Annotated in this window: 102 protein-coding genes, 1 other RNA gene and 4 pseudogenes (2 of these 107 running past the window's edge); 48 read left to right on the top strand and 59 right to left on the bottom strand. The window is 40.3% G+C overall.

Going from position 1 to position 115,343, the window contains the following annotated elements:
• The 5 genes from LKM37_07790 to LKM37_07770 all read right to left on the bottom strand — a co-directional run.
• On the bottom strand, window positions 1-790 hold the 5' portion of the coding sequence (locus tag LKM37_07790; protein MCI1720886.1) for an MBL fold metallo-hydrolase. Its footprint begins 17 nt before the window's first position; the window shows 790 of its 807 coding nt (coding positions 1-790); it begins with the start codon at window positions 788-790; its stop codon lies beyond the left edge, outside the window.
• Window positions 791-805: 15 nt separating this feature from the next.
• Entirely contained in the window at window positions 806-1,456 is a 651-nt protein-coding gene (locus LKM37_07785) for an HAD-IA family hydrolase (protein ID MCI1720885.1), read from the bottom strand.
• Window position 1,457: 1 nt separating this feature from the next.
• Window positions 1,458-2,285, bottom strand: coding sequence for a purine-nucleoside phosphorylase (locus LKM37_07780; GenBank protein MCI1720884.1), 828 nt, complete (start codon window positions 2,283-2,285; stop codon window positions 1,458-1,460).
• A 42-nt stretch (window positions 2,286-2,327) separates the two neighbouring features.
• Window positions 2,328-3,635, bottom strand: a complete 1,308-nt coding sequence (locus tag LKM37_07775) for an amidohydrolase (protein ID MCI1720883.1) — start codon at window positions 3,633-3,635, stop codon at window positions 2,328-2,330.
• A 104-nt stretch (window positions 3,636-3,739) separates the two neighbouring features.
• On the bottom strand, window positions 3,740-3,949 hold the full coding sequence (locus tag LKM37_07770) for a hypothetical protein (GenBank protein ID MCI1720882.1): 210 nt from the start codon (window positions 3,947-3,949) through the stop codon (window positions 3,740-3,742).
• 130 nt (window positions 3,950-4,079) lie between these two features.
• Here LKM37_07770 and LKM37_07765 point away from each other — a divergent pair, with 130 nt between their 5' ends.
• From LKM37_07765 to rny, 11 genes and pseudogenes are all read left to right on the top strand, one after another.
• Window positions 4,080-4,805 (top strand): hypothetical protein, encoded by a 726-nt coding sequence (locus tag LKM37_07765; GenBank protein ID MCI1720881.1) that lies wholly within the window; start codon window positions 4,080-4,082, stop codon window positions 4,803-4,805.
• Window positions 4,789-5,073: a hypothetical protein gene (locus tag LKM37_07760; protein ID MCI1720880.1), complete on the top strand. Its 285-nt coding sequence runs from the start codon at window positions 4,789-4,791 to the stop codon at window positions 5,071-5,073. Before LKM37_07765 ends, LKM37_07760 begins: the two co-directional genes overlap by 17 nt.
• 182 nt (window positions 5,074-5,255) lie before the next feature.
• Window positions 5,256-5,862: pseudogene (locus LKM37_07755) on the top strand (acetate--CoA ligase family protein).
• Entirely contained in the window at window positions 5,849-6,022 is a 174-nt protein-coding gene (locus LKM37_07750; protein ID MCI1720879.1) for a hypothetical protein, read from the top strand. The pseudogene LKM37_07755 and the gene LKM37_07750 overlap by 14 nt, the downstream one beginning before the upstream one ends.
• Before the next feature lie 49 nt (window positions 6,023-6,071).
• Complete coding sequence (locus tag LKM37_07745) at window positions 6,072-6,293, top strand: 4Fe-4S dicluster domain-containing protein (protein MCI1720878.1); 222 nt, start codon at window positions 6,072-6,074, stop codon at window positions 6,291-6,293.
• 25 nt (window positions 6,294-6,318) lie between these two features.
• Window positions 6,319-7,395: a 3-methyl-2-oxobutanoate dehydrogenase subunit VorB gene (locus LKM37_07740; protein ID MCI1720877.1), complete on the top strand. Its 1,077-nt coding sequence runs from the start codon at window positions 6,319-6,321 to the stop codon at window positions 7,393-7,395.
• A gap of 19 nt (window positions 7,396-7,414) precedes the next feature.
• Entirely contained in the window at window positions 7,415-8,176 is a 762-nt protein-coding gene (locus tag LKM37_07735; protein ID MCI1720876.1) for a thiamine pyrophosphate-dependent enzyme, read from the top strand.
• A gap of 48 nt (window positions 8,177-8,224) precedes the next feature.
• A complete protein-coding gene (locus LKM37_07730; protein ID MCI1720875.1) occupies window positions 8,225-8,776 on the top strand; it encodes a 2-oxoacid:acceptor oxidoreductase family protein in 552 nt (183 codons plus the stop codon).
• Window positions 8,777-8,825: 49 nt separating this feature from the next.
• A complete protein-coding gene (locus LKM37_07725) occupies window positions 8,826-9,119 on the top strand; it encodes a hypothetical protein (GenBank protein MCI1720874.1) in 294 nt (97 codons plus the stop codon).
• A gap of 11 nt (window positions 9,120-9,130) precedes the next feature.
• Complete coding sequence (locus LKM37_07720; protein ID MCI1720873.1) at window positions 9,131-9,445, top strand: hypothetical protein; 315 nt, start codon at window positions 9,131-9,133, stop codon at window positions 9,443-9,445.
• A gap of 303 nt (window positions 9,446-9,748) precedes the next feature.
• On the top strand, window positions 9,749-11,302 hold the full coding sequence (rny, locus tag LKM37_07715; GenBank protein ID MCI1720872.1) for a ribonuclease Y: 1,554 nt from the start codon (window positions 9,749-9,751) through the stop codon (window positions 11,300-11,302).
• A gap of 99 nt (window positions 11,303-11,401) precedes the next feature.
• Here the strand turns inward: rny and LKM37_07710 are convergent, their stop codons facing one another.
• From LKM37_07710 to LKM37_07695, 4 genes are all read right to left on the bottom strand, one after another.
• Window positions 11,402-12,592 carry a dicarboxylate/amino acid:cation symporter gene (locus tag LKM37_07710; GenBank protein ID MCI1720871.1) on the bottom strand — a complete coding sequence of 397 codons (1,191 nt, stop codon included), beginning with the start codon at window positions 12,590-12,592 and terminating at the stop codon, window positions 11,402-11,404.
• Window positions 12,593-12,659: 67 nt separating this feature from the next.
• On the bottom strand, window positions 12,660-13,898 hold the full coding sequence (locus LKM37_07705) for a cytochrome d ubiquinol oxidase subunit II (GenBank protein MCI1720870.1): 1,239 nt from the start codon (window positions 13,896-13,898) through the stop codon (window positions 12,660-12,662).
• Between the two features lie 49 nt (window positions 13,899-13,947).
• Window positions 13,948-15,561, bottom strand: a complete 1,614-nt coding sequence (locus LKM37_07700; protein MCI1720869.1) for a cytochrome ubiquinol oxidase subunit I — start codon at window positions 15,559-15,561, stop codon at window positions 13,948-13,950.
• Window positions 15,562-15,618: 57 nt separating this feature from the next.
• Complete coding sequence (locus LKM37_07695; GenBank protein MCI1720868.1) at window positions 15,619-15,831, bottom strand: DUF4492 domain-containing protein; 213 nt, start codon at window positions 15,829-15,831, stop codon at window positions 15,619-15,621.
• 143 nt (window positions 15,832-15,974) lie between these two features.
• Here LKM37_07695 and LKM37_07690 point away from each other — a divergent pair, with 143 nt between their 5' ends.
• Window positions 15,975-16,409, top strand: a complete 435-nt coding sequence (locus LKM37_07690; GenBank protein MCI1720867.1) for a 4Fe-4S binding protein — start codon at window positions 15,975-15,977, stop codon at window positions 16,407-16,409.
• Window positions 16,410-16,438: 29 nt separating this feature from the next.
• Here the strand turns inward: LKM37_07690 and LKM37_07685 are convergent, their stop codons facing one another.
• From LKM37_07685 to lysA, 6 genes and pseudogenes are all read right to left on the bottom strand, one after another.
• The gene (locus tag LKM37_07685) at window positions 16,439-18,055 is read right to left on the bottom strand and encodes an ABC transporter ATP-binding protein/permease (GenBank protein ID MCI1720866.1); all 1,617 of its coding nucleotides are present in this window, start codon (window positions 18,053-18,055) and stop codon (window positions 16,439-16,441) included.
• 17 nt (window positions 18,056-18,072) lie between these two features.
• A complete protein-coding gene (locus LKM37_07680) occupies window positions 18,073-18,339 on the bottom strand; it encodes a PqqD family protein (protein ID MCI1720865.1) in 267 nt (88 codons plus the stop codon).
• Between the two features lie 31 nt (window positions 18,340-18,370).
• Window positions 18,371-19,789 (bottom strand): hypothetical protein, encoded by a 1,419-nt coding sequence (locus LKM37_07675; protein MCI1720864.1) that lies wholly within the window; start codon window positions 19,787-19,789, stop codon window positions 18,371-18,373.
• Window positions 19,789-20,668: pseudogene (locus tag LKM37_07670) on the bottom strand (bifunctional 5,10-methylene-tetrahydrofolate dehydrogenase/5,10-methylene-tetrahydrofolate cyclohydrolase). Before LKM37_07670 ends, LKM37_07675 begins: the two are co-directional and overlap by 1 nt.
• Before the next feature lie 62 nt (window positions 20,669-20,730).
• Entirely contained in the window at window positions 20,731-22,083 is a 1,353-nt protein-coding gene (gene ffh / locus LKM37_07665; GenBank protein MCI1720863.1) for a signal recognition particle protein, read from the bottom strand.
• A 65-nt stretch (window positions 22,084-22,148) separates the two neighbouring features.
• Window positions 22,149-23,312, bottom strand: coding sequence for a diaminopimelate decarboxylase (gene lysA, locus LKM37_07660; protein ID MCI1720862.1), 1,164 nt, complete (start codon window positions 23,310-23,312; stop codon window positions 22,149-22,151).
• Window positions 23,313-23,446: 134 nt separating this feature from the next.
• Between lysA and LKM37_07655 the strand changes: the two genes are divergently transcribed.
• Window positions 23,447-24,427, top strand: a complete 981-nt coding sequence (locus LKM37_07655; protein MCI1720861.1) for a deoxyhypusine synthase family protein — start codon at window positions 23,447-23,449, stop codon at window positions 24,425-24,427.
• A gap of 371 nt (window positions 24,428-24,798) precedes the next feature.
• Here LKM37_07655 and LKM37_07650 read toward each other — a convergent pair whose 3' ends face one another.
• The 4 genes from LKM37_07650 to recF are packed head-to-tail and all read right to left on the bottom strand — an operon-like array spanning window position 24,799 to window position 29,025.
• Complete coding sequence (locus LKM37_07650; protein ID MCI1720860.1) at window positions 24,799-26,415, bottom strand: DUF4301 family protein; 1,617 nt, start codon at window positions 26,413-26,415, stop codon at window positions 24,799-24,801.
• Window positions 26,387-27,484 (bottom strand): 4-phosphoerythronate dehydrogenase, encoded by a 1,098-nt coding sequence (locus LKM37_07645; GenBank protein MCI1720859.1) that lies wholly within the window; start codon window positions 27,482-27,484, stop codon window positions 26,387-26,389. The genes LKM37_07650 and LKM37_07645 overlap by 29 nt, the downstream gene beginning before the upstream one ends.
• Before the next feature lie 5 nt (window positions 27,485-27,489).
• Entirely contained in the window at window positions 27,490-27,795 is a 306-nt protein-coding gene (locus tag LKM37_07640) for a DUF721 domain-containing protein (protein MCI1720858.1), read from the bottom strand.
• A gap of 42 nt (window positions 27,796-27,837) precedes the next feature.
• On the bottom strand, window positions 27,838-29,025 hold the full coding sequence (gene recF / locus LKM37_07635; protein MCI1720857.1) for a DNA replication and repair protein RecF: 1,188 nt from the start codon (window positions 29,023-29,025) through the stop codon (window positions 27,838-27,840).
• Between the two features lie 113 nt (window positions 29,026-29,138).
• Between recF and LKM37_07630 the strand changes: the two genes are divergently transcribed.
• Window positions 29,139-29,837 (top strand): tetratricopeptide repeat protein, encoded by a 699-nt coding sequence (locus tag LKM37_07630; protein MCI1720856.1) that lies wholly within the window; start codon window positions 29,139-29,141, stop codon window positions 29,835-29,837.
• Window positions 29,838-29,907: 70 nt separating this feature from the next.
• Complete coding sequence (locus tag LKM37_07625; GenBank protein ID MCI1720855.1) at window positions 29,908-30,678, top strand: YebC/PmpR family DNA-binding transcriptional regulator; 771 nt, start codon at window positions 29,908-29,910, stop codon at window positions 30,676-30,678.
• Window positions 30,679-30,910: 232 nt separating this feature from the next.
• Here LKM37_07625 and LKM37_07620 read toward each other — a convergent pair whose 3' ends face one another.
• Window positions 30,911-32,983 (bottom strand): LTA synthase family protein, encoded by a 2,073-nt coding sequence (locus LKM37_07620; GenBank protein ID MCI1720854.1) that lies wholly within the window; start codon window positions 32,981-32,983, stop codon window positions 30,911-30,913.
• Between the two features lie 199 nt (window positions 32,984-33,182).
• Between LKM37_07620 and mce the strand changes: the two genes are divergently transcribed.
• The 20 genes from mce (at window position 33,183) to LKM37_07520 (ending at window position 53,063) form a co-directional block, all read left to right on the top strand.
• Complete coding sequence (gene mce, locus LKM37_07615; protein MCI1720853.1) at window positions 33,183-33,596, top strand: methylmalonyl-CoA epimerase; 414 nt, start codon at window positions 33,183-33,185, stop codon at window positions 33,594-33,596.
• A 14-nt stretch (window positions 33,597-33,610) separates the two neighbouring features.
• Entirely contained in the window at window positions 33,611-35,161 is a 1,551-nt protein-coding gene (locus LKM37_07610) for an acyl-CoA carboxylase subunit beta (protein MCI1720852.1), read from the top strand.
• 11 nt (window positions 35,162-35,172) lie between these two features.
• Window positions 35,173-36,174, top strand: coding sequence for an OadG family protein (locus tag LKM37_07605; GenBank protein ID MCI1720851.1), 1,002 nt, complete (start codon window positions 35,173-35,175; stop codon window positions 36,172-36,174).
• Between the two features lie 38 nt (window positions 36,175-36,212).
• Window positions 36,213-36,647, top strand: a complete 435-nt coding sequence (locus tag LKM37_07600; protein MCI1720850.1) for a biotin/lipoyl-binding protein — start codon at window positions 36,213-36,215, stop codon at window positions 36,645-36,647.
• Between the two features lie 13 nt (window positions 36,648-36,660).
• Window positions 36,661-37,812 carry a sodium ion-translocating decarboxylase subunit beta gene (locus tag LKM37_07595; GenBank protein ID MCI1720849.1) on the top strand — a complete coding sequence of 384 codons (1,152 nt, stop codon included), beginning with the start codon at window positions 36,661-36,663 and terminating at the stop codon, window positions 37,810-37,812.
• A gap of 55 nt (window positions 37,813-37,867) precedes the next feature.
• Window positions 37,868-38,482 carry a hypothetical protein gene (locus tag LKM37_07590; protein ID MCI1720848.1) on the top strand — a complete coding sequence of 205 codons (615 nt, stop codon included), beginning with the start codon at window positions 37,868-37,870 and terminating at the stop codon, window positions 38,480-38,482.
• Window positions 38,475-39,158: a DUF2764 domain-containing protein gene (locus LKM37_07585; protein ID MCI1720847.1), complete on the top strand. Its 684-nt coding sequence runs from the start codon at window positions 38,475-38,477 to the stop codon at window positions 39,156-39,158. The genes LKM37_07590 and LKM37_07585 overlap by 8 nt, the downstream gene beginning before the upstream one ends.
• Window positions 39,159-39,188: 30 nt before the next feature.
• Window positions 39,189-40,943 (top strand): V-type ATP synthase subunit A, encoded by a 1,755-nt coding sequence (locus tag LKM37_07580; protein MCI1720846.1) that lies wholly within the window; start codon window positions 39,189-39,191, stop codon window positions 40,941-40,943.
• On the top strand, window positions 40,933-42,255 hold the full coding sequence (locus tag LKM37_07575) for a V-type ATP synthase subunit B (GenBank protein ID MCI1720845.1): 1,323 nt from the start codon (window positions 40,933-40,935) through the stop codon (window positions 42,253-42,255). Before LKM37_07580 ends, LKM37_07575 begins: the two co-directional genes overlap by 11 nt.
• A 32-nt stretch (window positions 42,256-42,287) precedes the next feature.
• Window positions 42,288-42,962, top strand: a complete 675-nt coding sequence (locus LKM37_07570; protein MCI1720844.1) for a V-type ATP synthase subunit D — start codon at window positions 42,288-42,290, stop codon at window positions 42,960-42,962.
• Window positions 42,959-44,035: a hypothetical protein gene (locus tag LKM37_07565; protein ID MCI1720843.1), complete on the top strand. Its 1,077-nt coding sequence runs from the start codon at window positions 42,959-42,961 to the stop codon at window positions 44,033-44,035. The genes LKM37_07570 and LKM37_07565 overlap by 4 nt, the downstream gene beginning before the upstream one ends.
• A gap of 41 nt (window positions 44,036-44,076) precedes the next feature.
• A complete protein-coding gene (locus tag LKM37_07560) occupies window positions 44,077-44,817 on the top strand; it encodes a hypothetical protein (protein ID MCI1720842.1) in 741 nt (246 codons plus the stop codon).
• Window positions 44,818-44,880: 63 nt separating this feature from the next.
• Window positions 44,881-45,357 carry a V-type ATP synthase subunit K gene (locus tag LKM37_07555; GenBank protein MCI1720841.1) on the top strand — a complete coding sequence of 159 codons (477 nt, stop codon included), beginning with the start codon at window positions 44,881-44,883 and terminating at the stop codon, window positions 45,355-45,357.
• A 75-nt stretch (window positions 45,358-45,432) separates the two neighbouring features.
• Window positions 45,433-46,824: a phosphoglucosamine mutase gene (gene glmM, locus LKM37_07550; protein ID MCI1720840.1), complete on the top strand. Its 1,392-nt coding sequence runs from the start codon at window positions 45,433-45,435 to the stop codon at window positions 46,822-46,824.
• A 1-nt stretch (window position 46,825) separates the two neighbouring features.
• Window positions 46,826-48,055: a DUF1343 domain-containing protein gene (locus LKM37_07545; GenBank protein ID MCI1720839.1), complete on the top strand. Its 1,230-nt coding sequence runs from the start codon at window positions 46,826-46,828 to the stop codon at window positions 48,053-48,055.
• Window positions 48,056-48,156: 101 nt separating this feature from the next.
• On the top strand, window positions 48,157-48,411 hold the full coding sequence (locus LKM37_07540; protein ID MCI1720838.1) for a type B 50S ribosomal protein L31: 255 nt from the start codon (window positions 48,157-48,159) through the stop codon (window positions 48,409-48,411).
• A 68-nt stretch (window positions 48,412-48,479) separates the two neighbouring features.
• Entirely contained in the window at window positions 48,480-49,262 is a 783-nt protein-coding gene (locus LKM37_07535; GenBank protein MCI1720837.1) for a DUF2400 domain-containing protein, read from the top strand.
• 3 nt (window positions 49,263-49,265) lie between these two features.
• Window positions 49,266-50,888, top strand: a complete 1,623-nt coding sequence (locus LKM37_07530) for a hypothetical protein (GenBank protein ID MCI1720836.1) — start codon at window positions 49,266-49,268, stop codon at window positions 50,886-50,888.
• A gap of 5 nt (window positions 50,889-50,893) precedes the next feature.
• A complete protein-coding gene (locus LKM37_07525; protein MCI1720835.1) occupies window positions 50,894-52,414 on the top strand; it encodes a sodium:proton antiporter in 1,521 nt (506 codons plus the stop codon).
• 97 nt (window positions 52,415-52,511) lie between these two features.
• Window positions 52,512-53,063, top strand: a complete 552-nt coding sequence (locus LKM37_07520; GenBank protein MCI1720834.1) for an FKBP-type peptidyl-prolyl cis-trans isomerase — start codon at window positions 52,512-52,514, stop codon at window positions 53,061-53,063.
• Window positions 53,064-53,128: 65 nt separating this feature from the next.
• On the opposite strand, the gene LKM37_07515 is transcribed toward LKM37_07520, so the two are convergent.
• Both LKM37_07515 and tsaD read right to left on the bottom strand, forming a co-directional pair.
• Window positions 53,129-54,670 carry an NAD(P)/FAD-dependent oxidoreductase gene (locus LKM37_07515; GenBank protein MCI1720833.1) on the bottom strand — a complete coding sequence of 514 codons (1,542 nt, stop codon included), beginning with the start codon at window positions 54,668-54,670 and terminating at the stop codon, window positions 53,129-53,131.
• A gap of 58 nt (window positions 54,671-54,728) precedes the next feature.
• Window positions 54,729-55,754, bottom strand: coding sequence for a tRNA (adenosine(37)-N6)-threonylcarbamoyltransferase complex transferase subunit TsaD (tsaD, locus tag LKM37_07510; protein MCI1720832.1), 1,026 nt, complete (start codon window positions 55,752-55,754; stop codon window positions 54,729-54,731).
• Window positions 55,755-55,832: 78 nt separating this feature from the next.
• On the opposite strand from tsaD, the gene LKM37_07505 reads away from it, so the two are divergent.
• The 7 genes from LKM37_07505 (at window position 55,833) to mnmA (ending at window position 65,598) form a co-directional block, all read left to right on the top strand.
• Window positions 55,833-60,488 (top strand): translocation/assembly module TamB, encoded by a 4,656-nt coding sequence (locus tag LKM37_07505; protein ID MCI1720831.1) that lies wholly within the window; start codon window positions 55,833-55,835, stop codon window positions 60,486-60,488.
• A complete protein-coding gene (locus tag LKM37_07500) occupies window positions 60,485-61,363 on the top strand; it encodes an MBL fold metallo-hydrolase (GenBank protein ID MCI1720830.1) in 879 nt (292 codons plus the stop codon). The genes LKM37_07505 and LKM37_07500 overlap by 4 nt, the downstream gene beginning before the upstream one ends.
• Window positions 61,363-62,079 carry an SAM-dependent methyltransferase gene (locus LKM37_07495; protein ID MCI1720829.1) on the top strand — a complete coding sequence of 239 codons (717 nt, stop codon included), beginning with the start codon at window positions 61,363-61,365 and terminating at the stop codon, window positions 62,077-62,079. Before LKM37_07500 ends, LKM37_07495 begins: the two co-directional genes overlap by 1 nt.
• A 42-nt stretch (window positions 62,080-62,121) precedes the next feature.
• Window positions 62,122-62,517, top strand: coding sequence for a dihydroneopterin aldolase (gene folB / locus LKM37_07490; protein ID MCI1720828.1), 396 nt, complete (start codon window positions 62,122-62,124; stop codon window positions 62,515-62,517).
• Window positions 62,518-62,546: 29 nt separating this feature from the next.
• Window positions 62,547-63,950 carry a tRNA (N(6)-L-threonylcarbamoyladenosine(37)-C(2))-methylthiotransferase MtaB gene (mtaB, locus tag LKM37_07485; protein MCI1720827.1) on the top strand — a complete coding sequence of 468 codons (1,404 nt, stop codon included), beginning with the start codon at window positions 62,547-62,549 and terminating at the stop codon, window positions 63,948-63,950.
• Between the two features lie 259 nt (window positions 63,951-64,209).
• Window positions 64,210-64,309, top strand: an RNA gene (gene ffs / locus LKM37_07480) — signal recognition particle sRNA small type.
• A gap of 26 nt (window positions 64,310-64,335) precedes the next feature.
• Window positions 64,336-65,598, top strand: a complete 1,263-nt coding sequence (mnmA, locus tag LKM37_07475) for a tRNA 2-thiouridine(34) synthase MnmA (GenBank protein MCI1720826.1) — start codon at window positions 64,336-64,338, stop codon at window positions 65,596-65,598.
• Between the two features lie 13 nt (window positions 65,599-65,611).
• Here mnmA and mltG read toward each other — a convergent pair whose 3' ends face one another.
• Both mltG and LKM37_07465 read right to left on the bottom strand, forming a co-directional pair.
• Window positions 65,612-66,685 (bottom strand): endolytic transglycosylase MltG, encoded by a 1,074-nt coding sequence (mltG, locus tag LKM37_07470; protein ID MCI1720825.1) that lies wholly within the window; start codon window positions 66,683-66,685, stop codon window positions 65,612-65,614.
• Between the two features lie 30 nt (window positions 66,686-66,715).
• Window positions 66,716-67,621, bottom strand: a complete 906-nt coding sequence (locus LKM37_07465) for a glucosaminidase domain-containing protein (protein MCI1720824.1) — start codon at window positions 67,619-67,621, stop codon at window positions 66,716-66,718.
• 43 nt (window positions 67,622-67,664) lie between these two features.
• Between LKM37_07465 and LKM37_07460 the strand changes: the two genes are divergently transcribed.
• A complete protein-coding gene (locus LKM37_07460; protein ID MCI1720823.1) occupies window positions 67,665-68,147 on the top strand; it encodes a cytidine deaminase in 483 nt (160 codons plus the stop codon).
• Window positions 68,148-68,526: 379 nt separating this feature from the next.
• On the opposite strand, the gene LKM37_07455 is transcribed toward LKM37_07460, so the two are convergent.
• The 6 genes from LKM37_07455 to LKM37_07430 form a co-directional block, all read right to left on the bottom strand.
• On the bottom strand, window positions 68,527-71,211 hold the full coding sequence (locus tag LKM37_07455; GenBank protein MCI1720822.1) for a carboxypeptidase-like regulatory domain-containing protein: 2,685 nt from the start codon (window positions 71,209-71,211) through the stop codon (window positions 68,527-68,529).
• A 7-nt stretch (window positions 71,212-71,218) separates the two neighbouring features.
• Window positions 71,219-72,136: a GLPGLI family protein gene (locus LKM37_07450; GenBank protein MCI1720821.1), complete on the bottom strand. Its 918-nt coding sequence runs from the start codon at window positions 72,134-72,136 to the stop codon at window positions 71,219-71,221.
• A 4-nt stretch (window positions 72,137-72,140) separates the two neighbouring features.
• Window positions 72,141-73,319, bottom strand: a complete 1,179-nt coding sequence (locus tag LKM37_07445; GenBank protein ID MCI1720820.1) for a hypothetical protein — start codon at window positions 73,317-73,319, stop codon at window positions 72,141-72,143.
• Between the two features lie 18 nt (window positions 73,320-73,337).
• A complete protein-coding gene (locus LKM37_07440) occupies window positions 73,338-74,255 on the bottom strand; it encodes a GLPGLI family protein (GenBank protein ID MCI1720819.1) in 918 nt (305 codons plus the stop codon).
• Window position 74,256: 1 nt separating this feature from the next.
• Window positions 74,257-75,750, bottom strand: coding sequence for a TlpA family protein disulfide reductase (locus tag LKM37_07435; protein MCI1720818.1), 1,494 nt, complete (start codon window positions 75,748-75,750; stop codon window positions 74,257-74,259).
• 224 nt (window positions 75,751-75,974) lie between these two features.
• Entirely contained in the window at window positions 75,975-76,979 is a 1,005-nt protein-coding gene (locus LKM37_07430) for a GLPGLI family protein (protein MCI1720817.1), read from the bottom strand.
• An 86-nt stretch (window positions 76,980-77,065) separates the two neighbouring features.
• On the opposite strand from LKM37_07430, the gene LKM37_07425 reads away from it, so the two are divergent.
• Entirely contained in the window at window positions 77,066-78,319 is a 1,254-nt protein-coding gene (locus LKM37_07425) for a hypothetical protein (GenBank protein MCI1720816.1), read from the top strand.
• On the opposite strand, the gene LKM37_07420 is transcribed toward LKM37_07425, so the two are convergent.
• From LKM37_07420 to LKM37_07350, 15 genes are all read right to left on the bottom strand, one after another.
• Window positions 78,265-80,928 (bottom strand): hypothetical protein, encoded by a 2,664-nt coding sequence (locus LKM37_07420; protein MCI1720815.1) that lies wholly within the window; start codon window positions 80,926-80,928, stop codon window positions 78,265-78,267. The two genes, LKM37_07425 and LKM37_07420, sit on opposite strands and share 55 nt — an antisense overlap.
• Window positions 80,929-80,954: 26 nt before the next feature.
• The gene (locus tag LKM37_07415; protein MCI1720814.1) at window positions 80,955-81,341 is read right to left on the bottom strand and encodes a hypothetical protein; all 387 of its coding nucleotides are present in this window, start codon (window positions 81,339-81,341) and stop codon (window positions 80,955-80,957) included.
• A 21-nt stretch (window positions 81,342-81,362) separates the two neighbouring features.
• A complete protein-coding gene (locus LKM37_07410) occupies window positions 81,363-82,247 on the bottom strand; it encodes a GLPGLI family protein (protein ID MCI1720813.1) in 885 nt (294 codons plus the stop codon).
• A gap of 56 nt (window positions 82,248-82,303) precedes the next feature.
• Window positions 82,304-82,519: a TIGR04149 family rSAM-modified RiPP gene (locus LKM37_07405; GenBank protein MCI1720812.1), complete on the bottom strand. Its 216-nt coding sequence runs from the start codon at window positions 82,517-82,519 to the stop codon at window positions 82,304-82,306.
• Window positions 82,520-82,662: 143 nt separating this feature from the next.
• Window positions 82,663-83,223 (bottom strand): HlyD family secretion protein, encoded by a 561-nt coding sequence (locus tag LKM37_07400; protein ID MCI1720811.1) that lies wholly within the window; start codon window positions 83,221-83,223, stop codon window positions 82,663-82,665.
• A gap of 10 nt (window positions 83,224-83,233) precedes the next feature.
• Window positions 83,234-83,620 carry a hypothetical protein gene (locus tag LKM37_07395; GenBank protein MCI1720810.1) on the bottom strand — a complete coding sequence of 129 codons (387 nt, stop codon included), beginning with the start codon at window positions 83,618-83,620 and terminating at the stop codon, window positions 83,234-83,236.
• A 31-nt stretch (window positions 83,621-83,651) separates the two neighbouring features.
• Window positions 83,652-83,960 (bottom strand): hypothetical protein, encoded by a 309-nt coding sequence (locus LKM37_07390; protein MCI1720809.1) that lies wholly within the window; start codon window positions 83,958-83,960, stop codon window positions 83,652-83,654.
• 11 nt (window positions 83,961-83,971) lie between these two features.
• A complete protein-coding gene (locus tag LKM37_07385) occupies window positions 83,972-86,185 on the bottom strand; it encodes a peptidase domain-containing ABC transporter (protein MCI1720808.1) in 2,214 nt (737 codons plus the stop codon).
• Window positions 86,186-86,188: 3 nt separating this feature from the next.
• Window positions 86,189-87,061, bottom strand: a complete 873-nt coding sequence (locus LKM37_07380; GenBank protein ID MCI1720807.1) for a GLPGLI family protein — start codon at window positions 87,059-87,061, stop codon at window positions 86,189-86,191.
• A gap of 34 nt (window positions 87,062-87,095) precedes the next feature.
• Window positions 87,096-87,380, bottom strand: coding sequence for a TIGR04149 family rSAM-modified RiPP (locus LKM37_07375; protein ID MCI1720806.1), 285 nt, complete (start codon window positions 87,378-87,380; stop codon window positions 87,096-87,098).
• Between the two features lie 29 nt (window positions 87,381-87,409).
• Window positions 87,410-88,327 carry a hypothetical protein gene (locus LKM37_07370; GenBank protein ID MCI1720805.1) on the bottom strand — a complete coding sequence of 306 codons (918 nt, stop codon included), beginning with the start codon at window positions 88,325-88,327 and terminating at the stop codon, window positions 87,410-87,412.
• 245 nt (window positions 88,328-88,572) lie between these two features.
• Window positions 88,573-89,826, bottom strand: a complete 1,254-nt coding sequence (locus tag LKM37_07365; protein ID MCI1720804.1) for a radical SAM peptide maturase — start codon at window positions 89,824-89,826, stop codon at window positions 88,573-88,575.
• A 157-nt stretch (window positions 89,827-89,983) separates the two neighbouring features.
• Entirely contained in the window at window positions 89,984-90,955 is a 972-nt protein-coding gene (locus tag LKM37_07360; GenBank protein MCI1720803.1) for a GLPGLI family protein, read from the bottom strand.
• Between the two features lie 25 nt (window positions 90,956-90,980).
• Entirely contained in the window at window positions 90,981-91,919 is a 939-nt protein-coding gene (locus LKM37_07355) for a GLPGLI family protein (GenBank protein ID MCI1720802.1), read from the bottom strand.
• Between the two features lie 72 nt (window positions 91,920-91,991).
• Window positions 91,992-92,180, bottom strand: coding sequence for a hypothetical protein (locus LKM37_07350; protein MCI1720801.1), 189 nt, complete (start codon window positions 92,178-92,180; stop codon window positions 91,992-91,994).
• Window positions 92,181-92,480: 300 nt separating this feature from the next.
• Here LKM37_07350 and LKM37_07345 point away from each other — a divergent pair, with 300 nt between their 5' ends.
• Window positions 92,481-93,155 carry a response regulator transcription factor gene (locus LKM37_07345; GenBank protein ID MCI1720800.1) on the top strand — a complete coding sequence of 225 codons (675 nt, stop codon included), beginning with the start codon at window positions 92,481-92,483 and terminating at the stop codon, window positions 93,153-93,155.
• Here LKM37_07345 and LKM37_07340 read toward each other — a convergent pair.
• Window positions 93,109-94,425, bottom strand: coding sequence for a HAMP domain-containing histidine kinase (locus LKM37_07340; protein ID MCI1720799.1), 1,317 nt, complete (start codon window positions 94,423-94,425; stop codon window positions 93,109-93,111). The two genes, LKM37_07345 and LKM37_07340, sit on opposite strands and share 47 nt — an antisense overlap.
• Window positions 94,426-94,551: 126 nt before the next feature.
• On the opposite strand from LKM37_07340, the gene LKM37_07335 reads away from it, so the two are divergent.
• Window positions 94,552-94,776 (top strand): hypothetical protein, encoded by a 225-nt coding sequence (locus LKM37_07335; protein MCI1720798.1) that lies wholly within the window; start codon window positions 94,552-94,554, stop codon window positions 94,774-94,776.
• 124 nt (window positions 94,777-94,900) lie between these two features.
• Here the strand turns inward: LKM37_07335 and LKM37_07330 are convergent, their stop codons facing one another.
• Entirely contained in the window at window positions 94,901-97,564 is a 2,664-nt protein-coding gene (locus tag LKM37_07330; GenBank protein ID MCI1720797.1) for a hypothetical protein, read from the bottom strand.
• Window positions 97,565-97,861: 297 nt separating this feature from the next.
• The gene (locus LKM37_07325) at window positions 97,862-98,740 is read right to left on the bottom strand and encodes a GLPGLI family protein (GenBank protein MCI1720796.1); all 879 of its coding nucleotides are present in this window, start codon (window positions 98,738-98,740) and stop codon (window positions 97,862-97,864) included.
• 161 nt (window positions 98,741-98,901) lie between these two features.
• Between LKM37_07325 and LKM37_07320 the strand changes: the two genes are divergently transcribed.
• Both LKM37_07320 and LKM37_07315 read left to right on the top strand, forming a co-directional pair.
• On the top strand, window positions 98,902-100,284 hold the full coding sequence (locus LKM37_07320; GenBank protein ID MCI1720795.1) for a HAMP domain-containing histidine kinase: 1,383 nt from the start codon (window positions 98,902-98,904) through the stop codon (window positions 100,282-100,284).
• Window positions 100,281-100,988 carry a response regulator transcription factor gene (locus LKM37_07315; GenBank protein MCI1720794.1) on the top strand — a complete coding sequence of 236 codons (708 nt, stop codon included), beginning with the start codon at window positions 100,281-100,283 and terminating at the stop codon, window positions 100,986-100,988. Before LKM37_07320 ends, LKM37_07315 begins: the two co-directional genes overlap by 4 nt.
• 753 nt (window positions 100,989-101,741) lie before the next feature.
• Here LKM37_07315 and LKM37_07310 read toward each other — a convergent pair.
• From LKM37_07310 to LKM37_07260, 11 genes and pseudogenes are all read right to left on the bottom strand, one after another.
• Window positions 101,742-103,373, bottom strand: a complete 1,632-nt coding sequence (locus LKM37_07310; GenBank protein ID MCI1720793.1) for a S41 family peptidase — start codon at window positions 103,371-103,373, stop codon at window positions 101,742-101,744.
• Between the two features lie 48 nt (window positions 103,374-103,421).
• A complete protein-coding gene (locus LKM37_07305) occupies window positions 103,422-104,375 on the bottom strand; it encodes a ribonuclease Z (protein MCI1720792.1) in 954 nt (317 codons plus the stop codon).
• Between the two features lie 5 nt (window positions 104,376-104,380).
• Window positions 104,381-106,333 carry a 30S ribosomal protein S1 gene (gene rpsA, locus LKM37_07300; GenBank protein MCI1720791.1) on the bottom strand — a complete coding sequence of 651 codons (1,953 nt, stop codon included), beginning with the start codon at window positions 106,331-106,333 and terminating at the stop codon, window positions 104,381-104,383.
• 143 nt (window positions 106,334-106,476) lie between these two features.
• Window positions 106,477-107,580, bottom strand: a pseudogene (locus LKM37_07295) (YeiH family protein).
• Window positions 107,570-108,339 (bottom strand): annotated as a pseudogene (locus LKM37_07290) (creatininase family protein). Before LKM37_07290 ends, LKM37_07295 begins: the two co-directional pseudogenes overlap by 11 nt.
• Window positions 108,340-108,364: 25 nt before the next feature.
• Complete coding sequence (locus LKM37_07285) at window positions 108,365-108,538, bottom strand: hypothetical protein (protein MCI1720790.1); 174 nt, start codon at window positions 108,536-108,538, stop codon at window positions 108,365-108,367.
• Window positions 108,539-108,557: 19 nt separating this feature from the next.
• Complete coding sequence (locus LKM37_07280) at window positions 108,558-109,127, bottom strand: sugar isomerase domain-containing protein (protein ID MCI1720789.1); 570 nt, start codon at window positions 109,125-109,127, stop codon at window positions 108,558-108,560.
• Between the two features lie 13 nt (window positions 109,128-109,140).
• Complete coding sequence (locus LKM37_07275; protein MCI1720788.1) at window positions 109,141-110,436, bottom strand: MFS transporter; 1,296 nt, start codon at window positions 110,434-110,436, stop codon at window positions 109,141-109,143.
• Between the two features lie 62 nt (window positions 110,437-110,498).
• A complete protein-coding gene (locus tag LKM37_07270) occupies window positions 110,499-111,092 on the bottom strand; it encodes a hypothetical protein (GenBank protein MCI1720787.1) in 594 nt (197 codons plus the stop codon).
• A 55-nt stretch (window positions 111,093-111,147) separates the two neighbouring features.
• On the bottom strand, window positions 111,148-111,816 hold the full coding sequence (locus LKM37_07265) for an MFS transporter (protein ID MCI1720786.1): 669 nt from the start codon (window positions 111,814-111,816) through the stop codon (window positions 111,148-111,150).
• 127 nt (window positions 111,817-111,943) lie between these two features.
• Window positions 111,944-115,343, bottom strand: partial view of a glycosyltransferase gene (locus LKM37_07260; GenBank protein ID MCI1720785.1) — the 3' portion only. 35 nt of this gene lie beyond the right edge of the window; the window shows 3,400 of its 3,435 coding nt (coding positions 36-3,435); its start codon lies beyond the right edge, outside the window — the gene reads right to left on this strand; the stop codon is at window positions 111,944-111,946.

Here is a 115,343-nt window from a genome sequence, read left to right as displayed (position 1 = left end):
TTGAGGCGTGGCCGCGGATTAAACAATCCAACACCACGCTCTCTTTTTTTACGCCAATCTCATCCAGCGCTTTTGATACACAGCAGCGCGCAAGTTCAGGAGTATTATTATTATCGGATAAATGGCAAAGAAAAATATGGTCTATGGCGCCCTCTTTCTCCATGTAGATTTTCTGCAAAGCTTTGGCAGCATCTCTGTTGCTCAAATGCCCCGTATCGGGACTACTTATCCTCTCTTGCAAATCTTTCGGGTATGAACCTTCCGCCAGCATTTTCTCGTCATAATTTGTCTCAAAAATCAGAGTGTCCGCTTTTTCAGAATATTTTATAACATTCTCATTTACAGAGCCGCAATCCGTAACTAAAGTGATTTTCTTCCCGTCAAATTCTATATAATATCCAACAGTTTCAGATGCATCATGAGGCACAGGGAAAGGAGTAAATTTTACCCCGTCTACTTCTGTCGTTTTTAAAATTTGAATTTCATTCACCCTCCCGTTAAGCCTTCCGCGCGTACAGCTGTGAAACTCAAATGAATTTTTCAGAATTTTTGTAGCATATACCGGCTTATTATATTTTTCTGCAATTATTCCAAGCGCCTTTATATGATCTATATGATCATGGGTAACAAGGATGAAATCAACATCTTGCAGAGAGAGAGAATGCTCCTCCAAAGTTTTTTTTGCAGACCTTGGACCAACGCCGGCATCAATCATAAAGCTAACGCTTCCATTTGTAAAATAATAGCAATTGCCGCTGCTTCCGCTTGCAAGACTTATGAATTTAATCATTTAGAATTCTCCTTATCAGACCTTTGGAACATCGGAGATTTCGGCATCCAGAACCGGTTGAATCTGCGTCTCCATATCTTTATTGACATCATAAAGCAAACATTTAAATCCCAGCTTCTTAGCAGTTTCTATATTAGCCTCTCCGTCATCTATAAACAAAGATTCGCCGGGTATTATTCCGCTCTCTCTTATCACTTCATTAAATATTGCCTCGCCTGGCTTGGATAAATTCATGCGATAAGACAAGAACCTCTTTCTAAAAACGTCGCTCATTCTCAAACCGCAAGATTCTCTAAAAAGTTTTTTAGAGCGTTTCCATGCAATAGGATTAATATTGCTCAGCAAATAGAGGTCATACTTCTTTTTCAACTTAAGCAAATATTTGACTTTGCTCTCCTGTACTCCTGTAAGGAAGCAGCCAATTGCATAGTCAATCTCCTCATCTGTAAGTTCTTGTATAGTAGAATGTTGCCTAACAATCTGCCTGAATTCGGAAGACTTTAAATCTCCGTTTTCAAACTGCGCAAAAAAACCTTTTTGAGCATAGTCGGAAAGATATTTTCCAAAATCGGGAAAACCCAAAATTTTTGAAAATGCATTTAAGCAGTTATCTCTGTTGAGAGTTACAATTACGCCTCCGCAATCAAATATAACGTTATTAATCATTTCAGATATAAGCAATTAAACCGGTAAACAAAGCCGTCATTTTATCAACGGCAGTATCGGCCGCTTTAATTACTTCCTGCTCGTCATTTACAAAATCCTCATTTTCTGTATCATGAGCAGCATTTGTAATAACGGAAACTCCAAAGACCTTTATATCACAATGGCGGGCTACAATAACTTCAGGTATAGTTGACATTGCAACTGCATCACCACCAATGAATTTAAAGAATTTATATTCTGCCTTAGTCTCGTAAGATGGTCCTGTTCCTGCAACGTACACGCCCTCTTTCAAATCAAATCCATTCTCTCCGGCAATCTCATGACCTTTCTTAATAAGCTCACTATCATAAGGATGAGACATATCGGGGAACCTTACTCCAAAGCTGTCCATATTTTTTCCAATCAAAGGATTTGGCAAGAAATTAATATGGTCTTTAATTGCCATAATGTCTCCAACTTTAAATGAAGTATTAAGTCCTCCGCATGCACAGGAAACAAATAGGTATTTAACACCCAGCACTTTCATCACCCTTACCCCTATGGTAACCTGATCCATTGTGTAGCCTTCATAATAATGGAAACGGCCTTGCATTGTAATAACGCACTTTCCGCCCAATGTCCCGATAATCAAATTTCCTTTATGTCCTACAGCTGTAGAAACGGGAAACTCCGGAATCTCTTTGTATGGGATAACTATCGGATTTTCAATCTTATCTGCAAGATTTCCAAGTCCGCTCCCAAGAATGATTCCTGCAAGCGGCTTGCGATTTCCAATCTTATTTTTTATAAAATCGGCCGCCTTATAGATTCTTTCTTCTCTTTGGTCCATAATATATTTTTATATAATTTTCTTTAATTTCTTAAAAATGAGCTACAACAAAATCTTCTTATAAAGTCTTCTCACCTCATTCAAAATATTCTCCTCACCTCTGATTTTTCTATTCTGCATTAAAATTTTACCATCGCAAATTACAGTATCTACGCAATCTGAATGTGCAGAATAAATAAGGTTTGCCAGGAAATTCACATTTGGCGTAAATGCATAATTATCAATGTCTATAAGGCAAACATCTGCAAGCGCCCCAACACTTATAAGGCCGCCGTTAAGCCCAAGCGCCTTATATCCGTTTAACGTAGCTGACTTGAACAGCTGGCTCAAAGGAATTGCCATAGGATCTTTTCTCCATGCCTTCTGAACAAGAGCCGATGTCTTTACAGCCTCCAGCATATCAAGGTTATTTGATGATGCGCAACCGTCGGTGCCGATGCAAACATTTGCTCCTGCATCTGCAAGCTCCTTAAATTTAAACTTGTAGCCTGACGCAAGTTTCAGATTTGAATTAATGTTGTGCACAACGTTAACTTTGTTTCTTCCAAGCGTCGCAATTCCTTCCTCATCAATCCAAACGCAATGAGCGGCAACTATGTTAGGGCCAAAAATACCCATCTTATCCAGATATTCAACAGGATTGCAATGATGCTTTCTTAAACTATCAAGCCTCTCCTGGCCGGTCTCAGCAATATGAATGTGAAGAATTAAATTATTATTTCTTGCAAATTCGCTTGCCCATTTAATATTCTCAGCGCTAACAGTATACGGAGCATGTACGGAAACCGTAAATCTTGTAATTGGTTTCCATTTTTTTGCCTCCTCAAACATTGCCTGACACTCATCTCTCTGGAGAGCCGCCTTCTTTTTATTAAAAGCATCCAGGAAAACATAAGAGTGCCAGCTTCTTAGCCCTATATCTGATGCAGCCTTCACCGCAGAATCCGGTCTCCAATATTGGTCATTATAGCATGTTGTACCTGTTTTTATCATCTCCACGCAAGCCAGCTTTGTTCCCCAGTAAACAAGTTCATCATCAAGCTTTTTCTCCTGCTTCCAAATAGCTTTCAACCAATGCTTTAGATTAACATCTTCTTGAGTTCCGCGCATCAATGTCATAGCTGCGTGGGTATGCATATTTGCAAAACCCGGAATAATTGCCTTGCCTTTTCCGTCAATCACCTTCAGCTGGCCGCTGTTCTCAATTGAATCGCTCATGGACTCAATCACTTTCTCATCGCTGCAGGCCGCAGGAGCTGCATCAACAATAGCGGCAATTTTATTGCCTTCTATCAGAATATCCTTCCGGATACCGTTGTGATATATATTTCTTATTAAAATCTTATTCATGTTGCGTACAAAAATAATAAAATAAGCCTAACAAAGCACCTTATTTATAATTATCATTAATAAGCATTTGCACCGTTTTTATCATTTTAAATTAATAGTTAATATCAATTATTTCTATTTATTTTTAAGCAAAAATCTTGCTTTTCTATAACAATTTTCATATTTTTATGGCTCAATTGATAAAAGGCAAGAGCTGATATGATAACCGAACAGTTGATAAAACCTAAAAGCATTGCTGTGATTGGCGCATCTAATGATCCGTCCAGGCCAGGTGGCGGTGCGCTTTGAAAAGCCTTATTATCAATAATTTCCAAGGAGACATATATGCCGTAAGCAAAAATGAGCAGAACGTGCAGGGGCTAAAGACCTTACTCTTCTGTTAATGATATTCCCGACAGCGACCTTGCTATAATAGCTGAAGATGAGGGGAATTGCGTAAAAACGGTGGAGACGTTATGCGGCAAAAAGGAGTGCAGGAGCAATAATCATTTTTTCAGGTGCTATCTCACAAGAAGGAATTACAGCAGTGAAGATGCTGAGAAAGAGGTAGCGGAGATAGCGGAAAGGTTTGAGGCTTCAGTTATCGGGCCCAACTCGGCCGGAATTGTTACGCCCTGGTATTCAAGTATTTTTGCAGGCACTATCACTTGCGCAAAAGACGGCATAGACATCATTTCATCCTCCAGAACAACCATAGCTTTCCTTGCTGAAGCGGCAGTTAAATATGGAATTAAAGTTTCAAATATTATCTCCGTTGGCTACTCTATGCAAACCTCAATTGAGGATGTTATTGAATGGATGGATAACAATTATGATGCGCAAGCATGTGAGCGCAAGGTAATTGCGATATATATAGAAAAAATTTCAGACTCCGTAAAATTGCTTAAGCATTCCCGCTCACTTGTCAAGAAAGGGGCAAGCATTGTGGCAATTAAAGGAGGCTGCAGCAATGATGAAATTTCTCTTGGAATTTCACATACAGGCATGCTTGCATCACCCACAAAGGCCGTTAGCGCGCTGTTTGCAAAATGCGGTATTATAAGAGCTTACGGAAGAGAAGAGATGATGAATATTGCCGGCATTTTATCAAAGCCTAGGCCAAGCGGCAAGAGGATTGCAGTACTTACCCAGGCCGGCGGTCCGGCAGTGATGCTTGACAGATGCCCTTGAGCATAACGGGATTGACGTTAAACAAGTCTTCTTTGAAGACTATATGTTTGGAAAAACGGCTGGCCAGCTGTCGGGATTAATGGATAAATATGACGCTGATCCTCAAATAGATGCAACAGTCGTTATTTTTGGCTGTCCGGGACTTAGCGATTCCGCGGAGATTTACAATGTGCTGTTCAGGAAAATAAAGGCTACTCCCAAACCCATATATCCAGTATTTCCATCTGCTGAACACTCAGATGCTTACATTAAAGGAGTACCACAATAAGGGCGGTATTACTTTTATTGATGAAGTGGTATTTGGGAAGGCCCTTGGCGGATGTGCTGAATGCTCCTCAGGGTGTAATCAGCGACAGTTCATCCCCGGCCATTGATAAACAGATGATTAAGAGATGTCATAAGAAGAGAGTCCCGAACGGATGGATGCCTCCGTTTATGGTACAGGAGCTGATGGATGCAAGCGGCATAAACAGAACAAGGCAGGAAATCGCTCTTACGCAAGAAGAGGCTGTAAAAGCGGCAATAGAAATTGGATATCCTATCGCGATGAAAGTAATAGGACCGGTTAATAAAATAGATATAGACGGAGTGTCTCTTAAATATTTCTGACGAACATACTTTAAAAACCGAATTTGACAGAATGACTAATATAGAGGGAGTTAGCGGTGTTCTGATTCAGCCTATGCTGTACGGAACTGAGGTGTTTATTGGAGCCAAGAGAGAGAAAAATTTTGGGCCTATGGTCATGTGCGGATTGGGAGGAATTTTAGTGGAAGTCATAAAAGATGTGAAGTCTACTCTTGCGCCGGTATCTGAGGGTGAGGCAGATAAGATGATCCGCTCCCTTAAGGGATACCCTATTATACAAGGTTACAGAGGCCAGGAGGGAGTTAACCAAGTTATGTTTAATGAGACAATAAGGAGAGTGTCAGCACTTTGCATGGCTGCTCCGGAAATAATGGAGATGGACCTTAACCCGCTTGTCGGGAATGAGAGAGGACTTACTGCAATTGATGTCAAGATAAGAATTGAGAAAGAGGGAAATGAAAAAGTTTAACGAGACAAAAATCGGAGTATGGTGGAACAAACTGGACCCCTCATATAAGGGGCTGGTTATCATAGGAATTATATGCATTATCGGGATTATCATAAGATGGAAACATGTTTTGAGCGGAATAGCGAGAGGTTTTGGGCATTATTCCGGATATGCTGATTAACAGATAGATACTAAACAATATATATATTAACAATTAAATAATTTCTAATATGGCAATGAAAGGTACAATAGTGGCCGACAAAGAACGCTGCAAAGGATGCGGACTTTGCGTGGCCAACTGCCCTACCAAGTCTATTGAACTTGCTAAGGAAGTAAACGGGAGGGGCTATCATTATGTTACCCTTGTTAACCCGGACACCTGCGTGGGATGTACAAACTGCGCAACAATGTGTCCAGACTCTGTTATAACGGTTTACAGAGTCAAGATTTAATAATTAACCGATAAAAATTTTAATTATGGCAGAGAAAATATTGATGAAGGGAAACGAGGCAATCGCCTATGGCGCAATTAGAAGCGGCGTTGACGGTTACTTTGGATATCCTATTACCCCGCAGAGCGAGGTGATGGAAACACTTATGGAGCAAAAACCTTGGGAAACCACAGGAATGGTTGTGCTTCAGGCAGAGAGTGAGGTTGCATCTATTAACATGGTTTATGGCGGTGCATGCTCAGGTAAAAAATCTATGACATCAACCAGCAGCCCAGGCTTTAGTTTAATGTGCGAAGGTCTTAGCTATCTGGCAGGTACGGAGCTTCCTTGCCTTGTAGTAAACGTCATGAGAGGTGGTCCCGGACTTGGAACAATTCAGCCTAGCCAGTCTGATTATTTCCAGGCTGTAAAGGGCGGCGGACACGGAGATTATCATCTTATAGTTCTTGCACCTGCTTCAGTTCAGGATATGTATGATTATGTAGATCAAGCATTTGAGCTTGCTCTTAAATATAGAAATCCTGCATGTATCCTTGCAGACGGAGTTGTTGGACAAATGATGGAAAAGGTTGAATTCCGTCCTATGAAACCAAGAATGACCGATGCGGAAATACAACAAAGATGCGGCTGGGCTCTTCTAGGAAAGAAGAACAGAGAGAGACATGTAATGACATCTTTGTCTTTGGAATCGCCTGTACAAGAAGCGTTTAACATCAAACTTCAGAAGAAGTACAGAGAGATTGAGGCCAAAGAATCTTTGTGCACTACATACAAGACGGAAGATGCAGAACATCTGCTGGTAGCATTTGGTTCTCTAAGCAGAATTGGAGAAAATGCTGTTGAACTTGCAAGAGAGAGAGGAATTAAACTTGGTCTTATGAGACCTATCACATTGTGGCCTTTCCCTGAAAAACAGCTTGATGCTCTTGTTCCTCAGATGAAAGATATTATTTCAGTTGAGTTGAGCGCAGGGCAAATGGTAGAAGATATTCGCCTGGTTGTCAACGGCAGAAAGCCTGTCTATTTCTACGGAAGAATGGGCGGAATGGTTCCTAATCCGGAGGAAATTGTAGATAATCTGGAAAAAGTAATTACAAAGTAATTTTTAATACGCAGATATTATGGATATAAAAGATATGATTAAACCGGAGAACAAGGTTTACGGAAAGTGCCCCGTTCTTACAGAGAATATTATGCACTACTGCCCAGGATGTCCGCACGGCATTGTACATAAGTTGATTGCAGAGGTTATAGAAGATATGGGAATACAGGACAAAACCATTGGAGTATCACCAGTAGGTTGCGCAGTATTCGCATATAATTATATAGATATTGATTGGGCAGAGGCTGCTCACGGAAGAGCTCCCGCGCTTGCAACTGCAATTAAGAGATTGAACCCGGACAAGTATGTATTTACATATCAGGGAGATGGAGACTTGGCATCTATTGGAGCAGCAGAAATTATTCATGCATGCAACAGAGCTGAGAACATTGTCGTCATCTTTATTAACAATGCAATTTACGGAATGACAGGCGGTCAGATGGCCCCTACAACTTTGCTTGGACAAGTTACAGCAACAACTCCTTACGGAAGGTGCGTAGAACTTAACGGCTATCCTTTGAAGATAACTGAGCTAATTTCCAAACTTGACGGAGCATGCTACGTTACAAGACAAACATGCAACACTCCGGGCAATGTCCGCAAGACAAAAGCTGCTATCAGAAAAGCATTTGAAAACTCTGCGGCAAAGAAAGGCGCTTCATTTGTAGAAGTTGTAAGTACTTGCAGCTCAAACTGGAAGCTATCACCTGTAAAATCCATGGCATGGATGGAAGAGAACATGTACCCGTTCTATCCGCTAGGAGATTTGAAAAATGTATAATAATATTAATCACGACAGAACCTGTCGCGAATAAAAAAGAAAATTATTATGAAAGAAGAATTAATTATAGCCGGATTTGGCGGACAAGGCGTTCTGTCAATGGGCAAAATATTAGCGTATTCCGGAATTATGCAAGATATGGAGGTTACATGGATGCCATCTTACGGACCAGAAATGAGAGGCGGAACAGCCAATGTAACAGTCATTTTGAGCGACAAAAAAATCAGCTCCCCTATTTTGAGCAGATATGATAACGCCATCATTCTTAACCAGCAGTCAATGGATAAATTTGAGCCTACTGTTAAGCCTGGCGGATTGCTGCTTTATGATCCTAACGGAATTACAAGAGTTCCAAGCAGAAAAGATATTACCGTATGCTCTATAGAAGCTGCCGACGAGAGCGCAAAAATGGGCAATACAAAACTCTTTAACATGCTGGTTCTTGGAGCATTCCTTAAGATAAAGCCTATTGTTACTTTGGAAAATGTTATGCTTGGCCTTAAACATTCTCTGCCTGAAAGAAGCCACAAAATGCTTCCGATGAATGAGCAGGCTGTGAGAGTGGGTATGGAGAAAGTGAAGATAATTAACAAAGTGTAGTCCTGCGCGTTAAAAAATTTCCTAACTTTGCTTGCGGTAAAGGAAGGCAATGAGAAACGATACTTACAAGACGATAGAAACTCTTCAGAAGCTTATAGCTGAGCTTATTACTAAGTATGAAGATGCTGCCGTCAACAGGGACGCGTATCTAGCCGACCTTAACCGCACAAAAAAGGAATTACAAAACGCTAAAAACAAAATTGCAGAACAAGAGAAAAAACTAGAGCACATTGAGCTTGAACAAGCTTTCCTGAATACCTCCAGCGGAGATAAACAGGCAAAAGCAAGGATTGGGAAGATTATCAAGGAAATAGATAAGTGTATTTCACTTCTGAACGATTAACGAATCAGATTATGGCATTAACCAAGAATAAGACATATGTTAAGATTACTGTAGATGGCAGACCTTTTGGTTATAGTGTTACGCCGGGTGAAGTAGACTTATGGGTAAAAGCTGAGAAGCTTATTAATGACGAGATTAATACTTTCCGCAAGAATCACAAGAAAGAGAGCAATGAGTCGGACATAAATTATAGAGCAGATAGCATAATTGTTGTCCTTATAAAAACAGTCATGGAACTTTTAAGAAAAGAGAGCGAATCAGAAGAGACGCTCTATGCTTTAAGGGAAATGAACTCTCAGCTGGATTCTTACATAAAGAAGAATTAGATTCTTGCGCAAATAAGATTAATAAGTTAGCCGTCAGGCTCCGCTCTTTGCGAAAATCAACAAGTTATTTAATGTTACCGAGCCACTCGGCAGATAATGACAGGCCTGGGTTACCCTTCGGGGGATTCCGCTTGCGGGACGTTGGAAGTCAAAGTCTTAACCGGAGCTCAAATCTTAATTATATTTAAGATTTTTCATAAAACAGCTTTGCTTGACGGCTTTTTTTCTTTGCTCTTTTCTCCGGTGGATTCTGCATTTTATTGTTTTTAAGCGGCAATTGCAACTTAAAACAATATATAATACATGGAACAAATTGACATTTTAACTCTTTCCCTTCTGTTGCTGGGAGCAGCTATCATAGGATTCCTGATCAGTTTTATCATCATAAGGCCAATAGTACTTAAGAACAAAAAATCCAAGATTCTGGCGGATGCAGAAAAAGAGGGTGAGAATATTAAGAAAGAGAAAATTTTCCAGGCAAAGGAGAAATTTCTTCAGTTAAAATCTGAACACGAGCAATATATCAATTCTAAGAATAATGCTCTAAAAGAGGCTGAAAATAAAATCAGACAAAAAGAGAGCCAAATCAGCCTGCAAGCCAATGAGATATCTCGCAAAGAGAGAGATGTAGAGGCTATTAGAAATAATCTGAAAAATCAGACAGACATTGTTGCCAAAAAGAATGAAGAGTTTGAAAAAATGAGGCAACAAGAAATTATAAAGCTGGAAAACATTGCAGGAATGTCTGCAGATGAGGCAAAGAAACAGCTTGTTGAATCTATGAAGGCGGAGGCCAAAACAGAGGCTCTTGCATACATAAATGATGTAATGGATGAAGCAAGGCTCAATGCTTCCAAAGAGGCTAAGAGAATTGTTATCAACACAATACAGCGTACAGCGCCGGAGACTGCAATTGAAAATGCAGTTACGGTTTTCAATATTGATAATGATGAAATCAAAGGCAGAATCATAGGACGTGAGGGTAGAAATATCCGCGCCTTGGAAGCTGCCACGGGAGTTGAAATTGTTGTAGATGATACTCCGGAGGCAATTCTGCTTTCAGCATTTGACCCGGTAAGAAGAGAGGTTGCAAGACTTGCTCTGCATCAGCTTGTTGCAGACGGAAGAATACACCCTGCAAGAATTGAAGAGGTGGTTGCAAAAGTGCAGAAACAGCTGGAAGATGAGATTTTGGAGACAGGAAAGAGAACCTGCATAGACCTTGGTATTCACGGACTTAACATAGAACTTGTAAAACTTGTCGGGAGAATGAAATATCGTTCTTCTTACGGACAGAATTTGCTGCAGCACTCACGCGAGGTTGCAAATATTTGTGCAACAATGGCTTCTGAGCTTGACTTAAATCCGAAAGTTGCCAAGCGCGCCGGTTTGCTGCATGATATAGGAAAGGTTTCTGAAGAAGATCCGGAGCTTCCGCACGCTTTGCTTGGAAAGAAACTTGCAGAGCAATACAAAGAGAAACCAGAGATTTGCAATGCAATTGGAGCTCACCATGAGGAGATAGAGATGACATCTCTTATATCCCCTCTTGTAATGGTCGCCGATGCGATATCAGGTGCAAGACCAGGTGCCAGAAGAGAGGTTATAGAGTCTTACATTAAACGTCTTAAAGATATGGAGGACATTGCGTTATCTTATCCAGGCGTTACAAAAACTTACGCAATTCAGGCAGGCCGCGAGCTGCGCGTAATAGTTGGCAGCGAGCAAGTATCTGATAAAGATGCAGAGAATTTGTCTGCAGAAATTGCAAAGAAAATTCAGAATGAAATGACTTATCCCGGACAGGTTAAAATCACGGTAATTCGTGAAACCAGAAGCATTGCATTTGCAAAATAGTTGAGAATAATTGTTTAACACAATACGTAAAAAAAGACGCCATTATATGGCGCCTTTTTTTTAACATTTAAGTCATTTAGGAAAAGACTTAAATAAAATTTACTCGGCAACAGGCTTCGGTTTTCCTCCTTTGTAGATTCTGTTAACTACCAATGCAATAGCACCGTCGCCGGTAACATTGCAGGCAGTTCCAAAGGAATCCATCGTGATATAAAGGGCAATCATTAAAGCCTGCAAAGTGGCATCAAATCCCAGCACGCTGGAAAGAACCCCAAGCGCAGCCATAATTGCACCGCCCGGCACTCCGGGAGCAGCGACCATGGTAATTCCAAGCAAGAATATGAAACCTGTGAAAAGTCCTATGTCAGTGGACATTCCAAGCATCCACATAATTGCGTAGGCACATGCTGTTATTTTTAAGGTGCTGCCTGCCAAATGTATTGTTGCGCACAATGGAACAGTAAATGCGGCAAGGTCAGGGTCAACGCCATTCTTTTTAGTTTGAGCCAAGGTGACCGGAATTGTTGCTGCAGAAGATTGAGTTCCAAGGGCAGTAAAATAAGCCGGAAGCATTGTCAGCAAGGCTTTTAGAGGATTCTTGCGCGCAATTGCACCCGCAACGCTAAACTGTATAAGCAGCAGAGCGATGTGCATAATAAATATTATTATGATGACCTTTAAGAAAAGTTTCAAAATTGTACTGACTTGTCCTTCAACTCCCATCTTAAGAAAAATACCAAAGATGAAAAGAGGAAGCAGAGGTATTATTGCCTTCTTTATCAGCCAGTCAACAATATCTTTAAAATCTCTCAGCACATTTGTAAGAGCATTGCCGTTAATAATTGAGGCCCCAAGTCCAAGAATAAACGCCAAAATTAAAGCGCTCATGACTCCAAACACAGGAGGCATATCTATTGTGAAAAATGGAGAAATTGAATTTGGAGATGTGGTGGCAATCTGCGTAAAGTTTGGATCTTTTACAAGCACAAGCGGATATGACCAGCGGCAAATAAAATAGGAGAAATACCCGGAGAAAAGTGTTGAACCGTAGGCTATTGCAACAGTTATCAGAAGAAGCTTCCCCGCCCCTTTTCCCAAATCGGCAATACCCGGTGCAACTAGTCCCAGGATTATCAAGGGAATTGTAAAACTTAAAAAATTTCCAAACAGCCCGTTGAAAGTGACAAATACTTTTGTAGCCCAGATTGGGAAGAAATATGAGCACCCGATACCGAGCGCAATAGCAATTAGAACTCTAGCCAGAAGGCCAATGTGAAACTTTTTTTTCATCAAATATTAATTTTATCACAGCACTTTATTAAGGTGCTAAATGCTGTTTTGCAACTACATTTTACTGTTAATAATCACTTTTATCTCCCTTTTTAGCATTCATCTTGCTCCACACATAAGCAATGTACCATACTACAAACGGCACAGCTATAGAGACATACGCCATCACTTTAAGAGTGTAAAAACTGGATGAGCTATTATAAAGGGTAAGAGATGTTTGCGAATCATAAAGAGATGGGTAATAGGCCGTATCGTTGAATCCGGCGCTCAATAAAATTGCCCAAACTGCAAGCACAACGCCAAATCCTACTACATAAAATGCGTGCTTATTAAACGGACATTGAGAGTCAGGATTTATCCCGCATTTTTTGCATAGCGCGCACCTTCCGTTGTTGCAGAACAAAGCACCTGCAAGTCCTGCAAGCACCATTACCACACCAATTAAAAGCAAAACCAAAATCCATGGAACTTGCAGCATATTATGAAGATACGCATGCGCTTCTGGAACAATGGTTCCGCTTGAACCAGGCTGGCCTCCAACTACATTAACTGCATTTGCAACGTTAACTTTATAGCCGTTCATCATGAATAAATCATAGACAAAGACTACAAACAAAACCAGAAAACCTATTGCACTTATCTTCAGCTGAACGCCGGCTCTTTCCGCAAGCTGCATGGCATCATCTCCCCCTATTCTTCTGCACTGATTTACCGTATAAAGGAGAGCAAGCACGCGCGCTGCAAATAAAACGGTAACGCCAAGCAAGATATTTACCGGATTCATAATAAGTTCCAGACCTTTCCAATCATTTGTCCAATAAGAAATTACATTGGATGATTGTATGGTTATGTTCATTTTATCCACGTTAAAATTTCCGCCTGTAAGGAAGCTCCCGACAGCAACTCCAAGGAGAATTGTTCCAAGCCAGCCATTAATCATCAGCAGCCCGTCATAAGTTCTTTTGCCTAAAAGATTATGTTCCTTATTTCTGAATTCATAAGAGAAGGCCTGTACCACAAATACAAGAAGAATAAAAATCCACAGCCAGTACGCACCGCCAAAACTTGTTGAATAAAACAGTGGAAATGAGGCAAATGCGGCACCTCCAAAAGTAATGAGAGTTGTATATGTAATCTCCCATTTATGTCCGAATATGGTCAGCAAAATATTTCTCTGATTCTCATTTTTTGCCGTTCCGTAAAGTAATGTCTGTCCGCCCTGGACAAAAAGAAGGAATACAAGCAAAGCACCAAGAAGAGATACTATCGCCCACCAGTATAATTGTAAAAAATGATATGTTGTCATAATTATAATCCTCTAATAATCAAATATTAAACTTTCAGTCAATCTTTGTTCACCATTTGATGCCATCAGGTCCCTTGGCTATCTGGTTAAAAATTATCCTAAGCTCTGCAACCAGAAGTGTTGTAAACAAGACAAGGAATATTATAAATGTCGTATAAACGTTGCTTGCAGAAATGCCTGATACGGCGGCATTTACAGGAAGCAAATCCTGAATTGTCCAAGGCTGCCTTCCAATTTCTGCAACAACCCATCCGCACTCTCCGCAAATATATGCAAGCGGAACGGTGATGATTGCAATAACAAGGAACCACTTATTTTTTTCCAAATCCCATCTTTTTGCACCATCCTTATAATTCCATGCGAGACCGTCTTTTTTAGACATAAACAAACTGATAATCAAGAACAACAAGAAGTATGCAGCCAAACATACCATAACTCTGAATGAATAAAAAGTAGCAGCAACAGGAGGAATGCTCTCCTGAGGATTCTTCATGTAGCCGTAACCAAAGTCAGAGAAGTTCTCATCAAAAACCTCCTTTGCCTGATCCAAATATTTCTGTCCGTCCGCACCTCTCTCCGTCTGGTCCTTTATTTGATTATAAACTTCCAGCGCTTTGATAGCATATCTTCCTTTCAAAGCTTTCTGAGCAAAAGGCTCTGCAACTTTAACTGAACCGTCGGGAGCCACATAATCATAGCCTCCATTAATAATATCTGAAATACCTGGTACAAAACTATTTGCGCTGCCGTTTGCAAGAATGGACAGTCCTTTTGGAATAGAGATATTAAACAAATAAGGTTTCTCTGAATTATTCCATTTTTTATTTGGATTCAGAATTCCTATTCCAACTAGAGGCGTTCCTTTTTGTCCGTTATACAGCCCCTCCATTGCCGCAAGTTTCATAGGCTGATATCTGGAGACTGTAACTGCAGATTTGTGGCCGGAAGTGCATAGTAAAACGCAAGCTATCAGGCCAAAAACAGAGGCATACTTGATGCTGCTGCGGGCAAATTTTTGTTCTCTGTTTCTAAGCAAATACCAGCTGCTTATACCAATTACCACAATGCTTCCAAGCACAAAACCAAAAGTAATGGAATGTGAAAATTTATTCAATGCAACAGGAGAAAAAGCTACGGCCCAGAAGTTTACCATCTCGCTGCGTGCGGTTGCAGGATTAAACTGCATTCCGGCAGGATACTGCATCCATGCATTTGCAGCCAAAATCCACAAGGCGGAAATTGCTGCGCCGCAAGCAGTTAGCCAAGTAGAGACAAGATGAAATTTCTTGCTTACCCTCTCCCAGCCAAAATACATTACGGCAAAGAAAGTGCTCTCCATAAAGAAAGCAAAGATGCCTTCAATAGCTAAAGGGGCGCCAAAAATATCCCCCACAAACCAAGAGTAATTACTCCAATTTGTTCCAAATTCAAACTCAAGAATGATTCCGGTGGCAACTCCGCATGCAAAATTTATTGCAAAAATTCTGCTCCAAAATTGAGTAGTCTTTTTCCAAAACTCATCCTTGGAGATGACATACTTGGTCTCCATAATCGCCAGCAAGAATCCAAGTCCAAGAGTAAGAGGAACAAAGAGCCAGTGATACAAAGCAGTCAGTCCGAACTGAAGCCTTGATGCCGTTACAAGTCCCTGTGTTAAAAGCATATCTATATAAGTTTAAGTTATTATTATTATTTCTATCCCGACAGTTTTTTACCCTCATTAATTTTTTGGTGAGGTCAGATTTTCAATTACCTTTTCCGCTTTCGCCTGAGGAGTTTTATAGTTGCGCAGCGCAGGCTTAAAGAAGAAGATTCTAAGCACGCAGAAAATTACAACAACCTTTATTAATATTATGAGCCACAATGTTTTTCCAACATTCATGCTCTTAAAGCCATCATAATAAAATCTGAATACGCGCTTGAACAGATTCATTGCTTCTCTTTAATAATTCAAAATTACAAAAAATATGGTGCAAAGAGAGATAGATTGCATATTTTTACGCACGATTTTTGCACATAAGATTCAAGCAAAAGTTGAAAACGCTATAGCGACAATTAATAATATTTACAGATACTATGAGTGAAATTAACAAAGGAAGAAGAAAAATGCTGATTGCAGCGGGAGCTTTAGCCGCCGCAATGTTGGTAGACGGATTTGAACGCAAAGTCAGCGCTGCGGAAAGGATTGCGCAAAATGCTGAGCCACAGGATCCTCAAGAACCTCAAAATCATCCCGCAGGTCCAGGAGCCAGACCTGCATCACCTAACAAGGCCGTTTACGTCTCAAAGAATTGCAATGTAAACGTTAAAAAAGAGAGCTGCGGAAAATGCGCTGAAGTTTGCCCTAAAAAAGCAATCACAATGGTTGCAAATCCAAAGAACAAAAAGCTGAAGATTCCTGCAATCAACGATGACCTTTGCATAGGATGCGGAAAGTGCGTAAGAGTTTGTCCTGCAACGCCCAAAGCTTTGGAAATCTGGAACAAGAAGACAAATAAAAAATTAATGTAGTACTAAATAATACGCCGTGATATTGAATATTACGGCGTTATTTTTACAACATTTGAGCAATATTGCAGAATAAGATCACGATGGGTTATAAATATCATGGTCTTATTTCTTTGATTATCAAGAAGACGCTGAATAAGCGTCTTTTCTGTTTCTGCATCCAGGGAAGAGCTGAACTCATCCAGCAACATTATGCTTCCCTTGCGCAAAAGTCCGCGCGCAATTGCAACGCGCTGAGCCTGACCCTCGCTAAGCCCTGCGCCAAGTTCTCCGCACCTAGAATCTAATCCCTGCGGAAGTTCTTTTACAAAATCAGCGGCAGACTCATGCAATGCAGCATACATCTGTTGGTCAGTGGCTTCTGAATCTCCAAGCAAAAGATTATCTCTTATTGTTCCGCTCAAAAGGCTGTTGCCCTGCGGTACATAGACAAAATTGCAGCGGCCGGAAACATCTGATTTAATGGAATCTCCGTCGCGATTATAAAGAATAATTTCCCCTTCCTGAGGATGCAAAAGAGAGAGCATAAGGCGTATCATTGTGCTCTTGCCCGCACCGGTTTCTCCAACTACAGCAGTCCGGCTGCCGGGGACAAAATCATGTGAGAAATTTTTAAAAATAAATCTATCTCCGTCAGAATAGCGGAAAGAAACATTGTTCATGCGAACTCCGGCAATTCCTTTAAGTCTTTCTGAAACTTTGCTCTCCTCCTCCGGAACTGCCTCAAGCTCAGCAAGTCTGTCAATTGAAGTGGAAGCGCTGACAAAGACAGGAATTTGTCTTGCAAGATCAACCGTCGGACGTTGGATTTGTCCGACCAGCTGAAGGAAGGCGGCCATAATGCCAAACGTAATTGCTCCTTCATGAAGATTTATTATTCCCCACAAAAAGGCAACCATGTAACCGGCTACAAAACCGAGCGCTACCAATGACTTTGCAGAAAGGCTAAAACGAGTCCGCTTCATTGTTTGTCCGTATAGCGTATCTTGCTCTCCCTCAAGATTCTGCCCCATTTTTCCGCTCTGCTCCATACTTTGAATTACTATTTTATGCTGGAGACTCTCCTGTAAAATGCTCTGCACTTTGCTATCCGTAGAACGAATATCAGAGGTCATCCTCCTCATCCTCTTTACGTAGAATTTGCTGAAAATGAGGAACAAAGGCATAATCAAAAGAATGGTAATCGCCAGCTTAGGACTCATCATTGCAAGAAAGACAAAGGCTGCAATCAGCTGAACTATAGTAACTATCGCAGAAGTAAAAGAGTTGCAGAGCGTATCGGTAATTACCCTTACATCTTCCTCTAATCTGTTAAGCATATCTCCGCTGTGGAATTTTTCATCTCCGTCCCAGCTGGAATTCATAAGGTGCCCGAAAATAGAACGGCGTGTTCTATTCTTCATCTTTATTTCCGTTTGCCGTCCAAGCCATGAAGAATAAATATCCGTAAAAATTTCCAGCAATATAAGAACCACAAGCACAGCCCCGTACAGATACAATGTCTTATTTGATACGCTTTTATCCTGAGTAGCCAAATCTATTAAGACCTTGCTGTAATATATAAAAGCAAGACCTGCCGCAACTCCGATAAGTCCCAGCAAACCATTGATGCACAACCTTCCGCGGATACCTTTAGAGGCATTCCACATCCAGGAGGCATAATGCCTTATTCTATGATTCCGGCCTGTTTCCACTGTTCAAACAACTCTATGCAATCTGCCAGAGCGGTCTCCATTTCAACATCGTATTCACCAACAAGAAGAACTGCAGCGTCTTCTACATCAAACTCTTTCCCCTCCAAAGAGCGCCAAAGGAAAGAGGCAGTAGAATTGAGCGTCACCATTTTATTAAAATCCACAACTTCCAGCCCTTCAGGCACTACCACATCATCATTTCCAATTTTGCGTAGAGTAAAACCTTTTTTAATTTTCATAATCCCGACAGTTATTTTGTCAAAGATAAGACTATTTCTTTTGAAACTTATACAAAGTGCGACGGTAAACTGCAAGAAGCCAACGACGTATCGGATGCATCTTTTTCCATACCTGGACCTTAGTTTCAGTAAATTTTTTATAAGGACTTTTTTCTACACCGTTATGATATATAACATCTACGCCTGCAACAATATCACTAATTTTACAGTGCTCATAAATATTAATATTCCCGTCTCCCATAAGGGTCACCCTATTGCCGAACATAGAAAATATTCTATGTAAGACGTAATGTCCTTTTGACACTTCTGCAAGGACTATATCACCAACTTTATAACTCGCTTTATATATAAGTCTTACGCTATCCTTGTCTCCAATTATAAATGGTAACATGCTGTTTCCCCTAACCTTAATTATCACAGGATGTCCCTCATTGATAAGGTCTTTTACCTCATCCAAAAGTATTTCATTTGGAACAACCTTCTTTTTAGGTTCCGGAGGAGGAATAATCTTATTAATGGTATTGTACACTAACAGCGCCGCTTCTTTTTCCGGACGGTTCCACAAGCTGTACACAGGCACTTTTTCTATAAACACATTTAGTGACTTGCTTACATTATCAGCAATTTCCTTTTCCCATTTCATGAATGAAACTGTCGGGAACAAGGCGGCATAAGCCTCTACAGTCGAGAGCTTTTTGATTTTAGTTTCAGAAGCCTGCCAAAGCCTTACGCAGCCTGCAACAGGAACACCGAAATTTTTATAACATGAAGTTTTTCCGCTCCATGGAGAGCCGTATACCTTCACTGTTCCGTCCGGGAATATTCGCACCGCTGGATTATCATCATTTAAAAGAGATGTACCTTCTATATTATTGAGCCACAGTTTGCTATGAGTGCTTTTGCCTGTTCCGCTCTTGCCAAGAAACATATAACCTTTATCATCTTTGACAACTACAGAAGAGTGAAATAATAAGATTCCATCCTGCGCGCCAAAGTATGAGCACAGGAGCATCATTGCATTGTTAAAGCATAACATCCTCATAGACAATGAGCAGCAAGATGTAAACAAATAGCCTTCTATATCTTCTATATTGCTCTCTGAGAAATTCAGGGTACACCATCCGTTTTTGTCAAAATCTGAGTGGAATACAAAAAAGTAATTTATGTTTTTGTAAACATCCATGCTCCAGCCATCCTGTACAATAGTCGTTACTTTGTATTTTTCTGAAGGAATTTTTGGGGCAGAATTTTCAGCCGCTTTTACAGGCTTTATATTAAAAATGAATTTATCAGAGGCATAAGCTTTTGCAAGTTCTCCCTGATTGACATAAGGATTCAGTTGAAAAGGTTCGTACTGAGGTATATTGTCCCATAACTCATCATCTTCTTGACAATGAATCGCAACATAATAGTCAGCTATCTTGTATACGTTAACGTTTGTAACACTCATTATTTGCAGGAAGCCGCCTTGATAGTATTCTCCATTAAAGAAACAATTGTCATTGGACCAACTCCGCCCGGAACAGGAGTTATATATGAACATTTTGGTGCAACGCTCTCAAAATCAACATCTCCCTGCAAACGGAAACCGCTCTTTTTTGAGGAGTCTGGAATACGCGTAATGCCAACATCTATAACAACAGCACCCTCTTTTACCATGTCACCCTTTAAGAAAGCCGGCACGCCAAGTGCAACAACAATAATATCAGCCTTCTTTGTAAATTCCTCTATATTAGGTGTTTTACTATGACAAACTGTAACGGTGCAATCACCAGGCTCACCTTTTTGTGAAAGCAAATTTGCCATCGGACGTCCCACAATATTGCTGCGCCCAAGCACAACGCAGTACTTGCCTCTGGTAGGAATTTTATACTCCTTAAGAAGCGTCATAATACCATAAGGAGTTGCAGGCAAGAATGTTGGAAGTCCAAGCATCATCTTTCCCGCAGATACAGGATGGAATCCGTCAACGTCCTTTAAGAGGAGAGATGGCCTCAATAATCTTTTGTGAATCAATATGTTTTGGAAGAGGAAGCTGGCAAATCAAACCATCTACAGAATCGTCTTTATTAATTTTCTCTACTAATTTAAGAAGCTCCTCTTCCGTTGTACTCTCCGGAAGTCTCAGAACATCAGACTCAAAGCCAATCTCCTTGCATGATTTCTCTTTGTTGGCAACATAAGTCATACTGGCTCCGTCACTGCCAACTAGAATAGCTGTCAGATGAGGGCGCTTGCCTCCGCGTGCAACAATCTCTTTTACTTTTTCGGCAAGCCTTGCTTTAATTGCCGCAGAGGTTGCCTTTCCGTCTAATATCTTGTATTCCATATTATTATATTTTCTGTCGCGACAGTTATTCTAGCTATTTTGATAGATATTCTGCGCTTTAATTAATGTTTGCTTGCGTTTTGCATCTGCTGCATGGCGGCCATTCTCTTTCTCATGCCTGCAGCTCCGCCACCTGCAACATTTTTCATCACTTTGCGGGTCTGTTCAAATTGTTTGATAAGACGGTTAACTTCTACAATGGAAGTGCCGCTGCCGCTTGCAAGTCTTTGCCTTCTGCTGCCATTCAGAACCTCAGGGTTCTCCCTCTCAAACGGGGTCATTGACTGAATGATAGCCTCAACTCCCTTGAAAGAATTGTTGTCAATATCAACATCTTTAATTGCCTTTCCCACACCCGGAATCATACTTGCCAAATCTTTGATGTTGCCCATCTTCTTGATTTGCTGAATCTGCTTGTAGAAGTCATTAAAGGTAAATTGGTCCTTTATGAATTTCTTTTTGAGCTTGCGGGCCTCCTCCTCATCCATCTGCTCCTGAGCCTTCTCAACCAAAGTCACAACATCGCCCATTCCAAGAATTCTATCTGCAATTCTTTGAGGGTGAAACACATCCAAAGTTTCAAGTTTTTCTCCGGAACTTATGAATTTAATAGGTTTATTAACTACGGCTTTAATTGAAAGCGCAGCACCGCCTCTGGTATCGCCATCCAGCTTAGTCAGCACAACTCCGTCAAAATCAAGAACATCATTAAATGCCTTTGCGGTCTCCACGGCGTCTTGTCCTGTCATTGAATCCACAACAAACAGGGTTTCAGTTGGTTTCAGCTCTTTCTTCAAAGAACCAATCTCATCCATCATCTGTTTGTCAACAGCAAGACGTCCGGCGGTATCTACAATTACAACATTATATTGTCCGTCTTCCGCAACCTTTAAAGCATGCTTTCCTATCTTCACGGGATCCTGCACGCCCTCCTCCGTATATACCGGTACATCAATGGATTGCGCAAGCACCTTCAACTGGTCAATTGCAGCTGGACGATAAACATCACCCGCTACAAGCATAACTTTTTGACCTCTTTTATTCTTGCAATAATTAGCAAGTTTTGCACAGAAAGTAGTTTTACCGGAACCCTGAAGACCGCTCACCAAAACAATGCCCGGATTGCCCTTAATATTAATGTCCTTTGCCTCGCTTCCCATAAGCTTGGCAAGTTCATCATGGACAATCTTAATCATCATCTGGTTTGGCTTAACGGACTTTATAACATTCTGTCCTATAGCCACATTCTTAACATCATCGCAGAAGCTCTTGGCAACTTTGTAGCTAACATCGGCGTCCAGCAAAGCTCTCCGCACTTCCTTAAGCGTCTCCGATATATTAATCTCCGTAATCTTCCCCTCTCCTTTTAACATTTTAAAGGAGGTCTCCAATCTGTCTATGAGGTTTTCAAACATTTCTGTAAACTGCTAATAATTAATATTATACTCCCGACAGCTTATCTGTCGGGAGAAAAAATTTTCTACTTTTTTAAAATTTCATCTGAATAATAAGCCTTGGCCAAATCTCTTTGGTTGTACTTCATAGCCATTACCTGGCCATAAGCTCCGGCAGTATGAATTGCAAACAAGTCACCTCTCTGAGTCTCAGGCAATAAGATTGCATGCGCAAATTTATCGCTGCTCTCGCAAACAGGTCCGACCACGTCATATTTCAAAGGCTTCTTATCAGAAGTTAAATTGTCAATTGCATGAACAGCCTGATATAGAGCTGGTCTAATAAGGTCATTCATTCCGGCGTCAAGAATCACAAACTTCATCTTCTGTCCTATCTTAACGTATAAAACTCTGGAAATCAAATCTCCGCATTGAGCAACAATTGCGCGGCCCGGCTCAAAATGTACTTTCTGTCCCGGACGTACAATCAGGTTCTTATGTATCAGTTCAAAATAATCTTTGAAGTTTGCAATTGGATTCTTTGTAGGGTTCTCATAATCAACTCCAAGTCCGCCACCAAGATTCAAATTCTCAATCTTAATATCATGGTCTATGAACCATTTCTGCAACTGCTCAATCATTCTGCACAGCATTGGAAATACGCTCATGTCAGTAATTTGCGAGCCTACATGAAAATGCAGACCAATCATTTTAATATTTTTAAAATTTCTCAATTCATCAGCAACGGCCTGGAACTCCCAAGGACTTACACCAAATTTATCCTCTTTTCTCCCGGTGGAAATATACTTGTGAGTATGCGCGTCAATATCAGGATTTACTCTTAAAGAGATTCTTGCAACCTTCCCCATTCCGGCAGCAAGGTCATTGATTACCTTTATCTCAGGTACTGATTCACAATTGAATCCAAAGATTCCGGCTTTAAGGGCTGTCTTAATTTCTTTATCAGATTTTCCTACTCCGGCATAAACAATTTTATTTGGAGAAAATCCGCTTTTTACTGCAAGTGAAACTTCATTGCCGCTTACACAATCGGCTCCAAGTCCCGCTTTCTGAATAGTACGCAGAATTTTTGGTTCCGCATTTGCCTTTACGGCGTAGTGAGCATTGTAGTTAAATTTTTTAATGTAGGAAGTGTAGATGTCCAGGGTCTTTTTAAGCAATTCTATGTCATAATAATAGAAAGGTGTGTGGATGCTCCTGAAGGCTGTAATTGCTTGTTTTGTGATCATTATTAAGTAAGTTAGTAAACCATCGGGACCTAAAAATAAAGTCCCTTAAAAAATACGTGCAAATCTAACTAAAATTTGATAATTTTGCGAGCGTAAAAAACAGAGAACATTTTAATACTTAAAAAAATAAAATCATGAGTAAAGGACCTATTTCACAGTTTATAGAACACCACTATCGCCACTTCAATTCTGCAACCTTGGTGGATGCCTCAGTAGCTTACGAAAAGCTTCTGGCAGAGGGCGGTAAGATGATGCTTGCTATGGCAGGTGCAATGAGTACCGCGGAGCTTGGACTATCTCTAGCAGAGATGATTCGCCAAGACAAATTCGCAATTGTTTGCTGTTCAGCAAATAATATGGAGGAGGATATTATGAATCTTGTTGCGCATACGCACTACAAGAGAGTTCCTTATTATAGAGATCTTACTCCGGATATGGAGCAGGAACTTCTTGATAACCATATGAACAGAGTAACTGATACTTGCATTCCTGAGGAGGAAGCTTTCAGAAGATTGGAAAAACATCTTGTTGATGCATGGAAAGATTCTGCAGCAAAAGGCGAGCGTTTGTTCCCTTATGAGTTCATGTACAAGGTTATCCGCAGCGGAGTGCTTAAGCAGTACTATGAGATAGACCCTAAAGACAGCTGGGTACTAGCAGCTTGCGAGAAGAACATCCCTATTATTATCCCTGCATGGGAAGATTGTACAACAGGAAACATCTTCACAGCACACTGTATCAGAGGAGAATTCAAGACTAACCTTGTAAAGGGCGGTATTGAAACCATGATGCATCTTGTTGACTGGTATCAGAAGAACAACCCTAAAGGAAGCCGCGGAACAGGATTCTTCCAGATTGGCGGCGGTACTGCAGGCGACTTCCCAATTTGCTGTGTACCAATGATGTCCCAGGATTTGGCTTGGAAGGATGTCTCTTTGTGGCAATATTTCTGCCAGATATCAGACTCCACAACCTCTTATGGTTCATACTCCGGAGCCGTTCCTAATGAGAAGATTACATGGGGTAAGCTTTCCCCTACCTGCCCTAAGTTTATCGTAGAGTCAGATGCTACAATTGTAGCGCCTTTGATGTTTGCGCATATTCTTGGCTGGTAATTGTTTTTTAGCAATCATTTTAAATCCCGACAGTTCTCTGCCGGGATTTTTTTTGCAGGTCATTTGCAGTGTTTCGCTCTGCAAATGACTTCCCACAGGCCAACGCTTTATTTTGCGGCACAAAGCGCCGCAAAATTTAGTGGTTAAGCGCACTCCGTGCGCGAAGGAGGCACGCGCCTCCGGCGCGGCTTGCAGCTGCGCTGCTTCGCTTATAGATTTCTGCATGTAATAATCTTCAAGTAATGATAATAAGCCGAAGGCCTGGCGCGTAGCGCCAGTGTATCCTCGCGGCGGTAGCCGCGTAAACCACAAGGCAATGCGCTGCTTTGTAGCGCATTGCTGCACAGTCTGCATAGCAGACTGTGCTTTAACTACTGATGTTCCTTGCGGAGAAGGTCAAAAACGGTCTTGACAGGATTGAAAGTAATTAACGGAGTCTCAATGAATTGCGTATTCCAATTGCTCATAGAACCATTCCACAAGCCGGGCAGCTCCTGCGCCTTGATAACCGTTCCTTTGTAACTCTTTTCTGAAATCAAACCGGAATTAGGATCTGTGAAATCCATCAGGTTAAATTTGTTGCCGGCAAAGTTTTTAACGGAGCAGACAATATCTACGGGATTAAAATGAGTAGAATGTTTAAGAGCCGCAACTGCCTTAGGATCAGACTTGTCTATCTGCGGTCCTTCCAGAATTTGAAGGGAAGTTGAACCATCTGCATCCATAACAATAAACGGGCCTCCCCCAGGTTCTCCCTCATTTTTAACCATTCCGCAAACCCTGATTGGGCGATTAAGCTTTGTCAGCAACATCTGAACTAGCTTTGACTGCTCTTCAATTTCCGGGAGCACAACGCAAAATTCATCATTTAGAAAATTCCGCGCATCTCTTATTGCCTTCTCAAATTCTTGTCTTGCAATCTCCTTATTCTTAGCTAGTTGTGGAATTTTTAAATCTTCTTTGCCAAGCTTTGCATACTTCCCGAAAACATTTAAAGATTCAACCAAATTCAAAATTACAAGACCGCATTTATTGTGAAGTTCCACCGCGCGGCCAAGCAAAATCTTTTTCCAAATTTCAGTTTGCTTTATAAATGTCTCTTTTACAACATTATCAATATTCTTTACAAAAATATAATCTGCATCAACATCATTAAGATTCCTAAGCAATGCCCCGTGTCCTCCAGGACGGAACAGCAAAGTTCCGTCTTCCTTCACAAAAGGCTTATTATCCTTATCAACAGCAACAATATCAGTAGCAGCAGATTGCAAAGTGAACATTAAATTATACTTACTGGAATACCCCTTTTCATAACTGTCGCGAACCCTCTCAAACAACTCTTTAAATTTCTCTACATGTTCTGGAGAAACCGTGAATATTATTCTCACATTACCCTTAATATCACGTGCATACAACGCTCCTTCAACAAGATGCTCTTCAAACGGCGTGCGGACAAAACTCGTCCCATTTTTTGCATATTTATGAAAAGGAATCAGTCCTTTTGGATATGCTCCAAGGTTCAAAGCATCCTCATCAATCATTGCATGGATGATTTTTTCTCCTGTAGCCGCACCTTTAACATTCAGTTCAAAAGGGAACTTTTTCCAGTTCTTTTTTAGATTGTCAATTGTCTCCAACGTTTTTACGCTGAGCTTATTACAGCCATTTTCAGAGGCCCTGTCAATTTCTTCTTTTGCAGCAAACACGTCCTTAAACATTCTGCTTGCGGCGCCGCTTGCCGGAACAAATTTGCAAACTGTAGCGTTAAGCCCAAATGCATTTTTTAGCGCTCTAACTTTTTCCTCCTCAGTAATTACTTTAATGCCGCCGTTAACAGGATGTTCTTCCGTTGTCTTTGGAGTCGCAGCCTCCAAAATCTTTACAAAAGGAAAACCTTTCTTAAATCTCTCAATAGAACTTTCAAACTGGGTTGTTGATATTCCCCTGGTTTTCAACTCTTTAATATGAAAATTCGCGTCTGTATTCATAGTTGCTTCTTAATTTTTCAAAATTTTCCGGATGAGAACGCAGCTTTGAATCCAAATCCCAAATCGGGAAAATTCGCAGCAGTTTCTCTGCAATTTCACTTTGGCTCAAGCCTGCAAAATTTATGTGAGGCGTACTCTCCGTTCTAATCCCATCCATATCTTTTATATTCCCGACAGTATATTTTTTTAATTCCGGAATATTCAGGAAATCAGCCACTTTACGAACAACTGCCGTAGTGCCGTTAACCTTCCCTTCATAGGAATAACCGGCAATGTGAGGAGTTGCAATTGCAACAGCCTGCAGCAAATCTATGCTTATGCCAGGCTCGCTATTCCATGTATCAATTACGGCCGCACGCAGCTTTCCGCTCCCGTTCTCAGAACCATTTATATTATTAACATCCAACGCATTAAGCAAAGCGTTGTTGCTCATTACGCCACCTCTGCAGGTATTAAAGAAAATAGCGCCGGACTTCATTTTTGAGAAAAATTCTTCATTAGCCATCTCTCTGGTACTCTCATCCAAAGGAACATGCAAGGTTACAACATCAGAATTTTTAAGCAGGTAATCCAAAGAAAAATACTTTTTTCCAAGCCCCGCTTGCGCCGCCTCCTTAGGAGGGTCATTGCGCAATACTCTGAATCCCAGATGCTCGCCAAGAGCGGCCACTTTTGTTCCAACGTGCCCAACTCCAATCACACCAATAGTAAGCGGCCTATCCGGATACAAATTTATATTGTACTTTTCTGCAAGCGCAAATAACGCGGTATAAACATATTGCATGACTCCGCCGCTGTTGCAGCCGGGAGCGCTCACAACTTTAATTCCGTGCAACTTGCAGTAATCCAAATCTATATGGTCTGTCCCGATTGTGGCCGTTGCAATCATTTTTACGTGAGTGTTGTCCAGCAAAGATGCATTGCATTTTGTACGGGTCCTGGTAATCAGGATATCCGCATTTTTAGGACTAAAATCGCTCCCCTTTGAGTAGCAGACATTTGCGTAAGGTTCAAAGACTCCTCTTATAAAAGGGATTGCGTCATCTATTATGATTGCAGGTTTGCTCATAGACTCTATTTAAGAACAAGTTTCTTTACATATTCCCCGCCGGCCTCTTCATTAATCCTCTTAACTATTGACTCCTTGTCCTGCAGCAGCACATTTCTCACAATTGATGAACTCATTGTAACATAAAGGGTTCCATTAGAAAAATGTTTGTCCATCGTGGCCCGCGCAACACTTCCGCCAAGCGCCTTGTCCCAGCTGGAAAGCACTCTGCCGGAGAGCAAACCGCTCTTTAGCATTCCATTCTGTTCCAAGTATGAAGATATCATGCTACCAATTGTCATCGCTTTTTCTATCCTCTTCTTTGACGGCATATATTCTATATCTTATTATCAATTAAATAATTAGCAGCGCAATTATTTTGCCTTTATTCCGGTAACGGCACCGCCGCTCACTTCAAATTCGCTGCACTCGCTTCCCATGCTGCGGACAAGTTTTCCCATTCTGACTTTATTGCTGTCGGTAATAAAAATTTGTCCAAAAGAATCTCCGGCAACAAGCCCAAGCAAGTACTCAACTCTCTGCATATCAAGCTTATCAAAGACATCATCCAAAAGCAAAACAGGAGCTATGCCACGGTTAAGTTCCTTCATAATGGAGAACTGCGCAAGCTTTAACGCTATTAAAAAACACTTCTGCTGCCCCTGGCTTCCGCACCTCTTGATGGGATAGTACGGAGTCTCATTTGACGGCAAATCAGGAGATTGCTGCGGCTCAAGAGTCTCGCTTATTTCAAATGCAACATCATCCTTGTGTATTCCTGCCGTCGTGAACTTGAAAATTTTATCTCTTTCCAAATACTTCTCCATCAGCTCTTTAAAACCGCACTTATCCATATCGGAAATGTATCTCAGCCGCACCTCTTCTTTGCCGCCGCTGAGCTTTTTGTAGAATTCAGTTACAGGTCCCGACAGATTCTTGCAAAGCTCTTTGCGCTTATTATATATATAAGTAGCATTCTCATCCATCTGGAAGTCCAATGTCTCCAGCAAGTCTGACTGACAGGAGTCGCTCTTAAGCAGTTTGTTCCTTTGGGCAAGCAGCCTGTAATAATTCTGAATCTTTGAAAGGTATTCTTTATCAACCTGTGACAGCAGCGCATTCACAAATTTTCTCCTCTCCTCCCCGCTTGAATTTACAAGAGCAACGTCAGACGGAGACACCATGACAATTGGCAAAAGGCCTATGTGCTCAGACATTTTCTTATAGGCTTTGTCATTGCGCTTTAGGATTTTCTCCTCCAAATTACCGGAATCATCCTTCTGCTGCTTCTTGCCAACAAGACCTATGCTTATTTTATTCTCTGTCCCGTCATCCATTGAATAGGTTCCGTTAATTGCAGCAGAGGCGGCACCGTGCAGAATTGAAAAACTGTCGGGAAAATGAAAAAAGCTCTTAGTCATTGAGAGATAATAGATTGCATCCAGGAGGTTAGTCTTGCCCTCCCCGTTGTTGCCGCTTATACAATTGATTTTCTTTGAGAACGCCAAATCTGCAGAGGCAATATTCTTAAAATTTGTGACTAATATCCTATCTAGAAACATATCCTGCCGTTAACGCTTACAAAGTTATCAAAATTCACTTAAAAAAAGCATTTTCCATTTTGGCGTTTGGCAAAATGTTGTAAATTTGCACCCTGCATAAAAAATAGAGGATTATGTCTAATAAAAACAAGAATCTAAAGGCTCAGCAAGATGCAAATGCAAACGTTGGAGAAGCCTTAACAAAGACCGAACTTTTTTTCGAAAAGTATAAAAAGCTGATGATGTATGTCATTGGCGGAGTAATTGTTGCTGCCGCATTGATTGCGTCATATCATTACTTTATAGTTGTACCGAGACAGAAAGAGGCTCAAAACCAGATGTTTGTAGCAGAACGCTATTTCAGGCTGGACTCTTTTAACCTTGCTCTTAACGGAGACGGCAACGCCCTGGGCTTTGCCAAAGTAGCCAAGCAATATGGCAGCAAGGCCGGCGAGGCAATCTATATGTATGCCGGAATCTGCGAATTCCAGCTTGGCAATTATGATAAGGCTATAAGCTATCTTAAGAAGTATAACGGCAAGGACAAGATAATGCTTGGACGTGCAACTGCTTGCATAGGAGATGCTTATGTAAATAAAGGTGATAATAAGACTGCCATTGACTACTTTAAGAAAGCGGCTGATATCAGTGATAATATCTTCTCTGCTGCATATTTGATGAAGGCAGCAACAAGCTATGAAGTTCTCAACAAGAAGGATGACGCTCTGGCTATGTATCAGAAGATTAAATATGAATATCCTAACTCTCCGGAGGGTTACGAGATAGAGAAATACATATCAAGATTACAGACAGAAATTGACCTTGCAAAGTAAAACAAGACTTGTATCAAAAGAGGTGGCTTGTTTTTATTAGCAGTTACAATTCATTAGTACACAGAATTTTATGGGAAGAGCATTTGAATTCAGAAAAGAGAGAAAATTTAAGAGATGGGGACACATGGCCCGCGTGTTCACTCGTCTTGGAAAAGAGATAACTATTGCAGCTAAAAACGGCGGCGGAGATCCCAACTTCAATCCAACCTTGCGTGCTATTATTCAGACTGCAAAGACTGAAAACATGCCAAAGGATAACATTGACAGAGCCATCAAACGTGCGGCTGAAAAGGACCAGCAGGATTACAAAGAGGTTGTATATGAAGGATATGGGCCTCACGGCATAGCAATCCTTATAGAGACCGCAACAGATAACCCTACCCGTACGGTAGCAAACATCAGAAGCTACTTCACAAAATTCGGCGGAACACTTCAAACTTCCGGCAGCGTTGATTTTATGTTTGACCACAAATGTGTATTCAAAATTAAGGACAATGCGGAGAAACCTATAGACATGGATGAGCTTGAACTAGAGCTTATTGACTGCGGAGCTGATGAGGTATTCAAGGCTGAGGAAGAGGATAAGGACGGTAACGTAAACACTTACATTAATATATACGGCGGATACAAATCATTTGGTACAATTCAAAAATATTTGGATGACCATAAGTATGAGCTTGTAAGCGGCGGATTTGAGAGAATCCCGACAGTTGAATTAAAGAAACTGCCTAAGGAGCAGATGGAAGAGAATATCAAGCTTATTGATAAGATAGAGGAGGATGAGGATGTGCAGAACGTTTACCATTTGCTTGATTTGTCCGATATGGATGAAGAGGAGTAATCAGCCCGGTATTAAACAGAAAGGCCGCAAAAACTTGCGGCCTTTTTTGTTCCATTTTTTATTTGCAAGTCATTTGCAATAAAAATTAAGGAATTAACACTTTTTCATGATGCAAAGATGCAGTTATGACTTGCTCGAAGCCATAAGGTTTTAGGCGAAATTGCTGCGTTTAGCCTAAGCAATGAGCCGTTAAGAAACCGTAGGCAAGAGCAAGGCATAACAAATCTTCGCCTTAGTGAACACGGTTATCAATCAGGCGATTAACATATTGTTGGATGACAGCCTTGAAAAACTCATCCTGCCTGTGCAGGCACGCCGCATCACGAATCCCCGGATTAGCCTCATGCCCATAATGCGGTCCGGCTGCCGGCTTTGTGCCCTCGCTGACACTGCCGGGCGCAAGCAAATTATGCTGCAATGTTGGATCCTTAGATAAAATATATACGGCAGTAAGCCCCTTATCATTGCGCACAAGCAACGTATCTCCCTCACCCCTAACCATTTGAAATTCATCTGTCGTGAAATTAATAGCAAACCTTGTCCTTTGACGCTCGCTAATTATACTGTTGCCAAAACCAAAAAACTCCCCCTTGTACCCTATCATCTCCAGAATTGTAGGCATCACATCAATCTGCTGAGTAATAGCTGTGTAGCGTTGAGGTTTAATATACCCCGGCGCGTAATATATGATAGGTATTCTGGTATTCCCAATTGGATTTGCAAACTGCGGAGCATTCTTCCAAAACGTACCGTGGTCCGCCGATAAAACAAAAATTGTTCTCTTAAACCAAGGCTGCTTTGACGCATACGCAAAGAATTTACGCAACGCCATATCTGTATAAGCCACAGGCTTTAACAACGGTGTCTTGCCTGCAGGCAAAATCTTTTCATATTTTGCAGGAACCTTAAACGGATGATGAGAAGAGACGGTAAATACACCTGTAAAAAACGGCTCCTTAAACGTGCTCATTGTTCTTCCGACGAACTGAAGGAAAGGCTCATCCCAAATTCCCCAAGCCCCGTCAAATTGAGAATCATCATTGAACTCCGTCTTTCCATAATAATTCTGCACTCCGCACAAATGAGTTACCGCCTTAATTCCCATAGAGTTATCAGGAGCACCATGAAAAAATGCAGTATAATATCCAAGAGAATCAAGTATATATGGAAGTCCGTGGATTCTGTCATTAGAATATGGGGTAACGATAAATGGAGTCAAAAGGCTTGGAATAGAGGCGAGTACGGAAGGAACGGCATCAATGGATTTTCTGCCGTTGGCAAATGCGTTGGTGCACAGAATTCCCTCTCTGCTCAAAGAATCCAAAAATGGCGTAAACGGCTTATCCAGAGTTGGATTCAGAAAGTCCATATTCTCCGCTCCAAAACTCTCCAGAATAATAACCATAACATTCATTTTGGATGGAGTAGCAGCCGTAATATTAAGAGCATCAGTATTTATCGGGCTCCCGATAGTATATGAATGAAGCGGAGCGTAGTATTTTCCCGCCTCTGCGTAATCTTTATAAAAATTTTGTCTGGTATATTTCCCCTTCCCTATAGTTCTGATAAGGCAAAACGGCGTATTTAGAACAGCCGCGGTTTGAGTAGAACGTTCTACATATTGCCCTGCATTGCTGAGCGTTATAGGCCTTGTAGTTCTTGTTGCACCGCCGCGGACTCCAATAATGAAAATGGGTAATGTAATAATAAGAGCTATAACCTGCTTGATATAAAACTTTGGACCATAATCTGTTGCATTATAGTATTTAACTTCACGGCCTATTGTTGAGCTATAAAGCGGTCTGCATTCTTTTCCATAAGTTCCGGACAACCATATTAATACGCCAAGGAAAATTAAGCCCAAAAGAAACAGGTACCAATACATTCCAACACTTTCCGCCAGTATTTTCCCAATTTTCACCCCGCCCGTAAACTCGGAGAAAAATGTCATTGAGGTGCGGCGGAAAGAGAATCTGAAGTAAGCCGTATCAGCAAGATTAACAGCAACCGCCAGGAAGTTTACGGTTACATACAGCCATTTAAGAATACTCTGGAACTTTGGCCTTTTGACATAAGGAATTGGCAGCAGAGCCAGGAAAATATAGAGAATGTTCGTGTAAAGTATGGCTGTAGTATCAAATCTTAATCCGCCACCCATCATTCTCATTATCTGAGAGAAAGAAGGATCTTCAATTAAAGAGTAATTGCAGGCTATGAATAGTATCCTGCAAAGTGAATAAAGAATATACGCTAACACTAACCTCCAGAGTATCAGCAAATAATAATTATAAAATTTCAATTTCATACTTTATTGGCATTAACCGTTCATAAAACGGCATCTTCTCCCTTTATGTGGTTGATTTAATGTTAACAACTTAAAGTAAAATCTATCCCTTTCAAAGTTTGACAAAGGTATAATATTTCTTAAATTTGCCTTTCATTAAAATGAGTAATTATTTTTTGAACAAACCTGAATTTTTATAACAATAAACAAAGATCTTATTATGGAATTAACACATATTGAACATTTGGGCATAGCGGTCAAATCTCTTGATGAGGCCATTCCCTACTATGAGAAAATGCTCGGTCTTAAATGCTACTCTGTGGAAGAGGTTAAAGACCAAAAAGTTAAAACAGCATTTTTTAAAATCGGACAAACAAAACTAGAGCTTTTGGAAAGCACTGATCCAGAAGGCACTATTGCTAAATTTATTGAGAAGAGAGGAGAAGGAATTCATCATATTGCATTTGCAACTCCAAGTGTTCAAACATGTCTTGATGAGCTTAAGGCTAAAGGAGTCAGATTAATAGATCAAACCCCAAGACCAGGTGCTGAAGGACTTAACATTGCTTTTCTTCATCCAAAATCTACTCTTGGAGTCCTTACAGAAATTTGCGAGAAACCAAATAAAAAATAATAAATAAAAGATATATGAGTCAGCAGCTAGAAGAAGTAAAGGCGCTTATCGCTCTCAGAGAGAAAGCGCGCTTGGGCGGAGGTCAAGCAAGGATTGATTCTCAGCACAAAAAAGGTAAGTACACTGCACGTGAAAGAATTAACATGCTCCTTGACGAGGGCAGCTTTGAAGAGTTTGACATGTTTGTCACTCACCGCTGCACAAACTTTGGAATGGAGAAAAGCACATTTCTTGGTGATGGTGTGGTAACAGGTTACGGTACAATCAGCGGACGTCTGGTATACGTTTTTGCACAGGACTTTACAGTTTTTGGAGGTTCACTGTCAGAAACTTTTGCACAGAAGATTTGCAAGGTAATGGACATGGCTATGAAAGTCGGAGCCCCTGTCATTGGCATTAATGACTCAGGCGGAGCACGTATTCAAGAGGGTGTCAACGCTCTTGCAGGATACACAGAAATTTTCCAGAGAAATATTCTTGCAAGCGGTGTAGTTCCGCAGATATCAGCTATTTTTGGCCCGTGCGCAGGCGGCGCGGTTTACTCTCCTGCACTAACAGACTTCAACGTAATGGTCAAGGGAAGCTATATGTTTCTGACAGGACCTAAAGTTGTTAAATCAGTTCTAGGTGAGGATGTTACACAAGAGCAGCTTGGAGGCTCAAGTGTTCACGCAAGCAAGAGCGGTGTTGCTCAATTTGCAGTAGAGACTGAAGATGAGGGAATTGAGACAATAAGAGAACTGCTTTCATATTTGCCTCAGAATAATTTGGAGACAACTCCTGAGGTCCCGACAGATGACCCAATAGACAGAAAAGACGATGTTCTAAATGAGATAATTCCTGATAATCCAAACAAGCCATATGATATGTATGCAGTCATTGCGTCCATAGTTGATGACAGAAAATTCTTGGAGGTTCATAAGGATTATGCAAGAAATATAATCACAGGTTTTGCAAGATTTGACGGAGTAGCAGTTGGAATTGTTGCCAATCAGCCTGCAGTTCTTGCCGGCGTATTGGACTCAAATTCAAGTAGAAAGGCAGCAAGATTTGTCCGCTTCTGCGATGCGTTCAATATTCCATTGGTTACTTTGGAAGATGTTCCGGGATTCCTTCCAGGCACTCAGCAAGAGTACAACGGAATTATTCTTCACGGCGCAAAACTTCTTTACGCTTATGGAGAAGCAACTGTTCCAAAAATTACTATCGTTCTTAGAAAAGCCTATGGCGGAGCATATTGCGTCATGAGCAGCAAACATCTGAGAGGCGATATCAACTATGCATGGCCTTCTGCTGAGATTGCAGTTATGGGTCCTAGCGGAGCAATTGAAATTCTGTACGGCAAAGAGCTTAAAGAGGAAAAAGATCCAAAAGCATTTGCAGCACAAAAGGAGAAAGAATACAGAGACGCTTTTGCAAACCCTTACAATGCAGCTAAATACGGCTATATTGATGATGTAATTGAGCCTCGCAATACAAGATTCAGAATCATCAGAGCTTTGCAGCAGCTTGCTACAAAGAGAGTTACTAATCCGGCTAAGAAGCACGATAACCTTCCTCTATAATTTCTAGAATAATGAAGAGTTATTTCAAATTCATAATATTAGCCGGCGCTCTGTTAATCTCGCCATATTTGTTTGCTCAAAGTGCTATTGATATAAGAATCAATGAAGTACTTACATCAAACAAAGTGGATACAACAAATGTTGGTGGAGATAACAGCGGATGGGTAGAATTATATAATTCTGCTTACGGCTTGGTTGACGTCGCGGGTTTCTTTATTACTGACCAGGAAATTAAAGAAAACGGACCCAAACCGGCTCACATTTTCATGATTCCAAAGGGCAATGTCTCTACACAAATACCATACAGACAATTCTTTATGTTGTATGCAGATGGAGACACAACCAAAGGCCCTTTCCACATGAATTTTACCCTTGATAATGTAAAGAAGTTATATATCTATGCTCCCGACAGGAAGCAACTTGTTGATGTAATTACTATTCCGCAGTTACCGGCAGGCAAATCCTATGGAAGAATTCATGACGGTGAAGGATTGCACATGCCTTATGCATGGAATCAGGCTTCTATCAGAAAAACATCAGTAGATAAAAAAATACCTTCCAACGGAGGTTTAGAGATTCTTAAATACCCTACTCCGGGGACAACTAATTCAACAGATCCTGTTGTATCCAAATCTCAGAAAATGTGGAAAATGGACCCTGACGGATGGATACTTTCAGTTACTGCAATGTCAGTCGTATTCCTTGGACTTATAGTTCTTTACTTGAGCTTTAAGCAGGTAGGAAAGAACTCTATCAAAAATGCCAAGAAAAAAGAGGCGGCTGCTAAAGGTATTGCAGCACCGGAAAAAGGTAAAAAAATTGATGAAACAGATGTACCTAGCGCAGAGGTTTTTGCAGCAATTGCAATGGCCTGTCACTTGTACATGCAAGAGTCTGAAATTCATGATGAAGAGAGCAATATTGTTACAATTCAGAATGAATCAAGAAGATATTCTCCATGGGGAGAAAAAGTTTACCTGTTAAAACAAACACCCACAGTAAGGAGAAGTTAACTGTCGGGATAATAATTAATGAGATAAAAAAGAATTTTATGAAAGAATATAAATTAAAAATTAACGGCAATGATTATGCAGTTTCAGTAGATGAAACTGATGAGAATGCTGCTAATGTGGAAGTTAACGGGACTCCTTTTAAAGTTGAGTTTGACAAGCCTATTAAGAAGGCTGCCGCTCCCGTCAAATTTGCGCGCAAGACAACTCCCGGAAAATCAGGTGTTGTTATAGATAAGCCGGCAGTAGAAAGCGCAGCCGGCGGAACAAAGGTTACAACTCCGCTTCCGGGTGTAATTCTGGAAGTTGCAGTTAAAGAGGGACAGGCTGTTAAGAAAGGACAAAAGATTGTTGTTCTTGAGGCCATGAAGATGGAGAATGTAATTGAGGCTACTTGCGACGGAACAATTAAAGAATTGAAAGTTAACAAGAGCGATTCTGTGCTTGAGGGTGATGTAATAGCAGTAATCGGCTAATAAATAGAAGATTATGATTTTAGAATCAAACATCGTTGCCAATTTAAAACTGTTCGTCCAGTATACAGGTTTTGCCAACTGCACATGGGGGCACCTGATTATGATAGTGGTCGGATTGCTTTTTATCTATCTGGCAATTAAAAAGAACTGGGAACCTCTGCTTCTAATCCCTATCGGATTTGGAATGATTGTGGGAAATATCCCTTTGTTCCCCGGAATGCAAGTTGGTATATATGAGGACGGCTCCGTGCTAAACATCTTATATCTAGGTGTTAAGAAAGGTTTCTATCCTCCGTTGATATTTTTGGGAATCGGCGCAATGACAGATTTCTCCGCGCTTATTTCCAATCCTAAATTGTTGTTGGTTGGAGCTGCGGCTCAGCTTGGAATTTTTGCAGCATACATTGGAGCATTGCTTCTTGGATTTACTCCCGCAGAGGCCGGCGCTATTGGAATTATCGGAGGTGCTGATGGCCCTACCGCAATATTCCTGTCAGGTAAATTAGCTCCTGATTTGGTTGGTGCAATTTCTGTATCCGCATATTCTTACATGGCTTTGGTGCCTGTTATCCAGCCACCTATCATGAAGGCGCTTACAACTAACAAAGAGAGATTAATAAGAATGAGACCTCCAAGACCTGTTCAGCAGCAGGAGAAGATTATGTTCCCTATCATAGGATTTTTGCTGACCGCATTTTTGGTTCCGTCAGGTATTCCATTGCTGGGAATGTTGTTCTTTGGAAACTTACTTAAAGAGAGCGGCGTTACAAGAAGACTTGCGGAGACAGCAAGAGGTCCTCTTAATGATATAGTTGTTATCCTTATAGGTCTGACCGTAGGTTGCTCTACACAGGCAGATAAGTTCTTGCAGATGAAGTCAGTTATGATTTTCGGACTAGGCGCAATGTCATTCATTTTTGCAACATTCGGCGGCGTTATGTTCTGCAAGATTATCAACTTATTCTTAAAAGAAGGCAACAAGCTTAACCCTCTTATCGGAAATGCCGGCGTATCTGCAGTACCGGATTCCGCACGTGTATCTCAGATGATTGGACAGCAGTATGACCCAACCAATTACCTGCTTATGCATGCAATGGGTCCTAACGTTGCGGGAGTTATAGGCAGCGCAGTTGCGGCAGGTATTCTGCTGAGCTTCTTGGGATAGTATTTTAATCCCGATAGTAATTATTTGAAATAGAGAAATTTAAAATAACACAAAAATGCAAGACAAATTGCAGGAACTGACGGACAAGCTATACAAAGAGGGTTTGTCCAAAGGTAAAAAGGATGCAGACGAAATGCTGGCCAAAGCCAGACAGGAGGCTGCAAAAATTGTCGCAGAGGCGCGTGAAGAGGCTGATGCCCTTACACTTAAGGCCCGCAGAGAATGTGACGATTTAAAAAAGAAGGCGGATGGAGATATCAAAATGGCTTCTATTCAGGCACTTGCAGCTGTACGTCAGAAAATAGAGCAGGCAATTACGGCCAGGAGCATTTCTGAACCTATTGCCAAAGGTTTGAATGAGAAGGAGTTCCTTCAGTCTATTATCAAAACTGTTGTTTCAGCATTTAATCCTGCTTCCAAAGCAAATTCTTCTCTTGATTTAATTTTGCCTGAAAGCAAGAAGCAGGAGATGGATACTTTTGTCAAGGGTGAACTTGCAAAATGCTGCAATGAAGGACTCAATGTTTCTTATGACAAGAACGTTGAGAACGGTTTTAAAGTTGGTCCAAAAGGGAGCGGGTATTACATAAGCTTTACAGATAAATCTTTTGAGAATATCATCTCTGATTACTTGAGACCAAAGACCAAAAAACTTCTGTTTGGTGAATAATTACTATTACATAATCGGAGGATTGCCTGAACTTGCGCCTGGCGGAGAGAACAATTTGTTTAATTACTCGGCTGTAAGGGAGGAAATCTACAAGCAATGCTCCGCAGATGACCAAAAACTTATAGAATTCCTGGAGAGCGGATTTGATGAAAATTCGCTTTCCGGGGAGTTCTATGTTAAAGCGGAGGAGAGCAAGAGTCTCTTTATCAAACGCTTCTTTAGGCTTGACCGCATTATCAGGAACATCAAAGTATCTTTCCTGGCCGGCAAGTTATTTAAAGGAGAGGATGTTAATCAAGATGACCTTGTAAAAAAATATTCTGTTCTTCTTCCTTCTGATGAACAAGGAGGTTATAAAGAGGAAGAGGGAGCATCTGTTACGCTGGACTCATCTGAAATCCAGAACATTGAAACCATTTTTCACAACACGGACATTTTAGAGAAAGAGAGAAAGCTGGATGAATTCAAGTGGAACAAGATTAATGAATTCACAGCTTTTGACTTTTTTGACATTAACGTGATTCTTGCTTTTCTTGTAAAGGGGAAACTTGTTGAGAGATGGAACAAGCTGGATAGAGAAACAGGTAAAGCCTTGTTTAAGAAGCTTGTAGATGAAGTGCGAGGCACCTTCAAAGGTGTTGAGTTTAATGCAGGTACAACAAAAAAAGTTGTATAATCTGTCGGGATAAAAAAATAACAACAATAGATGAAAACAAAAGGTAAAGTCACAGGAATCGTATCCAACCTGGTATCCGTAGAAGTGGATGGTCCGGTTGCTCAGAACGAGCTGTGCTTCATTGATTTGGACGGTGTCAAACTGATGGCGGAGGTTATCAAAGTCAACGGCAATACGGCATCCACTCAGGTTTATGAGAGCACAAGAGGACTAAAAGTTGGAGATCCTGTAGAATTTGAGGGACGCATGTTGGAGGTCACACTTGGACCCGGCTTGCTGTCAAGTAATTATGACGGACTTCAGGATAACCTTGCAACAATGAAGGATGTCTTCCTAAAGAGAGGAGAATACACCTCCCCTCTTGACCCTGAAAAGATTTGGGAATTTAAACCTATTGCAAAACCTGGAGACACAGTTATTGCAGCAGACTGGCTGGGAGAAGTTAAAGAGGGATGGATGCCTCACAAAATCATGGTACCATTCTCATTTAAAGGTGAATATAAAGTTAAAAGCGTTGCGCCTGAGGGCAAATATAAGATTCACGATACAATGGCTGTGCTCACCAATGAAAAGGGTGAGGAAGTCAAAGTTGACATGACTCAGAGGTGGCCCGTTAAGGTTGCAATAGAGGGATACAAAGAGAAACCGCGTCCTTATAAAATAATGGAGACAGGCGTACGTGCAATAGACACGTTAAACCCTATCGCTGAAGGTGGTACAGGTTTCATTCCGGGACCTTTCGGATGCGGTAAAACAGTCATTCAGCACGCAATTGCGCAACAGGCTGAGGCTGATATCATTATAATGGCCGCCTGCGGAGAGCGTGCAAATGAGGTTGTTGAAATATTTGCGGAATTCCCTGAACTGGTGGATACTAGAACAGGAAGAAAGTTGATTGAAAGAACAATTATCATCTGCAACACCTCTAACATGCCCGTTGCAGCCCGCGAGGCTTCCGTTTATACGGCAATGACCATTGGAGAGTATTACCGCGCTATGGGACTGAAAGTCTTGCTATTGGCGGATTCAACATCCAGATGGGCACAGGCTTTAAGAGAGATGTCAAACAGAATGGAGGAACTTCCCGGAGCAGATGCATTCCCGGTTGATTTGTCCTCAATTATTTCAAACTTCTATTCACGCGCAGGAGTTGTTGTTCTTAACAGCGGCAACACAGGTTCTGTCACATTCATCGGAACTGTTTCACCTGCAGGTGGTAACTTAAAGGAGCCCGTTACTGAGTCCACAAAGAAATGCGCAAGATGTTTTTATGCGCTGAGCCAGGCCAGGGCGGATGGAAAGAGATATCCTTCCATTGACCCAATTGACTCATACTCAAAGTATTTGGAATATCCGGAAATTGAAGAATATTTCTCCAAGAGGATAAGTCCTAACTGGGTTAAGAACGTTTATAAAGCAAAGAACATAATACTAAGAGGTAAAGAGGCTCATGACCAAATCAACATTTTGGGAGATGACGGAGTTCCAATGGAGTATCACATGAGATATTGGAAGAGCGAGCTTCTGGACTTTATCATTCTTCAGCAGGATGCATTTGATGCGGTTGACTGCCAGTCCTCTTTGGAAAGACAGGAATTCATGCTGAATAAAGTACTGGAAATCTGTGACAAACAATTTGAATTTGACAGGTTTGAACAGTGCATAGAATACTTTAAGAACTTAATCAACATCATGCGTCAGATGAACTACTCTGCATTTAAGAGCGATGATTTCAACAAGTATCTGAAGCAGCTGGATAAAACTTTGGAAGAAAATGGCAAATAACGCATTTCAGAAGGTATACACTAAGCTTGAGGCTATTACAAAGGCTACCGTTTCTCTAAAAGCAAGCGGAGTTGCCAATGACGAGCTTGCAAAGGTTGCAGGACGCCTTGCCCAAGTTGTAAAGATTAAGAAGGATTTAGTTACCCTTCAGGTATTTGCAGGGACGGAAGGAATTCCGACAAATGCAGAGGTAGAATTTTTTGGCGAACCTCCCGCGCTAAATGTCAGCGAGGAGCTAAGCGGCAGATTCTTCAATGCTTACGGAGACCCTATTGACGGCGGTCCAAAAGTTGAGGGCGAGAGAAGGCACATTGGCGGTCCAAGCGTCAACCCTTATAAGAGAAGGCAGCCATCTCAATTAATCCCGACAGGTATTGCAGGAATTGACCTTAACAACACGCTTGTATCAGGGCAGAAGATTCCGTTCTTTGCAGACCCGGACCAGCCTTATAATCAGGTAATGGCAGATGTTGCGTTAAGAGCGGACGTTGATAAGATTATCCTTGGCGGAATGGGACTTTCCAATGATGATTATCTGTACTTCAAACAAAAATTTGAAGATGAAGGAGCGCTTAATAAAATCATAAGTTTTGTAAACACAACGGAAGAACCACCTGTCGAGAGATTGCTAATTCCCGACATGGCGCTTACCGCAGCTGAATATTTTGCAGTTGACAAGAATCAGAAAGTGCTTGTGCTTCTGACAGATATGACATTGTATGCAGATGCGCTTTCTATTGTCAGCAACCGTATGGATCAGATTCCTTCCAAGGATTCCATGCCGGGCTCATTGTATTCCGACCTTGCAAAAATTTACGAGAAAGCCGTACAACTTCCTGACGGCGGCTCTATTACAATTATAGCAGTAACAACTTTGAATGACGGAGATATTACTCACGCCATCCCAGATAATACCGGATATATCACTGAGGGCCAGCTGTTCTTAAGAACGGATACAGATACAGGTAAAATTATTGTTGACCCGTTCCGCTCGCTTTCCCGTCTAAAACAATTAGTTATAGGCAAGAAGACAAGAGAAGACCATGCCCAGGTAATGAACACAGGAGTAAGACTTTACGCAGATGCGGCAAATGCAAAGACAAAACTTGAAAATGGTTTTGACCTTAGCGATTATGATCTGCGCTGCCTGGAATATGCAAAAGAGTACTCTACAAAACTTCTATCCATAGATGTCAACATTAAAATTGATGAGATGCTGGATACAGGATGGAAACTGTTTAAAAAATACTTTAAGCCGGAAGAGCTAGGTATAAAACAAAAACTTGTAGATAAATATTGGGACAAGGCGTAATGCTAAAGGATATTACTGGATAACAAGTAATTATGGCAATTAAGTTTCAATATAACAAGACGGCGCTTAACAACCTTAACAAGCAGTTGAAGGTTAGAACCAACGCGCTCCCTACTCTTAAGAATAAGGAGAGCGCGCTGCGTGTGGAGGTTAAGAATGCAAAAGTTAAGAGCCAGAAATTGCTGGATGACCTTGATAAAGCCCTTAAATCATACGATTACTTGGCCGCCCTTTGGAACGAATTTGAACCGGGGCTTATCTCTGTGAAAGACGTAAAGCTTAAGACAGAGAAGGTTGCGGGAATAAAAACTCCCGGGCTGGAAAAAGTTGAGTACGACGTTAAAGAGTTTGACTTATTTAAAAAGCCGCTATGGTATTCTGACGGAGTTGAGATTCTGCAGAACCTTGCGCAGATAGGAATTGAGTCTGAAATCTATAAAGAGAAGATGCGGCTCCTGGACTATTCACGTAAGAAAACCACACAAAAAGTAAACTTGTATGAGAAGGTACAAATACCTGGTTATCAAGAGGCAATAAGAAAAATCAAGAGGTACATGGAGGATGAGGAGAACTTATCCAAAGCTTCTCAAAAAATTGTAAAAGAGAGACACGTGCTGGAGGAAGAAGAGGAGCAGCTAAATGATTTAGGTGAAAAAGAAGATCTTAACAATGTGGAGGCATCTGAGATTGATGACAGCGTGAGATGATTAAGAAGATGACTAAATACTCCTTTGTGATTTTTCACAAAGATGTTGAGGAATTCCTGAATGGGCTTCAAGAACTTGGCATAGTGGATATTACGCGCAAGAACCGCCCTATTGATGATACATCCAGAGAACTTTTTGAGAAAATTGCAAAGTGCAAAACTCTGATAAGAGATTTGAACATTGTAAAAAAGGATGCCCAAAAAGAGAATATAAAACTTGATGTTCAAAACGCATCGGAGAATGTACAATTCTCAGATGACGGAACTACAGTTGAGTATGACTCAATAGCGGATGAGGCCGCAATTGAGTATGTTTCAATTGCTTTTGAGGAGAAAAAACAACTGGCTGCGCAACTTGCAACTGCAAAAGGTCAAGTAATTGAGTCTGCGCCATGGGGAAACTTTAGTCCGGATAATCTTACCAAAATAAGAGATTTAGGCTACACTCCTCATTTTTACTCCGTATCAGAAAAAAAGTTTGATGCGTCGCTTGCAGCCAAGTACCCAATGCAGGTTCTTAACCATGACCGCGGCAAAGTTTATTTTGTTCTTCTTGCAGCAAAAGGAGAGGAGATAAAACTTTCCACGCCGGAAGCAAAATTCCCGGAAACATCTGTAAATCTGGCAAAAGAGGCAATAGAAAGATACAATAAAGATATTGAGAGGAATAAGAAAATACTTATTGATATGACCTCTAATATCCCCGTTCTAGAGAGAGCTCAAAAAACTTTGGAGGAGAAGGCCGATTTGTATCTTGCAGGAGAAAGCTCCCGCAAAACGGCAGAGGACACTTTGCAAGTATTTGAGGGATTTGCACCTACGGAAGATGACGGCAAAATAGATAATTATTTCAATCAAAATTCAGAGGGAGTATATTATCTCAAGGAAAAGGCAAAAGTGGAGGATAATCCCCCTATTGCACTCAAAAACAACTGGTTTAACAAACTGTTTGAGCCAATCAGCGGAATGTACATGCCACCAAATTATGGGGAGCATGACCTTACGCCTTATTTTGCAATTTTCTACATGCTGTTCTTTGGTTTCTGCCTTGGCGATATGGGTTACGGTTTGTGATTCTTATTGCAGGAATCTTTGTAACGCTCAAGACACAAGGAATGATTAAATCCATTGGCAAGCTAATTATCTGTCTTGGAATTGGTTCCATTATTATGCCTGCGGTTAACGGCGTTGCTTTTGGATTGAGCCTTAAAGATTTCTCTTTCATCAAAGGAACCGCATACGGAAACTTTTTGTTTGACGATATGCAGATGTTCTGGTTTGCAATAATCTTTGGTTTGGTTCAAATTGTATTCGCCAGAATTTTAAGCGCAATCTTTACAATCAAAGAGAAAGGAATTGTGCCTGCCCTTCCTATAATAGGATGGATTCTTTTAATTATTTGGTGTGCAGTTGCTTACGCAAATTCAGTTTCTCACTTCGGACTGCCTTCCTGGTTTAAGTGGATTGGACTTGCAGGAGCTGTTTTAATTTTCCTGTTCACATCAAACAGCAAGAATCCGCTTGCAAGATTCGGTTCTGGCCTTTATGCATTTTACGATATAACCGGAGTATTTGGAGACACGCTTTCATACATCCGTTTGTTTGGACTTGGAACTTCCGGAGGATGTCTTGGATTTGTTGTGAATTCTGTTGGTTCTCAACTAGGTACAGTGCCTTATGCGGGACCCGTAATTGCTGCAATTTTCTTAATTGCGTGCCACACTTTTGTTCTGCTGCTATGCTGCCTTGGAGCATTCGTACATCCAATGCGTTTGACGTTTGTAGAATTTTATAAAAATGTAGGATTTGAAGGAGGCGGAAGAGAATACAAGCCTCTTGCAAAAATTAAAAAATAGTATCGCGACAGATAATCTGTCGGGACAAAAAAGAAAAGATAATTAATTAAATAATAACAAATTATGGTAAATCTAGCATTAATATTAGCTTACGTCGGACTGGGCATCATGCTTGCAGGTTCCGGCATGGGAAGTGCTGTTGGAGTTGTAATGGCAGGAAATTGCACTATTGCAGGTCTTAAGAAAAATCCTGATATGTTTGGAAAGGCAATGATTCTTTCCGCTCTTCCTGCTACACAGGGTCTTTACGGGTTCGCAGGTTTCTTTCTAATGTACAATAGAATAAAGGCTTATACCGGCCCGCTAATGGCTAACTTCACAATTAACATGGGCGGCGCAGTATTGGCTGCAGGACTTGGCCTTGGACTTGTAGGCTATCTTTCAGCTATCAGACAGGCTGCTATTTGCTCAAACGGTGTTAACGAGATGAGCAACGGACAGGATGTATTTGGCAAGACAATGATTCTTGCAGTATTCCCTGAGTTGTATGCAATTCTTTCATTTGCAGCAACTTTCTTGTGCCTGCCACCAGCAGTTTAAGCATAGGCAAAAATATTTTAAATCATTCCGCCTGTGCGACGGAATGATTTTTCATTAAATAAAAGGAGTAAACAAATGACATTAATAAAATCAATATCCGGCATTAGGGGGACGATAGGAGGAAAAGTTGGAGATTCTCTTACTCCTGTAGATATTGTAAAATTTTCTGCAGCCTATTGCGCGGAACTAAGAAAAAAATTTCCAAAGAAAAAGAGACTTAAAGTTGTTGTTGGAAGAGACGCCAGGCTTAGCGGTTCAATGGTACAGCAAATAGTCTGCGGTACGCTGATTTCCTGCGGAATAGATGTCATCAACGCAGGTCTTGCTTCCACCCCTACTACAGAGATGGCTGTGATTTTGGAAAAGGCGGACGGAGGAATTATCCTCACCGCTTCCCACAATCCAAAACAATGGAATGCTTTGAAGCTCCTAAATAACAAAGGCGAGTTCCTTACTGCAGCAGAAGGTGCCGCAGTTGTTGAGACAGCTGATAAAGAGAGATTTAACTTTGCGGAAATAGACTCTATCGGGACCTTGACAAATAAAGATTTTACAGACGCACATATCAATGCCGTGCTGAAAAATTCATTTGTTGATGTTGCCGCAATTAAAAAGGCAAAATTTAAAGTTGTCCTGGATGCCATAAATTCTGTTGGCGGAGTCACAATGCCTAAGCTTCTTAAAAAACTGGGGGTTAAGTGCATAGAGCTAAACTGCAACCCAACAGGGAACTTTGCGCACAATCCGGAGCCGCTTCCAAAAAATCTTACACAGCTTTCCTCTACGGTAATCAAAGAGAAGGCTGACCTTGGAATCTCCGTAGACCCTGATGTTGACCGACTTGCATTTATGTGTGAAGACGGGACCCCGTTTGGAGAAGAGTATACTTTGGTCTCCTGTGCGGCTTACGTTCTGGAAAAGAAGAAAGGGCCTACCGTCTCAAACATGTCATCCACAAGGGCTTTAAGAGATGTCACTGAGGCTTGCGGAGAGAAATATTATCCCGCTCCGGTTGGAGAAGTTAACGTAACTACAATGATGCATAAGGTTGGCGCCGTTATTGGAGGAGAAGGGAACGGAGGAGTCATCTTCCCTGCATTACATTGCGGCAGAGATGCTTATATGGGCGTAGCATTATTCCTGAGCAACCTTGCTCATAAGAAGATTAAGATGACTCAGCTACGTGCAACTTATCCGCAGTACTTCATATCCAAGAACAGAATAGAAATTTCCGATGCAAAAATCGTAGATAAAGTTCTTGCCGGAATTGCAAAGAAGTACTCAAAATATGACATCTCCACAATTGACGGAGTTAAAATAAACATGGATGAGAAGCGCAGCTGGGCTCAGCTTAGAAAGTCTAATACAGAGCCAATTATACGCTTGTACTGCGAGGCCCCTACTAAAAAACAAGCTGATGCAATTGCAAAAGAGATAATCGCAAACGTAAACGCAATTTCTCACTAATATGTTTTCATTTAGAACAAGTTCATTGCTGCAGCAGGAAGACTTGGTGCTGCACAAAGGGAAGCTGGGAGTTCTTTGCAATCAAACTGCATGGGACCCGGAGAATGGTGAATATCTCTTTGAGACATTAGCAATAAGAGGTGTCTTAAAGAGAGTCTTTACCCCTGAACACGGCCTGTTTGGAGAGCTTCAGGACCAAGTAAAGATGGATGAAACAGAAGTCTATAAAAATCTGGAACTCAAGGATGTGGAATTTGTTTCCCTATACGGGAACAATGAGGATTCTCTCTCCGCACAAGCAGATAAGCTAACAGATTTGGACGCGCTTGTAATTGAACTTCAAGATGCCGGATGCCGCTATTTCACCTATCCAAGCACAATTTATAACTTGTTTAACGTTCTAAAAGACAACAATATCCAGCTAACCGTTTATGTTATAGACAGGGCAAATCCTGCAGGAAGGCAAGTAGAAGGGACCGCATTAAGGGCGGGTTACCGTTCTTTTATTGGAATTGAGGGAATACCTCACCGTCACGGACTTACAATTGGAGAACTAGCTTACTATCTATACTGCAAGATTGGGGCAAAATTCCCTTTGCATATTATATCTTACAGAGCATCAGCAGTTAACAAAGAACTGATGCCATGGAGCATTCCTCCGTCTCCAAACTTCCCCGGCTTTTTCACAGCCACATTTTATTCCGGCCAATGCCTTTGGGAAGGGACAAATGTGAGCGAAGGGCGCGGAACCACCAGGCCGTTTGAGATTTTTGGAGCGCCATTCATGGAGAACTTGCTGAATTTCAACAAAGAGCACAATTATGCAAACTGGAATGATTCCAAAAATCCAATTGCAGATGAGGGTGCTTACATGCGCTGGCTTAAGTTTATTCCAACATTCCACAAGTTTGCTAATGAGTGCTGCTATGGCTTTCAGCTGCTGCTTAATCCTAAAAATCAATACAATGCGCTGTTGCACAATTTGCGCATAATGAGATTTGTAAAAGACAACTGCCCGGGCTTCAAGTTCCGTCCCGGGAAATACGAGGCGGGAAATGACAAAACTGCAATAGAGCTATTGCTTGGAGATAAGGAGCTTATAGATTTTGTACAGGGCGGCGGAGATTGGAATGACTTAAAGGAACATATTAAGACAGAGGAGCAGAAATGGATAAAGAAAACCAAGAAAATGCTGCTGTATGAAGATGAGCCTCTGTTCAGAATTAAGTAATTACTAGGGAAATAGTGAACTGTCGGGAGCTAAAAAGATTACGTTTTTTTGTTTAAAAGCAAAATAATTGTACATTTGCGCTCCAATAAAATTAAAGAGATATGAAAAAAGGAATTCATCCCGAAACCTACCGACTTGTAGCTTTCAAGGATATGTCTAATGATCAGGTGTTTATCACAAGAAGTTGTGAGGCAACCAAAGAGACAATTGATATAGACGGCCAGACCTACCCTTTGGTAAAGGTAGAGATCTCCAGCTCTTCTCACCCATTCTTTACTGGTAAGATGAAGCTTGTAGATACAGCCGGACGTGTAGATAAGTTCTACAGCAGATACAAGAAATACAATCAGAAATAATTTCTTGGTTTAACAAAGATTTAAGAGGCGCAGTGATGTGCCTCTTTTTTTGTGTAAATTTGCCTGCAATGGAGAGATCTGAAATTATAAAAACCATTGCCAGGCTGGGGTGCGAATATGACACAATCAGCCATTTCCGCGGCAAAGACCCAGTTATTTTCCCGCGCCATTTCTATCTGATGTACAAAGGGTTGCAGCCGGAGGAAAATTTTCCTGTCCCCGACAGTTATAAAGTTCAGCTGCAGGATATTGAGATTGCAGGAATTATTGCGGCGCATCTTGCATGGGGCAGAAGAGCCATGATACTGAGGGATACGGGACGTGCAATGGATGAAATGCACTGGAAACCATACGAATATATAATGGCCGGCAAATACAGGGATGAAGACAAAAGTTTGCACCGCACGGTTAAGTGGAGCGAATTTGCAATGATATGCGGAAATTTGCGCAAGTATTATAGTGAACATCAAAGCCTTGAGCCACTTACACCCGACCAAATGAGAGTTCAGATTTTTGGACAGAAGAGCGATTTAAAAATGCCAAATAAAAAAATCCACATGTTCCGCAGGTGGATGGTACGCAATGACGGAGTGGTAGATTTTGGCTTGTGGAAGACAATCTCTCCGGCAGACCTGATTATTCCACTGGATGTCCACGTGCATGATACAGCGCTAGACCTTGGAATAACAGACAGAAAACCATCTGATTACAGGACAGCAAAAGAAATTACCGATTTTTGCGCACAGGCATTTCCGGGCGACCCGTGCAAAGGTGATTATGCATTATTTGCATACTCTGTTGAAAATCCAAAACCCAAAAAACCAAAAGCGCCTAAACAAAAGGAGTGTTAAATCATGAAGAAACTCATAGTAATCATAACTGCAATTTGCTCATTATCTGTTATTTCTTTGACTTCCGCATATTCTCAAAATTTACCGGTTGCTGCAAAGGACAGTACTGTTTATGCAAAAATCTCAGATAAAATTCAATTCTTTGACAACTTTGAAAGCGGAGCGGTAGCTGAAATAAAATTTATATCTGTTGACACAACGGTCACATCTACAGGAGATTCCATACAACATTTTACATACAATATAACCAGCCGCAAAGACCCCGTTAATCCCGTTGACAGCACGCTGGATCCAAGCAGCAGATGGTACTATTTTCTGATGACGGGAGTTAAGGGAAAGTCATTGACAATCAATATGTTTGATACAGATTCCCGCGCACCGTTCTACAGCTACAACGGCAAAGATTGGCAGCGATATTCAAAAGAAGAGGCCCCTAAAACAGATGTAACAACAAAGACTTACGACCGGGATTCCGCATACGTCGCTTACTATATTCCGTATACTAATAAGTATCTGAAAGATAGGATGGAAGATTGGAAATATAAAATGGGCGTTGCAATTTATTCCATGGGAAAAAGCAGGGAAGGGAGAGAGATGAACACCATAATGATTACCAACACTTATATTCCTGATAAAGGAAAGGCAAGAATCTACATGCACGGAAGAATCCACCCCAGCGAGTCCCCTTCCAGCTGGAATTTGGATGGCATAATTGACTATCTTACAGGCTCCAGCGCTTACGCAAGGGAACTGAGAAATCATGCAATTTTCTATATCCTTCCGTTTGCAAATCCCGACGGAGTTGCCCGCGGATATTCACGCTGCTCATCCAGCGGAGTAAACTTGGAAGTCAATTACGGACAGCCGGATTCCCTTACTGAGCCGGAAGTCAAGAACATCAAAAAGTTCATAACCACAACAACTTACGGAGATAATCCTCTTGCAATGTTTCTGAATTTTCACTCACAGGTTGCAGACCACGTGACCTTCTGGGTACATACTGCGGAGACAACTTCCCCGGAGTACTATAAAGATTTAATGCTGTTTGCAGCTCTTAACATTTACGGAAATAAATATTTTGACAAGAACTGCCTGAGCTTTTCCAATATGAATTCCAAGTACTTAGAGGGATTTTTCTGGGATAATTTTAAAGAAAAAACTATAGCGCTAACCTATGAAACTCCTTACACTTTCTACAACAAAAATGAGGAGGGAGATTGGGTAACGCCAGAAAATTTAAAAGAGCTTGGCATTAAAACAGTCTGGGCCATAGGAGATTATCTTGGCATTGCTAATCCCGACAGAATTATGGCCGGAGAGCCTGACAGCGGCAAAGGCATGGACAAAATTTGCGACTATAAATATTTGTTCTTTGGCGACGGATTCCTGCAGGCATCAGAAGACGGAGCATCAGTCAAATACAAAATTAAAGATGTGCCGGAGGGAGACTACGAGGTGTACAAATGGGCTGTCGGAGAGAATAAAAAAGTTAGCAATGATGGTGAAAACCAGTGGGTTAAATTATATGATCACCATCAGGACAGAATGGGAGATTTTGTGATGAGGATGGACGGTTTAACAGCCGGTACGTTGCGCGCAGATGAAATCATGTTGCTTAAAAAATAGATAAAATGAAGAAGCCCGGCCTCTTTCTCTCGTTCATTCCAGTTATTGTACTTGTTGCTATAATAATTGTAAGCATCTTTGTGTATAAAGGTGAAATCACATCAGGACCTGCGCAGATAGCACTTGTTTCCGCCGCCGTCACCGGTGCGCTGATTGCCATGATGAAACTGAAAGTTCCATGGGAAAAGCTGGAACAGGGAATGCTTGAAAATCTGAGCAATGCAGGAGTTGCAATTTTTATTTTGCTGATGATTGGAGCGCTAACTGCATCCTGGATACAAAGCGGCGTTGTCCCCTCTCTTGTCTATTATGGATTGGAATTAATTAATCCTTCCGTATTCTTGATAGTTATTTTTGTATTCACTGCGGTAATATCGTTGATGATTGGAAGTTCCTGGACCACAGTTGGTACCATTGGAGTTGCAATGATAAGCGCAGGCCATGTTCTGGGTTTCCATTCCGGCTGGCTTGCAGGCGCCATTATTTCCGGAGCATATTTTGGAGATAAAGTCTCCCCATTATCCGATACAACAAATCTTGCCTCAAGCATTTCAGGCGCAAGATTGTATGACCACGTTAAATACATGCTGGTCACAAACATACCGGCAATTATAATTACTGCGGCAATTTTTACAATTGCGGGTTTTACGATACACGCAAATTCCAATATAGATGTAGCCTCACAACTTGCAGCAATCAAAGGAACATACCATATTTCTCCTTGGCTGCTGCTTATTCCGTTCTTTACTATATTCCTGATTATAAAGAAAGTATCCCCTTTTCTGACACTATTTTTATCTGCAGTGCTTGCAGCGGTTATTGCCTGTTTTGTCCAGCCGCAAATAACGGCTCAGATATCCCCGTTTGCTTTAAATGACTGGAAAACATATTTTTACGTACCCGTAAAAGTTATATCAAGCCACGTGGACATAGCTGCAGGAAACGATATGCTCACAAAACTTGCCTCTACAAACGGAATTGCAGGAATGCTTAATACAATCTGGATTATTCTATGTGTCACGGCATTCGGAGGAATAATGGAAGCTGCGGGATTCATAAAGAAAATTACGGAAAAGATGGAAGTGCTGATGAAGAATACAGTAAGTCTTGTCTCCACCACAATTGGAACATGCATATTCTGCAACATTACACTGGCTGATCAGTATATGGCAATTATTGTCCCGGGTAAAATGCTCAAAAAATTATATGAGGAGAAAGGATATGAAGGTAGGCTGCTGAGCCGCTCCCTGGAGGATTCCGCCACAGTTACATCTGTGCTTGTGCCTTGGAATACATGCGGCGTCATGCAGTCCAGCGTACTTGGAGTGCCAACGCTTGTATATGCGCCCTATTGTTTCTTTAATCTGATATCTCCCATAATGTCAATTCTTTGCGCAGCAATCGGTTTTAGAATTTTCAAACACAACAAGCCTTTGATGAAAGTGGCATTGCGGCATAAGCATTGCGGAGAGGGATGCAAAAGAGGCTGCTGCAGAGGCGGCAAAAATATCTGTCGCGATGGATAAGAAAGTAAAATAATATAAATATCTTTGCAACCCCCGCAGCGCAATTATTGCAGCGCTGCAAATTAACAGCATTTTAAAAATCAATAAAAAGTACAATATGGAAATCGGAAATAAAAAAGTTGTATCTCTGACCTACACGCTTACGGTTAACGGTAAAGAGATTGAGACAGTAAAGGCAGAGAGCCCTTTAAAATTTATATTTGGCTCAGGAATGCTTCTTCCAAAATTTGAAGAGCAGATTCTTGGCAAGAAAGAGGGAGATTTGTTTGAATTTCAACTTGTTGCAAAAGACGCTTACGGAGAGGTAAATCCGGCTGCCGTAGTAAATCTTCCAATGAATCTCTTTGAAAGAGACGGAAAAGTTGAGGAAGGTCTTCTTACTATCGGCAATATGCTTCCTATGCAAGACAGTGAAGGTAACAGACTTAACGGCGTAGTTAAGGATGTAAAGCCTTTGGAAAAAGTTGTTGTCATGGACTTCAACCATCCTCTTGCCGGAGCAGATTTGAACTTTAAAGGCAAAGTTGAAAATATCAGGGAAGCTACTGAAAAAGAGCTTACTGACGGATTATTCAATGAGAAAGCTCAGCATTCTTGCGGAGGAGATTGCGGAGACGGCGGATGCGAGGGTTGCAGCGGCTGCCATTAATATTTAGCAGGAATTTGCAACGCAAAAAGAGAAGAGCATGCAACGCAGCGGCCAGGCAAATTGATTTATATCTTTCTGGCAACATTGATACCGTCAATTGCGGATGAGACAATACCACCGGAGTAACCGGCTCCCTCACCGCACGGATATAAGTTTTTGAGCGTGATATGTTGCAGAGTCTCAGGATCTCTGGGAATTCTAACTGGAGATGAAGTTCTGGATTCAACTGCAAGCAATAAAGATTGAGAGGTGTAATAGCCTCTCATTTTTTTGTCAAATTCCGGGAATGCTTTCTGCAGCCTGCGTGCTACAAAATCGGGCAGGACTTCATTTAACATTGCGCTGTAAGCACCGGGCACATAAGAAGTTGCAGGAAGAGTTGCGGAAAGTTTTCCGCGCACAAAATCATCCATTCTTTGTGCAGGAGCCTTGAGTGTTCCGCCGTTAAGAGAGTATATTTTTCTCTCCACAGACTGCTGGAACTTTAAAACTTTAAGCGCTCCAAATTCCTCAAAATCAGGTAAATCCTCAGGTTCAACAGATGTGACAATACCTGCATTGGCCCACTTGGAATTACGCATGGAGTTGCTCATCCCGTTAAGAACTACCTCTCCAGGTTCAGTTGCGGCGGGCACAAGAATTCCTCCGGGGCACATGCAAAAAGAGAATACTCCCCTGTTCTCTACCTGAGTTACCAAATAGTATTCTGCAGCGGGCAAATAAGGCTGCCATTTTTTGTGATACTGAATGTTATTTATCAGAGACTGAGGATGTTCCGCACGCACTCCAAGTGCGAATCCTTTTGCCTGCAAATCCCATTTTTTATCGTAAAACAATTGATAGATGTCCCTTGCTGAATGACCTGTCGCGAGTATTACAGAAGTTGCAACATATTCAGCATCCTGGCAGATTACTCTCCATTGGACATTGTTTTCAACTTTAACTTGCTGCAAATCAGAAACTTTGGAATTAAAATGGACTTCACCGCCGTGTTCAATTATGCAATTGCGCATTGCCTCTATTATTGCCGGAAGTTTATCGCTGCCTATATGAGGGTGAGCATCAATAAGAATGGAAGGGTCTGCACCAAATTTCACAAACTGATACAACACCTCGCGGATGTCGCCTTTTTTAGTGGAGCGAGTATAAAGCTTTCCGTCAGAGAAAGTTCCGGCACCGCCCTCCCCAAAACAATAATTTGAATTTGGATTAACTATCTGCTCTCTAGAGAGTTTTGCAGTATCAAATTTGCGGGAGTGAACATCTTTTCCCCTCTCTAAAATCACAGGTTTCTTGCCAAGCTGGAGCAACGTTAACGCGGCAAATAATCCTGCCGGTCCCGCACCGATTATTATAACATTCTCACCATTAGAACAATCCAAATAAGGCTGAATTTTAAATGGCTCAGGAATTTGCTCCCCTTTTACAGCAACTTGTACTCTGTACTTTGCAAGGATGCCACCGCCTCTGGCATCCAAAGACTTTCGCAAAACTTCAAAGTAAGAAATATTTTTCTCCTGCACGCCGCATTGTCTTGCGCACTTATTAATTATCTGCTCTCTGGAGGGATTTTCACGCGCCTCAAAAGATACTTCTACTTCTCTCATAAATATAATTACTTAATAATTAGAATGTTTAACAATCAGCGCAAGTGACCGCACGAATTTATTTCATCTGTGATGCTCTGGATATTGGAGCAACATCAATGCTGCAGGTCTCCCCTTTGCGGAATTTATAAAGTCCGGTTATGGCAATCATTGCTGCATTGTCCGTTGTGAATTTGAACTCTGGGACAAATGTAGTCCAATGCCTTTTAATGCCTTCATTTATAATACGATTGCGCAGTCCCGAATTTGCAGAGACGCCGCCTCCGATGGATACCTGTGTTATTCCGGTCTGCTTTACGGCAAGCAAAAGTTTCTTCATCAATATGTCTATCAGCGCTTTCTGGAAACTTGCGCAGATATCCGCTTTGTTCTCCTCTATAAAATGCTCATTTTCTTTCAATTGGTCACGCAAGAAATATAGCAATGATGTTTTAATTCCGCTGAAACTGTAATCCAGCCCGCCAACATTTGGAAGGGTGAATTTAAATTTATTCTCATCTCCCTCTTTTGCAAGCTTATCTATGATAGGACCGCCGGGATACCCAAGTCCCATCATCTTTGAGCACTTATCAAATGCCTCTCCCACGGCGTCATCAATTGTCTGTCCAATAATCTCAAAATCAAGATAATCCTTAACTATAACAATCTGCGTATGACCGCCGGAAACCAGCAAAGCCAAAAAAGGAAAGTGCGGATATTGTTTCTCCTTCCCCTCTTCTTTTAAGAAGCAGGAAAGTATATGTCCTTGTAAATGATTTACTTCTACAAGCGGCTTACCTGCGGAAAGAGCCAGACCTTTTGCAAATGAAACGCCTACAAGCAGAGAGCCAAGCAGTCCAGGGCCGCGCGTAAATGCTATGGCATCTACATCCTCCATTGTAACTCCGGCCTGCTTAAGTGCCTGGTCAACAACAGGTACAATGTTTAATTGGTGCGCTCTTGACGCAAGCTCAGGAATCACGCCACCATATTTTCTATGAACTTCCTGACTTGCAATCACGCTGGAAAGCAGATACTCGTCCCTGATAACAGCTGCGGAAGTATCATCGCAAGAAGATTCTATTCCTAAAATTATATTGCTCATACTTTAATTGTGTGTGCAAATCTACTCAGTTTTTTGATTAAATTTGTCCTTTAAGATTAAAAATTAAGCAATTAGAGGATGCGCCGCGCTTTACATATCATTGGCTGGGTAATTGTGGGCCTTGTGTCTCTGCAAATTATGGCCTATATCCTGCTGCAGATTCCGGCGGTCCAGACATGGACAGCACATAAAATTGTAAAGTCGCTTACAAAAGACATTCACGGAAAAGTAAACGTAGATAAGGTTTACATCGTCTTTTTCAACAAGGTTCTTGCAAAAAATTTCTCTATTGTCTCAACGGACAGAACTCCCCTTTTGGACTCCCTCAAGAAAAATTTTCACCAGTCGGATACATTGGTTGCCGCTAATGATGTTGTGGTAACCTTCAAATTATCAGGCCTGCTAACAAAGAATATAAGTATCCGCTCAATTAAGGTAGAGGGTGGAGTCTTCAATTTGCAGGATGAGACTGAGAACACTAATAATCTCGACAGAATTTTCCCGTCCACCGGAAAAACCAGTACAAGCAATCCCTCTTTTAAACTTAAATCTCTAACTGTCAAGGATTTCAGATTTAATCTTAATTCCCCTTACAGATGGGACTTTAAGAGCAAAAGGCCGGATGTTGCAGATTTTGCAGACTTGCAGCTCAAAGGCATTAACGTTAAGGCAAAAAATATAAAGTATAAAAACAGCACTCTAGATGCCAATATCCTGAACATCAGCGGTACCGATAAAAGCGGATTTGGAATAAATTATTTTACCGGAAAAGTCACCGTAGGTCCAAAGCTTACAATGATAAAAAACGTAAGGGCAGGGCTTGGAAGAGGAAAGTCAAAACTTATAGCTGACTATTTCTCAATGGGATACAGCAATGCACACACTTTTAAATATTTTACTGATTCAGTGGTTCTTGGGGCAAGATTCAGGCAAAGTTTCTTGGACTTTAAAACAATAGGAAGCATTGCGCCGGCTATGGTTGGAAGCTCTCTCGCCATGTATCTGTCGGGAGAAGTAAGGGGCACCGTAAGACATTTAAGAAGCAACAAGCTTATTGTCTCTTCCAAAAGCGGTCAAACATTTTTGTCTATAGGAAATGTAAGGGTAGACGGTCTGCCGGATGCAGGTAACACGGTTATATCTGGAGATGTAAATAGCTGCACCACAACCGGAAGCGACCTTGCGGAAGTAATTGCTTCTATTGATAATTCTCAAAAAATCGCCTTCCTGCAAAACCTTACTCCGTTCACAAAATATAACTTTAGCGGAAACGTCAGCGGAAAATTCGACAATCTGTTTGCGCAGGGTGAGTTATCCTCTGCGATTGGAGTTATCTGGCTGAGTACCAGAATTAAAAGAGGAGAGGCCGCAGGAGGAGGAACTCAAGTAGAAGGCTACGTAGATTCTCAAAATTTTGACCTTGGCGCCATGACCGGAAACAGGTTGCTTGGCTCTGTTACTGCAAAGGCAGTGATGAAAGTTAATACCGGCGGCAAGGGAGGAGTCTCTGTCGCGATGGATAGCGTGAAGGTTAACAAACTGGTATACAAGGGATATGCATACTCCAATATTTTTGCAAAAGGCAAATACCAAAATGAGAGTTTTGATGGAAAGGTAATATGCCATGACCCAAATCTGGATATGTTGTTCCAGGGTTTCATCTCTCTAAAGTCCAACACTACACACAAATACAACTTCTACGCAAATATTCCTTATGCAGATTTGGCTGCCATTCATCTGGATAAACGTGATAGTATTTCCGTGCTTAGCACATCTCTGCAGGCAGACTTCACTCAGTCTCCAAAGAATGATGTATTTGGATATTTGAATGTAGATAACGCTTCATATACAAACAGTTCAGGAGATTATGAAATTGGCCCGGTAAAAGCCATATCCAAATTTGAAGCGGATAAATACGTAATAGATTTTACCTCAAATTTTGCAAAGGGAGAATATGAAGGAACGGGAAAGGTTACAGATTTCATAGGGAAAATCAAGTCATTAATTATTTACAAGAACTTCTCAAATCTGCTTGGGTATAAGAGCGACAGGTACTTGAGAGAGCACGGTTACTCTACTACCGGGGAGAAGGGTTCTGACTATAACTTGATTCTGCAAACATTTAACACACAGGGTATTTTTGCATTGGTGGCACCCGGACTTTACATCCAGGACAGCACATATCTTAGAATGAGAGTGACGCCGGAAGATCATTACAGACTTATTGTTAGGAGCGGCAGAGTTGCATATAAACAAGATTACTTAAGGAAGGTAAGAGTGTATGTTACAGACCAGGATTCATTAATGTATGCTAGATTGTTTAGCCAAGATGCGCGCGTGCAGGGATTCAAAGTAGACAGCGCTATGATTGTATCTACGGGGCGCAATAATCTGATGGATGTATCTGTCAGATTCAGAAATGATTCCACCGGCACTAACAACACCCACATGAACACTCTGGTTTCCTTCCTAAAGGATACCGTGCTGATGGTGAACGGCCGCAACAGAAGATTAATGTCACCTGTTAATTTTGCAATCAAGCCATCTGATGTATCGCTAAAAGGAGAAAAATGGAACTTTACCCCAGCCTCAGTTTTATACTCTGACAGTTTAATTGTTGTAAATAATCTGCAGATTAATAATAAGAGGCAAAACTTTACGGCAAACGGAACTTTATCTAAACAAATCCCTGATTCATTGGGAATTAAGCTAAATAATTTTGACATAGGCTTTGTGGATTTGTTCTTGGAAAAGCCATTTAATCTGCACGGTTACTTCTCAGGCAAAGCAAACTTCTCTCTCAATAAAAACACAAACAAAATGTTTGCGGAGATACGCGGAGATTCAGTATCTGTTTACGGAGCTCCGGTAGGAGACATGCTGCTTCTTGGAAAATGGTCAGAACCGGAGAAGAGATATAACATATTGTTAAAGACTGATTTAGAGGGAACATCAAAGCTGGCGGTGGACGGATATTATAAGCCGGACAGCTCTTATGTTGATATGCACTCCACTCTTAATGACTTGTCGCTCACCTATTTTGAGCCGTTTTTATCATCTGTCGCGACAAAAACATCCGGCTATATAAATGGAAATATAAGGCTATACGGGCCTATAAATAAGCTGGTTCTGACAGGGACAGATTGTTTCTTCAAAGATTTTCATTTTGTGCTTGATTACACAAAAGTACCATACACAATTAATGGTCCGCTTGTTATAAACGAGAATGGTGTCTTCCTTAAGAATGACCAGCTCAAAGACCAATATGGAAATACCGGAACTATCTCTGGCAATGTAACTTACAAGAACTTTAAGAACTTGAAGCTCAATACCAGGATTGCCCTTGACAATCTGCAATGCCTGAATACTAAAGAGAAAGACAACCCCGATTTTTACGGAGACGGCTTTGCGAGCGGAACAGTAAACATAAGCGGTACGCCTGAAAAAATTCTGCTGGATGTTAATGCCAGGACGGAGCCCAACACCCTTGTACATATCCCTGTATCAGGCTCTTCCAGCGCAACAAAGACCAACATACTAACTTTTGTAAAAGAGAAAAAATACTTTAAGATAGACCCATATGACACATTGCAGCTCTCCGCTCCAAAGGAAGTCTCCGCCCCTACTGAAATTGTTGTGAAACTGCAGTTAAATGTAAGTCCGGAAGCAAATGTATGGCTGGAAGTTAACAAGTCCACGGGAGACATTATTAAAGCAAACGGGACGGGACAAATTGGAATAGAAGTGGATCCTAAGAAAGATGTCTTTGATCTTACGGGGAATTATAGCATTGAACACGGAAGCTATCACTTTGTACTGCTGGGAATTGCAGCAAGGGATTTTGAAATTCAGCCGGGCGGCAATATTACATTTAACGGAAACGTAGAAGACACAGATTTGGATTTGACTGCGCTGTATAAAACCAAAGCCTCTATAAATGCCTTGATATCAGATACTAGCTCTGTGAGCAGCATGAGAAACGTTACATGCCAGCTTGGACTTAGCGGAAAATTGTCAGATCCTCAGATGAAATTTCACATTGACATTCCGGACCTGGACCCTACTACAAAAGTTAAGGTTTCAAGCGCACTAAATTCAGATGATAAAGTCCAAAAACAGTTTGCCTCCCTTATTGTAAGCGGAGGCTTTGTGCCGGATGAACAGTCAGGTATATCTTCCAACGCCACAGTACTTTACTCTAATGCATCTGAAATGCTGAGCGGACAATTAAACAATATATTCATGCAGCTGGGCATTCCTCTTGACCTAGGATTAAATTATCATCCGGGGGACAAGGGATCAACGGATGTCTTTGATGTTGCCGTTTCCACACAATTGTTTAACAACAGAGTTATAATAAATGGAAATATAGGAAACGACCCGTACACGGGAAACAACGGCAGAGATGTTATCGGAAATATAGATGTGGAGGTTAAGCTGGACAAAAACGGGAAACTAAGGATGAACTTCTTCTCGCATGCAACAGACAGATACTCAAACTATTTGGATGAAAGCCAGCGCACGGGACTAGGAATTGCATATCAGCAAGATTTCAATTCATTTGGAGAATTATTCCGCAAAAAGACTCCGGAACAAAAAGCTTTTGACAAAAAAATAAAGGCGGAAGATAAAGCAAAGCGCGCGGCTGATAGAGCAAAGAGAATAGAGGCAAGAAAAGCAAAAGCAGCAGCGAGGGAAGCGGAAAAAAGAGCCGCAAAAACAGTTGAAAAATGAAAAACACAATAACATTTTTGGGAACTGGAACATCATCGGGAGTACCGATGATTGGATGCAGATGCTCTGTCTGCAGCTCCACAGATGAGAAGGACAAAAGGCTCAGAGCCTCTGCATATATTGAATATGAGGGATTTAAAATCTTGATAGATTGCGGTCCGGATTTCCGCCAGCAGGCTTTGCGCGCCGGAATTTCTGAACTTGACGCAATTCTTTTAACTCACCAGCACAAAGACCATACGGGAGGATTGGATGATATAAGAGCGTTTAATTTCCTGCAAAAGTCTGCTTTTCCAATCTATTGTGAACCAATGGTTTTAGAGAGCTTAAAGAAGGAGTATTCTTATGCCGCATTCCATGTTAAATCTTTGGATGGAACAAGCTTGGAAAGTCTCTCAAAAGATTCCTCATACCCCGGCTCACCTGAATATGAAATAAACCTAATAAGCGATAAGCCGTTCACCATTACAAAGAATATTAAAGACCCGCGTACCGGCCGTTCAGAAGAGAAGTCTTTGAATATAACTCCCATTAGAGCAATGCATTACAAGCTGCCGGTACTAGGTTTCAGAATTGGAGATTGCTGCTATGTAACGGATGCAAATTACATTGCGAAGGAGGAATTTACAAAGATGAAAAAATTAAAAATATTTGTAATCAACACAGTAAGAAGGACAAAACATATCTCCCATTACTCTCTGCCAGAGGCGCTTGATGTGATTGCAAAAGTTGGAGCACAGCAAAGTTTCATAACGCACCTGTCACATCAAATGGCTGATGATGAACAAGGTATCAAAGGCACTCACAGAGATTTGCTGCATGAAATGCCGGACGGAGTGCAGCCTGCCTATGATGGTTTAATTGTTGAATTTTAATGAATAACAAAAGAGGCATATTATATCTGATACCTTCTCCGCTTGGTGACAATCCGGTAGAAGAGGTTATTCCTTCCTACGCAATTGCAAAGATGTGCTCTCTGAAATACTTTGTTGTTGAGGAGATTAGCACAGCGCGCAGATATCTGTCGAGAGCCGGATTAAAAGGAAAAATAGAGGGGCTGCAGTTCTATGAGCTGAATGAACATACTGAGCCTGAGGTTGCCAGAGGGTATGTAAAACTGCTGCTGGATGGAAATGATGTGGGTATTATTTCAGAGGCCGGACTTCCTGCCGTTGCAGACCCCGGCAATCTGCTTGTAGCGGAAGCTCAAAAAAATGAGATAGAAATAGTTCCGTTTGCAGGACCTTCATCATTAATGATGGCCCTGATGGCCAGCGGATTAAATGGACAAGGTTTTGCCTTCAACGGATACATTCCTGTGAAAGAAGGACCGCGCCGTGCAAAAATAAAAGAGCTGGAAACACTCTCAAAACGTACCGGGCAAACTCAAATTATAATAGAAACCCCTTATAGAAATGACGCACTGCTTGCAGATATGCTTGCCGTATGTAGCGGTGGCACAAGACTTTGCATAGCAGCTGATATTTCACTCCCGACAGCTTATATAAAAACCAAGAGCGTTGCAGAGTGGAAAGAACTTAAAGAGTTCCGCATTAACAAAAGGCCGTGCGTGTTCATACTTCAAGGATAAAAAATTCTGCACTACTAAACAAACATTACTAAACCTACAAACATGAAAAAAATTAGTTCTGACAACACCTACAGGATAGAACTCGTTGACATGGAGTTCTTTGCACATCATGGCTGTTTTGATGAAGAACAGATGATTGGCAATAAATTTCTTGTGAATCTAAAAGTGGAGGGTGATTTCAGGAAGGCTGCCTCTACGGATAAAATATCAGACGCGCTTGATTATCAAGGGTTGTACAAAGTTGTTAAAGATGAAATGGGCAAGCCTTCCAAACTTTTGGAGAACGTATGCAAAAGAATCATTGATTCTATTGCATCAAGATATCCGCAAATAGAAAAGGCTGAATTAACTGTAGATAAGCTAAATCCACCACTTGGAGGAAAGTTGTACGCCTCCAGCGTAACTGCAAATTACACAAGAAATAAAACAAATAAATAAATTCTTACGGCAATTCCTCTCTGCACAATATGACAACTCTGAATAAAAATAAAACTGTCGCGATACTAACACTTGGCTGCAAATTAAATTTTGCAGAATCTTCCGCAATTGCACAAGAGTTTAAAAAACACGGTTTTACAGAGGTTGAACACAATGAGTCCGCAGATATTTATATTGTAAACACGTGCTCCGTAACAGAGCATTCAGATAAAAAATGCAGGCAGTCCATACGCAAGATGCACAAGCAAAACCTTGCGGCGCCAATAATTGTGACAGGCTGCTATTCCCAGCTCAAGCCGGAAGAAGTATCTAAAATTGAGGGAGTTTCCGCTGTCATAGGACAGGAGCACAAAGGAGAGATTTTCCAATTTGCAGAGAAGATGTTGCTAAAATCAGCGACCACAGCGCAAGCAGCCAACAAGCCAATAGCTCAATCTAACAGCAGGCCAGTCACAGAGTCTGGCAACAAGCCAGTTGCAGAGCATGCCTTTATATATTCCTCTGACATACTCAAGACAGCAAGCATCTTCCCGGCATACTCCTATGGTGAGAGGACTCGCTCATTCTTAAAGGTTCAGGACGGCTGCGATTACTATTGCACCTACTGCACCGTTCCTCTTGCCCGCGGACACAGCCGCAGCGTACCTGCAGAAATTGCAGTTGAACAGGCCAGAACCCTGGCGGCGGAGGGAGTTAAAGAGATTGTCCTAACCGGCGTAAACATAGGAGATTACGGGCGGGACATGAAAAAAACTCAATGTTCCGGAACGGCAGATAACATTTCAACAACAGCACCAGATTACTTTCTGCAGCTCCTTAAAAGTCTGAATGCAGTGGATGGAATAGAACGTTACAGAATCTCCTCAATTGAACCCAACCTGCTGCGCCCCAACATAATAGACTGGATAGCAAGCGGAACAAAATTTCAAAATCACTTTCACATTCCACTGCAAAGCGGATGTGATGCAGTCCTTGCAAGAATGAAACGGCGTTACAATACAAAGATGTTTGCGGAAAAAATTGCCTACATCAGAAATAAGATGGGAGATGTCTTCTTTGGAATTGACGTAATTGCCGGTTTTCCAGGCGAAACTGAAGAGGAATTCATGCAGACATATAACTTTCTATCTGAAGAAATAAAGCCAGCATTTTTGCATATTTTCCCCTACTCCCGCAGAAGCGGAACAATAGCCGATTCCATGCCTGACCAAGTTCCTGAAATAGTCAAGACCAACCGCGTAGCCGCCCTGGAAAAACTATCAGATAAACTTCATGCAGATTACATAAAACGCTTCAAAGGCACCGAGCAGGAAGTTCTGTTTGAAGCGGCTGAAAAAAACGGTAAAATGTCCGGATACACAGGAAATTACATACGCATAGAATCTACGTATAACCCCGCCCTCATTGGCAAAATCGTTAAGGTAAAACTCTAAGTAAATAATCTATACGGCCGCAGGCCCGCAATGAAAATCTCAAGCGGAGCGGCGAAGCCGCGTAGCCGCGCCGGAGGCGCGTGCCTCTCCGTGGCGAAGCCACGTAAACCCCAAGGCGGTGCAGTGCTTTGTACTGCACCGCTCTGCATGCGAGCAAAGCGAGCATGCAGTTCTCGCCGGGCCGTACGCATGCGCTGCGCAGCAACGCATGCATGCATCGCTTTTGTTTTTTAAAACAAAAGCGATATCTTTGTCGCCGGGGTAAGTCATATACGACCAGCTCCTTCAGAACTCCCCCAGGGCCGGAAGGCAGCAAGGGTATGAGGTTGTAGCGGTGCGATATATGTAGCTTGCCCCTTTTTTTATTTAGCGGCAAGCTTTTTTCATGAAAATCATAGTTGGTTTAAGCGGCGGAGTAGACTCCAGCGTAGCGGCATATCTCCTTAAAAAACAGGGATATGACGTGGAGGCTCTGTATATGCAGAACTGGCATGACATAACCGGCACACTGCACGGAGAGTGCGAGTGGGAAGAGGAACGTGTTGTAGCAGAGATGGTTGCAAAGAAGATAGGAATCCCTTTTCACTTTGTAGATTTAAGCGGCGAGTACATGAAACAGGTTGCAGACTACATGTTTGCAGAGTATGCCGCAGGCCGCACTCCAAATCCTGACGTCCTGTGCAACAGCAAAATAAAGTTTGATGCCTTCCTTAAGCATGCAATAAGTCTTGGCGGTGATTTTGTCGCGACAGGCCATTATTGTAAAAAAGGAGAAATAGAGACTCCTAATGGCAAGATATACAGAATATTTGCCGGAGATGACAAAAACAAAGACCAGAGCTACTTCCTATGTCAGCTCTCACAAGAGCAGCTGGCTAAAGCAATTTTTCCCCTTGGAGAATTAACAAAGCCTGAGGTGAGAAAGATTGCAAAAGAGGCAGACCTCCCGTCCGCGGAAAAGAAAGATTCTCAAGGTATTTGCTTTGTAGGCAAGGTTGACTTGCCTGTATTCCTGCAGCAGAAATTGAAGCCCAAAGAGGGTAAAGTTGTAGAAATTTTCAAAAAGGATTTTCCTGCAATTGATGAAAGAAGAATTTCTGAACTTAATGCGGCATGCGCAACAAATGAACTTAACGCGGCATGCACAACACAAAACAGTGTAGAATCTGTCGGGAGCATTGAAACAAAAAATCTTATAAAGCTCTCAACTCCTGTTAAATACAAAGAATCAGACGGAAAAGTTATTGGAACTCACATTGGAGTTCAGTATTATACAATTGGTCAGAGACACGGATTGAATATTGGCGGACATCCCGGCTCAATCTTTATAATTGCCACAGATATAGAGAGTAATACAATTTATGTTGGAGAAGGAAGTGATCATCCCGGACTTTATAGAAAGGGACTGATGATTAAAAACTCTGATGTTCACTGGATTAGAAGGGACTTGACAATGAAGGAGGGAGAGAGCAGGGAGTATCTTGTACGCATCCGTTACCGTCAGCCGCTGCAGAAAGCAACTCTGTATCAGCGAGCAGAAGGGTTATTCATTATCTTTGAAAAGCCGCAGCGCAGCATAACGCCAGGACAGTTTGCCGCATGGTATGAACCTGCGGAACTGGAAATGCTGGGGAGCGGAGTGATTTAAGAAGCGGAGTGATTTAGTTAGCAGCACCGGCAGCAGCAGCTCGTTTTGCACGCTCAAGGGAGTCCAGAACATGCTGGTACTTGCGGGCATTGGCGGCATGTTCTACGTCCGTCACTGCAAACAGGTGAGTTCCATTGAGTTTTGGATTTGCGCAGAAATACATATAGTTAGTCTTTGCTGCATTCAGCACACCGTCTATTCCTGCCTTGCTTGGGATTAAGATTGGTCCCGGAGGAAGGCCAGTGTGTTTGTAAGTGTTGTATGGAGAATCTACCTGCAAGTGTCTGAACAGTATTCTTTTAATGGTTTGATCATGCAGCGCAAATTTAACCGTCGGGTCTGCGCACAGTCTGTCGCCTTTATGATATCTGTTAAGATAAACGCTTGCAATATTCGGATACTCAGGAACATAATTGCTCTCATCACAAACAATTGAAGCAAGCGTAGAAACTTCCGGTTTTGTAAGACCCATTGCCTGCGCCTTTGCAACCCTGGAAGCATCCCAGAATTTATCATACTCCGCCTTCATCTTTGCAATAAATTCTGCAGGAGTAACAGTCCAATACATCTCATAACTGTCTGGAATGAAAAGAGTTAAGAAATTATCTTTGTTCAGGCCTAAAGATGCAAGCACGGTAGAATCATTGAACTCCGTTATAAATGCCAGAGAATCAGCCTCCATCTTGCGTCCAAGAACTGCGGCCAGTTTCTCTTTGCTGCGGATTGTTCCCGCAATTGTAACCGTAAGGGCATCCTGATATCCGTGTTTGATTGCTCTAACTAGCTGTATATTAGTGGTTGTGGTCTTTAATACATAACGTCCGGGCTTAACGTGTCCTGGCAGACCCTCTTTATTGGCCACCTTAACAAATGAAGCCATGTTCTTTAACTTAGGAGCAAGTGAGTCCAGAAGAGTCTGGTAATCAGAACCTGTACGTAAGTACAGCACACTGCTCTCCTTAATATTCTTCTTATACCTATTGTAGTATTTAGTGAAGTTAATGCTGATAAAAACTGCACCGGCAAACACCAATGCAATCAGCACATAAACCACGGCCTTTCCGCCTTTATTTTTTCTCTTTGTCATAATATATTAATAATCAGCCTCCCGACAGATTTATTTTTCCTCTTTTTTATATTTGCTTCTCATCTTATCCAGGTAAACAAGCGTGCCAGCATTTAGCTTTGCATCCTTGTCCACATTATTATAAGAATATATTTCTCTATTAAACAGATGATACTCCTTTGCTATCCCCTCGTATGTATCTCCCTCTGTAGAAACAATATACGGCCTTCCGTTGTCTGAATAAATCTGACGGTCCATGGAGAAACTGTAGAGCGGGCTCACCTGCATTGGAACCGCATCTTTTAAAATCCCCTCTTGAGCCTGCTCAGTTTCAGCACTTTGCATCTCTTCCGGAGTCATGTCCGCAACCGTAATTTCATCTGAATTGCCGCTGTCAAAACGGGTCAAATCATAATCCTCAATTATCTGAATCAGCTCGTTTGCATAACTTGGATTGGTTGCATAGCCGCATGCCTTAAGACCTTTTGCCCATCCAACGTAATCCTTTATGTCCAAGGCAAATAGAGAGGCATAACGTTTCTTGCCGCTCAAATACTTTGAGTGGTCCTCAAAGGATTCAGAGGCATCTGCATATTTTCTGAAACACTCTTGCGGAGCGTCATCATCATGCAGCATAGTCTCCCCCTTCCAATCATCATGACACTTAATTCCAAAATGATTATTTCCAATGGTGGCAAGTGTAGATTTTCCGTCGTTGCTCTCCAGACATCCTTGCGCAAGAGTTATGCTTGCCGGAATTTTATACTTCTTCATCTGGCTGATAGCCATATCTTTATACTTGTTGATATAGTCTATCCTGTCTTGCACTTTTGTTGTAACCCCTATGCTTTTTAAAATCACATCTTCTTGTGAATAAAGAACTGTCGGGATTAAAAAAAATGTAAAAGCCAGCAAATAAAGAGGTCTTAAATATATGTGTTGTAGTCTAATTTTCATTCTCCAAACCAATATGGCTCAAAATTACTAAATTTGTGATGATATGAAGAAAAAAATAACAATTGAATATCAGGTGCTTGAATCGGCAAAAGAGCTGAACAGCGCTGATTCTGAGCTTCTTAACAGAGCCATTAAAATTGCGGACGTTGCGCATTCCCCCTATTCACAATTTAACGTTGGCGCTGCGGTGCGTATGGACAACGGAGAAATACTAGCCGCTTCCAATCAGGAAAATGAAGCATTTCCTTCCGGCCTTTGCGCAGAGCGTTCTGTTATTTTCTATGCTTTTTCTAAGTATCCCGATAGTTTTATTTCTGAAATTGCTATTGCGGCCAAACACAACGGCGCGCTAACTGCCGAACCCACAAGACCTTGCGGCGCCTGCATCCAGGTAATGCTAGACGCAGAAAAAAGACGCAAAAAGCCCATCAAGGTAATCCTTGGCAGCGCCAACCAGATAGAAGTCATCAACTCCATCCATGACCTTCTTCCCTTCTCCTTTGAAAATTTACCCAAGCGCAAATAGCTCATAAAAAATATATACTTCCACAGCTACGCTGATTTAATCATATAAGTGTTGCTGTCGCCATTGTGTATCAATAGTTTACAGTTTGGCCGAATCTGTAGGATCGGCCGAATTGTAACTATCTGATTCACAGTTCCGCCTACAGAACTTTTTTGATAATCTCCCAGCGGAGCGGCAAAGCCGCAAAGGAACGCGTACCCAAGGCCGCAGGCCCGCGACTGCATTTCGTTTGGAAAATAATCTCTCAGCGGAGCGGCTGAAAGCCGCGCAGCCGCGCCGGAGGCGCGTGCCTTTCCGCGGCGGTAGCCGCGTTAACCACAAGGCATTACGCCGCTTTGTGGCGGAATGCTCTGCATGCGAGCAGAGCGAGCATGCAGTGTCATCTCAAAGAAAAACTAACGGTAAACAGCACTGACAGCGGCCGCAAATCACAGCTGTAGCTGTATGAGTTGATGCTGTTGTAGTAGCTTGTATTATAGGACTTTGTGTAGAACAGATTGCGCGCGGAAATAATGTATTCTACCCTTTTGCGCTTATAAGATACAGATGCGTCAGCAAAGAACATGTTTTTGTCGCCGGAAGTAATGCTGTTGTTATAGTAATGCTCGCCTGAAACTTTTATCACCACGCTTTTTGCTATGCTCGCGTCCAGAGTTAGCTTCTCCTTTACTGCATCTATGCTCTTAAGTTTAAGTGATGAATTTTCTATGCTAGTCTTATAAGTTGAGTATGTTATATTATAGTCATAATCAAAGTTATACCCTATTCTACCCGTAATCTCAAATGAACAGTTTTTGGATGTGTAGCTTGTTTTTAGAATGTCTCCGTTCCTGTAAACTTTGCCGTTGCTCTTGGACATTCCGGCAGAGAGCGTGAAGGTGGTTGCAATGTCATTGAATCTTTTGCTTATGTTTCCGTTAAGGCCGTAACCGCTTGAACTGTTGGATATCTCATAGCTCTTTATTCTGCTCAAATCTCCGTAAAAGACATTGCCGTACATGAGGTTAGATTTGTTATGCCAGTAGCTTCCCGACAGTGCTCCAAATACAGATATGAGGGCATTGCCATAATTAAAGCTTGCGCTATAATTTTGGTTTTCATCTTTGGGCAGAATTCTCCCGGTACCAGAAACAGACCTGTAATCCTCTATTATATAGCCGCTGTAAACATCTGTAAGCCCGCCATATACAACCCTATATTGTCCGGACGCAGAGAATTTTAAATCTTCCGTAATACCAAATCTCAAGCTCATTGTTGGGCAAGCGTCCAATTTATTCATGTGGAATTTGCTATCGGCAACCTTATCATTGTATCCCAGGTATTTGTACCTGACGTATGGGTTTATTGAAAGAATGAAGTTGTCATAATTTATTGATACATAAGGCCCCATGTCAACTGTAACCGACTGCAAATTAATATCGTTCCTCAGGGAGTCGGCAACACTGCCACCCTCAATCCAACCGCCAACGCCACCAGCATTCTTCAAGTAGCTCATACCGCTAGTCATCCTGTCCGCCCAAGCACTTGCAGAACCAAAAATGCCAAAGTGCCAATTGTTAAAATCTCTTCCAAACCCTGTGCTTAAATACCCTGATAACCTGTCAGTTGTAACCTTCTGTCTGGACATTATGGAAAGAGTATCCGGCAAGCCAAAGACTGAAAGGTAAGGATATGGATTCACTCGCAGTGTGGATGGCAGACGGGCATAGCTAGCGTTCAAATCAAAATTTAAAGAGGTTTTTTTCATGGGCTTTACATAGGAGAAATCATTTCCTATGTAAAACGTAGGTGATGTAAACTCCTGTTGCAAAGTGTTTACGGTACTGCGGGATTTATTCCATGTGCCTGATATGTTCAACTTGTCTTTTAGATAAAGACTGTCCGTGTTTGCAGTTAACCAGAAACTTCCTACCACATTATTTTTAACAGTATGCGCAGCTGTATTTTCCGTCACAACCAAAGGGTCCTGATTCTGAAAGTAATACGTGCTTACAGATGAGCCGGCAGAATTGCGTATATCGTGGCAATATTTAATGTTGGTAACATACTCAAGATTCTTTTTCTTCACCAGCATATTTGCAGAGAACGCATGAATATTATTTTTCAAATATCTGCTGCGTGCAATCGGAGGTGACGGAGGAGTTGTAATTCCGCTCATTGCGGAGAGTCCGCCTGTGCTGCCCATGCTTTCAATCTCCGCAGATACATCTATTCCCGTATTGTTAGTCTGGTAATTATCAAATGTTTGAAAGGTTCTTGCAAAATACATTGCGGTAGTTTCCCCCGTCCACATCAGCGGCTTAAATCCTCCGCCAATTGTAAATGTCTCATTAAAAGTTCCTTTGACTTTCTCCTTAAGATGCAGATTCATAGCCACCATATCAGATGCAACTTTATTTTTAAGCGCCTTCACCGGCTGATGAAACTCCATCACGTCCACTTTTGCTATATCCTTGGCTCTTACATGATTAGTGGCCACTCCGTAACCCGCATCCAGCATATTCAGTCCCTCAATGTATAGAATGCTCACATCCTTTCCGTTGTAGGCAATTCTTCCGTTTTCATCTACTCTTACCCCAGGCATCTTTTTTAGCACATCCCCAATGGAGCGGTCTCTCAGCGTATCTATGTAACTGTTAACATAATAACTGATTGTATCTCCGCGTCTTCTCAGAGGCGGGGCCTTTACAACAACTTCCTTTAATTTTAATGCTCCGGATTCAACCCTTATAATCAGATTATTATCTGATTTTGCAGGGACCAGAATGTGCACAGCTTTTATATTCATTCCGGTTGCCAGCAAGCGCAAGGTATCAGCATTACCGCTGTAATGCAATGTGAATCTGCCGTTTTCATCAGTCAGCGTATAATCAATCATCCCCTTTCCGCTCCTGTTCTGCAAAATGACATTGATATCACTCACCCCCATACCGCCCTTAATTTCACGCACATGGCCGGACAACACTATCTGAGCTTGTGCCGTGTTTGCAAGGCAGCATATACATAATAAGCTGATGATAAATGCTATATAATCTTTTTTCATCCCGACAGATTTTGTTTTCATTAAAAGTCTATTCCAGTTCCAACGGAGGAATGTATGGAGTTCTAAAACTTGCATAATCCTCTTTTCTAACAAGTTCTGAAGTGGGTATCCCATTGTTTTTATAAAGCTTATATGTGTAACATTTATGCAGTAATGCAATTGATATAGGGTCATCCCACTCCATTTTTTGTAATGCACGCAATTGTTTCCTAGTAATTTTTTTTATGAAGAATTTTTCATGCCCTTTTGTTTTGCCGTAAGCAGGATCATATATGTAAATGTTTCCGATTTCTTGACTAATCCCCGTTGCCTCCCAGATGAACCATCCTTTATCATCCGTTACTTTCATGATAAGACCAGGCAGTCCATTGAATTTCCACGGACCGTATGTTGTTGGAATCTCTTCAGTAAACCACACCTCATAACTCCTTCCTCTAAAAGTAGTTGTAGCAATTTTGCATTTGTACCCCATGATTTCTTCAAACCCATCTTTAAAACTCCACTTAAAGTGCGGCAATGATTCTGTGTATTCATAGTCTGTATCAAAGAGTTCTGTTCTGCATGTTAATGTACCCTTCTTTGGGTAATTAAGATATATGTCTTCATACCTTTCCGGTTGTCCGGAATAAAAAAACATATTGGAACTATGCCCTTTTCCGTTTGCCGTATTAAGTGCATTGCATACAGAAGAGTCCTGCTGTTCAGCAAGTACGCTGTAATATCTTGAGAACTCTTTTCCTATTTCCAGTTTTTCAATGTCAATCTTACGGCGCTTATTTGTTGTATCTCTTATGTATGTGAAGTTATATGTTACAGATAGGTTGTAAGAACCTATTGGCTTTTTGCTTGCAATATCCCTCCCGTATGGTGAAAAGTATTGAGCATTAAGAGGTAATGCCGTAAAAGAAAACAAAAAAAGAGTAAATATAAATCTTAAATGTTTCATGTTATTAGTGTTTGACATATAACCTTACTCTACCTTTTTTACCCCAACCAACTGATGAATTATTAATTATTGGATAAAAAAAGCAATTAGCTAATATATAATCAGTTGTGTCTTTTTGATTGCTAAATTTTAATTCAGGTTCTTGTCCACCAAGGAACATCTTATATGCCTTTCCTGTCTTTTTATCGTAACAACAATAGTTTATATATCCACATGGAGGAAAGCTATAGAAAGAGAAAAATAGATAATTTTTTGTCTCCTGTATTTTCCCGATTCTGTAATAGTGTTTTTTTAATTTGAATATTTCTGTGTCAATAATATTTACACCATAGGCATCAACAAGTTTCCTTAGACTATTTTTTGTTTCAAAAACATATTTTGGAATAAACCGATTGCCGGAAATGCAATATACTGTGTCAGATAAATCTTTAACATACAAGCTGCTATTGTAATAGTAGTGCCATGATTGAGGAAGAATAGCAACTTTATCAACGCCATTGTATTTATCCATAGTTTTTTTTGTGGCATCAATCTTATTATTTCTTCCCATCAACACATAATTGTATGGAAGATTTCCAGCCCAATAAGCGTAATGCACAGCTAGCCTTCCGTCAGGTAGAGGAATTACATCATCGCATATTTTCCCCTTTGACATTCCATTCAACTCTGGATGTCTTTTTATATCTACAGACGATATGCTAAAATATCCCAGGTACTTGTTGTGATAATCGTATTTCTGCACTATGGAATGCAAGTCATCAACTATATATATTATACCATTCCCGGCACCGCCCCTTGCAATACTTGTCTGATATTCACCTTTATAACTATACTGCCCACTTTTTCCAACATAAAATTTGAAATTTCCTGTGCTATCATATAGTGTTACTTTTGATAACGATTGATCATATGTAATAAAATTGTGGTTTTCATCATAAACCATGTAGCCAAATGATACGTCATCATTAAAATGACTGCCATACTTATCTACAATGTATTTATAACCGCTATAAATAGAGTCCATCGGAGGCACAGGACCATTAGGTAAACTATCTATATTTATGACAATTAGACTATCCTTTGCATCTACAGCAGCACTTGCTTGTCTGCATGAATTGCTGCAAAAACAAATAATGCAACATGAAATAAATAAAAGCGCTAACCCGTATTTAATTGCTCTCATTTTTTAGATATTAAAAGTCTATTCCAGTTCCAACGGAGGAATGTATGGAGTTCTAAAACTTGCATAATCCTCTTTTCTAACAAGTTCTGAAGTGGGTATCCCATTGTTTTTATAAAGCTTATATGTGTAACATTTATGCAGTAATGCAATTGATATAGGGTCATCCCACTCCATTTTTTGTAATGCACGCAATTGTTTCCTAGTAATTTTTTTTATGAAGAATTTTTCATGCCCTTTTGTTTTGCCGTAAGCAGGATCATATATGTAAATATTTCCGATTTCTTGGCTAATCCCCGTTGCCTCCCAGATAAACCATCCTTTATCATCCCTTACCTTCATGATAAGACCAGGCAGTCCATTGAATTTCCACGGACCGTATGTTGTTGGAATCTCTTCAGTAAACCACACCTCATAACTCCTTCCTCTAAAAGTAGTTGTAGCAATTTTGCATTTGTACCCCATGATTTCTTCAAACCCATCTTTAAAACTCCACTTAAAGTGCGGCAATGATTCTGTGTATTCATAGTCTGTATCAAAGAGTTCTGTTCTGCATGTTAATGTACCCTTCTTTGGGTAATTAAGATATATGTCTTCATACCTCTCCGGTTGCCCGGAATAAAAAAACATATTGGAACTATGCCCTTTTCCGTTTGCCGTATTAAGTGCATTGCATACAGAAGAGTCCTGCTGTTCAGCAAGTACGCTGTAATATCTTGAGAACTCTTTTCCTATTTCCAGTTTTTCAATATCAATCTTACGGCGCTTATTTGTTGTATCTCTTATGTATGTGAAGTTATATGTTACAGATAGGTTGTAAGAACCTATTGGCTTTTTGCTTGCAATATCCCTCCCGTATGGTGAAAAGTATTGAGCATTAAGAGGTAACGCCGTAAAAGAAAACAAAAAAAGAGTAAATATAAATTTGAGCTTTTTCATATTATTGATTGGTTAAACTGTCCAATATTTTTTTCAATTCCGGAGTGCCGGGGCGTGGGGCGTCAAGGTTGATTATTTTTCCTGTTTTGTCAAATATCAGCATGCGGGGAATTTTACTAAGTCCAATCTCTTTTACGAATTTGCTATTATCGATGTTGGTAATCAGGTAATTATCGCCTCCCTCCTCAGAAATTTTATATTTCTCAATAGCTCTGCGCCAAGTCTCCGGAACTTTGTCTCCAGAATCAAAATAGACAAATGCAATATTTTTTCCCTTGTACTCTTTGCGGAGTTTGAGTGCAGCAGGCATACCGCCAACACATGGCCCGCACCAAGATGCCCAGATATCCAAATAAATAAACTTGCCTTTGTATTTATTAAGCACATCAGACAGAGAAGTTTTTTTACCGCCAACGTTCAATAGTGTGAGGTCGATTGTGTATTTTCCTGAATATGTTGGTTTTACGGCGTCAATTTCCAAGATAAATTCTTTGTCTCCCGATAGTTTTATGTATATTTTACTGCATTTGTCAACAAGTTCCTTAGGATAGTGGTGCCAGCCATATTGATTAGTTGACAAATCAGCCATAGAATTTTTAAGGATAGAAATTCTTGCATATATAGAAATTGTGCTGTCTTGAGAAATAGCTGCAAACCCTTTTTCATCCATGGGGAAATATGCACTTTGAGCTAGATGGTGTGCAAACGTATAGTGCATCATTGAGTCTGACGCAATGATTGGCTTGGAGTAACGGCGAAGAGTTACAAGATTGCCGTGAAGGATGGCAGTTAATGTGTCATGTCTCTTTAAATAATCTGCATACCAATGTGTTATGCGTCTGGAGGAAACAAGAGAATCCAATTTTGCATTGTAATCTTGTTGATAAGATTTTAGGACAATCCTCAGAGAATCAATATTTGGAATTTGATACTCTTTTATATTATAACCTCTTTTCCAACATATATTAATGTCATTGGCATAACAGAGGGTAGATATATTGTAGCCTGTTTTTTTATCTACAGATCTTGCATCCTCTTCCGGCAGATTGTATAGCCATGTATTGTAGGAGGAGCAGAGACTCTTTATAATGGGCCTAAGATTTCGCCCGTATGTAAACAGCACTGTATCACCCGCTTTAAGCATATAGTAGTTGTCCTCCCGTACTTGATTGCGGTGCATAACTTCCGCAAAGCCGTTGTATGTTGGAACAATTAAAGTGTCGCATCCAGACATGCGTGGAAAAAAACTGTGAAGTCTGCGCATGGCATCTACATACTCAACTATGCGCGGGGGCATGATGCTCATAACGCCGCTAGTTAGTTTGCTGGTACCAGTGTGATCGGGGCAATCCTTAAAAATGATTACCACATTGGACGTATTTGAGTGATACCCAATTGCAGCATTCTTTTCTTGTCCATAGCAGGTTGTGCATAGGGCCAGAAGGAAACTCATAATGAGAATCAGGTTGCAGATACAAATTTTTACATTAAACATCTATTTGTCTCCTATTTAAAAAATCCCTGTAAAGATAGTCCTCGTCTCCTCTAAGCCATTCATATAGAGTTGGTTCTATTGGCATATCAATTTTTAGATTTACAAAGCATACTTAAAATATATCATCATGAATCTATCAAAATCTTGCACTTAGCAAAATTGATGATCTCAGTTCTGGCGGAAATGCCTGTTTGTCGTATAGACAAACAGGCACTAAAAAACATTTATTCCAGTTCCAGACGAGGTATGTAATATTTAGCTCTCTTTAATGCTGTTTCCTTTTCGTTCAATATAGAATTGGTCTTAAGGTCCACACGATAATAATTCGTACTTGGATCATGCATCTTCATTAATCCCATAGGGTCCTCCCATTCAAGCTTTTGCATACTCATAACTTGTTTCCTGCTAACCTTTTTGACTACTAGCAATGATTTCTTTGAAGGAAAAGCCTTTGGATCATGTATATATATGTCACCAGGTTTCTGACTTATACCTACCGCCTCCCATTTGAACAATCCGCTTGACTCCTCTACTCTTAATATCAATCCAGGCAAACCATTAAACTTCCATGGTCCGCACGTTACCGGAATTTCCTCTGTAAAATAGACTTTATAGTTTCTGCCTCTAAAATTGCCTGTTGCAACTTGACAGCCATACCCAAGAACTTTAATGGACGAACTGCTGTCTGCTATCTTCCAGTGGAAATCTCCCAGAGGCTCCGTATATTCATAATCCACCCTGCAAATTAGTATCCTGCATGTTACAACACCTTTCTGCTGATAGTTCTGATAAAACATTTCCTGTCTCTCCAATTCAGACGGCTGCATCCACCCAGAATGATCAAACCTGTTTATATACTCACCACGCGCACCATACTTTGACGCATGGGGATGTGTTTTAGTATACTCCCGCTCCTTTAGAAGAATGGAATCTACCTTGTCCGCATTAGTACTATAGTATCTGGAAAAAGCATCTCCTACCTCCAAATTATGCATATCAAAATATTTATGTTTTGTTACAGTGTCAATCGCATACGTGAACTTGTAAGTAACTGAAAAATTATACTTCCCAATCACCTTTTTCACAGCCGCATCTCTGTGATAGACGCCAAACAGTCCGCGAGTGTGAATTTGTCCAATTGTTATTACTGGAGAGAAGTATAAAAATGAACAATAGCCAATAGTTTGATTTTTTTCATAGTAAATCTGTTTTTGATTTTTCTCATACAAATTTGAACAACCTAAAAACAAATCTATGTCTCCAAATTGTCATTTTTTTCTGGGAGACATAAAGTTTTTATAAGTTTACAATTATAATGGAGAAAGTCATTGAACATCTCACTTTTCTAGCTATTCTGGCCATCGTTCCGCTGCAAATGCTGTGGGCTGCAGACACACAGGATACAATTGCCGTGCACCAAAGACATGCAATTAATTTCAGCATTAACGGTGACAAAAGAATTATTGTCCCGGTTAAGGTCAACGACTACACACTAAATCTTATGTTTGATACAGGAGGTGCCGGCAAGGTTGTGATTGATAAGGCAGTTGCAGATTCTATCTTTAAAAATGACAAACTTAAGTATCAAGAAAAAGACATGTCTAATGGGTTTGAGCCTGAACCATTGTACAAGGAGAAACACTTATCATCAACCTCAAAAGTAAGGTTATCCATAGGTGACAAAAATCTCATATTCAATGGATTTACAATAGATAACACAAGGATAAAATATCATATTGACGGATATTTTTCTATTCCGGAGGGAGATAAACACGTATGGGATATAAACTTTGCAAATAATGAAATATCTGTAGAAGACACTGTATATAAAGAAGATAAGTGTATTTCTTACAGCATAAAACACATAAATAAATCTAAAAACTTTTTCATTTCCGGGATGGAGATGAAATTTACACAAGGCTTGTATTCATTAAGTTATTCTGGTGATTTTTTGATTGATACAGGAAATACCGGTGATGTGACATTTTTAGGGAAAAGGGATGACGGCTTTATTGAAAACATAAAAAAACATTCAATCAATTTTGAGTATTTACTCAACTACAGAAGCGGCCAAGTAAATAACATCCTATTTTTTATAAATGAAGCAAATGTTGTAAATGACTCTTTACAAATAATGTATCAGAGAAGTTCTGGCGATTATATAAATATTCTTGGTTTAAGTTGGCTATGGAGATTTCATGTTATTATGGATTTAAGATTTAAGAAAATATACCTGTCAAAAATCAACAACAATAAAAGTTTGGATGATATCAACTTAGAGCAGACAAATACTCAAATGGTAACATACTCAACTAAAGAGGGTTATTTGGCCGTTTGTAATACAAATCCATCCGGACTATTCTATAAAGCTGGTATCAGGAAAGGAGATGTCATAACGAGCGTTAACGGCCGTTCACCAATGTCAATCACGCCAACCTATTTCAAAAAAGAAACTGTCGGGAAAATATTACATTTTAGAATAATTAGAAAAGGTATCAAAATGTCTTTGCCGCCTTACCTCAATGAAAACCTTACGGTAAAAAGTACTGAGAGCGGACGGAGCTTGTAGTTATATTCATAGTCTGTGATGTCTGTAAAGACCCTTCTTTTGAAATTTTTAGTATTCAGCAAGTTGCGGCAGTTAATCATGTACTCGAATTTTCCTTTTTTTATAGATAAATAGGCATCTGCAAAGAACATATTTTTGCTGCCGGATGAGATTCCGTCATTGAAATAATGTTCTCCGGATATGGAAAAGCTGATGCCTTTTGGAAATACAAAATCAAAGTCCATATATTGATGAATTGAATTGACTGCATCCATCTTGAACGAACTATTTTTAATGTAACTTTTGTTCCAGAAGTAATATATATTGTACTTGGCCCCAAATACTTTGGAGATTTTTACATTGAATTCCATTGAAGGAACAATGCTTCTTGTACGTATTTTCATAATCTCCCCTTGCCTTAAGACATGTGAATTATTAACAGAGTAAGAGAGAGGAATAGAAATTTTTGCCTTGCCGTCTAAAAAGCCTTTACCTATTTGCCCGGAAAGTGTATAGCCAGAGGTATTATTATCAATCTCATAGGACTCCACTTTAGAGAGAGAACCATAGTATTTTACTCCATACATAAGATTATACTTTGCATGGCTGCAACTTGCTTTAAAAGAGTAAAATAGTTCTGATATTGCATCTGCATAATCCAATCCGATATAACAGTTTTGGTTACTTATTTTGGATACTTTGCCCTCACTTCCTGAGACCGTTCTGTATTCGCTCATTATATAGCCGCTATAATTTGAATCTCCCATTCCCATAGAATTATTTGCTGAAGCTCCAGCATAGGCCTTATATCCGGGCGAAATCTGATAGTTAACGGTAACACTTGGAGATAGCATCAATTTATGCTGATTATCAATATTGTGCAGTTGCCGGTCATTAATCTTAAGGTATGCAAAATCCGCAGTGCACATCAAAGAAATATTGATATCATCCCTTGCATATGTAACATCTCCCGTAAAATAACCGTCCAGACGCTTGGATATTAGATTGTTATTCAGAGAGTCCGGGGCTGAAGGACCCGATAAAGTCCCTGATGCAGCCGCGTTATCCTGGTACAAAGAGCTTGTCATCTTGTAATGTTGTAATGACACTGCAGGCACACATCCAAAACTAAATTTTCCAACTCTATACTCTATCTCAGCAGAAGAAGAGGCGTTAAACGAGTCAATACCAGTATTTTGCACAGCACTCTTTCCTGACGAAGACACATCTCCAAAGATTTCCGGATATATAACAGGACTAACTCTTAGCATAGAAGGCAAATGAAGATATGAAAGATTTGCACTAAATGCACAACGCGTATTTCCAAAATATTGAACAACAAAAGTATTATCTCTCAATTTATATGCAGGCATCCTCATTCTTTGCAGGCAGGTATCCCCTCCCGTAATAACACTACCATGATTTTTATTCCATTGTGAAGTAAAATCGAACTTATTGGAAAAATAAGATTTTGAGTTGTTTGCAACAAAAGATGAACTTAAATCTATATTGTCCGTACCTGAATATGCATGCGTATTTTCCTTAATATCAATTGGTTCTTTGCCGTCAATATAATAAACCGTATTTGAAAAAGAATTAAACTTTTGAATATCATGGTAATAGTTCAGATTAAACTTTAGTGTGTTGTCTTTCTCCTCACTAAGCTTGAAAATTGAATTAATAGAAATTGCCTGCGTCTTATTGTCCATATATCTGGAAAGTCCGGTATTTGGAGCGCTTGGAAAATGTACATCAATCATAGAACCAATCTCCTGTTTGGTTCCATATAGAGAAGACATTTCAGATAAAATATCACTCCCGCTATTATTACTTTTATACGTTGTAAAGAACTGGAACTTAGATTTAAATTGCATTAGTACCGCACCCGCATTCCACATTAGAGGCCTGTATCCGCCCCCTCCAGTCAATGTATATGCAAACACTCCTTTTGACTTGTTTCTCAATTTTAGGTTCAAAGCCACAGCATCAGAAAAGACTTTATCTCTCATAGATTTTATTGGCTGATGATTCTCCAGAACTTGCACGGCGGCAACATCTTTGGAAGGAATGTTATTTACCGCCAGTCCGTATTTGCTTCCCATCATATCCATGCCTTCTATGTAGAACTTGCTGATGCTCTTGCCGTTGTAGAGTACTTCACCGGAACTTTTAACCGTAATGCCAGGCATTTTTTTCATCACATCCGCAATTGCAAAATCCATAGAATCTCTGTAAGCGGAAACATTGTAACTTAATGTATCACTTCTCCTTGTTATCGCCTTGGGCTTAACCACCACATCATCAAGCTTTAAGGCTTGTGCAGAAACAGTGAAATCAATCTTTTGAGAAATATTTTTTATTCTCCTTTCCACTGTTTTTATGTTGAATCCTGTAATTTTAAGCAGCAAACTGTCGCGATTACCAGAATAATTTACACTGTAATTCCCAGAAGAATTTGCAGACGAATAACTGAGCAGAGACTTGCCGTCTTTGGAGAATAACAACACATTGCTCCCTGCGGCAGGTTCTCCGGTATCTTTGTATCTAACTGCACCGCTTATGTTTACCTGCTGTGCCGCTACGCTACTGCATAACAATAGAATAAGTGCAAGAAGTAATGAAGGCCTCATAATAGCTTACTTTAAATTTACTTATTTCAAAGCAGCACTTGCGAGATATCAACAGTATCAATCCTAACAGGAACGTCTGCACAATTCAGAACTTCTCTAATTGAATCTCTTTTTGCAACGGCCCATTTAAGCTTTAATTGATAGGGATGCTTTATATCTATCTTAATGTTTTTCACTAGCTTATACCCAACGTTTTTTGACGAGTCCACAAAAACTCTATTTTCCCATGCTCCATCCTTGTAAACGAAAAATAGTTTTCTCTTTGTCACCTCTTTACATGTTGTGCCGTTAAAAATTTTCTGTGCCCAATCAATCTTTTCTTTCTTATTCTTTTTACTTTGAGACCAGCAAGTTACCGGCATGATTAATAGTCCAACAAACAATAGCATAACTAATTTTTGCGTCGTTTTCATAATGTGTTTTTTAATAAAAATTTATTCATTCTCAATTGCAGGAATTTGCGGAATGTCAATATTTTCACCAGGTTGTAAATATCCATGACCCCCAACATACAAGTTAGACCCTTGTGATCTGTAAAGTGTTCCAATATCCTTCCATTGCATATCAAAGACCTTTCTATAACCACTTCTGTCAGTTTTAACTACATGAGGAGCTTGATCAAAATATATGTTTTTAATTCTTTTAGGCGTTGTGATTCCTACTGCAACCCAATCAAAAAAACCATCATAGTCTGAGATTTTCATAATCAGCCCTGGTAATCCATTAAATTTATAAGGACCATATTTTATGGGAATATCAGGAGCAAACCATGCATTATAATGCCTGCCACAATACTGCGCAGTTGCAAAAAGACAATGATGCCCAATAATTGTGGTATCTTTATTTGGTTCAAGATTCCAATTAATTACAGGGATTGTTTCCTCATAACAATAATCATAATTAAGAACCAAAGAGGTCAAAAAGAGGTTTCCATTGCTGTGGAAATTAAAATAAACATCTTCTAAATCTGGATAATACTCGCGTTCAATGCCAAGCTTAGACCGCCAATCAAAATTCACATTCACTGTCACAGAGTACAATGAATCTCTTTGCTCACCTAAATAGGAATGATAGCGGATGTATCGGTTGCCAATTTCCAAGTATTTAATATCTGTATTTTTGCCTTTCTTTGATTCATCATCAAAGTATTTAAATTGATATGTAATAAACAACTTACATGTATCAATAACTCTGTGTGTATATTTTGAGCCATACCGAAACCTAACACCAATTCTTCTGCCTGATATTTGTCCGTGTAGTGGAAGAACAAATAACAACAACAACAAAATTATTAGCAACGATTTTTTAATTGTTTTCATATATCTTAATTGTTATTACAATATTAATAGCGCCAAGGAAACCTCTAAATATTCATTTATCCCTTTACTATAACAGTTGGAACAAAACCGTTAAAATCATTAGGGATATCTAGATCATAATTAGCCTGGCCATTATCTTGGAGAGTGGAACCTCCTGGTTTCCCTTCATACTTACATGCACATCCACAATTGCCAGCTCCACCTGACAAACGCCGCATCATTTTCTTAGATGCTATTTCTTTGGACAAACTACTTAAATCAATTTTTTTCATTTTAGTAAAATTTAAAAATTAGAATATGCGTTTTTTGCAATTGATTTATACAGATTGCTCTCTGCATCTAAGAGTTACTATTCATAGCAATTCTTAAAGTTTGCTATTCCATTTTAAAATCTATGTCTCCAAATTGTCATTTTTTAGTTGTTCTTGAATAAAGATCTTATAGGATTGATCAGCTGCTCTATCAGCCTCATGTCCTCTGTTATTATCTCTCCGGTTCCTTTCATCTGCTGGATAAGGCTGATGTTTTTCTTGTATGTAGTGCGCAGACCTTCAGGAAAATAGACCTCCACCTGATAGTTGTTGTCTTTATCCGGCACAGCGGATATGCTTGTAATTATTCCGCTCAGTTTTCCAAATTCCATGTATGGGTAGCCTTCAAGCGCAACCAGAACTCTTTGACCATCTTTCACTTTGCCAAACCCGGAAGGCGGCACCGAAAGCCTTCCAATCACCTTAACATTGTCGTCCGGCACAATGCTGGCCAGTCTGTCGCCGGATGTAATCCTCTGATTATTGCTCCAATAATTAATGAACGTCATCTTGCCTGCAACAGGTGCAATCAATGCGTAATTCTCTTTCCACTTTTCAATTGCAGCAATAAGTTCCTGCCTGCTCTTGCCAAGTTTTCTCTCATATTCCTCAATTTCATTCTGTCTTTGCATATCCAATTCAGTAAGCTGCTGCCTGCTTTGCATAACCTGCAGCTCAGCGGGACGTAATGTTTGCGTCTGAACTAAGCTTTGACTGTTTGCCCTGCAAAAAAGTGCGCGCGGACTTCTCTATATCACCTGTTGCAATAGTCTTGGTGCTGTATAAGATAGAATCTCTTTCATACCCTTTTCTTACATAGGACATCTCCTTGTTCACCAGTCCATTAATCTCTTTCAATTGTCCTGCATAAGCAGCATTCTTTGATATCTGGCTGCGTATAAGATTTTGTTTTTTACCTATCAGATTTATGGAAAGATATGTTTTATATTCAAACGCAAGGCTCTGGTATTGAGCAAAATCGGCTTGTATGTCTCCCAACTGATAATTGCCTGCTATCCAACTTTCATTTACTGTTACGCTAAACGGTTTGCCCAATGTCATCCTAATGTTTCTTTCCAAGAATGCAACTGATTCATAGTCCGCCGTATTTTCCAGCGTTGCAATAACCTCCCCTTTTCTTACCTTTTCTTACCTTTTCTCCGTCTTTGACAAACAGTTGCTCTATCCTTCCGTCATATCTTGCAACAAGGTCAGCAGGAGGATTGAGTGTTGTAATTACAACAGTTGCAACAACTGTCTTGGGGTACTTTATGAAGTAACACCCCAACAGCAGCAGCAAGATGGCCCCAATGATACATATACCCCACCTTGTTACCCAAGACGGAATGCGTCCCATTATCTCACGGACCTCATCGCTGTAAAAATTCTCTTCAGATGGCATATGCAACAAATTTAGTTTCCCAGTTCCAGCTGGTTCTTTATCAGCTGGTAGTAATATCCTCTCTTTGCAATCAAATCCTTGTGCGTTCCCTCCTCTGCTATCACTCCCTTGTCCAGCACAACAATATTGTCTGCATCTTTTACAGTGCTTAGCCTGTGGGCCGCAATAATAACTGTCTTACCTCTAAAGAGCATTTTAAGATTTTCCATGATCTGCTTTTCATTATTGGCATCCAGGGAATTAGTGGCCTCATCAAAAATCAGATACCTTGCATCTTTGTAGGCAGCTCTTGCTATCAGCAGACGCTGTTTTTGTCCGCTGCTCAGTCCGTGACCTGATGCTCCAATCTTTGTGCTGTATCCAAGAGGCAGCTCATCTATGAATGTGTCTATGTTTGCAAGTTTTGCTGAGCGCCTCACCTTTGACATATCCGGAACTTCTTCAGACACACCAATATTGTTTGCAATTGTATCTGAAAAGATGTATCCCTCCTGCATGACGGCTCCACAAATTTTTCTCCAGCAGCTCTCACTGTATAAATCCAATTTTCTCCCACCCAGTAACACTTTGCCCTCCACTGGCTTATAGAAGCCAAGAATCATCTTAAGCATTGTCGTCTTGCCGCTTCCGCTGGCTCCGACAACGGCCGTAACCTTGTTGGGCGGGATTGTTAGGTTTATATTGTTGAGTACTTTATCTGAATAAGGCCCTTCATACTGAAATACAACATTTTGAAACTCAAGGGCGGAATCGCCTGGGATGTTTCTTATTTTCTCAATGCCATCCGGCTCCTCGTCATCCTTCTCAGTTATCTCGCTCATTCTGTCCAGTGAAATTTTTGCATCCTGGGTTGACTGCACAAAGGAGATGAACTGAGATATTGGCGCATTAAGCTGTCCAATAATATATTGCATGGCCATCATCATTCCAAGCGTCATACCTCCTTTAATGACAGAACTTGCGGCCATAAAAGAAATGAGGACATTCTTTGTCTGATCAATGAAGGTGCCTCCTACCTCCTGGGTCTGAGCCAGTGTCAGCCCCTTGATGCTTATCTTATAAAGTTTTGCTTGAATACTTTCCCACTCCCATCTCTTCTGCTTCTCACAGTTGTTCAGCTTGATGTCCTGCATGCCTCCTATAAGCTGGACTATGCTGCTTTGATTGTTGGACGCCTCCTGAAATCTCATGTAATCCAGCTTGCGCCTCCGCTTCAAAAAAGTCATGACCCAGAAAATATAGAGCGCGCTGCCAAGGATGAACACTCCAAGAATCCCAAGATTGTATCCGCACATTATAATGCCGTAAATGACAAATGATACGGCTGCCATGATGATGCTCAGCAGCGAGCCTGTAAGAAATCTCTGTATTCTGTCATAGTCATCTATTCTCTGCAGAATGTCACCAACCATCTTGCTGTCAAAGAAGGCTATGGGGAGCCTCATAAGCTTGCTAAGGAAATCGCTTATCAATGAGATGCTTATACGCGTTGTCATGTGCAGCATGAGCCAGCTCTTGATAAGATTGTTTGCCATTTGACCGAGCACAAGTACAACTTGTGCAATTAGTATCATAACTACAAAGCCAATGTTGCCGGTTCCTATTCCCGTATCTACAACTGACTGTGTGAGAAACGGAAGCAGAAGGCTCAGCCCTCCCGCTATGAGCATAGAGAGCAGAAGCTGGGCGACATAATTTCTATACGGAAGAAGGTATTTCAAAACATAGGCAAAGCCCATGCGCTTGTCTTCATCTCCCTTTTCTTTGTAGAAGGCCGGCGTTGGTTCCAGAAGAAGAGCAAAGCCCTTTCCATTTGTCTGCCAGGACTTTAAAAACTGCTCTTCCTTATATTTGAGCAGACCTTCCGCCGGGTCCGACACATACACTTCATATCCTTTGGATTCTCTATTGCCGCTAAAAAGTTTTCTCTTTGTTTTGGCAATTTTATACACTACTACAAAATGCCTTTGATTCCAGTGAACGATGCATGGAAGGTTGGCTTCATCACGCAATTGCTCCCATGTGATCTTTACACCAGCTGTGCGAAATCCAATGGACTCGGCCGCATCACTGATGCCAAGCATGGACACTCCTTCTCTGGTTATGTGGCATCTCTCACGTAAGTTCCTAAGAGAGTAGCTCTTACCGTAGAAGGAAGAAACCATCTGCAAACACGTGGGGCCGCAGTCCATGGAATCTAGCTGCATACAGTGGGGGAAAAACATAATCTATTCTTTCTCAATCTCAGGAATTTGCGAAAGGACAATCTGACCTGGCTCAAGCCATCCTGTACCAGCCATAAAAACCCCGGCTCCTTGAGATTTGTACAACATTGCAATGTCCTTCCACCTCATATTTAATAGTTTTAAATATCCTTTTCTATCAGTTTTTACCACGGTTTTTCCCTGTTCAAAGTACATTGGTTTAATGTTTTTAGGAACGCTTATACCTGTTGCGGTCCACCTAAAAAATTTCTCTGAATCCTCTATCTTTAGTATCATTCCCGGAAGACCATTAAACTTGTACGGGCCGTATTGGATTGGAATGTCTGGTGCAAACCATGCTGTATAATGGCGCCCGTAAAAATCAGTTGTTGCCATATAACACTTATGGTTAATAATTGTAGTATCCTGACCGTCAATCATCTTCCATTCCATCTTTGGGATAGGCTCTTGGTAACAATACTCATAGTTTATCAAAAGAGCGGTAAAAAATAATTCACCTTTCTTTAGGTAATTAAAATATACATCCTCCCATGTGGGATTATTATTTACACCCAATTTATCACGCCAAGAATAATGAGTACTATGAATTTGACCTAGTGAATCCATTTTCTCTCCAATGATACTATGATAGCGCACATATCTGTTCCCTACTTCGACTTGCTTAACATCATAACATGCTTCATTTCCTTTATATTGATCCATGCTATCAAAAAACTTAAATTCAAATGATATCAAACACTTACAAGTATCTATAGTGTAATGAGTCCATTTACTACTCTTAATTTTGCAACGCTGTTCACCTTGAGCAATAATTATATTTGGGATGAGCGTAAAACAAATAAATAAACATATAATAGTTTGATTGATACTTTTCATAGATTTATAGCAATTGGAATGAAATGCGCAATATCTAGTTAGCCACAATTATATCAGGATCTGTTGTATCACATTCTTTTTTGTTGGCGACAACCACAGCTGGCAATAGAAAGCCATTAGTAACCCCATCATCTTGTATTCCAGCAAGATTATTTGCAACACCATTATCAAAATAAGAAGACCCACCAGGTCTACCCTCGTACTTGCAACCGCAAGAGCAATTACCTGGCTCTCCCTTAACATAGCCACCCCTTAAATTTTGCATCTGTTTCCTAAGAGCATTTGATTGTTCAGTACTGATAAGATTTAACTTTTTCATTATATTAATTTTAAAATATTTTGCCTACTCTATTTTAGTTTTTCGGCTTCCACTATATCACAAAGATTACATTTATGCGTCACCAATTCATAATTTGAAGGCGAAGGGCATAGCCACTGATAAACACATTGTCTGCAACGTCCTTTATTTCTTATAAGCAACCATGCTTGCTGTTTTTTTAACGCATTAGTGATTAGCTGATATATGGAGTTTTTAATTGTGCCAATGGGTTGCATGTTTACATTTGAATACACACTTCCATCTGGCATAACAAACATATCGCCAAAGAAATTTAGATTAATAGACTGATGCGCAAAGACCTCCCGTTTTGACAATTTAATTGCTCTAATGCTCTTGTTGTCCATATAAACATCCTCTTTGAAAAATTTTATATTATTTCTAAAAATTGGGATAACATTATATTTTGATATATGGGCAGATAGCATGATATTTTTTGTAATAAAATACTCATTTTCATTGAAAATAAGAACATTGGAAGATCCGATATTTTTTAATCTATTAACGATATCAGATTTTAATGTACTGCCCAGAAAAACGAAATGAAATACATATCCTAGATGAATTGCTTTTTTTATGAGTCTAGTACTAACAACATCATCTGCGAGTGTGTATAATACGACATCTTCTTTCATAAAGTAAAATGCCTCAAGGATTTTATTCAGACATTTTGAATCATTTATATCAGATATGACAAGATTTATTTTAATATTACAGCTCCTATAAAACATTTTAACAAATAAAACGGCATCATCTGTATTAAGAGATTGAGTTGTTGATATAGGAAATATCGTTTGTTTGTAATGATCAGTTTTCAAGCAAGTTCCACCAATATAAAATGTTATAGAGGACAAATAACTTAAATTCGGTTGCCCGTTTTGAATACTTAAAAGAGGCATATATGAAATAACGTTATCGTTAATTTTCACAAGTGTACCATAATGTGTTGATGTTATAATGCAAATAAATTTTTTTCAAATTCATCCAAGTACATATCATCAATCACTACAGAATATAGGTTATCAGGACTTCGAAAGGACATTACATAACTTGGCAACAGATGGAGATACTATAAATTCTGATAATTTATATGTTTCAGAATTGTATAACAACCCCTTATCTCTTTTAAACCATAAGAAAGTGGAAGGATAAAGTATTAACTTATTTTTCATTATTAGTCAACTCTAACTTTTGTCATTATCTTCTTATAAAGCTCTGGATATTTTGCAAGATGCCCTAAACAGTACGAGCAGTACATGTCATAACGTTTTTTATCCATAAAACCCAGACATGATGGATGTTGTGATTTTATATCAGGGATATAGTGGAAACATTGAATACAAGAACGTTTTCTATAACATACAGAACATTGTCCCCTAACTTTAGCAATGTATCTGTTAAAGATTTTTGCAATCTTGTCTAAATCCAGATGTACTTCATTTTCGGAAACAGTGCCTAGAGAAAATGAATGATCAATCCTTTCACACTGCAAAATTTTTCCATTCACAGTTACAAACATTTTTTTTGCAAATGGAATACATGTCCCAGTATTTGTGCTTAATATTTTTTCTGGATTTACCAGAAATGAAGCATAGCTTTTAAAAACATTTCCACTATATTGATGGAGAAATAGAAGTAAATCATTTGTCTTTGGATCTCCTAAAAAAAGTTTTCTCTCAAGTGCTTCACAATTACTTGAATTTTTTATGCTCTCAATTTTGTTTCTAAATGTTCTGTCATACTCATCCCGCTTATCCTCTCTAATTTCTGAATTATTTAATTCAGAAATTGTTGTCTCTTTATAAAAGTTTTTTTTAATAAAACTATATGTACCACCAACACTATTCCTGTTATGCAGTACAGAGTTAAAATTCACGTGTTCATTATAATATTTAGGATATTTAGCTTGAAGTGCTTTAACATTACTAATGACTTTGTCAAATGAATTTTCTCCAGTTGTTTTTGTAACTCTATAACTCTGTGCCCTCCTATTTCCATCCAAACTTATAAGTAGACTAAATTTTTTCTCAACTAAGAAATCCATATATTTATCCAAAAGCATTGCATTAGTTGTCATAGAAAAGAGTATATCCCGTTTAAGTTTCAAACTTTCTATATAAGCAATTATTTCTTTAATAAATCCGATATTCAATAGAGGCTCTCCGCCATAAAAGCTTATATATGTGAGCGGATTTTCTTCATTAGTTATATTAGCATTCCAAATATTTGACAAATAATTTAGTAGCACTTTTGCTTTGTTGACTGAAAGGTATTTAGATTCCCTCTTATCATAACCATAATATAGATCCCCGTAACCGCAATACCTACATTTAAGATTACAGGCATCTGTCACCTCAAAAACCAGTTGTCTAAGATTGACTAAATTATTCTCAATCTCATCTGGCTTAATATCTCTAAATTTATTCATTACTAATGATTTACAAACTCAATAAGGCAAATTTAAAACTGAATCATAGGATGTATCATCATGAATCTATCAAAATCTTGCACTTAGCAAAATTGATAATCAAAGTTCTGGCGAAAATGCCTGTTTGCTGTATAGGCAAACAGGCACTAAAAAACATTTATTCTAGTTCCAAACGAGGTATGTAATATTTTGCTCTCTCTAATGCTGTTTCCTTTTCGTTCAATATAGAATTAGTCTTAAGGTCCACACGATAATAATTCGTACTTGGATCATGCATCTTCATTAATCCCATAGGGTCCTCCCATTCAATCTTTTGCATACTCATAACTTGTTTTCTGCTAACCTTTTTGACTACTAGCAATGATTTCTTTGAAGGAAAAGCCTTTGGATCATGTATATAGATGTCACCAGGTTTCTGACTTATACCTACCGCCTCCCATTTGAACAGTCCGCTTGACTCCTCCACTCTTAATATCAATCCAGGCAAACCATTAAACTTCCATGGTCCGCACGTTACCGGAATTTCCTCTGTAAAATATACTTTATAGTTTCTGCCTCTAAAATTGCCTGTTGCAACTTGACAGCCATACCCAAGAACTTTAATGGACGAACTGCTGTCTGCTATCTTCCAGTGGAAATCTCCCAGAGGCTCCGTATATTCATAATCCACCCTGCAAATTAGTATCCTGCATGTTACAACACCTTTCTGCTGATAGTTCTGATAAAACATTTCCTGTCTCTCCAATTCAGACGGCTGCATCCACCCAGAATGATCAAACCTGTTTATATACTCACCACGCTCACCATACTTTGACGCATGGGGATGTGTTTTAGTATACTCCCGCTCCTTTAGAAGAATGGAATCTACCTTGTCCGCATTAGTACTATAGTATCTGGAAAAAGTATCTCCTACCTCCAAATTATGCATATCAAAATATTTATGTTTTGTTACAGTGTCAATCGCATACGTGAACTTGTAAGTAACTGAAAAATTATACTTTCCAATCACCTTTTTCACAGCCGCATCTCTGTGATAGACGCCGAACAATCCTCTAGTGTGAATTTGTCCAATTGCTATTATTGGAGTGAATATAAAAAAGAACAACACCAATAGTTTGATTTTTTTCATAGTTGAATAACCTCCGCTAATTAATTTACTCTAACTCCAATGGCGGAACATAAGGATCCATAAATCCTGATGGATTTATATCTTTTATATCTCCCATTTTAAACTCTTTTGTATGAGGATTTTGTGTCATATACCCCTGAATATGTTTGCCGTGGAGTTGAAGCAAATAAAGCGGGTCTTGCCACTCCAATTTCTCAAGTTTTTGAACAATTGCACGTGTCGTTTTTTTAATTTTCATATACGGAACACTTGGCATGGTACGCCCTACGGATGGGTCAAAAATGTAGATATCTCCATCTTTTTGTGATACGCCTATAGCTTCCCAAATAAACGTATCACTTTTCTCCTCTACTTTCATTATTAATCCGGGCAATCCATAAAATTTCCAAGGGCCGTAGCTTACTGGAATCTCCTCTGTGTAATAGACTTTATAATTGCGACCTCTAAAAGATGTGAATGCTATCTTACAGTTATAGCCTAATACGTTTGCTACTGAATCTGAATACTGCCATACAAATGCATTCACAGGCTCACAGTATTCATATTCTGTATTAACAATTGCAACCCTTGAAAGAAGAGTTCCCTTGGATGGATAGTTCATGTATATATCTGAATATCTCTCTTTTTCATATGGTTGTCTATTCATACTATACTCATAATGGTCTGCCCCAACCTTATTTTTAACGGGGAATAAACGGTTTTTGTACATTAAAGAATCTACAATATCCGCATCTCGGCTAAAATATCGTGAAAAGGAATTTCCAACTTCTAGCTTTTCTATGTCAAACATCTTAACCTTAGAAATTGTATCTTGCTCGTAACTAAATTTGTACACTACAGACAAATCATATTTGCCTATTACCTTTTTGCTTGCTACGTCTCTTGGATACGTATGATATAGTTGTGCAAGACATGGCAGTGTTGATAGCAACAAAGTAATAAGCATAGAAAATTTTCTTATCATAATTATTCTTATATCTAGCTAATATGATATTATTTTCAACATATATACTTATTTGAATACTTATAATTTAGGTTATGATCTTTTAGTTGTGGGTGTACAAACAACCACAGTATGCGAGTTATCACCATTTTTAGACTGATTCTTATCTGGATCTGTATTCACGGCATTTGCTGACATGTTGTCATCAATAGATGACCCCTCATTATTAGCGTAATAACAGCTACAGGAGCATATTCTGTTGCCGCCATTTAAAAGATTCATCTCTTTTTTTGACAGAGACATTCGTTCTTGTGAATTAAGCTTTAATGAATGCATAATAATTATATATATTAATTGTTTGCCTACTCTATTTTAGCTTTTCGGCATCTGCTATATTGCTTACCTGATAGTTAGACAAACTTGCTCAGCATGATCCAATGAGCAAATAATCTTTACTATAATCTTTTTGTTTTTAACAATTTATGGTTTCTTTTTTTACAAATTTAGAACTCAATTTTAGGATGTATTATCATGAATCTATCAAAATTTATTAACTTTGATTGGTGAGTAAAATTTGTAAATATGATTAAATTACTGTTAGTTGAGGATAGCATTTCATTGTGCCGAACAATTAAGGCTTCATTAGAAGATTTGTACGGTGACTATGAAGTAATTTGCGCATACAATGGAAAAGATGGACTATCTTTAGTAAAGGGAGCAAGGCCTGACATCATTGCAACAGATATTGATATGCCTGAAATGGATGGGAACAAAATGATTGACTTAATAAGAGAACGAGGAAATAACACCCCCATTATTGTGTTAACAGGCAGAATGGATTTGACACATCAAATTGGTGCAGATGCATATATTAAAAAACCTTTTGATGCAATACAACTTAACATGAATATCAGATCAATCCTTCAGTCAAGGGGATATGGATATAAGGATAAATATTTAATAGGCAAATACGTATTCATTCCGCCACTTAATCTAATCAGGTATGAAACAAACGAACAAGCAATAACACATACTGAATCTAAGATTTTAGAGATGCTTTGTAGGAATATTGGAAATGTAGTTAAACGGACCAACATCACAGAAACATTATGGAATCGCGATGATGAAGGTTCATATCATAATCTAGATACAAGGATATTTGCCATTAGGAAATATTTTAATAATGACGACACTGTCAAGATAGAAAACATTAGGGGTGAGGGTTATATGCTTTCCGTTGAGGAAAAGCAAGGATAATCTTAGTGTATTTTTTCAATTCACTTTCAATTTTCATACTTCCGCCCAAGGCTTTCATTACAATGTAAACATAGTGAAGACCAAGCCCATACCCACTTTTCCCTGTGGCGTTATCCCCCCTTTCAAACTGTTTATACAAAACACATTTCTTATCATGTGGGATACCTAAGCCGTTATCGGTTACAGAAATTTCTATATTATTTGCATTCTGACAAGAAGCTAATATTATTTTTACCGATTCACCAGAATATTTTATTGAGTTATCAATTAAATTTATGATCATCTCAGATAAATAATCAATATCTGTAATCACTTTAACAGCTTTCACATCATACTCAAATAATATCTTCTTTATCTTAATAAATGAATACTTATCAGCAATTTCCAAAAAGAGGTTAAAGACATTTACCTCTGAAAAATTAAATGCTATTTTCTTACTGTTCAGCTTTGCTATAGTCAATATTTTGTCACACTGCCTTTTTAAATTTTCAGATTCATTGCAAATATTGTCCAAATAATGTTTTGGCGGAATTTTATTATTATCATAAAGTATATTCATTGTTTTTCCTGCCAGCATTATTGCTGTTAACGGGGTTTTCATATCATGCACAATAGCATACGTATGGTCTTGTCTCATTTTAGAAATAACACTTTGCTTTATAATTATCCTAATTTGCAGAATCAAACAAATAATGACAAATAGCATAACAATCATTGAAAAAAGCAATAGCCAAAACATTTTTCTTATTACAACATAATAAGGATTATGAAAAACAGCTTGCACCCCATATGAATAATCTGCATATAGTGGAATTATCTGAGAATAAAACTTTTTAGCAAAACCTGCATTCTTGTTTGCGAAATAATTTATTTTTTTTGCGTATAACGAGCTGTCTGTGCTGAAAATTCCCAACTTAATTAAAGGCTTATCTACACCCCTGGAATGTAATTTCTCCTCCAAGATTTTTTTTACATTCTCAAGCACAATCGGTCTATGATATTCTTTAGAAACAAAATCATTATAAACAGAATAATCGTCAGTGGAAACCACACGTTCATCGTCAGACACTCCTATAGCCAGTGCGTCATGCCCTTTCATTGAATTAATTCTATTGGTTAATTCAATATCAAGAGACTCTCTTAAACACAACTCAAAATCATAGTACAAACTTTTTTCATAGGACTTGTAATTAGTAAATAACCATATTACTTGTAAGGGTACAATAGAAAGTATTGCTGCAAATGATAAATATTTTATAAATTTTCCCACAAATAAATTTGAATTAATATTACGCTAATTTAATAATTTTATAAGACTTATAAAATCTTGATAAACTCATGATACTACATAAAGGTTTATTCGTCTTATTTTTATAAAAGTAATTATTATAAAAATATGAAGAGTTTTAAATTACCTACATTAGAGAAATGTGCAATATCAAAAAAAGAAAAGGAATATATCAAAGGTGGCAAGTGGATATGTAGATGCAGCTGTTATATTGACAAGAAAGACAAACCACTAATAGATGATGTTAAAATGTCAAATGTTCGCACAAAGGGTGATACTATTGATGGATATGGAGACATTACAACAACTGTAATTGTGTCAGACGAGAACTAAACGGCTCATAACTAAAATATTACCTCCATACTATTTCCTTTGCAAATTTGAACAACATAAAAACAAATCTATGTCTCCAAATTGTCATTATTTTCTGGGAGCAATAAAGTTTTTGGTAGCCGCCTTACCTCAATGAAAACCTTACGGTAAAAAGTACTGAGAGCGGACGGAGCTTGTAGTTATATTCATAGTCTGTGATGTCTGTAAAGACCCTTCTTTTGAAATTTTTAGTATTCAGCAAGTTGCGGCAGTTAATCATGTACTCGAATTTTCCTTTTTTTATAGATAAATAGGCATCTGCAAAGAACATATTTTTGCTGCCGGATGAGATTCCGTCATTGAAATAATGTTCTCCGGATATGGAAAAGCTGATGCCTTTTGGAAATACAAAATCAAAGTCCATATATTGATGAATTGAATTGACTGCATTCATCTTGAACGAACTATTTTTAATGTAACTTTTGTTCCAGAAGTAATATATATTGTACTTGGCCCCAAATACTTTGGAGATTTTTACATTGAATTCCATTGAAGGAACAATGCTTCTTGTACGTATTTTCATAATCTCCCCTTGCCTTAAGACATGTGAATTATTAACAGAGTAAGAGAGAGGAATAGAAATTTTTGCCTTGCCGTCTAAAAAGCCTTTACCTATTTGCCCGGAAAGTGTATAGCCAGAGGTATTATTATCAATCTCATAGGACTCCACTTTAGAGAGAGAACCATAGTATTTTACTCCATACATAAGATTATACTTTGCATGGCTGCAACTTGCTTTAAAAGAGTAAAATAGTTCTGATATTGCATCTGCATAATCCAATCCGATATAACAGTTTTGGTTACTTATTTTGGATACTTTGCCCTCACTTCCTGAGACCGTTCTGTATTCACTCATTATATAGCCGCTATAATTTGAATCTCCCATTCCCATAGAATTATTTGCTGAAGCTCCAGCATAGGCCTTATATCCGGGCGAAATCTGATAGTTAACGGTAACACTTGGAGATAGCATCAATTTATGCTGATTATCAATATTGTGCAGTTGCCGGTCATTAATCTTAAGGTATGCAAAATCCGCAGTGCACATCAAAGAAATATTGATATCATCCCTTGCATATGTAACATCTCCCGTAAAATAACCGTCCAGACGCTTGGATATTAGATTGTTATTCAGAGAGTCCGGGGCTGAAGGACCCGATAAAGTCCCTGATGCAGCAGCGTTATCCTCGTATAAAGAGCTTGTCATCTTGTAATGTTGTAATGACACTGCAGGCACACATCCAAAACTAAATTTTCCAACTCTGTACTCTATCTCAGCAGAAGAAGAGGCGTTAAACGAGTCAATACCAGTATTTTGCACAGCACTCTTTCCTGACGAAGACACATCTCCAAAGATTTCCGGATATATAACAGGACTAACTCTTAGCATAGAAGGCAAATGAAGATATGAAAGATTTGCACTAAATGCACAACGCGTATTTCCAAAATATTGAACAACAAAAGTATTATCTCTCAATTTATATGCAGGCATCCTCATTCTTTGCAGGCAGGTATCCCCTCCCGTAATAACACTGCCATGATTTTTATTCCATTGTGAAGTAAAATCAAACTTGTTGGAAAAATAAGATTTTGAGTTGTTTGCAACAAAAGATGAACTTAAATCTATATTGTCCGTACCTGAATATGCATGCGTATTTTCCTTAATATCAATTGGTTCTTTGCCGTCAATATAATAAACCGTATTTGAAAAAGAATTAAACTTTTGAATATCATGGTAATAGTTCAGATTAAACTTTAGTGTGTTGTCTTTCTCCTCACTAAGCTTGAAAATTGAATTAATAGAAATAGCCTGCGTTTTATTGTCCATATATCTGGAAAGTCCGGTATTTGGAGCGCTTGGAAAATGTACATCAATCATAGAACCAATCTCCTGTTTGGTTCCATATAGAGAAGACATTTCAGATAAAATATCACTCCCGCTATTATTACTTTTATACGTTGTAAAGAACTGGAACTTAGATTTAAATTGCATTAGTACCGCACCCGCATTCCACATTAGAGGCCTGTATCCGCCCCCTCCAGTCAATGTATATGCAAACACTCCTTTTGACTTGTTTCTCAATTTTAGGTTCAAAGCCACAGCATCAGAAAAGACTTTATCTCTCATAGATTTTATTGGCTGATGATTCTCCAGAACTTGCACGGCGGCAACATCTTTGGAAGGAATGTTATTTACCGCCAGTCCGTATTTGCTTCCCATCATATCCATGCCTTCTATGTAGAACTTGCTGATGCTCTTGCCGTTGTAGAGCACTTCACCGGAACTTTTAACCGTAATGCCAGGCATTTTTTTCATCACATCCGCAATTGCAAAATCCATAGAATCTCTGTAAGCGGAAACATTGTAACTTAATGTATCACTTCTCCTTGTTATCGCCTTGGGCTTAACCACCACATCATCAAGCTTTAAGGCTTGTGCAGAAACAGTGAAATCAATCTTTTGAGAAATATTTTTTATTCTCCTTTCCACTGTTTTTATGTTGAATCCTGTAATTTTAAGCAGCAAACTGTCGCGATTACCAGAATAATTTACACTGTAATTCCCAGAAGAATTTGCAGACGAATAACTGAGCAGAGACTTGCCGTCTTTGGAGAATAACAACACATTGCTCCCTGCGGCAGGTTCTCCGGTATCTTTGTATCTAACTGCGCCACTTATGTTTACCTGCTGTGCCGCTACGCTACTGCATAACAATAGAATAAGTGCAAGAAGTAATGAATGCCTCATAATAGCTTACTTTAAATTTACCTATTTCAAAGCAGCACTTGCGAGATATCAACAGTATCAATCCTAACAGGAACGTCTGCACAATTCAGAACTTCTCTAATTGAATCTCTTTTTGCAACGGCCCATTTAAGCTTTAATTGATATGTAATAAACAACTTACATGTATCAATAACTCTGTGTGTATATTTTGAGCCGTACCGAAACCTAACATTAACTCTTCTGCCTGATATTTGTCCGTATAATGGAAGAACAAATAACAACAACAAAATTATTAGCAACGATTTTTTAACCAAAGCATTATTCATTCTCAATCTCAGGAATTTGCGGAAGTGACACCTGTCCAGGCTGCAAATATCCTATTCCTCCAACATAAACCCTGGCACCCTGTGATTTATAGAACATACCTGGATCTTTCCAAAACATGTTCAACATCTTCAAATACCCTTTTCTATCCGTCTTTACCACCGTTTTTGCCTGCTCAAAATACATAGGCTTGATAGTTCTCGGTGTGACTAGACTTATTGCGGTCCACCTAAAAAATTTCTCTGAATCCTCTATCTTTAATATCATTCCCGGAAGACCATTAAACTTGTACGGGCCGTATTGGATTGGAATATCTGGTGCAAACCATGCAATATAATGGCGCCCGCAAAAATCAGTTGTTGCCATATAACACTTATGGTTAATAATTGTAGTATCCTGACCGTCAATCATTTTCCATTCCATCTTTGGGATCGGTCCAACATAACAGTATTCGTAATTTATCAGCAAAGAGGTAAAAAAAAGTTCCCCACTCTTAGGATAGTTAAAATATACATCCTCCCACGTGGGATTATTATTCACACCAAGCTTGTCATGCCATGAATATTCCTTACTGTAGACATGACCCAGAGAATCCATCCTTTCACCAAGGTAAGTATGATAGCGCACAAACCTGTTCCCGACTTCCACGCGTTTGGTATCGTAATAGATATCGTCTCCACTCTTGGTCTTGCCCATCTCACCGCAAAATTTAAACTCATACGTCACAACATATTGGCAAGTATCTATCGCAAAATGAGTCCACTTGCTACCCTTGATCGGATAACGCTGTCTGCCCTGAGAATACCCAGTTAATGGCAGAAATAATAATGTTGCCCCAATAATCACAACAAATAAAAAATTATTTTTTTTCATATATTAAGCTTATTTAACTGACAAACAAGCACTACTACTACTTTAACTCAATTCAATAAGATTTTTCAGTAGCAAAATTGAACAACCTAAAAACAAATCCATGTCTCCAAATTGTCATTTTTTTCTAGGAGCCGTAAAGTTTTTGTAAGTTTACAATTGGAATGAAGAAAGTCGTTGAATATCTCTCTTTTCTAGCCATTATTGCAATCGTTCCTCTGCAAATGCTGTGGGTTGCGCACACTTACAATGAAATGCGCACCAATATGTACAACACTGTAGATGAGTGCTTTAAAAAAGCAATGGAGGAGGAGCTGATGAACAGAATAGATTCCATCAGGTCAGAGCAGACAATCTTCATAGAACTTTCACGCGGCGGTGTTGGCCTATCAACCAACAGATTTGTTGAACTGAGCAGCATGGCTGACACATATCATAGCAAAAGAGACTACACTTCAATAGGAACGTACTTTGCAAAAGAACTAGCACTCAAAAACATATATGGCCTGGAATTTTTAATAGGAGAATCCAGAACAGACAATTTATTTAAAAAAATTTCTAGAAATTTTGTGACTGTACATTGGGATAGCAGTCAGTTTGTAGAGATATCTTCTTCTGACCCAACGGTTTTTGAAGATGAAGGATATTTTGCAAAGAACACTTCCAGGGAATTCAGAACCCACATAATACCCGTAAATTCAGACTTTTCACTTGGAGCATGGGCAATAATCAAGAATCCTTATAAGAGCATTCTAAAAAACATGTGGGAACTTGTTGTATCAACTTTTATAATAATTGTTTTTGTCATTTTCTGCCTTGTAAAACAAATCAATATTATCAGGCGTCAGAGAGAAATTGCAAAGATGAGGCAGGACCACACTTATGCCATGATACATGATATGAAAACACCTCTAAGTTCAATATCTTTAATTTCAAAAAGCCTTAACAGTAATGCTTTAGGAGATAATGAACAGTTAAAGGGAGAATATCTTACTACGCTGATGTCAGAAGCAAAACATCTTCTGGATTTGTGCAATAAAGTCCTTGCTATTGCAAAACTGGAGCAAAAGAGATTAAAGTTTGAAACATCCAGAGTTATAATACAGCCGGTACTTGAATCTCTTGCAGAGAAATACAAAGTTGAAAATTCAGACAGAAAGATAAACTTCATAATAGATTGCAGCAAAGGCAAATACGTTGACACAGATAAAGATTATCTTATTGAGGCGCTAGAGAATTTGATAGAAAATTCTATCAAATATTCAGACAATGAAGTTACTATAGAATTATCTTCTGAGCTGAAAGGCAATTATATTCAGATTTCCGTAAAGGATAACGGACATGGGATTCCTCCTGAGAATCTTAAGAACGTTTTTGAATTATTTGAAAGAGGAAAAAATGTCTCTGAAGGAAGCGGCCACGGAATTGGCCTTAACTTTATCTATCAGATAGTTAAGGGCCAAGGAGGTGACGTGAAAATTTACAGTGAATTGAACAAGTTCACTAATGTCATATTAATGTACCCCTTAAAACACAGCATATTATGATAAAGGTTCTGTTTGTAGAGGATGATTCCGGGCTCAGGTTTATTGTGAAATCAGAGTTGGAAAAAGTAATTGGAGGCTACGAGGTAACTCTTGCTCCCGACGGTAAAAAGGGACTTGAATCTTTTGCTGCAGTATGCCCGGATGTAGTTGTAACTGATGTAGATATGCCGGTAATGGATGGCAATGCAATGGCTGCTATGATAAGGAAGAGAAATCCGGATGTTCCAATAATCATACTATCAGGATTAACAGAATCAAATGATTTTAAAAAAGGTTACGCTTCCGGCGTTGACACATACCTTAAGAAACCTTTCACCAAAGAGCAGCTGGACGGACAAATAAAATCATTGCTAAGAAGAGCCAATAGTGACAAATCCATATATCTTTTCAAGATAGGACATTACACGTTTGACAGAAGCAAAAATGTGCTGATGTTCAATACATCTGAAGAAAAGGTTGACAATGCAGACAGCAGTGATATAAAGCTGACTCCAAAGGAGGCAGATGTGCTGGAGGTTTTGTGCAAGCACAAAGGAAGCATTGTAGAGCGCAGCAACTTAATGAATCAGGTATGGGGCGCAGATGATTACTTCACCTCACGCAGCCTTGATAATCACATACTTAAGCTGCGCAGGCTGCTTGAAAGAGATGCTGCCGTGAAGATTGAAACCTACAAGCGCACAGGCCTGATGCTGAGAGATTGAATTTGCATGCTCCCTGCGGTCGCGGACTCGCGGCACTGCCGCTCGTCTTATAGAACATCTTCCAAGCAAAGTTGAAGTTATGTCTTGCTCTGCAGCCATGAGGTTTTAGGCGCCATTGCCGTGCTGAGCGCAGGTTGAAGAGGGTTGTCCGAAGATGCCCCGCTCTACTGCTGAAAATTGCTCAAAACCAATGGCATCTGAGTTCCCTCTTCAACCAAGTACAGCCCAGGCAATAAGCCGTTAAAAAACCGTAGGCGCAAGCAAGAGCATAACAAGACTTTGCATGCGATGAGATTATCAAAAAAGTTCTGTAGGCGGAACTGTGAATCAGATAGTTACAATTCGGCCGATCCTACAGATTCGGCCAAACTGTATGTAGCTGATACTCAATGGCGACAGCAACACTTATATGATTAGGTCGGTTTAGTTATGCGAGAATTGCATGTGCCGCTTTGCGCCACATGAAGAGCATTCCGCCAAGATTGCATGCTCGCTCTGCTCGCATGCATACGGCCCGGCACAAAGCGCCGGGCCGTTTTGTGGTTTGACGCGCTGTCGCGCGAGGAAGCACGCGCCTCCGGCGCGGCTGCGCGGCTTTCAGCCGCTCCGCTGCCGATTATCTTCCGAACTAGCCTTGTAAATTGCTGATTCACAAGGCGCCCATGAAAATCGCAGCATTAAAATTGATATTTTCATGGAAGTACTGATAATCAGATAGATACAGGTATAGTTCGCTCCTGCATTTAAGGGAATTTATTTCAGAACCTCCAGGGCTTTTTGGACCTCGGGGTCTGTGGCGTAGTCATATTTCAGATAGCCGTCCAGGCCATACAGCGCTCTGACTATAAGGCCTTTGAGGTTCTTGCGGATTTCTGCGCCGGAGGTTTTTAAGTCTGCCTCTGAGAATTCTACGCCATGGGATTTGGAGTACGCAAGGAATTCATTCCAATAACTGTCGGGAACTTGATAGTCCTTGGCAAACTGCTCCATATTTTTGTACTGCGCATTAAATTCTTTGCGGTGATTATCTGTGTAAATATTCACAAAATCTGTCAAAACACCTTTGTTCACGCACTTGATGTAACTCTTTGAATAGAAGGAAGTATCAAGCGGCATAAAGACATCAGGAATGATACCGCCGCCGCCATAAACAATGCGTCCTTTTTTGAGAGTTTTAAACTTTAAGGAGTCATTTATCTTGATGCTGTCTTTGTTAAAGCGCTCGTCAGAAAGATACCTCTTTATAACGTTCTCATAATATTTATCAGCCTCGCCGTTTTCATAAGGAGATTGAATTACACGGCCGCTTGGAGTATGATAACGGGCAATCGTAAGACGCAAGCGTCCTCCATCCTGCAGCGGAAACTCTTGCTGTACAAGGCCTTTGCCAAATGAGCGGCGGCCAATAATAGTGCCTCTGTCCCAATCCTGCATTGCGCCGGAAACAATCTCGCTGGCAGAAGCGGAACTCTCATCAATCAAAATTGCAAGAGGAATATTTTTCAAAATTCCCGCACCGTTTGCAATATCATCTGTACGATTTACAGCACGTCCCTCTGTATAAAGAATAAGCTGCCCCTTCTCAAGGAACTCATTAGCAATGGTTAACGCAGTTTCCAAATATCCCCCGGGATTACCGCGCAAGTCCAAAATCACTCCTCTAAGTTTCCCCTTGTGGGCCGACATATACGCTTTAAGCGGTGTCATCATCTCATTGTAAGTCTCTGCTCCAAAACGGCTTATGCGAATCATCATAATACCGTTTGAAATCTCGTAGGCAGCATCAACCGTATTCAAAGGAATCTTATCTCTGGTAATTGTAACATCAATCTCTTCGTTCACTCCCCTTCTTAAAATTGCAATGTTAACTTTTGTACCGCGGTCCCCTCTAAGATAACCCAGCACACGCTTGGTAGTCAGATGCGTACCGCAAATAGACTCCCCGTTGACTTTTATAATTTTATCGCCTGCATGCAGTCCCACTTTTTCAGAAGGACCTCCCGGAATAACACTTTGTACTGATAATGAATCATTTATAATAGCATACTCTATTCCTATTCCGTCAAAATTTCCTACCAAAGGCTCCTCCATCTCCGCCACATCCTTAGCAGTAATGTAAACAGAATGAGGGTCCAGCTCCTGCATCACCTTTGTAATTGCATTATCCGTAATCTTCTGGACATTCACCGTATCCAGGTAAAAATTAGAGAGATAGAACAAAGTCTGCTTGTACTTGGCCCCTGCAAAATTCAAATCAGATGAGTTATAATTAATTGAAGGGTATGTGCGCGGAGTATTCAGATAGCTCTGCGCATTGGCACTATAAACTCCTGCTGTACAAATAATTGCAGCAGACAACAATAATCTCTTTAAAAATCTTGACATAACAAATAAAATAATTTTAATCCCGACAGGTGATTAACCAAGCGCCTCTTAGTGAGCAGCCAAATTTTTGGTATCTGACACTGCGGTCTTAACAGGGATATCAAATTTCGTTCCCTCTTTTGACAGGTAAGTTTCCGGGAACACTTTACGCGCCTCAGCCAAAAGGACTTCCACGCTTCTGTAACGGGAAGAATAATGGCCTATTACAAGCTTGCCGGCACATGCATCTTTGGCACATTGAGCTGCATCTGCGGCAGTAGAATGAAAAGTACTCTTAGCAAGCACATCCAAATCATTACCGTAAGTAGCCTCATGATACATCAGGTCAACGCCCTTAACCCATCCCGGCAATTCACGGAAAGGAGCTGTATCACAGCAGTATGCAAAACTGCGCGGATAAAACGGCGTGTAAGTGAGTTCAGAAGAGAGCAACGTTTCACCGCTATCGCGAGTAATATTATTTCCCTCCTTAAGCCTTGCCATCTCCTCAATAGTCAAATGCTTCTCCTCTATTTTCTCTTTAATGATATTTTGCTGCGGCGCCTTCTCTTTAAAAAGATAGCCGTATGTTTCCACTCTGTGCTTAAGAGGAAACGCATATACATCCAAAGATTTAAATTCCAGTATTTTAACAGGCTCCTTACATTTGACGGCATGCAGAACTACCTGATACTTAAGCCCGCCAAACTGGTGCAAAAAGAAATCCAGAATGCTCTGCATCTCAGCCGGAGCATACATGTGAAGCGGAGAAACTCTCCCTACCATATCCATTGTGGAGAGCAGTCCGAACAGACCAAAAATATGATCCCCGTGCAGATGAGAGATAAAGATATTATCTATTCTCGCGATAGATAATCCTGCTCTTGTCATCTGTATCTGAGCGCTTTCCCCGCAGTCTATCAAAAACAAGCGCCCACCTATGGTTAGTATGTGAGCGCTTGGATATCTGTTAGAAGTGGGACGCGCAGATGCGGTACCCAATGTGGTAAAAGAAAATTCCACTAAATCTATTCAGCTTTTTCTTCTTTCTTTTCAGCCTTTTCTGCTTTGGCCTCTTTATCCATTTCCTTCTTAAGATCTGCAAGCTCAGAGATATCGCCCAGCGTTGTCTTCTCAACGTTAGCCTTTACCTTCTTAACTGCCTTCTTAGTATTCTCTGATTCAGAAGCTTTTGCCTCAGCTACCGGTTTCTCGCCGTTAGCCTCTCTCTTCTTATCCTCAGCAATTCTGGAGTGAGAAAGAACAATCTTCTTTGCGCCCTTGTTGAACTCTATAACTTTGAAGTCCAGCTTCTCTTCTGCTTTTGCAGTAGTGCCGTCCTCTTTAACAAGTCCCTTAGCAGGTGCAAATCCCTCTATACCATATTCAAGTGCAACGGTTGCACCCTTCTCATTGAATGAAACAATTGTTCCGTTATGAACAGAACCAACTGTGAATATAGTCTCAAATGTGTCCCAAGGATTCTCCTCTAACTGCTTGTGGCCCAATGATAATCTTCTGTTGTCCTTATCAATTTCCAAAACTACAACCTCCAGCTGGTCTCCAAGAGCTGTAAACTCAGAAGGATGTTTAATCTTCTTAGTCCAAGACAAATCGCTTATATGTACAAGACCGTCAACACCTTCCTCAAGTTCTACAAATACTCCAAAGTTTGTAAAGTTTCTAACAATGGCAGTATGTTTGCTCCCGACAGGATATTTATCCATAATAGTTGCCCATGGATCAGCCTTTAGCTGTTTCATTCCAAGAGACATCTTATGCTCTTCTCTGTCTAGAGTGAGAACCTGTGCTTCAACCTCATCACCAAGCTTCAAGAAATCCTGGGCGCTTCTCAGGTGAGAAGACCATGACATCTCTGATACGTGGATAAGACCCTCAATACCAGGCTGAATCTCTACAAATGCGCCGTAATCCATAATGACTACAACCTTGCCCTTTACCTTATCTCCAACCTTCAAATTAGGATCCAAAGAATCCCAAGGATGAGGTGTAAGTTGCTTCAAACCAAGAGCAATTCTCTTCTTCTCCTCATCAAAATCAAGGATAACAACATTAATCTTCTGGTCTAGTTTAACAACCTCTTCCGGATTGTTGATTCTTCCCCAAGACAAATCTGTGATGTGGATAAGTCCGTCAACTCCGCCAAGGTCAACAAATACACCGTAAGAAGTGATATTCTTGACAGTTCCTTCCAGAACTTGTCCCTTCTCCAGCTTGCTGATAATCTGTGCTTTCTGTGCTTCAAGTTCTGCCTCAATCAAAGTCTTGTGAGACAAAACTACATTTCTGAATTCATGATTGATTTTAACAACCTTGAACTCCATTGTCTTATTGACAAATACATCATAGTCTCTGATTGGCTTAACATCTATCTGAGAACCAGGCAAGAATGCCTCAATTCCAAATACATCTACAATCATACCGCCCTTAGTACGGCACTTGATATATCCCTTAACAATCTCTCCCTTATCAAAGGCCTCATTAACTCTATCCCAAGATTTAAGAGAGCATGCTTTCTTATGTGATACTATTAACTTACCGTTCTTGTCCTCAACATTCTCAACGTAAACGTCTACTTTGTCTCCAACTTTAAGATCCGGATTATATCTAAACTCGCTTATTGAAATGACACCCTCGCTCTTGTAGCCGATGTTTACCATTACCTCTCTCTTTGTCATAGCGGTAACGGTTCCTTCAACAACTTCATTCTCAATAACTTTAGAGAATGTATTGTCATACTCTTTCTCTACTTCTTCTTTAGGTGCGCCGTAATCTGCAGCCTTCTCAAATTCATCCCAGTTGAACTTAGCAGGGTCAACTGAAACGTTGCTTTTTCTTTTTTTAGGTTGTGCGGAAGCATCTGCAACTTCCTCTTTGTAAGAATCTAATGATTCTTCTTTCTTGCGGACGGGAGCTTCTGTAGTCTCCTCATTTTCCACGATTGGTTTCTCTTTACTCATGATTAATTAAAAAATTAATTAGTTGTTAAACATTATTTGTAGTTCCGCTTTACGCGGAGGTCTATTCCTTTAAGCAACATTTGCCGCCTCTTAAGGAGCGGCAAATGTAAGGAAAATTAGACATTTAACAAAAATTTGGATGCCTAAAATAATGGCACAAAATACTTGGCAAGCAGATATCCGCCGCCAAGAAGCCAAATGTAAATTAACCCGGCCAGATAAAACGGTTTTGCCCCGGCCTGTTTAAACTTATCAAAACTAGTCTCTGCGCCCAACGCAGTCATTGCCATGGTAAGCAGGAATGTGTCAAAATTATTAATTCCGCCAATAAGCTGTCCCATAAATTTTTGAGGCAAGAAAGAGCAACTGTTTAAAAGAGAATTAAACAGGATAATTCCAATAAACCCAAATGCAAACCAAGGTATTGTTATTTTGCTTCTCTTCTTTGCGGTTTTATTATCTGATGTTGTTTTTGTCTCATTTTCAGTTTCACCCGGACCTTTTTTACGGGATAAGACCAGCCCCATAATCACTAGCACCGGAGCCAGCAGCATCACCCTAATCATCTTGGTTATTGTAGCCTGCCCTGCAATCATTAAGGAACCGTCGGGATCTACAGCATTGCCGGCACCAACTACGTGAGCTACCTCATGCAAAGTTGAGCCGGTATATATTGCCATCTGCTGTGGTGTAAGATGCAGTATTCCAGACCTGTACATTATAGGATAAATGAACATGGAAAGAGTGCCGAATATCACGACAGTTGTTACTGCGACCGCAGTCTTGTGCGGCTCGCATTTAACTATCGGCTCTGCGCCAAGAACGGCAGCAGCCCCGCAAATTGCACTTCCGGTTGAAGTCATCAAGGCTGTATCCGCATCCATCTTCAAAAGTTTCCCAAGCAAAATTCCGATAATAAATGTGCCTATGATGATTATAGTATCTGTCAGGAACGCGGGCCATCCAATCTGCAAAACCTCTTGGATTGTTAATCTAAATCCGTACAAGACAATGCCCGTGCGCAAAACTTGCTTAGTGCAAAATTTTTATTCCGGGGACCCATGTCTGCGGAATAAAATTACGTAAAACTGTTGGCATACAGCATTCCAAGGATGATACCAACTATAAGCGGACTTAAAGACAAGTCCTTTACCCATTGAAAATCTGCAATATAAAATGCCCGATAATGAGAATAATGCAATTAAAAGTATCCCGTGGAAAACGTTACCTCTTTTTTCACTTATCATAAAAATCTTTCTTTTTTGCAAAGTCAACAACAAATTTGACAATCTGAGGAAGTACAACTTTCATATAAGCAGCACCCTTGGCAGCAGTGGCTTTCTTGGGATTACCTACGCCTGTATCTTGCGTAGTCTTTGCCCAGTCGCTTGGCGCCCAGGCAACTTTTTTATTAAGCCCTTCTATTGCAAACCTCTTAAATTTGCCCTCTCCGGCCAGCTTCATCTCTACAAGCTCTGGGTAGTAATGAAGCATTACCGACGTCTCCCTGCTCTCCTGCATGGTCATCATCTTTCTCCTCAAAAAATCCGTCGCGAGGAATAAAGGCAAACCACTCATTGTGGCAGATTGTAAATGAAGGCTCCTCCATTGCAAGGTCTCTTATCATTCCCTTAAAGATATTGCCGCCATGCCCGCTCATTATGAGAAGCTTGTTAATTCCCTGATGTTTAAGAGAATTAACAACGTCTCGCAGCACGCACATTTGTGTCTGCTGTGTTGCATGAATGCAGAACGGGAGCTGTATTTGTCCGGGGTTCTGAGAACCCAGAGGAATGCCGGGCAACACCATTGCATTGACCCCCTGCTTGTGCCGCAGCCTCTGCAACTTCAAATGCAATTGCCTGAACGGTAAGCATATCCGTGCAATAAGGCAGATGCCTGTTGTGAGGCTCAGTTGAGCCCCAAGGCAAAATGGCCAGGTGGTACTGCTTCACTTTGGAAACATTGCCCCACTTGGCCGTTGTGATATCGTATTTTGAATACATTTGTATCTAGTTAATTTGCTTGAGGTTATACGCCTGCAACTCTCTTCTTGTACTCCGCAAGACAAGCATCAAGTCTCTCATGAGCCGTTGTATCACCTGGTACATTGTGAGAAGGATGTATGTACAAATGAACTCCTCTGTCTGCAAGAATTTCTGCAACAGTACACATTGTCATCCAGACAGTTGTAACAAATGCCATTGTAGAAAGAGGACCTATTTTATCCTGGGTGGTTCTTTAAATCTACAGATGCATCCTGCAGAGGGCAGCAAGAATCAACTACATAATCTGCAACCTGGAACAAATTCTTTCCGCTTGAGTGACGGCTTGGCTTATTGCCTGTGTCTCCGGCACTTCCGTAAGCGATAACTTTCATTCCTCTCTTCTGAGCCTCCAATGCAACCTCAATATTTACTGCGTTGATTCCTGTATGTGAGAAAATCCACAGCAAATCATTCTTGTTAAAATTCCAGCTGGACATGATTGCCTTTCCGTAGCCTTCCGCTCTCTCCAGCCACAGGAACTGATTGATACCCATCTCTCCAACAATATGCGTAAAGAAAGTAAGAGGAAGCTCGCACAGCGGATGAAATCCTACAAAGCCTCCAATTCTTGGATACATTTCTTCTATAGGAAGATTTGCATGTCCGCAGCCAAAGGTGTGAACCAAATGACCGCTCTGAAGACAGTCAGCCATAACACCTGCAACCTTCTTAATCTGCTCCATTTGGGTAGATTCAATTTTGTCCATAACGCCTATTGCGTTCTTTTTCCATTGATTTGCTAACATAATATATATTGTTTTAAAGTTTTATCCCTTTCTTTTGATTCTCCTCTTTTGTCTTCTCACACTTCTTTGCGGCAAGAGGAGCTATCGCGATTATAATGAGAATAAATACACCCATCACAATTGGGAAGAATTTAAACACTCCCGTAAAGATTGATTGCGTCGTAAACATTTTCCCAACAAAAAAGTTGCCAAGAAATTGCCCGCAAAGCGCTATAAAAATTGCAAGAGAGAACGCGGCGCCTGATTGCCTGCGGAATATTCCTCCAAGGTAATTGAGCATGACCGGATATGTTGCGCCAACTCCAAAACCAAGCAGTATCATTGAGGCATAAACAGCTGTTATTGAAGCAGGTAAGAATGACATCAAGATTGCGCCAACTACGCCTACAACCATATAAAAGTTGAGTACCATGATTGACTGCATCTTTTTCATAAGAGCGCCCAGCGCAAAACGGCCAGCCATCATTCCAATGGTAAACATTGTAAGTGAAAGAGTTGCAATGTTTGCCGCAAGTCCTCCCGGAATGGCAGTCAAAAATGAAGTAGTATAACTTCCGCTGGTTCCCTCCAGCGCACTCTGGAAAAACAAAACAGCAGCCACCAATACAAGAGCCGGATACTTAATGAATTTAAATGAGTTCCAGAAGTTTATCTCCTCCGCGGCACTCTTCACAGGCTTTCCTACAGAATTTGCAACAGCCTTAAGTTTTGCCTCCGGAAAAGTTGTACAGATAAAAAATATAATGAGAGCCGCCATGATAACAGAAAAGACTATCAGACAAAATTGATAGCCGTTAACAGCAACACCTGCAAATTTTACAAGAAGATCAGATGTGGCAAAACATGCAAGCGTCCAAAGCAGAGCGCCTATGCAGTAGCAAGCCCCCAGCACGCTCAATTTTGAGCCGCGGTGTTCGTCATCATAAATATCTGATACCAAAGCATTTGTCTCTCCGTTAAGGACTCCGCCTCCAAGACCTACAAGAAAAATGCTGACTCTTAGAAAATTCAAAACCACATTTTGCTGCAAGCCAAGATGAGCGCCCGCCGCAAGTCCAAGCAAGCCAAGCATAAGGAGAAAAGAGCTGATAATCAGCAGCCACTTATACCCAAAGCGGTCCATAACGGGGCCAAACAGAATAGTGCCTATTATTATCCCGACAGACATGATTGGAGGCAGTCCGATAGCCTCAGGCACAGCAACTTTCAAAGGGGGAAGAATTGCTCCCAAAGAGAGCATTGCAACTCCAAAATAGGCCATGCCGGCGCATGCCGCAAAATTCACCTTGCTCACGGAAAATGTTTTCATTTGCTTGCTTTTTAAGACGCCGGCAAATTTACTTTAATAATCTTGGTAAGGCAAATAAGTTTTTAGAGCTGAATGCCGTTATTATCATTGTATATGCGTGTCTTCTTGCAGCGTGCGACTGCAAAAGGAGCCATTAAAATAACAATAACAATTAGCACGCAAGGAACTATCGGGAATAAAATAAATGCGCTGTGATGTGCCGGATTTGCAAGAAAGACCTTGCCTATAAACAAATTAGCTACAAGCTGTCCGCACAGCGCTATGAAGATTGCAATTGAAAATGCTGACCCTGATTTTTTACGGAATACGCTTCCCAGATAGCCTAAAATAATTGGAGGAGTGGCGGCAATGCCAAAGCCAATCAAGGTCATGGCAATATATACGGCCGGAACAGACATTGGCCAAAGTATCAGCAATATACATCCTATAAATGCCAGCAGCAAATATACGTCCAAAGCAATAATATCTCTTAGCTTCTTGATAATCACCGGTATTGCAAACCTTCCCAGCATCATTCCAACAGTCATAAGAGTAAGAGAAAACAGCGCATGCTTTATATCCAAACCACCCTGAAACATTGTAATATAGGATGTTGTGAAGATTACGCTTACAGCCTCAAGCGCAGTCTGAAAGAAGAGCATTATTGCAACTATCACAAGTGCAGGATATTTAAGCAGGGCAAAGGATTTAAAAAATGCCGCAAAACCATTCTCATTGTTTCCGGTCTTGTATGTATCGGTCTTTGCAGGAACTGAAGTTTCCGACGATGTTTCTGAAGATGCTTCCGGCGATGTTTCTGAAGATGAAAGATGTTTCTACGGTATTAGAAGATGAATTTTTAGCCCCGGGAAATTTTGTACAGATAAAAAATATAACTGCCGCCCCCATAATTATTGCGCTGGCAATCAATGGAATCTTGTAGTTTTCAAACACATTGCAAGACAACGTCCAAAGTATGCACCCAACGCAATAGCTGCCTGCAAGAATACTCAGCTTGGTAGTGCGGTGAGCATCATCATTGATGTCTGAAACTATTGCTATTGTCTCTCCGTTAAGGATGCCTCCGCCAAAGCCAATCAAAAATATGCTAGCCCGCAAAACCCTAATATCCTCTGAGTAAGCCATGCCAATCAACCCGACAAGCAAGAAAAATGTAGCGCAGGTGAGCAGCCACTTATAGCCGTAGCGGTCCATTATGGGACCAAATAAAATAGTGCCTGTTATTATCCCGACGGATAACAATGGAGGCAATGCAAGCGCCTCTGGCAGAATCTTTTGCAGAGGAGGGAGGATTACTCCCAATGAAAGCATTGTCACACCAAAAAATGCGCAGCCTAAATAGGCAGCCAAGTTAACTCTCTGAACGGAGTAGTTTTTCATCTCTTTTATCAATACTTTTAAACCGGCAGCACAAGCTCCCATCCCATTACATGTGCAAAAAAAGCGCAGCAAAGGTATGGCTTTAAATTATAAGGTCAAAAATTGATTTGAGAAAAAAGAGAATATACTATGCCCCTATCTCCTTGACATTGCCGGTTCTCTTAAGAACGCCCCATGTTTGCAGCTCTCCTTTAATTGCCCTCTTATAGCTCTTAAAGAGAACAACATACATTATCCATCTGTAGCAGAAGCGTTGCGGAATAATCCAAAACAGAACCCAAAGTTTCTCTCTCTCAAATAGATATGCGGCAATAGATACGCTTGCATCAATTAGAGTAAATATCAAATAGTAAATAAATATTCTTCCGGCATTTCCGCTGAAAAGTCCTATAATCATAAACAAATCTGCAAGAGGAGAGAAAGTAGGAATGATAAACTGGAATACAAGCATATTAGGCAATGCCCACAATCCCAGGCCTTTGTGCTTGCGAGTCATTAACGCATCCCTGTTCTTCCAAAATGTCTGCATTATTCCAAAGCTCCAGCGTACTCTCTGGCGCATGAACTGGTCAATCTTCTCCGGAGCCTCTGTCATTGCCACGGCACGGTTCTCATTTTCAACAACATATCCTGCTCTTAAAATTCTGATTGTCAAATCGCAATCTTCTGCAAGAGTATCCGTGGTGAGTCCTCCGGCAGCCGCTATTGCGCTCTTTCGGAATCCCCCTATTGCGCCTGGAACAACTGTAATAGCGTTAATTGCGGCATAAGCGTTGCGGTCAAAATTTTGGCTGGTGGTATATTCAATAGCCTGCCATTTGGTAAGCATATTCAGCTGATTTCCAACCTTTACATTACCTGCAACCGCTCCAACTTTTTTCTCTTTATCACAAATAAAATGAGTCATCAAAAGAGAAACAGCATTGCTGTAAAGTTTAGTATCCGCGTCTATGCAAACCAGAAAATCTGCCGTAGTTTGCTCAATTCCAAAGTTTAAGGCAGATGCCTTGCCGCCGTTTGGCTTGGTGAATATTTTTATTTTTTTATTTCCCGATAGCGCATCACATACTCTCTTGTAAGTTTCGTCCTTGCTGCCATCGTCAACAAATATTATATCAAAGTTTGGATAATCCTGTTTTAGAAGGTTTTGCAAAGAGGAGACAGCATTCACTTCCTCATTGAAAGCAGGGACAATGATAGAAACTTTTGGAGCAGTGCCGGGCACTATCAACTGAGGATTCAGTTCGTTCCTTCTTCTCCTCTCCCTTAGTCTCTCCTTTGTTGTTAGAGCTATCATAAATACAAGGCGGCCAAGTCCGAGTATTATAAATATTATGAACAGCGCTGTCAGGAACTTTATAATTTCATACATGATAGTAACTGACGCCATGTTTGCCTGAATAGCGTAATACTCATTGCCCTTATCAACATTTGGCATCAGCTGGTCTTTGTTCTTATCCAAAATTTTATCCAGCGTAGTAAAGGTATATCCCTGTTTCTGAAAGTATTCTATTATTCTTGGCAGTGCCTTAATTGTCTCTTTTCTAGTCTCGCCGCCTGCATCATGCAGCAAAATAATATGTCCGTTTCCCTGCTTTACCTGTCTGACCACTCTGTTGAAAATAGTATCCGCCGTTATTCCCGGCTGCCAATCCTCCGGGTCTATAGATTCTCCAACATCAATGTAATTTTGTTTGCGCGCAAGTACCACCGGGATAAGCTCTTCCATGTTTGCCGGCTCGCTGTCCGCATTGTAAGGAGGACGGAATAAAATTGTGCTGTGTCCCGTTATGCACTCTATCAAAAGACGGGTAAGCTTTAATTCTGCAAAAGTTCTGTCGGGAGACTCCTTTGCAACATTTTTATGCGTAAATGTATGATTACCAAGAAGGTTCCCTTCTTCATAAATTCTTTTTACAATTGGAAGATTCCTCTCCGCCTGTAAACCGACTAGGAAAAATGCAGCATGTACATGATATTTCTTTAAGATATCCAGGATTTTAGGAGTCCATCTCTCATCCGGTCCGTCATCAAAAGTAATAAGCAGCTGCTTGTCTTCCGCCTCACCGTATTTTAAAATCTGAAAAGATGTTGGAATTTTAATATAGTTTTCCTCCGCAATCAGCTTATCCGCATTATCCATAACTATCTCAATCTTACCCCTTTGAGGAGTCTTCATAACATCCAGAATCTCGCCGTCTCCAAGATAGTTAATGCCGTTAAGCAACCTTACTTCTTCAAAAGATTTCTCCCCTTCATGTCCTAGAGGATTATCCTCCATATCCTTTGGATAGTATTTCCAAATCCTGTTATCCTCGCTTCCGAGACGCCACAATCCGAATCCCGCAATTCCATACTCGGCTCCGAAACGCATTACATTATAAGTAGTTGCAGCATCAGTAAAAAACACCTGATGCAAAAAACCACGCTCATCATCACAAGCGTAACTTAAGTTGTAGGTGTTATCATCAAAGTTAATTTTTGAATCGCTCTCCGCTGCTCTGGATAAAGCCTCCTGATAAGTTATGCTCACATTCCCATCCGGACCATTGCTCCAGTCATATCCAAATGCTGCCAAACCCAAGATTATCTTGTTGTTAGGTACTCCTTTTGCAAGATTATCCAATGCTGCTTCAATCCATTTCTGAGAACTTATTGGTCCGGGGTCGCTGGACATAGAGTATTCATCATACGCCATAAGTACCAGATAATCTTCATATTTGGCCAGCTCCTTAACATTATAATCAGTATTGAACGGCTCTATATCTTGGGATACCAACAAGTTATGACGATGAAATTCTGTCGTGAGCTTAATAACAAATTCCGTCAGATACTCATCCCTGCTCTCCTGAAGTTCCTCTATATCCAAATTAATTCCAACGAACTTATACTTTAGGCACTTTGCTACCAAGCTGTCTATAAGCACTTTCTGCTTGTGCGGATTATGCAGTATCCTCCCTATTGCAGATGCCCGGAACTCTTTGTTCACGTTGTTGCTGAACATTGGCATGATTGGCACACCGCTCTTTCTCATCAGACTAAGACCCTTGCGGTCTATGTTTGTTTTAAGTCCGTCAGTTAGAGTGTCAATGAAAAACCACTCCGGCATTACAAGGTTAAGATTGTGAATATTTCTCCGCAGAGAATTATAAGATTTAGGGTCCCATGCAACATAAAAACCTGCCCTTATTCCAGCGCTGCAATCTTGCCAGCTGTCTATGTATTTTTGCTGCAAAGTATCTCCAAAGCCGTGGAATCTCTTTAATTTAGAGAGTCTTGCAGCTTTCTCCTGCGCATAATTATGATGAAATTGCTTATCAGAAATGTAAGGTCTGAAACCGGAATATTCCTTGGAATACTTTGTTTCCTGCAAAAACGGCCGTGTTGCCAGCACCGCTTTTTTGTAATCCTGGTTAAACGGCAATGACGGAATGTGGTCAATGATAAACATCGCAATGAACACCGCAACCAGCAGAGCCACAGCAAAAAGAATCACTCTTGCGCTCCACTTGATTTTCCTCCACCTG

Source organism: Bacteroidales bacterium (assembly GCA_022647615.1).
Lineage (GTDB): Bacteria > Bacteroidota > Bacteroidia > Bacteroidales > UBA932 > Egerieousia.
This window is presented reverse-complemented; position numbering and strand designations above follow the sequence as displayed.

Bases quoted from the DNA above. Each gene is read 5' to 3' on its own strand.
- LKM37_07735 (MCI1720876.1), top strand. From the start codon at position 7,415: ATGGATATAAAAGATATGATTAAACCGGAGAACAAGGTTTACGGAAAG.
- LKM37_07350 (MCI1720801.1), bottom strand. From the start codon at position 92,180: ATGAATCTTTTAAATGGCGGCAACAGAATATGCTCCTGTAGCTGTTAT.
- LKM37_07280 (MCI1720789.1), bottom strand. From the start codon at position 109,127: ATGTTAGCAAATCAATGGAAAAAGAACGCAATAGGCGTTATGGACAAA.
- LKM37_07450 (MCI1720821.1), bottom strand. From the start codon at position 72,136: ATGAAACATTTAAGATTTATATTTACTCTTTTTTTGTTTTCTTTTACG.
- recF (MCI1720857.1), bottom strand. From the start codon at position 29,025: ATGTTTCTAGATAGGATATTAGTCACAAATTTTAAGAATATTGCCTCT.
- mce (MCI1720853.1), top strand. From the start codon at position 33,183: ATGGAATTAACACATATTGAACATTTGGGCATAGCGGTCAAATCTCTT.
- LKM37_07285 (MCI1720790.1), bottom strand. From the start codon at position 108,538: ATGGCATTTGTTACAACTGTCTGGATGACAATGTGTACTGTTGCAGAA.
- LKM37_07780 (MCI1720884.1), bottom strand. From the start codon at position 2,285: ATGGACCAAAGAGAAGAAAGAATCTATAAGGCGGCCGATTTTATAAAA.
- LKM37_07655 (MCI1720861.1), top strand. From the start codon at position 23,447: ATGAGTAAAGGACCTATTTCACAGTTTATAGAACACCACTATCGCCAC.
- LKM37_07595 (MCI1720849.1), top strand. From the start codon at position 36,661: ATGATTTTAGAATCAAACATCGTTGCCAATTTAAAACTGTTCGTCCAG.
- LKM37_07705 (MCI1720870.1), bottom strand. From the start codon at position 13,898: ATGACAACATATCATTTTTTACAATTATACTGGTGGGCGATAGTATCT.
- LKM37_07750 (MCI1720879.1), top strand. From the start codon at position 5,849: ATGAAAAAGTTTAACGAGACAAAAATCGGAGTATGGTGGAACAAACTG.
- LKM37_07345 (MCI1720800.1), top strand. From the start codon at position 92,481: ATGATTAAATTACTGTTAGTTGAGGATAGCATTTCATTGTGCCGAACA.
- LKM37_07700 (MCI1720869.1), bottom strand. From the start codon at position 15,561: ATGCTTTTAACACAGGGACTTGTAACGGCATCAAGGCTTCAGTTCGGA.
- LKM37_07730 (MCI1720875.1), top strand. From the start codon at position 8,225: ATGAAAGAAGAATTAATTATAGCCGGATTTGGCGGACAAGGCGTTCTG.
- LKM37_07435 (MCI1720818.1), bottom strand. From the start codon at position 75,750: ATGTTTAATGTAAAAATTTGTATCTGCAACCTGATTCTCATTATGAGT.
- LKM37_07385 (MCI1720808.1), bottom strand. From the start codon at position 86,185: ATGTTTTTCCCCCACTGTATGCAGCTAGATTCCATGGACTGCGGCCCC.
- LKM37_07630 (MCI1720856.1), top strand. From the start codon at position 29,139: ATGTCTAATAAAAACAAGAATCTAAAGGCTCAGCAAGATGCAAATGCA.
- LKM37_07540 (MCI1720838.1), top strand. From the start codon at position 48,157: ATGAAAAAAGGAATTCATCCCGAAACCTACCGACTTGTAGCTTTCAAG.
- LKM37_07545 (MCI1720839.1), top strand. From the start codon at position 46,826: ATGTTTTCATTTAGAACAAGTTCATTGCTGCAGCAGGAAGACTTGGTG.
- LKM37_07610 (MCI1720852.1), top strand. From the start codon at position 33,611: ATGAGTCAGCAGCTAGAAGAAGTAAAGGCGCTTATCGCTCTCAGAGAG.
- LKM37_07405 (MCI1720812.1), bottom strand. From the start codon at position 82,519: ATGAAAAAAATTGATTTAAGTAGTTTGTCCAAAGAAATAGCATCTAAG.
- LKM37_07570 (MCI1720844.1), top strand. From the start codon at position 42,288: ATGGCAATTAAGTTTCAATATAACAAGACGGCGCTTAACAACCTTAAC.
- LKM37_07495 (MCI1720829.1), top strand. From the start codon at position 61,363: ATGAATAACAAAAGAGGCATATTATATCTGATACCTTCTCCGCTTGGT.
- rny (MCI1720872.1), top strand. From the start codon at position 9,749: ATGGAACAAATTGACATTTTAACTCTTTCCCTTCTGTTGCTGGGAGCA.
- LKM37_07445 (MCI1720820.1), bottom strand. From the start codon at position 73,319: ATGAGAGCAATTAAATACGGGTTAGCGCTTTTATTTATTTCATGTTGC.
- LKM37_07395 (MCI1720810.1), bottom strand. From the start codon at position 83,620: ATGACATTGGGCAAACCGTTTAGCGTAACAGTAAATGAAAGTTGGATA.
- LKM37_07690 (MCI1720867.1), top strand. From the start codon at position 15,975: ATGAGTGAAATTAACAAAGGAAGAAGAAAAATGCTGATTGCAGCGGGA.
- LKM37_07275 (MCI1720788.1), bottom strand. From the start codon at position 110,436: ATGAAAACATTTTCCGTGAGCAAGGTGAATTTTGCGGCATGCGCCGGC.
- LKM37_07455 (MCI1720822.1), bottom strand. From the start codon at position 71,211: ATGAAAACAAAATCTGTCGGGATGAAAAAAGATTATATAGCATTTATC.
- LKM37_07565 (MCI1720843.1), top strand. From the start codon at position 42,959: ATGATTAAGAAGATGACTAAATACTCCTTTGTGATTTTTCACAAAGAT.
- LKM37_07325 (MCI1720796.1), bottom strand. From the start codon at position 98,740: ATGAAAAAAAATAATTTTTTATTTGTTGTGATTATTGGGGCAACATTA.
- LKM37_07265 (MCI1720786.1), bottom strand. From the start codon at position 111,816: ATGAAAAACTACTCCGTTCAGAGAGTTAACTTGGCTGCCTATTTAGGC.
- mnmA (MCI1720826.1), top strand. From the start codon at position 64,336: ATGAAAATCATAGTTGGTTTAAGCGGCGGAGTAGACTCCAGCGTAGCG.
- LKM37_07745 (MCI1720878.1), top strand. From the start codon at position 6,072: ATGGCAATGAAAGGTACAATAGTGGCCGACAAAGAACGCTGCAAAGGA.
- LKM37_07440 (MCI1720819.1), bottom strand. From the start codon at position 74,255: ATGAAAAAGCTCAAATTTATATTTACTCTTTTTTTGTTTTCTTTTACG.
- LKM37_07775 (MCI1720883.1), bottom strand. From the start codon at position 3,635: ATGAATAAGATTTTAATAAGAAATATATATCACAACGGTATCCGGAAG.
- LKM37_07515 (MCI1720833.1), bottom strand. From the start codon at position 54,670: ATGAGAGAAGTAGAAGTATCTTTTGAGGCGCGTGAAAATCCCTCCAGA.
- LKM37_07465 (MCI1720824.1), bottom strand. From the start codon at position 67,621: ATGAAAATTAGACTACAACACATATATTTAAGACCTCTTTATTTGCTG.
- LKM37_07330 (MCI1720797.1), bottom strand. From the start codon at position 97,564: ATGAGGCATTCATTACTTCTTGCACTTATTCTATTGTTATGCAGTAGC.
- LKM37_07315 (MCI1720794.1), top strand. From the start codon at position 100,281: ATGATAAAGGTTCTGTTTGTAGAGGATGATTCCGGGCTCAGGTTTATT.
- LKM37_07675 (MCI1720864.1), bottom strand. From the start codon at position 19,789: ATGAGTGTTACAAACGTTAACGTATACAAGATAGCTGACTATTATGTT.
- LKM37_07740 (MCI1720877.1), top strand. From the start codon at position 6,319: ATGGCAGAGAAAATATTGATGAAGGGAAACGAGGCAATCGCCTATGGC.
- LKM37_07535 (MCI1720837.1), top strand. From the start codon at position 48,480: ATGGAGAGATCTGAAATTATAAAAACCATTGCCAGGCTGGGGTGCGAA.
- LKM37_07650 (MCI1720860.1), bottom strand. From the start codon at position 26,415: ATGAATACAGACGCGAATTTTCATATTAAAGAGTTGAAAACCAGGGGA.
- LKM37_07560 (MCI1720842.1), top strand. From the start codon at position 44,077: ATGATTAAATCCATTGGCAAGCTAATTATCTGTCTTGGAATTGGTTCC.
- LKM37_07645 (MCI1720859.1), bottom strand. From the start codon at position 27,484: ATGAGCAAACCTGCAATCATAATAGATGACGCAATCCCTTTTATAAGA.
- rpsA (MCI1720791.1), bottom strand. From the start codon at position 106,333: ATGAGTAAAGAGAAACCAATCGTGGAAAATGAGGAGACTACAGAAGCT.
- LKM37_07580 (MCI1720846.1), top strand. From the start codon at position 39,189: ATGAAAACAAAAGGTAAAGTCACAGGAATCGTATCCAACCTGGTATCC.
- LKM37_07590 (MCI1720848.1), top strand. From the start codon at position 37,868: ATGCAAGACAAATTGCAGGAACTGACGGACAAGCTATACAAAGAGGGT.
- LKM37_07620 (MCI1720854.1), bottom strand. From the start codon at position 32,983: ATGAAATTGAAATTTTATAATTATTATTTGCTGATACTCTGGAGGTTA.
- LKM37_07695 (MCI1720868.1), bottom strand. From the start codon at position 15,831: ATGAATCTGTTCAAGCGCGTATTCAGATTTTATTATGATGGCTTTAAG.
- LKM37_07360 (MCI1720803.1), bottom strand. From the start codon at position 90,955: ATGAAAAAAATCAAACTATTGGTGTTGTTCTTTTTTATATTCACTCCA.
- LKM37_07380 (MCI1720807.1), bottom strand. From the start codon at position 87,061: ATGAAAAGTATCAATCAAACTATTATATGTTTATTTATTTGTTTTACG.
- lysA (MCI1720862.1), bottom strand. From the start codon at position 23,312: ATGATCACAAAACAAGCAATTACAGCCTTCAGGAGCATCCACACACCT.
- LKM37_07460 (MCI1720823.1), top strand. From the start codon at position 67,665: ATGAAGAAAAAAATAACAATTGAATATCAGGTGCTTGAATCGGCAAAA.
- LKM37_07425 (MCI1720816.1), top strand. From the start codon at position 77,066: ATGGAGAAAGTCATTGAACATCTCACTTTTCTAGCTATTCTGGCCATC.
- mtaB (MCI1720827.1), top strand. From the start codon at position 62,547: ATGACAACTCTGAATAAAAATAAAACTGTCGCGATACTAACACTTGGC.
- LKM37_07710 (MCI1720871.1), bottom strand. From the start codon at position 12,592: ATGAAAAAAAAGTTTCACATTGGCCTTCTGGCTAGAGTTCTAATTGCT.
- LKM37_07555 (MCI1720841.1), top strand. From the start codon at position 44,881: ATGGTAAATCTAGCATTAATATTAGCTTACGTCGGACTGGGCATCATG.
- mltG (MCI1720825.1), bottom strand. From the start codon at position 66,685: ATGACAAAGAGAAAAAATAAAGGCGGAAAGGCCGTGGTTTATGTGCTG.
- LKM37_07420 (MCI1720815.1), bottom strand. From the start codon at position 80,928: ATGAGGCCTTCATTACTTCTTGCACTTATTCTATTGTTATGCAGTAGC.
- LKM37_07390 (MCI1720809.1), bottom strand. From the start codon at position 83,960: ATGCCATCTGAAGAGAATTTTTACAGCGATGAGGTCCGTGAGATAATG.
- LKM37_07785 (MCI1720885.1), bottom strand. From the start codon at position 1,456: ATGATTAATAACGTTATATTTGATTGCGGAGGCGTAATTGTAACTCTC.
- LKM37_07625 (MCI1720855.1), top strand. From the start codon at position 29,908: ATGGGAAGAGCATTTGAATTCAGAAAAGAGAGAAAATTTAAGAGATGG.
- LKM37_07525 (MCI1720835.1), top strand. From the start codon at position 50,894: ATGAAGAAGCCCGGCCTCTTTCTCTCGTTCATTCCAGTTATTGTACTT.
- LKM37_07605 (MCI1720851.1), top strand. From the start codon at position 35,173: ATGAAGAGTTATTTCAAATTCATAATATTAGCCGGCGCTCTGTTAATC.
- LKM37_07310 (MCI1720793.1), bottom strand. From the start codon at position 103,373: ATGTCAAGATTTTTAAAGAGATTATTGTTGTCTGCTGCAATTATTTGT.
- LKM37_07335 (MCI1720798.1), top strand. From the start codon at position 94,552: ATGAAGAGTTTTAAATTACCTACATTAGAGAAATGTGCAATATCAAAA.
- LKM37_07365 (MCI1720804.1), bottom strand. From the start codon at position 89,826: ATGAATAAATTTAGAGATATTAAGCCAGATGAGATTGAGAATAATTTA.
- LKM37_07410 (MCI1720813.1), bottom strand. From the start codon at position 82,247: ATGAAAACAATTAAAAAATCGTTGCTAATAATTTTGTTGTTGTTGTTA.
- folB (MCI1720828.1), top strand. From the start codon at position 62,122: ATGAAAAAAATTAGTTCTGACAACACCTACAGGATAGAACTCGTTGAC.
- LKM37_07680 (MCI1720865.1), bottom strand. From the start codon at position 18,339: ATGAAAATTAAAAAAGGTTTTACTCTACGCAAAATTGGAAATGATGAT.
- LKM37_07415 (MCI1720814.1), bottom strand. From the start codon at position 81,341: ATGAAAACGACGCAAAAATTAGTTATGCTATTGTTTGTTGGACTATTA.
- tsaD (MCI1720832.1), bottom strand. From the start codon at position 55,754: ATGAGCAATATAATTTTAGGAATAGAATCTTCTTGCGATGATACTTCC.
- glmM (MCI1720840.1), top strand. From the start codon at position 45,433: ATGACATTAATAAAATCAATATCCGGCATTAGGGGGACGATAGGAGGA.
- LKM37_07720 (MCI1720873.1), top strand. From the start codon at position 9,131: ATGGCATTAACCAAGAATAAGACATATGTTAAGATTACTGTAGATGGC.
- LKM37_07575 (MCI1720845.1), top strand. From the start codon at position 40,933: ATGGCAAATAACGCATTTCAGAAGGTATACACTAAGCTTGAGGCTATT.
- LKM37_07505 (MCI1720831.1), top strand. From the start codon at position 55,833: ATGCGCCGCGCTTTACATATCATTGGCTGGGTAATTGTGGGCCTTGTG.
- LKM37_07520 (MCI1720834.1), top strand. From the start codon at position 52,512: ATGGAAATCGGAAATAAAAAAGTTGTATCTCTGACCTACACGCTTACG.
- LKM37_07355 (MCI1720802.1), bottom strand. From the start codon at position 91,919: ATGATAAGAAAATTTTCTATGCTTATTACTTTGTTGCTATCAACACTG.
- LKM37_07640 (MCI1720858.1), bottom strand. From the start codon at position 27,795: ATGCCGTCAAAGAAGAGGATAGAAAAAGCGATGACAATTGGTAGCATG.
- LKM37_07400 (MCI1720811.1), bottom strand. From the start codon at position 83,223: ATGCAAAGCAGGCAGCAGCTTACTGAATTGGATATGCAAAGACAGAAT.
- LKM37_07500 (MCI1720830.1), top strand. From the start codon at position 60,485: ATGAAAAACACAATAACATTTTTGGGAACTGGAACATCATCGGGAGTA.
- LKM37_07600 (MCI1720850.1), top strand. From the start codon at position 36,213: ATGAAAGAATATAAATTAAAAATTAACGGCAATGATTATGCAGTTTCA.
- LKM37_07725 (MCI1720874.1), top strand. From the start codon at position 8,826: ATGAGAAACGATACTTACAAGACGATAGAAACTCTTCAGAAGCTTATA.
- LKM37_07685 (MCI1720866.1), bottom strand. From the start codon at position 18,055: ATGTGGAATGCCTCTAAAGGTATCCGCGGAAGGTTGTGCATCAATGGT.
- LKM37_07375 (MCI1720806.1), bottom strand. From the start codon at position 87,380: ATGAAAAAGTTAAATCTTATCAGTACTGAACAATCAAATGCTCTTAGG.
- ffh (MCI1720863.1), bottom strand. From the start codon at position 22,083: ATGTTTGAAAACCTCATAGACAGATTGGAGACCTCCTTTAAAATGTTA.
- LKM37_07320 (MCI1720795.1), top strand. From the start codon at position 98,902: ATGAAGAAAGTCGTTGAATATCTCTCTTTTCTAGCCATTATTGCAATC.
- LKM37_07530 (MCI1720836.1), top strand. From the start codon at position 49,266: ATGAAGAAACTCATAGTAATCATAACTGCAATTTGCTCATTATCTGTT.